Source organism: Mucilaginibacter inviolabilis, assembly GCF_011089895.1.
GTDB classification, from domain to species: Bacteria; Bacteroidota; Bacteroidia; order Sphingobacteriales; family Sphingobacteriaceae; genus Mucilaginibacter; species Mucilaginibacter inviolabilis.
Window position 1 is genome coordinate 461374 of record NZ_JAANAT010000003.1, and the last position, 115343, is coordinate 576716.

At 42.6% G+C, this 115343-nt stretch carries 97 protein-coding genes (1 of these 97 running past the window's edge); 57 read left to right on the forward strand and 40 right to left on the reverse strand.

What is annotated here, in order from left to right; translation table 11 throughout:
- Positions 1-256: 256 nt before the first annotated feature.
- On the forward strand, positions 257-2590 hold the full coding sequence (locus G7092_RS21990) for an efflux RND transporter permease subunit (protein ID WP_166092584.1): 2334 nt from the start codon (positions 257-259) through the stop codon (positions 2588-2590).
- Between the two features lie 91 nt (positions 2591-2681).
- Positions 2682-3458: an SDR family oxidoreductase gene (locus tag G7092_RS21995; protein ID WP_166092586.1), complete on the forward strand. Its 777-nt coding sequence runs from the start codon at positions 2682-2684 to the stop codon at positions 3456-3458.
- On the opposite strand, the gene G7092_RS22000 is transcribed toward G7092_RS21995, so the two are convergent.
- Together G7092_RS22000 and G7092_RS22005 are read right to left on the reverse strand one after the other, a co-directional pair.
- The gene (locus G7092_RS22000) at positions 3455-3655 is read right to left on the reverse strand and encodes a hypothetical protein (RefSeq protein ID WP_166092589.1); all 201 of its coding nucleotides are present in this window, start codon (positions 3653-3655) and stop codon (positions 3455-3457) included. The genes G7092_RS21995 and G7092_RS22000 overlap by 4 nt on opposite strands.
- 59 nt (positions 3656-3714) lie before the next feature.
- The gene (locus tag G7092_RS22005; RefSeq protein WP_166092591.1) at positions 3715-3918 is read right to left on the reverse strand and encodes a hypothetical protein; all 204 of its coding nucleotides are present in this window, start codon (positions 3916-3918) and stop codon (positions 3715-3717) included.
- Positions 3919-3991: 73 nt separating this feature from the next.
- Between G7092_RS22005 and ileS the strand changes: the two genes are divergently transcribed.
- The 3 genes from ileS to G7092_RS22020 are packed head-to-tail and all read left to right on the forward strand — an operon-like array spanning position 3992 to position 8374.
- On the forward strand, positions 3992-7384 hold the full coding sequence (gene ileS, locus G7092_RS22010) for an isoleucine--tRNA ligase (RefSeq protein WP_166092594.1): 3393 nt from the start codon (positions 3992-3994) through the stop codon (positions 7382-7384).
- Complete coding sequence (locus G7092_RS22015) at positions 7385-7768, forward strand: TraR/DksA family transcriptional regulator (protein WP_166092596.1); 384 nt, start codon at positions 7385-7387, stop codon at positions 7766-7768.
- Complete coding sequence (locus tag G7092_RS22020; protein WP_166092598.1) at positions 7769-8374, forward strand: lipoprotein signal peptidase; 606 nt, start codon at positions 7769-7771, stop codon at positions 8372-8374.
- A gap of 337 nt (positions 8375-8711) precedes the next feature.
- On the opposite strand, the gene G7092_RS22025 is transcribed toward G7092_RS22020, so the two are convergent.
- Positions 8712-10103, reverse strand: a complete 1392-nt coding sequence (locus G7092_RS22025) for a Gfo/Idh/MocA family protein (RefSeq protein WP_166092601.1) — start codon at positions 10101-10103, stop codon at positions 8712-8714.
- A gap of 184 nt (positions 10104-10287) precedes the next feature.
- Between G7092_RS22025 and G7092_RS22030 the strand changes: the two genes are divergently transcribed.
- A complete protein-coding gene (locus G7092_RS22030; RefSeq protein ID WP_166092604.1) occupies positions 10288-12192 on the forward strand; it encodes a beta-N-acetylhexosaminidase in 1905 nt (634 codons plus the stop codon).
- Positions 12193-12400: 208 nt separating this feature from the next.
- Here G7092_RS22030 and G7092_RS30545 read toward each other — a convergent pair whose 3' ends face one another.
- The 3 genes from G7092_RS30545 to amaB all read right to left on the reverse strand — a co-directional run bounded on the left by G7092_RS30545 (position 12401) and on the right by amaB (position 17374).
- Positions 12401-14032 carry an aminopeptidase P family protein gene (locus G7092_RS30545; protein WP_202985378.1) on the reverse strand — a complete coding sequence of 544 codons (1632 nt, stop codon included), beginning with the start codon at positions 14030-14032 and terminating at the stop codon, positions 12401-12403.
- Between the two features lie 126 nt (positions 14033-14158).
- Positions 14159-15808, reverse strand: a complete 1650-nt coding sequence (locus tag G7092_RS22045) for a S8 family serine peptidase (protein ID WP_166092607.1) — start codon at positions 15806-15808, stop codon at positions 14159-14161.
- A gap of 24 nt (positions 15809-15832) precedes the next feature.
- Positions 15833-17374 (reverse strand): L-piperidine-6-carboxylate dehydrogenase, encoded by a 1542-nt coding sequence (gene amaB, locus G7092_RS22050; protein ID WP_166092609.1) that lies wholly within the window; start codon positions 17372-17374, stop codon positions 15833-15835.
- 239 nt (positions 17375-17613) lie between these two features.
- Here amaB and G7092_RS22055 point away from each other — a divergent pair, with 239 nt between their 5' ends.
- From G7092_RS22055 to gldD, 7 genes are all read left to right on the forward strand, one after another.
- Positions 17614-19017, forward strand: a complete 1404-nt coding sequence (locus G7092_RS22055) for a tetratricopeptide repeat protein (RefSeq protein ID WP_166092611.1) — start codon at positions 17614-17616, stop codon at positions 19015-19017.
- A 313-nt stretch (positions 19018-19330) separates the two neighbouring features.
- A complete protein-coding gene (locus G7092_RS22060; protein ID WP_166092613.1) occupies positions 19331-20092 on the forward strand; it encodes a phosphosulfolactate synthase in 762 nt (253 codons plus the stop codon).
- Between the two features lie 453 nt (positions 20093-20545).
- Complete coding sequence (locus tag G7092_RS22065; RefSeq protein ID WP_166092616.1) at positions 20546-21946, forward strand: discoidin domain-containing protein; 1401 nt, start codon at positions 20546-20548, stop codon at positions 21944-21946.
- 142 nt (positions 21947-22088) lie between these two features.
- Positions 22089-22835, forward strand: a complete 747-nt coding sequence (locus G7092_RS22070; protein ID WP_166092618.1) for a YoaK family protein — start codon at positions 22089-22091, stop codon at positions 22833-22835.
- Positions 22828-23418 (forward strand): HI_0983 family protein, encoded by a 591-nt coding sequence (locus G7092_RS22075; RefSeq protein ID WP_166092620.1) that lies wholly within the window; start codon positions 22828-22830, stop codon positions 23416-23418. The genes G7092_RS22070 and G7092_RS22075 overlap by 8 nt, the downstream gene beginning before the upstream one ends.
- Before the next feature lie 75 nt (positions 23419-23493).
- Positions 23494-24294 (forward strand): shikimate dehydrogenase family protein, encoded by an 801-nt coding sequence (locus tag G7092_RS22080; protein WP_166092623.1) that lies wholly within the window; start codon positions 23494-23496, stop codon positions 24292-24294.
- Entirely contained in the window at positions 24291-24869 is a 579-nt protein-coding gene (gene gldD / locus G7092_RS22085) for a gliding motility lipoprotein GldD (protein ID WP_166092626.1), read from the forward strand. The genes G7092_RS22080 and gldD overlap by 4 nt, the downstream gene beginning before the upstream one ends.
- 250 nt (positions 24870-25119) lie before the next feature.
- Here the strand turns inward: gldD and G7092_RS22090 are convergent, their stop codons facing one another.
- Positions 25120-27099 (reverse strand): alpha-ketoacid dehydrogenase subunit alpha/beta, encoded by a 1980-nt coding sequence (locus G7092_RS22090; RefSeq protein WP_166092628.1) that lies wholly within the window; start codon positions 27097-27099, stop codon positions 25120-25122.
- Between the two features lie 59 nt (positions 27100-27158).
- On the opposite strand from G7092_RS22090, the gene G7092_RS22095 reads away from it, so the two are divergent.
- Positions 27159-28010, forward strand: a complete 852-nt coding sequence (locus G7092_RS22095; protein WP_166092631.1) for a DUF4198 domain-containing protein — start codon at positions 27159-27161, stop codon at positions 28008-28010.
- A gap of 149 nt (positions 28011-28159) precedes the next feature.
- On the opposite strand, the gene G7092_RS22100 is transcribed toward G7092_RS22095, so the two are convergent.
- Positions 28160-29212, reverse strand: coding sequence for a hypothetical protein (locus G7092_RS22100; RefSeq protein ID WP_166092633.1), 1053 nt, complete (start codon positions 29210-29212; stop codon positions 28160-28162).
- Positions 29213-29479: 267 nt separating this feature from the next.
- On the opposite strand from G7092_RS22100, the gene G7092_RS22105 reads away from it, so the two are divergent.
- The 8 genes from G7092_RS22105 to G7092_RS22140 all read left to right on the forward strand — a co-directional run bounded on the left by G7092_RS22105 (position 29480) and on the right by G7092_RS22140 (position 38324).
- Positions 29480-30535, forward strand: a complete 1056-nt coding sequence (locus G7092_RS22105) for an AAA family ATPase (RefSeq protein WP_166092635.1) — start codon at positions 29480-29482, stop codon at positions 30533-30535.
- Between the two features lie 175 nt (positions 30536-30710).
- A complete protein-coding gene (locus G7092_RS22110) occupies positions 30711-31592 on the forward strand; it encodes a DUF58 domain-containing protein (protein ID WP_166092638.1) in 882 nt (293 codons plus the stop codon).
- Complete coding sequence (locus tag G7092_RS22115) at positions 31589-32563, forward strand: BatD family protein (protein ID WP_166092640.1); 975 nt, start codon at positions 31589-31591, stop codon at positions 32561-32563. The genes G7092_RS22110 and G7092_RS22115 overlap by 4 nt, the downstream gene beginning before the upstream one ends.
- Positions 32560-33561: a vWA domain-containing protein gene (locus G7092_RS22120; protein ID WP_202985379.1), complete on the forward strand. Its 1002-nt coding sequence runs from the start codon at positions 32560-32562 to the stop codon at positions 33559-33561. The genes G7092_RS22115 and G7092_RS22120 overlap by 4 nt, the downstream gene beginning before the upstream one ends.
- 117 nt (positions 33562-33678) lie before the next feature.
- The gene (locus tag G7092_RS22125; protein WP_166092642.1) at positions 33679-34719 is read left to right on the forward strand and encodes a vWA domain-containing protein; all 1041 of its coding nucleotides are present in this window, start codon (positions 33679-33681) and stop codon (positions 34717-34719) included.
- Positions 34716-35468, forward strand: coding sequence for a tetratricopeptide repeat protein (locus G7092_RS22130; protein ID WP_166092644.1), 753 nt, complete (start codon positions 34716-34718; stop codon positions 35466-35468). The genes G7092_RS22125 and G7092_RS22130 overlap by 4 nt, the downstream gene beginning before the upstream one ends.
- Before the next feature lie 118 nt (positions 35469-35586).
- Positions 35587-37419, forward strand: coding sequence for a BatD family protein (locus G7092_RS22135; protein WP_166092646.1), 1833 nt, complete (start codon positions 35587-35589; stop codon positions 37417-37419).
- Positions 37420-37565: 146 nt separating this feature from the next.
- Complete coding sequence (locus tag G7092_RS22140) at positions 37566-38324, forward strand: tetratricopeptide repeat protein (protein ID WP_166092648.1); 759 nt, start codon at positions 37566-37568, stop codon at positions 38322-38324.
- A 129-nt stretch (positions 38325-38453) separates the two neighbouring features.
- Here the strand turns inward: G7092_RS22140 and G7092_RS22145 are convergent, their stop codons facing one another.
- Complete coding sequence (locus G7092_RS22145) at positions 38454-39347, reverse strand: PfkB family carbohydrate kinase (RefSeq protein ID WP_166092651.1); 894 nt, start codon at positions 39345-39347, stop codon at positions 38454-38456.
- A gap of 151 nt (positions 39348-39498) precedes the next feature.
- Positions 39499-40146, reverse strand: coding sequence for a hypothetical protein (locus G7092_RS22150; protein ID WP_166092653.1), 648 nt, complete (start codon positions 40144-40146; stop codon positions 39499-39501).
- 202 nt (positions 40147-40348) lie between these two features.
- Between G7092_RS22150 and G7092_RS22155 the strand changes: the two genes are divergently transcribed.
- Complete coding sequence (locus G7092_RS22155) at positions 40349-40750, forward strand: EthD family reductase (protein WP_166092655.1); 402 nt, start codon at positions 40349-40351, stop codon at positions 40748-40750.
- A 323-nt stretch (positions 40751-41073) separates the two neighbouring features.
- On the opposite strand, the gene G7092_RS22160 is transcribed toward G7092_RS22155, so the two are convergent.
- The 3 genes from G7092_RS22160 to G7092_RS22170 all read right to left on the reverse strand — a co-directional run bounded on the left by G7092_RS22160 (position 41074) and on the right by G7092_RS22170 (position 44532).
- Positions 41074-41811 (reverse strand): heavy-metal-associated domain-containing protein, encoded by a 738-nt coding sequence (locus tag G7092_RS22160; protein ID WP_166092658.1) that lies wholly within the window; start codon positions 41809-41811, stop codon positions 41074-41076.
- Positions 41812-41915: 104 nt separating this feature from the next.
- Positions 41916-42488 (reverse strand): helix-turn-helix domain-containing protein, encoded by a 573-nt coding sequence (locus tag G7092_RS22165; protein ID WP_166092660.1) that lies wholly within the window; start codon positions 42486-42488, stop codon positions 41916-41918.
- A gap of 103 nt (positions 42489-42591) precedes the next feature.
- Positions 42592-44532: a vWA domain-containing protein gene (locus G7092_RS22170; RefSeq protein WP_166092663.1), complete on the reverse strand. Its 1941-nt coding sequence runs from the start codon at positions 44530-44532 to the stop codon at positions 42592-42594.
- A gap of 80 nt (positions 44533-44612) precedes the next feature.
- Between G7092_RS22170 and G7092_RS22175 the strand changes: the two genes are divergently transcribed.
- Together G7092_RS22175 and G7092_RS30915 are read left to right on the forward strand one after the other, a co-directional pair.
- On the forward strand, positions 44613-45185 hold the full coding sequence (locus G7092_RS22175) for an RNA polymerase sigma factor (RefSeq protein WP_166092665.1): 573 nt from the start codon (positions 44613-44615) through the stop codon (positions 45183-45185).
- A complete protein-coding gene (locus tag G7092_RS30915) occupies positions 45175-46590 on the forward strand; it encodes an energy transducer TonB (protein WP_166092667.1) in 1416 nt (471 codons plus the stop codon). Before G7092_RS22175 ends, G7092_RS30915 begins: the two co-directional genes overlap by 11 nt.
- Positions 46591-46658: 68 nt before the next feature.
- Here the strand turns inward: G7092_RS30915 and G7092_RS22185 are convergent, their stop codons facing one another.
- The 8 genes from G7092_RS22185 to G7092_RS22220 all read right to left on the reverse strand — a co-directional run bounded on the left by G7092_RS22185 (position 46659) and on the right by G7092_RS22220 (position 53838).
- Positions 46659-47393, reverse strand: a complete 735-nt coding sequence (locus G7092_RS22185) for a DUF4197 domain-containing protein (RefSeq protein ID WP_166092669.1) — start codon at positions 47391-47393, stop codon at positions 46659-46661.
- Between the two features lie 37 nt (positions 47394-47430).
- Positions 47431-48441, reverse strand: a complete 1011-nt coding sequence (locus tag G7092_RS22190; protein WP_166092672.1) for an inorganic phosphate transporter — start codon at positions 48439-48441, stop codon at positions 47431-47433.
- A gap of 20 nt (positions 48442-48461) precedes the next feature.
- Positions 48462-49112 carry a DUF47 domain-containing protein gene (locus G7092_RS22195; protein WP_166092675.1) on the reverse strand — a complete coding sequence of 217 codons (651 nt, stop codon included), beginning with the start codon at positions 49110-49112 and terminating at the stop codon, positions 48462-48464.
- Positions 49113-49160: 48 nt separating this feature from the next.
- Positions 49161-50225 (reverse strand): sensor histidine kinase, encoded by a 1065-nt coding sequence (locus G7092_RS22200; RefSeq protein WP_166092678.1) that lies wholly within the window; start codon positions 50223-50225, stop codon positions 49161-49163.
- A gap of 9 nt (positions 50226-50234) precedes the next feature.
- Complete coding sequence (locus tag G7092_RS22205; RefSeq protein ID WP_166092680.1) at positions 50235-50933, reverse strand: methyltransferase domain-containing protein; 699 nt, start codon at positions 50931-50933, stop codon at positions 50235-50237.
- A gap of 18 nt (positions 50934-50951) precedes the next feature.
- Positions 50952-52076 (reverse strand): NAD(P)/FAD-dependent oxidoreductase, encoded by a 1125-nt coding sequence (locus G7092_RS22210; protein ID WP_166092682.1) that lies wholly within the window; start codon positions 52074-52076, stop codon positions 50952-50954.
- A 2-nt stretch (positions 52077-52078) separates the two neighbouring features.
- Positions 52079-53188 (reverse strand): type III polyketide synthase, encoded by a 1110-nt coding sequence (locus G7092_RS22215; protein WP_166092684.1) that lies wholly within the window; start codon positions 53186-53188, stop codon positions 52079-52081.
- Positions 53189-53298: 110 nt separating this feature from the next.
- Positions 53299-53838, reverse strand: a complete 540-nt coding sequence (locus tag G7092_RS22220) for a YceI family protein (protein ID WP_166092687.1) — start codon at positions 53836-53838, stop codon at positions 53299-53301.
- Between the two features lie 170 nt (positions 53839-54008).
- On the opposite strand from G7092_RS22220, the gene G7092_RS22225 reads away from it, so the two are divergent.
- Positions 54009-54893: a UbiA family prenyltransferase gene (locus G7092_RS22225; protein ID WP_166092689.1), complete on the forward strand. Its 885-nt coding sequence runs from the start codon at positions 54009-54011 to the stop codon at positions 54891-54893.
- A gap of 20 nt (positions 54894-54913) precedes the next feature.
- Positions 54914-55561 (forward strand): hypothetical protein, encoded by a 648-nt coding sequence (locus tag G7092_RS22230; RefSeq protein WP_166092691.1) that lies wholly within the window; start codon positions 54914-54916, stop codon positions 55559-55561.
- A gap of 73 nt (positions 55562-55634) precedes the next feature.
- On the opposite strand, the gene G7092_RS22235 is transcribed toward G7092_RS22230, so the two are convergent.
- From G7092_RS22235 to G7092_RS22255, 5 genes are all read right to left on the reverse strand, one after another.
- Positions 55635-56945, reverse strand: coding sequence for a carbohydrate porin (locus G7092_RS22235; RefSeq protein WP_166092693.1), 1311 nt, complete (start codon positions 56943-56945; stop codon positions 55635-55637).
- A 36-nt stretch (positions 56946-56981) separates the two neighbouring features.
- Complete coding sequence (locus G7092_RS22240; protein ID WP_166092695.1) at positions 56982-57635, reverse strand: HD domain-containing protein; 654 nt, start codon at positions 57633-57635, stop codon at positions 56982-56984.
- A 139-nt stretch (positions 57636-57774) separates the two neighbouring features.
- Complete coding sequence (locus G7092_RS22245; RefSeq protein WP_166092697.1) at positions 57775-58014, reverse strand: helix-turn-helix domain-containing protein; 240 nt, start codon at positions 58012-58014, stop codon at positions 57775-57777.
- Positions 58015-58223: 209 nt separating this feature from the next.
- Positions 58224-58721 (reverse strand): hypothetical protein, encoded by a 498-nt coding sequence (locus tag G7092_RS22250; protein WP_166092699.1) that lies wholly within the window; start codon positions 58719-58721, stop codon positions 58224-58226.
- Positions 58722-59894, reverse strand: coding sequence for a THUMP domain-containing class I SAM-dependent RNA methyltransferase (locus G7092_RS22255; protein ID WP_166092701.1), 1173 nt, complete (start codon positions 59892-59894; stop codon positions 58722-58724).
- A 90-nt stretch (positions 59895-59984) separates the two neighbouring features.
- Here G7092_RS22255 and G7092_RS22260 point away from each other — a divergent pair, with 90 nt between their 5' ends.
- The 3 genes from G7092_RS22260 (at position 59985) to G7092_RS22270 (ending at position 63599) form a co-directional block, all read left to right on the forward strand.
- Complete coding sequence (locus G7092_RS22260) at positions 59985-60353, forward strand: DUF3127 domain-containing protein (protein ID WP_166092703.1); 369 nt, start codon at positions 59985-59987, stop codon at positions 60351-60353.
- Between the two features lie 596 nt (positions 60354-60949).
- A complete protein-coding gene (locus tag G7092_RS22265; protein ID WP_166092706.1) occupies positions 60950-62758 on the forward strand; it encodes a sensor histidine kinase in 1809 nt (602 codons plus the stop codon).
- A gap of 148 nt (positions 62759-62906) precedes the next feature.
- Complete coding sequence (locus tag G7092_RS22270; protein WP_166092708.1) at positions 62907-63599, forward strand: response regulator transcription factor; 693 nt, start codon at positions 62907-62909, stop codon at positions 63597-63599.
- A gap of 230 nt (positions 63600-63829) precedes the next feature.
- Here G7092_RS22270 and G7092_RS22275 read toward each other — a convergent pair whose 3' ends face one another.
- Positions 63830-64054, reverse strand: a complete 225-nt coding sequence (locus G7092_RS22275; protein WP_166092710.1) for a hypothetical protein — start codon at positions 64052-64054, stop codon at positions 63830-63832.
- Between G7092_RS22275 and G7092_RS22280 the strand changes: the two genes are divergently transcribed.
- A complete protein-coding gene (locus G7092_RS22280) occupies positions 64053-65615 on the forward strand; it encodes a M20/M25/M40 family metallo-hydrolase (RefSeq protein WP_166092712.1) in 1563 nt (520 codons plus the stop codon). The genes G7092_RS22275 and G7092_RS22280 overlap by 2 nt on opposite strands.
- A gap of 64 nt (positions 65616-65679) precedes the next feature.
- Here G7092_RS22280 and G7092_RS22285 read toward each other — a convergent pair whose 3' ends face one another.
- Positions 65680-67083 carry an MBL fold metallo-hydrolase RNA specificity domain-containing protein gene (locus G7092_RS22285; RefSeq protein ID WP_166092714.1) on the reverse strand — a complete coding sequence of 468 codons (1404 nt, stop codon included), beginning with the start codon at positions 67081-67083 and terminating at the stop codon, positions 65680-65682.
- Between the two features lie 255 nt (positions 67084-67338).
- Here G7092_RS22285 and G7092_RS22290 point away from each other — a divergent pair, with 255 nt between their 5' ends.
- Positions 67339-67710 (forward strand): BlaI/MecI/CopY family transcriptional regulator, encoded by a 372-nt coding sequence (locus G7092_RS22290; RefSeq protein WP_076371720.1) that lies wholly within the window; start codon positions 67339-67341, stop codon positions 67708-67710.
- 2 nt (positions 67711-67712) lie between these two features.
- The gene (locus G7092_RS22295) at positions 67713-69734 is read left to right on the forward strand and encodes a M56 family metallopeptidase (RefSeq protein WP_166092717.1); all 2022 of its coding nucleotides are present in this window, start codon (positions 67713-67715) and stop codon (positions 69732-69734) included.
- A 68-nt stretch (positions 69735-69802) separates the two neighbouring features.
- Here G7092_RS22295 and G7092_RS22300 read toward each other — a convergent pair whose 3' ends face one another.
- Entirely contained in the window at positions 69803-69940 is a 138-nt protein-coding gene (locus G7092_RS22300; RefSeq protein ID WP_166092719.1) for a hypothetical protein, read from the reverse strand.
- 313 nt (positions 69941-70253) lie between these two features.
- Between G7092_RS22300 and G7092_RS22305 the strand changes: the two genes are divergently transcribed.
- Positions 70254-70664, forward strand: a complete 411-nt coding sequence (locus G7092_RS22305; RefSeq protein WP_166092721.1) for an SPW repeat domain-containing protein — start codon at positions 70254-70256, stop codon at positions 70662-70664.
- 106 nt (positions 70665-70770) lie between these two features.
- Here the strand turns inward: G7092_RS22305 and G7092_RS22310 are convergent, their stop codons facing one another.
- Positions 70771-72060 carry a BamA/TamA family outer membrane protein gene (locus G7092_RS22310; RefSeq protein ID WP_166092723.1) on the reverse strand — a complete coding sequence of 430 codons (1290 nt, stop codon included), beginning with the start codon at positions 72058-72060 and terminating at the stop codon, positions 70771-70773.
- Between the two features lie 1125 nt (positions 72061-73185).
- Between G7092_RS22310 and rplM the strand changes: the two genes are divergently transcribed.
- From rplM to G7092_RS22345, 7 genes are all read left to right on the forward strand, one after another.
- Positions 73186-73623: a 50S ribosomal protein L13 gene (gene rplM, locus G7092_RS22315; protein ID WP_166092725.1), complete on the forward strand. Its 438-nt coding sequence runs from the start codon at positions 73186-73188 to the stop codon at positions 73621-73623.
- A 26-nt stretch (positions 73624-73649) separates the two neighbouring features.
- A complete protein-coding gene (gene rpsI, locus G7092_RS22320; protein WP_076371737.1) occupies positions 73650-74036 on the forward strand; it encodes a 30S ribosomal protein S9 in 387 nt (128 codons plus the stop codon).
- An 18-nt stretch (positions 74037-74054) separates the two neighbouring features.
- On the forward strand, positions 74055-74915 hold the full coding sequence (gene rpsB / locus G7092_RS22325) for a 30S ribosomal protein S2 (protein WP_166092729.1): 861 nt from the start codon (positions 74055-74057) through the stop codon (positions 74913-74915).
- Between the two features lie 222 nt (positions 74916-75137).
- On the forward strand, positions 75138-75989 hold the full coding sequence (gene tsf / locus G7092_RS22330; RefSeq protein WP_166092731.1) for a translation elongation factor Ts: 852 nt from the start codon (positions 75138-75140) through the stop codon (positions 75987-75989).
- Between the two features lie 167 nt (positions 75990-76156).
- Entirely contained in the window at positions 76157-77263 is a 1107-nt protein-coding gene (nagA, locus tag G7092_RS22335; RefSeq protein ID WP_317170012.1) for an N-acetylglucosamine-6-phosphate deacetylase, read from the forward strand.
- Positions 77264-77511: 248 nt separating this feature from the next.
- Entirely contained in the window at positions 77512-78216 is a 705-nt protein-coding gene (pyrH, locus tag G7092_RS22340; protein ID WP_166092735.1) for a UMP kinase, read from the forward strand.
- 104 nt (positions 78217-78320) lie between these two features.
- Positions 78321-78830, forward strand: a complete 510-nt coding sequence (locus G7092_RS22345) for a lipocalin family protein (protein WP_166092738.1) — start codon at positions 78321-78323, stop codon at positions 78828-78830.
- A 65-nt stretch (positions 78831-78895) separates the two neighbouring features.
- Here G7092_RS22345 and G7092_RS22350 read toward each other — a convergent pair whose 3' ends face one another.
- Complete coding sequence (locus tag G7092_RS22350) at positions 78896-81397, reverse strand: M1 family metallopeptidase (RefSeq protein WP_166092740.1); 2502 nt, start codon at positions 81395-81397, stop codon at positions 78896-78898.
- Positions 81398-81698: 301 nt separating this feature from the next.
- Here G7092_RS22350 and G7092_RS22355 point away from each other — a divergent pair, with 301 nt between their 5' ends.
- From G7092_RS22355 to G7092_RS22385, 7 genes are all read left to right on the forward strand, one after another.
- Entirely contained in the window at positions 81699-84071 is a 2373-nt protein-coding gene (locus G7092_RS22355) for an ABC transporter permease (RefSeq protein WP_166092742.1), read from the forward strand.
- 121 nt (positions 84072-84192) lie between these two features.
- On the forward strand, positions 84193-86565 hold the full coding sequence (locus tag G7092_RS22360) for an ABC transporter permease (RefSeq protein ID WP_166092744.1): 2373 nt from the start codon (positions 84193-84195) through the stop codon (positions 86563-86565).
- A gap of 61 nt (positions 86566-86626) precedes the next feature.
- The gene (locus G7092_RS22365) at positions 86627-89008 is read left to right on the forward strand and encodes an ABC transporter permease (RefSeq protein ID WP_166092746.1); all 2382 of its coding nucleotides are present in this window, start codon (positions 86627-86629) and stop codon (positions 89006-89008) included.
- A 69-nt stretch (positions 89009-89077) separates the two neighbouring features.
- Complete coding sequence (locus G7092_RS22370; RefSeq protein WP_166092748.1) at positions 89078-91450, forward strand: ABC transporter permease; 2373 nt, start codon at positions 89078-89080, stop codon at positions 91448-91450.
- A gap of 66 nt (positions 91451-91516) precedes the next feature.
- Positions 91517-93892: an ABC transporter permease gene (locus G7092_RS22375; protein WP_166092751.1), complete on the forward strand. Its 2376-nt coding sequence runs from the start codon at positions 91517-91519 to the stop codon at positions 93890-93892.
- A gap of 66 nt (positions 93893-93958) precedes the next feature.
- Positions 93959-96343 carry an ABC transporter permease gene (locus G7092_RS22380; protein ID WP_166092753.1) on the forward strand — a complete coding sequence of 795 codons (2385 nt, stop codon included), beginning with the start codon at positions 93959-93961 and terminating at the stop codon, positions 96341-96343.
- Positions 96344-96348: 5 nt separating this feature from the next.
- On the forward strand, positions 96349-97887 hold the full coding sequence (locus tag G7092_RS22385; RefSeq protein ID WP_166092756.1) for an alpha/beta hydrolase-fold protein: 1539 nt from the start codon (positions 96349-96351) through the stop codon (positions 97885-97887).
- Positions 97888-97952: 65 nt separating this feature from the next.
- On the opposite strand, the gene G7092_RS22390 is transcribed toward G7092_RS22385, so the two are convergent.
- Positions 97953-98363, reverse strand: a complete 411-nt coding sequence (locus G7092_RS22390; protein ID WP_166092758.1) for a BrxA/BrxB family bacilliredoxin — start codon at positions 98361-98363, stop codon at positions 97953-97955.
- A 204-nt stretch (positions 98364-98567) separates the two neighbouring features.
- Between G7092_RS22390 and G7092_RS22395 the strand changes: the two genes are divergently transcribed.
- The 3 genes from G7092_RS22395 to ahcY all read left to right on the forward strand — a co-directional run bounded on the left by G7092_RS22395 (position 98568) and on the right by ahcY (position 101418).
- Positions 98568-99440 carry a M23 family metallopeptidase gene (locus tag G7092_RS22395; protein WP_166092760.1) on the forward strand — a complete coding sequence of 291 codons (873 nt, stop codon included), beginning with the start codon at positions 98568-98570 and terminating at the stop codon, positions 99438-99440.
- Positions 99441-99531: 91 nt separating this feature from the next.
- Positions 99532-99912, forward strand: a complete 381-nt coding sequence (locus G7092_RS22400) for a bactofilin family protein (RefSeq protein ID WP_166092762.1) — start codon at positions 99532-99534, stop codon at positions 99910-99912.
- A gap of 189 nt (positions 99913-100101) precedes the next feature.
- Complete coding sequence (gene ahcY / locus G7092_RS22405; RefSeq protein ID WP_166092764.1) at positions 100102-101418, forward strand: adenosylhomocysteinase; 1317 nt, start codon at positions 100102-100104, stop codon at positions 101416-101418.
- Positions 101419-101496: 78 nt separating this feature from the next.
- Here ahcY and G7092_RS22410 read toward each other — a convergent pair whose 3' ends face one another.
- The 3 genes from G7092_RS22410 to G7092_RS22420 are packed head-to-tail and all read right to left on the reverse strand — an operon-like array spanning position 101497 to position 102914.
- The gene (locus G7092_RS22410; protein WP_166092767.1) at positions 101497-101805 is read right to left on the reverse strand and encodes a DUF3817 domain-containing protein; all 309 of its coding nucleotides are present in this window, start codon (positions 101803-101805) and stop codon (positions 101497-101499) included.
- 9 nt (positions 101806-101814) lie between these two features.
- Positions 101815-102276: a hypothetical protein gene (locus G7092_RS22415; RefSeq protein WP_166092769.1), complete on the reverse strand. Its 462-nt coding sequence runs from the start codon at positions 102274-102276 to the stop codon at positions 101815-101817.
- A 50-nt stretch (positions 102277-102326) separates the two neighbouring features.
- Positions 102327-102914, reverse strand: coding sequence for a TetR/AcrR family transcriptional regulator (locus G7092_RS22420; protein ID WP_166092772.1), 588 nt, complete (start codon positions 102912-102914; stop codon positions 102327-102329).
- A gap of 191 nt (positions 102915-103105) precedes the next feature.
- Here G7092_RS22420 and G7092_RS22425 point away from each other — a divergent pair, with 191 nt between their 5' ends.
- Complete coding sequence (locus G7092_RS22425) at positions 103106-104104, forward strand: serine hydrolase domain-containing protein (protein WP_166092775.1); 999 nt, start codon at positions 103106-103108, stop codon at positions 104102-104104.
- A gap of 7 nt (positions 104105-104111) precedes the next feature.
- Here G7092_RS22425 and G7092_RS22430 read toward each other — a convergent pair whose 3' ends face one another.
- Entirely contained in the window at positions 104112-105110 is a 999-nt protein-coding gene (locus tag G7092_RS22430; RefSeq protein ID WP_166092777.1) for a polysaccharide deacetylase family protein, read from the reverse strand.
- Positions 105091-105612: a hypothetical protein gene (locus G7092_RS22435; protein ID WP_166092778.1), complete on the reverse strand. Its 522-nt coding sequence runs from the start codon at positions 105610-105612 to the stop codon at positions 105091-105093. The genes G7092_RS22430 and G7092_RS22435 overlap by 20 nt, the downstream gene beginning before the upstream one ends.
- Positions 105613-105682: 70 nt before the next feature.
- Between G7092_RS22435 and G7092_RS22440 the strand changes: the two genes are divergently transcribed.
- Positions 105683-106417 (forward strand): pyridoxine 5'-phosphate synthase, encoded by a 735-nt coding sequence (locus G7092_RS22440; protein WP_166092779.1) that lies wholly within the window; start codon positions 105683-105685, stop codon positions 106415-106417.
- Between the two features lie 200 nt (positions 106418-106617).
- Here G7092_RS22440 and G7092_RS22445 read toward each other — a convergent pair whose 3' ends face one another.
- Both G7092_RS22445 and G7092_RS22450 read right to left on the reverse strand, forming a co-directional pair.
- The gene (locus G7092_RS22445) at positions 106618-107175 is read right to left on the reverse strand and encodes a GNAT family N-acetyltransferase (RefSeq protein WP_166092780.1); all 558 of its coding nucleotides are present in this window, start codon (positions 107173-107175) and stop codon (positions 106618-106620) included.
- 186 nt (positions 107176-107361) lie between these two features.
- Positions 107362-107775 carry a hypothetical protein gene (locus tag G7092_RS22450; RefSeq protein WP_166092781.1) on the reverse strand — a complete coding sequence of 138 codons (414 nt, stop codon included), beginning with the start codon at positions 107773-107775 and terminating at the stop codon, positions 107362-107364.
- Positions 107776-108142: 367 nt separating this feature from the next.
- Here G7092_RS22450 and gcvP point away from each other — a divergent pair, with 367 nt between their 5' ends.
- Both gcvP and G7092_RS22460 read left to right on the forward strand, forming a co-directional pair.
- Positions 108143-111034 (forward strand): aminomethyl-transferring glycine dehydrogenase, encoded by a 2892-nt coding sequence (gene gcvP / locus G7092_RS22455; RefSeq protein ID WP_166092782.1) that lies wholly within the window; start codon positions 108143-108145, stop codon positions 111032-111034.
- Between the two features lie 569 nt (positions 111035-111603).
- The gene (locus G7092_RS22460) at positions 111604-112023 is read left to right on the forward strand and encodes a response regulator (RefSeq protein ID WP_076371791.1); all 420 of its coding nucleotides are present in this window, start codon (positions 111604-111606) and stop codon (positions 112021-112023) included.
- Here the strand turns inward: G7092_RS22460 and G7092_RS22465 are convergent.
- Positions 112020-112787: an MBL fold metallo-hydrolase gene (locus tag G7092_RS22465; RefSeq protein ID WP_166092783.1), complete on the reverse strand. Its 768-nt coding sequence runs from the start codon at positions 112785-112787 to the stop codon at positions 112020-112022. The two genes, G7092_RS22460 and G7092_RS22465, sit on opposite strands and share 4 nt — an antisense overlap.
- 135 nt (positions 112788-112922) lie before the next feature.
- Between G7092_RS22465 and recJ the strand changes: the two genes are divergently transcribed.
- The gene (gene recJ / locus G7092_RS22470) at positions 112923-114623 is read left to right on the forward strand and encodes a single-stranded-DNA-specific exonuclease RecJ (protein WP_166092785.1); all 1701 of its coding nucleotides are present in this window, start codon (positions 112923-112925) and stop codon (positions 114621-114623) included.
- A 122-nt stretch (positions 114624-114745) separates the two neighbouring features.
- Positions 114746-115343, forward strand: partial view of an LPS export ABC transporter ATP-binding protein gene (gene lptB / locus G7092_RS22475; protein WP_166092786.1) — the 5' portion only. Its footprint extends 143 nt past the window's final position; 598 of the gene's 741 nt are visible here — the first part of the coding sequence; it begins with the start codon at positions 114746-114748; its stop codon lies beyond the right edge, outside the window.

The following is a 115343-nucleotide window of genomic DNA, read 5'->3' on the forward strand; positions in this document are numbered from 1 at the left end:
AATATGTAGTTAATATTTTAACGTGACAATAGGTGAAAACACGGTATTTAATGCATGCAAACCTATAAGAACAATAGCCCATATACTTAGCGTTTTTTGAACGCTTATGCATGCGGAGGCAAAAAACTTAATGATCAAATTTACTCCCATCTGCTATAAGTAAGCCTGTAAATTAACATTTTGTCACAATGTCAATATCTTGCGTGGGTGGGTAAATCAAATTTCGTAGTTTAGCGGCGCCCTTAATGTCACTCAAATGTTCTGGAAACATACCGCTTCTTTTATCCTTAAAAACAGACTCATCGTATTTATCTGCGTTTTAGCACTGAGTGCTTTTATGGGGTTTGAGGCGTCGAAAGTAAAAATAACCTTTAACGGGGGTAAAGTACTACCCGTTACCGATTCGGCCTATATCCGCTATAATCAGTTTAAACAAACTTTTGGTCAGGATGCCTCCTCAATGGTGCTGGGCATCAAATCTGACAAGATATTTGATAAAGATGTGTTTAACGATTGGTTCCTGATTGGCAAGCAGCTTAAACAGATCAATGGTGTAAAGGCCGTGGTTTCAGCTGCTAACGTGTACAATTTAGAAAAAGATACCCTGCAGCATCGTTTTGTGGTAAAGCCATTAGTTACCGGTGTGCTGCCTTCGGTACAGGCGGTTGATAGTGTAAAGCAACAGCTTTTAAACCTGCCATTTTATAAAGGAGTGGTATTGAGTAACGATGGTAAGTCGACCTTAATGGCTATTACTTTTGATGATAAAATAATCAACACACCCAAGCGTGTGCCTGTTATTAATAAAATGCTTCAGCTGGGGCAAGCTTTTGAGCAAAAGCATGGCATTAAGGTACATTACTCGGGGCTGCCGCTCATCCGTACCGTTGTAGGCGATTTAGTGGCGCATGAGTTTTCCATGTTCCTGGGGCTGTCTATATTAATTACGGCTATCATTCTGCTTATCTTTTTCCGTTCGTTTTTTCCGGTAATATTCCCTGTGCTTATTGTGGTGCTGGGGGTACTGTGGAGCCTGGGCATCCTGTATATGATGCACTATGAAATGACCATTTTAACCGGCATCATCCCGCCGCTGGTGGTGGTTATCGGTATCCCGAACACTATTTTTATCCTCAATAAATACTACCACGAGTTTGAAATATCGGGCAATAAAATGGATGCTTTGGCCATAGCGCTCGAAAAAGCAGGTATCACTACTTTTATTGCCAACATTACTACTGCCATTGGTTTTGGCGTATTGTGCTTTACCAACAGCGAACTCTTGACCCAGTTTGGTTTGGTGGCTTCGCTGGGGATACTATCCACCTTTGCTTTGAGCCTGATATTGGTACCCATTGTATTCAGTTACCTGCCGGCACCAAAAAAGCAAACCGGTATTAAGGATAGTAAATGGATGAAAGCTTTATTGATTAAGCTGGATACCCTGGTGCATCAAAAACGTAAAGCTATCTATATCATTACGCTGGTGCTGGTAGTTATCTCGGCGGTGGGCATTTATCACATCAATATCAATGGTTATGTGGTTGATGACCTTCCGCAGCATAATAACACGCTGGAAGATCTGAAGTTTTTTGAATCGAATTTTAACGGAGTATTGCCGCTTGAGGTAAGTATCGATACCAAACGGAAAAATGGTGTAGTGAACCAGGCGGTGATCCGCAAGGTAGAGAAACTGGAAAAGCTGATCTCCTCGTACCCGCAATTCAGCCGTTCCATTTCCCTCATCCAGGTATTAAAATTCTCTACCCAGGCATTCTATGGCGGCAACCCGGAATACTATCGTTTGCCCGATGGTTTGGAGCAAAATTTTATACTCAACTACGCCGCTAATTCGGGTAAAAATACATCTGGAGCGCTGAATACCTACCTGGATAAGGATCACCGGATAACCCGGGTAACCTTTGAAATGGTGGACGCCGGGTCAAAAAAAATGAACGTGGTACTGGCCGAGCTGCAACCCCGTATCGATTCGATATTTAACCCTAAAAAGTTTCATGTAGAGCTTACCGGCTCCAGCATTATTTTTATAAAGGGTACCAATTACCTGCTTAAAAACCTGTACGAAAGTTTGGCCTGGGCTATTTTTCTGATAGCCGGGGTGATGTGGATATTATTCAGAGGGGTAAAAATGATAGCCATTTCGCTGGTGCCCAACCTGGTACCGCTGATTATTACGGCAGGTATCATGGGCTTTTTTGGAATCCCATTGAAACCATCAACCATATTGATATTCAGCATAGCGATGGGTATCTCGTCCGATCAGACTATTTATTTTATTACCCGTTACCGTCACGAGCTGCGTTATACACGTAAAGGGATATCGCGCATTGTGTCTGATACCATACGCGAAACCGGGGTAAGCATGATATTTATCGCTACGGTACTGTTTTTTGGTTTCGGCATATTCGCGGTATCCAAATTCGGCGGCACCGTAGCTCTGGGTATATTATTATCCATAACGCTGCTGGTAGCCATGATTAGTAACCTCACGCTGCTTCCTGCTTTTTTACTGAGCCTGGATGGCGGTGTCGATCGTAAAAAAATAAAAGGACCGGATATTGAGGAGTAACACCTCTCCTAAATCCTCTCCAAAGGAAAGGTAAATAAATACAAACGCAAATCAGAACCCTCACCCTTTAGGGGAGGGCAGTGAGGGGCATATGGATCTTAAACTCAACAACAAAGTAGCTGTAATATTAGCAGCCAGTAAAGGATTAGGAAAGGCTGTAGCAATAGCTTTATCTGCCGAAGGCGCAAGGGTGATCATTGGCTCACGCGATGAAGAGGCGTTGAATAAAACAGCCGCCGAAATAAAAGCGCTTACCGGCAATGAGGTAATCCCTATCCCTGTTGATGTTTCCAAAGCCGACGAGATAGAAGCGTTTATTAATAAAGCCGCAAATGCTTTTGGGCGGATAGATATTTTGCTGAACAATGCTGGCGGCCCTCCGTTTGATAAATTCGAGAACTTTGACGACGAGCAATGGCAAAAAGCTTTTGACCTTAACCTGTTAAGCGTTGCGCGTTTCAGTCGCCTGGTATTGCCGCATATGCAAAAAACAGGCAGCGGGCGCATCATCAACATTGTGAGCGTTTCGGTAAAGGCGGTGTTGGGTGCTTCGGTGCTGTCAACCGCAATGCGGATGGGCGTAGTGGGGATGGCTAAACTGATGGCCGATGAATTTGGTCCGTACAATATCACCGTAAATAATGTGGCGCCCGGATTGATCCTGACCGACAGGATAAAACATACTTTACCCAAAGATGTGGACCCCGAGCAGGCTATAAAAGACCGGGCCAAAAGCATACCGCTTGGCCGTATCGGTAAGCCCGAAGAGTTGGCCGCGCTGGTGACCTTCCTGGCATCAGATCAGGCCGCTTACATCAGCGGTACTACTATACCCGTTGATGGTGGGGCCAGCAGGAGTATCTATTAATTCAGCGCCTGTTGGTTTTTAGAAGATTTGCCTTTTTTAAAAAGAGATATCAGGCCGCCTATGAACGCAACCGAGGTAAGGCCCATCACAAAACTGGCCCATTTATCAATGGTAGAATGATCGGCGCTTTGCAGGCTAATGATTAAAGCGGTGATAAATATAATTCCCGAAATAATGATATATGTTTTGGATTTCATCTGGTGCTTTTTTTAAGTATATAAAGATATAATTTTATGGCCGCCTAAAAAATACCGGATCAGGCACCTTTTTTTGTTTCCCGTAAGTAATCAATAACCAGGGTGATAATACTGATGATACCGGCTATGGTTAGGCCCAGCGCGGCACCCTGAACAAGGTCTTTCCAGCCCGAATGGAATAAAGCAGGGATAGCCATTGACGCCGAAAACAAGATCACGGCAATCAATAACATCAATACTGTACGCCTTACTTTATTTTTCATTCGTCCAAATTAAAAAAATCATTTATAATTTCCGTATTTTTGCAACCTCTAAAAATTGAGGTGAACTATATACATGTATAAGGAATATAAGCAGTTAAACCTATCGCAAACAGGCAAAGAGATACTGGAGTTTTGGAAGCAGAACAACATATTTGGCAAAAGTATCAGCAGTCGTCCGGCAAATAACCCCTACACGTTTTACGAAGGGCCGCCGAGCGCTAATGGTATGCCCGGTATTCACCACGTGATGGCGCGTTCCATAAAGGATATTTTTTGCCGTTATAAAACGTTAAAAGGTTTCCAGGTAAAGCGTAAAGGCGGTTGGGATACCCATGGCTTGCCTATTGAACTTGCCGTTGAAAAAGCTTTAGGGATAACCAAAGATGATATTGGTAAAAAGATAAGCGTTAAAGATTATAACGATGCTTGCCGCAAGGAAGTAATGCGCTATACCGACGTTTGGAACGACCTGACCGAAAAAATGGGTTACTGGGTTGATCTTGACGATCCCTATGTTACCTATGAAAACGAATATATTGAAAGCCTTTGGTGGATACTGAAGGAGTTTTATAAAAAAGATCTTTTATACAAAGGTTACACGGTACAGCCATACTCGCCAAAATCGGGTACCGGTTTGAGCTCACACGAGTTAAATCAGCCGGGTACCTACAAAATGGTAAAGGATACTTCGATAGTAGCCCAGTTCCATTTAAAGAACGATCAGCAGCATCCCCTGATTCCTGTTTTATTTGAGGATGTAAACGAGGATACCGCGATACTGGCCTGGACAACCACTCCATGGACACTGCCATCAAACTGCGCACTGGCCATTGGCGAAAATATTGATTACGTAAAGATCCGCACTTTTAACCCTTATATTTATGAACCGGTGAGCGTAGTGCTTGCCAAAGCATTGGTAGGCAAATACTTTAAAGCCGAAGGTGAAAAAGCTTCGTTTCAGGATTATAAAGGTGGTGATAAAATTATTCCCTGGGAAGTAAGAGCCGAGTTTAAAGGCGTTGAGCTGATTGGTTTGCGTTATCACCAGCTGATGCCTTACGTGAGCAATGAAAACCTGGAGAAAAATGCGTTCCGTGTGATCCCTGCCGACTTTGTGACTACCGAAGATGGTACAGGTATCGTGCACACCGCTTCTATATTTGGAGCGGATGACTTCAGGGCCTGTAAAGAACAAAACGTGCCATCGGTAATGGTATTGGATGAAACAGGGAAAGAAGTTCCACTGGTTAACAAACAGGGTCGTTTTGTTGATGAAGTAACCGATTTTGCCGGTCGCTACGTTAAAGAAGAATACTATAGTGATGCAGAACGTGCCGAGCCTGGTTTTAAGGCAACGGATGTACTCATCTCTATCAAACTGAAAGAAGACAATAAAGCGTTTGACGTTAAAAAATATGAGCACAGCTACCCGCACTCATGGCGTTCAGACGAACCGATATTATATTACCCGCTCGATAGCTGGTTTATCCGTACCACCGCGGTAAAGGATAAAATGGTGGAGCTCAACAAAACCATCAACTGGAAACCGGAGTCAACCGGTACAGGTCGTTTTGGTAACTGGCTGGAAAACCTGGTCGACTGGAACCTGTCGCGTTCACGTTACTGGGGTACACCGCTACCTATCTGGCGCGAGGAAAACGGCTCAGAAGAAAAATGTATCGGCTCCATAGCCGAGCTGAATGCCGAGATTGAAAAATCAATTGCGGCCGGTTTTATGCCTGCAGGTTTTAAACTGGAAGATATGCACCGCCCTTATGTGGATGATGTGATCCTGACCTCGGCTGCCGGTAACAAAATGTTCCGCGAGCCCGATCTGATCGACGTTTGGTTTGATTCGGGCGCTATGCCTTACGCGCAATGGCACTTCCCTTTTGAAAACAAAGAAGAATTTGCTGCTGCCTACCCTGCCGATTTTATTGCCGAAGGGGTTGACCAAACCCGTGGCTGGTTCTTTACCCTGCACGCTATAGCCGTAATGCTGAGCGAATGCAGCGATGAAGTAAAGGCGGTAAATGCCAAAGTGGGCAACAAGGGTATCTCCTTCAAAAATGTGGTTTCGAACGGTTTGGTGCTGGATAAAAACGGCAACAAAATGTCAAAACGTTTAGGAAATGCCGTTGATCCGTTCTCTACCATCGAACAATACGGTGCCGACGCTGCCCGCTGGTACATGATCAGCAATGCCGCCCCATGGGACAATCTTAAATTTAATGAAGAAGGTATTGACGAGGTGCGCCGTAAGTTTTTTGGTACGCTGTACAACTCTTACTCCTTCTTTGTGCTGTATGCCAATATCGATCAGTTTAGATACAGCGAGCCCGAAATAGCCTTGGCACAACGCCCGGAAATTGACCGTTGGGTAATATCGTTACTTAATACCTTGAGCCGCGAGGTTGATGGTTTTTATGCCGATTATGAGCCAACAAAAGCTGCCCGTGCCATACAGGAATTTGTGGATGCGCATTTTAGCAACTGGTATATCCGCTTAAGCCGCCGCCGTTTTTGGAAATCAGATAACTCCGACGATAAACTGTCGGCATATCAAACATTGTATACCTGCTTAATTACCATTAGCAAATTAATGGCGCCTGTAGCTCCGTTCTTTGCCGATAGTTTATATAAAGATCTGAACAAGGTTACCGGTAAAGAGGAATTTGAATCGGTACACCTGGCATATTTCCCAACCTACCATGATGAGTTGGTTGATGCGGATCTGGAAGAGCGTATGCAGCTGGCGCAGGATGTATCGTCATTGGTGTTGTCATTACGTAAAAAGATCGAAATCCCGGTGCGCAGACCGCTCAGCAAAATATTATTACCTATATTGGACAAGGGCTTTAAGCAGCATGTGGAGCAGGTAAAAGAATTGATCTTGTCTGAAACCAACATTAAGGATATTGAGTATATTACCGATACCGCAGGCATTATTAAAAAGAAAATAAAGCCAAACTTTAAGGCCTTAGGTCAAAAAGTAGGTAAGGATATGAAGGCTGTGGCAGAGGCTATAAATAATTTTTCACAGGATGATATAACCAGACTGGAAAGTGATGGTGGTGTTAATGTGCTTGATAACAAGTATTTAATACAGGTTGCTGATGTAGAAATTATTGCAGAAGATGTTCCCGGATGGCAAGTTGCAAATTTGGGAAAACTAACTGTGGCTTTAGATGTTACCATAACCAATGAATTAAAAGAGGAGGGGATTGCGAGAGAGTTGATAAACCGTATCCAGAACCTGCGTAAAACAAAAGGTTTTGAAGTAACTGATAAGATTAATGTGAGCATTAGCGAACATCCTTATATCAGCGAAGCGGTAAAAAATAATTTATCCTATATTTGCGCCGAAATTTTAGCCGAGAGCATAGTGCTTGACGCTCAGTTAAATGAAGGTGACAAGGTAGAGATTGACGGAAATGAAATTTTTATTGTTATTAGTAAAGTATAAATGAAAGTAGAAAACGAAAAAACCAGATATTCTGAATCGGACCTGCAAGAGTTTAAAACTCTTATTCTTGATAAACTGCGTATTGCCAAAGAAGAGTTAAACTCGCTGGCAACTTCGTTAAGCTCGCCAAATGCGAACGGAACTGATGATACTGCCGGTACTTATAAAACATTGGAAGATGGCTCGGCCACACTGGAAAAAGAACAAATTAACCAGTTAGCTGCCCGTCAGAAAAAATTTATTGACCAGTTAGAAGCTGCCCTGGTGCGTATTGAAAACAAAACTTACGGTATTTGCCGCGAAACCGGTAAACTGATACCCAAGGAGCGTTTGCGCGCCGTGCCGCACACCACCTTGACTATGGAAGCTAAATTAAAGCAATAAATGAAGGCTGCTTACACCAAACCTTTTCTAACTGCTATATTTATTATTCTGTTTGACCAGATCATTAAAACCTGGGTAAGGGCACATATGTTCATGGGCGAAGAGATCCATTTTTTGGGTAGTCATGGTATGTTGCACTATACCGAAAACAACGGTATGGCGTTTGGTATGGAATGGGGAGGTGATGCAGGTAAACTGGCATTAACGCTGTTTCGCATTTTTGCGGTATGTGGTATTGTTTATTGCCTTATTTATTTGATAAAGCATAAATACCACCGTGGCCTTATTATGAATGTGGCGCTTATTTTGGCCGGAGCCGTAGGTAATATTATCGACTCTACCTTTTACGGTATCATGTACAATTATGCCCCGCTATTTCATGGGCGTGTAGTTGATATGTTTTACTTCCCATTGTTCCGGGGCACCTTCCCGGCCTGGGTACCTGTTTGGGGTAATGAGGCGTTTGAGTTTTTCAGACCGGTATTTAACCTGGCCGATGCTTCTATTTGCGTAGGGGTTATTATGATCCTGCTATTTCAGAAACACTATTTTAAACACGAGGTGCCCGAAGTAAACAGCCCCAACAGTGAAATGGTGGAAGAATAAAGATTTAAATTTTACTAAACATATAAAAAGCCGCGTTTAGCGGCTTTTTTATTTTATGTTAATTTCAAAAAAGAGATGACGGGTGTCATGCTGAGCTCCGTCGAAGCATGGTGGGTAGGCCTCTGCGCTCGACCCTTCGACAAGCTCAGGGTGACAGGCCTTTTTTAACTTCGCTCCCGCGAGATTAGCGCAGCGTATCTCGCGGGAGCGAAGTTAAAGCTTTCAGCTTTAGTTCAGCTGAAAGCTGAGGCATGTACACCACGGGCTGAAAGCCCGCGGCAGCAAAAGATTTCTCCTCGTACCTCGTTCGAAATGACAACGAAGAGTATCTGTATCTCTACACCAACCTCATCCCCACCGGATCCCACTTAATAATCCTGTTTTCAAAGTAGCTGTCGTTACAAGCCAGGCAGGGTGCCGCAGCGCGGAAACCAAAAGCAGCATCCTCCACTACGGGTTTACCGGTACGCATCGAGTCAAAAAAATTGGCAAAATGTTCGTTGGAGTCGTTATAGCCTTCAGGCTCGTGATACACCACATCATCCATTTTGGTTGTCTGCTGGTCGGCGGCTGAATATTTTTTATTGTAATCCGCCACAATGGCTTTTTGCATAGCTTCGGGATAGGTTCCGAATGCGTCCCAGCCACCATAGCCAGGCGCTACCGACATTTTGCTTTTATGTATGGTAAAGCCGCCGCCATCGCTCATGTCAATAACTCCTTCAGAACCCACAATCTTGGTCGAGGCACGGTCACCTTCGCCACTCACAAAATTTACCCTGAGAGTGACCTGGAAAGCCGGATGTTCCGGTGATTCGGGATAGGATATCACCGCGCTCATCACATCGGGTACATTACGGCCATCTTTCCAGTAGGTTAACCCCCCTATCGAAAATATCTTATCGGGCCCTTTAGAGCCGGTTATAAAATGAATGCCCGATAGCAAGTGCACAAACAAGTCGCCGGCTACACCGGTGCCATATTCGCGGTAATTGCGCCATCTGAAGAAACGATTACTGTCATAAGCATGTTTTACCTTACTGTTGGCCTGGTACTGCTCCCAGCCCACCGTTTGCGGCGATGCATCCAGCGGAATGGTATATTGCCAGGCACCCAGTGCGCTTTGCCGGCTAAAAGAGGCCTCTACCGCGTTGATCTTGCCAATAGCGCCCGCCTGGTAAAGTTCCTTTGCTTTTTTAAAAGCTATGCCGCTCACCCGCTGACTGCCTACCTGGAAAACCGCTTTAGTTTCCTGCTGCGCTTTGATCTCATTCAGTCCCTCACTGATGTGGTGCACCATCGGTTTTTCGCTGTAAACGGCTTTGCCTTTGTGCATGGCTTCGATAGATATCGGGCTGTGCCAGTTATCGCTGGTTGCCACAATAACGGCATCAATATCTTTACGGTTTAAAATATCGTGATAATTATCGGTGGTGAAAATATTGGGTCCATATACCTCCTTAGTGCGTTGTAACCGGCCCTTGTACAAATCGCAGGCAGCTACCAGCTCCACACCTGGAACAGTTAGCGCGGCATGCGTATCATTAAAACCCATAATACCCATGCCTATGGTGGCTATCCTGATTTTATCATTAGGACTTACACGTTTTTCGGCCTGTAAAATTCTTTTTTCATGCTCTTCTTTAGCGGCCAGGCTGGTGAGCGAGGCCGAAGTGAGTAGAACCGAGGTGCCAAATTGTTTTAAAAACTTTCTTCTGTCAGTTGTCATAGGTATCTGGTTTTAGGTCAGGTAAATGAATAATTGGTTTGTACAATCAGTTATATACTACAGGCGCAGCTACGGATGTATTGATATGCAATTTAAAACAACAAAATTTACCCTGCAACTTTTTAATTTTATTTAAAAAGTTTAATTTGCATACCGTTTCCCAATTAAAACATATCCCTTCTGTATGAAAAAATTATCCTTATTGCTTTGCTGTTGCGTTGCGCACGCGCTATCGTTTGGTCAGGTTGCCCAAAGCGGCCTATCCATTATCCCCGAACCGGTAAAAACCACACGCACGGCGGGTCAGTTCCTGCTGCCTAAAAGCGTTATTGTGGAAGCCGGCAATCAGCCTGAATGGACGCCTGTAACCACCTACCTGAAAAAGAAACTGACTACAGCGCCGGGATCATCCGTGATCATCAAAAGCGCGGCCCCAACGGCTTCGATCAGGCTTGTGCTGAATAAAACTGCCGATGCTGCTATTGGTACCGAAGGATATACCTTATCGGTTAAAGCAAAAAAGATCGTGATCAAAGCCAATGCGCCTGCCGGTTTATTTTATGGTGTGCAAACGTTGATGCAATTACTACCCGCCGATATTGAAAGTAAACAGCTGGTGAAAAATGTGAAATGGACGGTGCCTTGCGTGGAAATTACCGATTATCCACGCTTTGCCTGGAGGGGATTGATGTTTGATGTGGCGCGTCACTTTTTTACAAAAGCAGAGGTGAAACAATATATAGATGCCATGGTAAAGTACAAACTGAACCTGCTGCACTTACACTTAACCGATGATGAAGGCTGGCGCGTGGAGATCAAGAGCCTGCCCAGGTTAACAACGGTTGGCGCTTATAATGTTAAAAAAGTAGGCCAGTTTGGTACGTTTACCCCACCAACACCTGATGAGCCACGTACCTACGGGGGCTTTTATACCCAGGATGATATCCGCGAACTGGTGCAATACGCCAAGGACCGTTTTGTAAATATATTACCGGAGATTGATGTACCGGGACATAGCCTTGCCGCTGTGGTGGCTTATCCGGAGCTGTCCTGTACACCGGGCGCCGATAAATATGTGGTTAACTCCGGCGAACCTTTTATGGATTGGAGCGGTCCGCATAACAGAGCCATTGTGGATAACACCCTTTGCCCGGCCAATGAAAATGTATACACTTTCCTGGATAAAGTGGTGACTGAAGTTGCCCAGCTGTTCCCCTTTGCCTATATACACATGGGCGGTGATGAGTGCGCCAAGAATTTCTGGGAGCAAAGCGATGCTATTAAAGCCCTGATGGCTAAAGAAGGACTGAAAACGCAACAGGAGGTGCAAAGCTATTTTGAGAAACGACTAGAAAAAATAGTAGAATCAAAGGGTAAAAAATTCATGGGCTGGGACGAGATCATTGAAGGAGGTCTTGGTCCGAATGCCGCGGTTATGAGTTGGAGAGGTATTAAAGGTGGTATTGAAGCCGCTAAACAAGGCCATGAGGTGGTGATGAGTCCAACGACGTTTGCTTACCTGGATTACATGCAAAGCGACCGGGTAAACGAAACAAAAATTTATGCCTCGCTGCGCCTGAGCAAATCGTACGAGTTTGAACCGGTTCCCGATAGTGTGGATGCCAAACTGGTTAAAGGTGGGCAGGGCAATTTATGGACAGAGCAGGTATATAACATCCGCCAGGCTGAATATATGACCTGGCCAAGAGGTATGGCCATTGCCGAGTCGGTATGGTCGCCAAAAGAGAAGAAAAGCTGGCCTTACTTTTTCGGAAAAGTGGAGAAACAGTTCGATCGTTTTAACGCGTCCGAAACCAAATACGCACCAAGTGCCTATGATCCCTCATTCAGTGCCATACGTAATGCCGATGGTACACTAAAGATAACCCTCACGAATGAGGTGGATGGTCTGGATACCTATTACAGCTTTGATAATTCGTTCCCGGATAATTTCTATCCAAAATATACCCAACCCATTGATGCACCCAAGGATGCCACAACGCTAAGGGTGATCACCTACAGAGGTAAAAAACCAATCGGCCGTATGGTAACCATGCCGATTTCGGAGTTGAACAGCAGGATTAAGTAAGATGATTAATAAAACAGAAAAGCCCGATAGGTTTACCTACCGGGCTTTTCTGTTTTTATATTCCCTTGTCATTCTGAACGTAGTGAAGAATCTTCTTCATCACATAGGTTGGTCTGCCCGGCTCTCGAAGAAGATCCTTCGTTCCTCAGGATGACAAACTTTCTATTTATAGTGTTACGTCAATCAGGGGTGTTTTTAATACCCCGTTTTACTTCAGCTCCGGGAAATTAGCATTATCAAAAATGCTTTTCTCGGCAGCCATTTTTTCTACATCCTGCCATTTGCGGGGGGCATCTATGGATAAAAGGGTACCGCCATTTTTACCTATCAGCACATCATCCTCAATACGCACACCAATGTTCCACCATTTTTTATCGCAAGGACTGCCGGCAGGGATATAAATGCCGGGTTCAACGGTAATGGTCATATTGGCCATCAGGTTGCCGGTATATGGGCCTTTATCATGCACGTCAAGCCCTAAATGATGTGAGCAACCGTGCGGGTAATATTTTCTAACTTCAGATGCGTCTTTGATGATCCCCAGTTTGATCAACCCTGTGGCAAGCACTTCGCTGGCTTTTTGCTCCAGGCTGGGATAGGGTACGCCTTCTTTGCATAGCTTAAATACTTCTTCCTGCGCGTCATACACCAATTGATAAATGGTGCGCTGCTCTTCCGTAAACTTTCCGTTGGCAGGCACGGTGCGGGTTACATCGGCTGAGTAACCGTGGTATTCGGCGCCAACATCCATTAATGTAAGCTGATTATCCAATTTGGTGGCGTTGTTTTCTTCATAATGTAAGATACAGGCGTTGGCGCCGGTGCCCACTATTGGTGGATATCCTTCATCCTCGGCGCTATATTTTTTGTGCACATACATAAAAATACCTTCCAGCTCCCTTTCAGACATACTGGGTTTTATGGCCCTCATGATCTCAGCATGGGCAAGACTGGAGATCTGTACTGATTTTTTTAACAGAACCAGTTCATCCGGTGTTTTTATAGCACGCAGCGTATTGGTAAAATCAGCATACCTTGATATGCCTCCAAAAGCTGTGCTGATCTTTGTTTTTACGTCCACAAGGGTTGCAGAATCGGGCTTATTGACCAGCTCCTGCATAATGGGATTATTTCTATAGGCTTCCCTGTCCAGTTTAGGTTTCAGATAAACTGTTACCAGGCGGTTTAGATTTCCGGGATTGGCATACTTACCTATCAGACTTAGGTCATCAAATAATTGTTTATCTACATAGGGTATGGAAACTTTAGTTTTGAAGGCGCCGATCAGGTTCTTTAACTCTCCAACCGAGCCATCTCCGGTAACATCCTCTGGTGGGTTATCATAAAAAACAGCGCTGAATTTTTTAAAATCTATCGGAAAATCCGGGAAAGCCTCACTGTTATATACGCGTTTAAAACCTAATTTGGCTTTTACTCCCTCAACGCCCAATCTTTTGCCAGTCCACTGTTCGCGTAGCGGATCACGGTGACGTACAAAGAATAATTCGTTATAGCTACTGTCGCCATCGGCCTGCATATCTTTAAATATCAGTAGCACCGCATTGGGTTCTTTATAGCCCGAGAAATAATAAAGATCAGGGTTGGCATGATAAACGTAATTGACGTCGTTGGAGAAAACCTGATCCGGATATGAAAATATCACGGTTACCGAATTGGCCGGCATCAGGTTACGCAAGGCTTGCCGTCGCCCGGCGTGGAACTCTTTGCTCAAATAATCGGTTGGTAAATTTTCGGTTTTACTGGTGGTTTGTGAAAAAACCTGGAGAGTGCCGAGGCACACGGTGCCTACGACAAAAAATACTTTTTGAATGAATTTCATAATTGATGTGGTAGGGACAATCGAATATACAAGAGATATAGCAAAAAGAAAAATAAGTAGCTTTAAATTAAAAAAGCCATCCGCAGGGATGGCTTTTTTAATTTAAAGTATTTGGGGAACGGTTTATCAGTTAGCCCGTTCGCCTTTTGTTTTTGATGCTATCTGCAGGGCTTTGTAAGCATTTACAATACCGCCGGTTTTGCTAAGGGAGGCAAAATCAACTTTAATGGTTTTGCTGCCTGGTCTGAATACCATAGTGCCTGTTAAAGGTGTAGCCGATTGCAGGATGATCTGCTTCAGCTGCCTGGCGCTTAGGGTTGGATAATACTCCAATAGTAAAGCCGCCACACCTGCGGTAATAGGTGATGAAAAACTGGTGCCGTCCTCAGTCATAAATTCGGCGTCGGTATCAACGGTAGTTACTTTTACACCGGGAGCAAATATGTCGACATTCTTTTTGCCATAGTTAGAAAAATCGCCGGCCAGGTGCTCGCCCAGTTTAGGACCTGATGCACCAACATTGATCACATTATCAGCATCGGTTGACGAACCATCTAAAAAAGTATCATTCGGGTAATCAGGAATAACATCTACATCCTGACTGTCGTTACCTGCAGCCTGCACCAACAATACATCTTTTGATGCTGCATATTTAAAAGCTTCATCAACCCACTCTTTATGTGGTGATATTTTTTTACCAAAGCTCATGTTAATAATGCGGGCGCCGTTATCAACCGCATAGTGTATAGCATTGGCAATGTCCTTATCATATTCATCACCATTGGGAACAGCCTTTATAGCCATAATGCGTACATTATCGGCAACGCCATTAATTCCATAGCCATTGTTGCGGATAGCGCCGATTAAACCGGCCACACCGGTGCCGTGTGAGGCATCGGAGAATTTAAGCAGATTGTTGCCATAGGGTTTATGATCCATGCTATCTACATTGTCGCCAACGATGCGTTTACGCGCTTCCAGATCAGGCGACAGATCATTGTTTAACTTGGCCAGGTACTCGCTCAGATCTTTGATAATAGCGGCGTTGGTTTTATTGCTGCCCTCCTGCGAGAAAATAGAGTCCCAAACATATTTGCTTTGCGTAAGGGTATCATTAGCCAGTTTAAGTTTTACCAGATCGGCTTGTTTAAAAGTGCCATTGGCTGGTAGACTAAGCCCTCTTTTGATATAGCCGCTGGTTACCATCAATGCATTCATGATGGGTTGCAGCTGCTCGGTCTCGGTACGCGACTTATTAACTGTGCTATCGTAAGTGGTTTTTACGCGTTTCCAGTAAGCATATTGCTTTTTATCAATACTAGTAGTATCGCTGAGGTTTTCAAATTTACCTTTCAGTTTATTGTATTCACGTACCTCTTCGGTGGTTTCATTAAAATCGGCTTTGCCATCGGGGCCGCCCAAAAAGTTCCAGCCGTGTATATCATCTACATAACCATTATGGTCATCGTCGATACCGTTGCCGGGAATTTCTTTGGTGTTGGTCCAAAGGATGCTTTTCAGGTCTTTTTGTAAAGTATCAATACCGCTATCAATGGTGGCTATTACCACAGGCTTGCTCTTTTTGCCCTGCAAAAAAATATAAGCGGGTTTAAGGCTGATGCCATAAAAACCGTTTTCTTTCAGATCAAGCAGCTGCCAGCCTTTTGGAGGCTCTGGCTCTGGTTTGGGAAGTACTTGTGCAGAAGTTGTTTGACTTAATGTTATTGCAGTTAATAAGGCCGTGCCGGTGATTAATAATTTGTGGTAATTGAACATGTACAAAAATTAGAAAATAAAAAATTATAGGTCGAATTTGATCCCTTGTGCTAAAGGCAACGTTTTTGAGTAATTAATAGTATTGGTTTGGCGCCTCATGTAAACTTTCCAGGCATCGGATCCGGATTCGCGACCGCCGCCGGTTTCTTTTTCGCCACCGAATGCGCCGCCTATCTCTGCACCCGATGTGCCGATGTTTACATTAGCTATACCACAATCAGAACCTGCATAGGATAAAAATTGTTCTGCCTCGCGCAAATTATTAGTCATAATAGCCGATGATAAACCCTGCGGAACACCGTTCTGCAAGTCGATGGCTTCCTCAAGCGTGCTGTATTTTATTAAATAAAGTATAGGTGCAAAGGTTTCGTGCTGCACTATTTTAAAGTGATTCTCCACCTCGGCTATACAAGGTTTTACGTAACAGCCCGATGAATAGTTGTCGCCTTCCAGCTTACCGCCTTCTACCACAAAGTTGCCGCCTTCGGCTTTACATTTTTCTATAGAATCCAGGTACAGGTTCACGGCGTCATGATCAATCAGCGGACCCATGTGGTTATGCTCATCTAGTGGATTACCGATGCGGATCTGTTTGTAGGCATTCACCAGTTTTTGTTTAAAGGCATCATAAACACTTTCATGGATGATGAGCCTGCGGGTGCTGGTACAACGCTGACCTGCAGTACCCACCGCGCCAAATACCGCGCCGATGAGCGACATATCCAAATCTGCATTCTCGCTGATAATGATGGCGTTATTACCGCCCAGCTCCAATAAGCTGGTACCCAAGCGAGCGCCCACAGCGGCACTAACGGCCTTACCCATACGGGTTGAACCGGTAGCTGATATCAGCGGTACGCGGGTATCGGCAGCCATCAGCTCGCCAATGTTACGATCGCCAATGATGAGGTTGGATACGCCTTCTTCAATATTATTCTTTTTAAATACCTCCTGCGCGATGTGCTGGCAGGCAATGGCGGTCAACGGTGTTTTTTCTGATGGTTTCCAGATGCAAACGTCGCCGCAAACCCAGGCCAGCAGGGAGTTCCAGCTCCAAACCGCCACCGGGAAGTTAAAGGCTGAGATGATACCCACAATGCCCAGCGGATGGTATTGCTCATACATGCGGTGGTTGGCCCTTTCGGAGTGCATGGTTAATCCGTACAACTGACGACTCAAACCAACGGCAAAATCGGCGATGTCGATCATCTCCTGAACCTCGCCCAGGCCTTCCTGCAGGCTTTTACCCATTTCGTAAGATACCAGGCTGCCGAGGTCGTGTTTGTGAGCGCGTAAAGCCTCGCCTATCTGGCGTACAATCTCGCCGCGTTTAGGTGCGGGGGTATTGCGCCAGGTTTTAAAAGCTTTAGCGGCTTGCTCAACTACCTGGTTATAATCGTTTTCGGAAGCGAATTTTACGGATGCTATTTTTTTGCCGTCAACCGGCGATATGATGTCTTTTATGGTAGCGCCGGCGCTGCTGCCCCAGTGATTTCCTGTACTAAAAGCATCATTAATATCGTTTATATGTAAACGTTTTAGAATGTCTGAAATATCGAGGTTCATAATTGTTACTTTTGTCAAAGGTAAAAATCTTAAGGCAATTTTTAGTTTACCCACCTTTTGCCCACGAATTGATTCTTGTTAATTATCAACGCTTTGCAAGTAAATCATGTTAAAAATGTGCGAATGTTGAAAACTAAATTGTTTATTGGAGGCTTACTTGTTGTAATTTGAACTCAATAAGTCTTTACGAAGCAATAACAATTGTTAACCTAAAGCGGATGTTCTGCAAACAAAATTGAATGGAAGAAGAATTTGAATTTGGTTTTACCGAAGATCCAAAGTTTTCGGTAGAACGGTACGAGGAGATGATCCGTAATCACGACCAGTACTTTTTTGATGCCCAGGCGTTTGAGAACATTATCGACTACTACATCGAGAAAAATGATCCGGCCAAGGCGCTGCAAGTAGCAGAATACGCCCGTAACCAACACCCTTTTGCGGCAGTTTTTTTAATTAAACAGGCACAATTGCTGGTAGTTACCAACAAAGTGACCGAGGCATTTGCGGCTTTGGAAAAAGCGGCCATGCTGGAGGCTTCTGATGCGGATATTTATATTATCCGCGGCAATCTGTACGAAAGTATGGAGCGCTATGGCGAAGCCCTGGAAAATTATGAAAAAGCATTGGGCCTGGCCGAGGAGACCGACGAAATCCTGCTGCATATTGCCTACGTATACCAGAACATGGGCGATTATGATACGGCCATAACCTATCTTAAGCTTTGCCTTAAGCAGAATATGGAAAACCAGGATGCCCTTTACGAGCTGGCTTTTTGCTATGACGTAATGGACAACCAGCAGGAGAGCGTACAGTTTTATCAGCAGTATATTGATAACGAGCCTTACAGTTATGCCGCCTGGTATAACCTGGGCAATGCCTACACCAAGCTAAGCTTATTTGAAAAAGCTATTGATGCGTATGACTATGCCATACTGATCAAAGACAGCTTTGCATCGGCCTACTTTAACAAGGGTAATGCCCTGGTTAACCTGGAAAAATATGCCGAAGCTATTGAAGTATACCGCCACACCTTTGAGTACGAGCAGCCCAATGCCGATACTTACTGCGCCATTGGCGAGTGCTACGAAAAGCTGGAGCAGATGGATGATGCACGCGCCTTTTATAAAAAATCGGTTAAGATGGATCCTAAGCTGGCCGACGCCTGGTTTGGCATAGGGGTTACGCTTGATTTTGAGGAACGCTATTTTGAGGCCCTGCATTTTTATAAAAAAGCGCTCGACCTGGATATCGCTAATGCCGACTACTGGTTTGCTATAGCCGATGCTGAGTATAAACTGGGCCACATGACCGAAGCCGAGCAGGCTTATGAAAAAGTGGTAGAGCTTAATCCGCTGGATATTGATGCCTGGCTGGATTATTCCTCCATATTGTATGAGCAGGACAGATTAACCAGCGCCATTGAGATCATATCCGAGGCTATTAAAAATAACCCCGAAGCAGCAGAGCTTTATTACCGTATGGTGGCTTATTTATTTGCCAAAGGCGAATATAACGAAGCGCTAAACCATCTGGAAATGGCCCTCACCAGCGATCCGGAAAAGCATTATATACTTTTTGATTACCTGCCGCAATTGCAAAAGAACAAGGTAATTGTGGATATTATTAATAAGTATACGAAATAAACAGATGGGCGAATGAATGAATGGCGGTTGATCTCAGTATCAGTCGCCATTTTTTATTTTTATTCAAGACGGGTGTCATGGTGAGCCCCGTCGAACCATGGTGGGAAAGGCCTCTGCGCACGAGTCTTCGACGGGGCTCAGACTGACAGCCCTTTTTACCTCGTGATCAATGCTTCCTTTAATCGCATATAAATTTTACAAAAACTTCATCATTTCCACATCTGAAATTAGCACAATTGCATAACTGAGTCATTTTTTTTTCAGATATTTGTATCGTTAGAACTTTTAGTTATAGGCTATAACCATCTATTGTATGAATTATATGATCAATGATCTACCCGAACGTACAGCTAAACCCCGCGATAAAGGCATCACCATGGTGATGGATAAAGGACTAAGTTTAAGACAAGTGGAGGATTTTCTGGAAGTAGGTGGGCCTTATACCGATATTGTTAAGTTGGGTTGGGCAACTTCTTATGTAACGCCCAACTTAACCGAGAAAATAAAGCTATACCAGGAAGCAGGTATCCCCGTATATTTTGGCGGTACTTTGTTTGAGGCTTTTATTGTACGTAACCAGTTTGATGATTACTGCCGCCTGTTAGATAAATACAAACTGGAACACTGCGAGGTGTCCGACGGATCGATCACCATTGAGCATGAGATCAAATGCGAATATATCAGTCGCCTGGCAAAACAGGTTACGGTTATATCAGAAGTAGGCTCCAAAGATGTGCAAAAGATATTTGCACCTTATAAATGGATCAAACTGATGAACGCAGAGATTGAAGCGGGGTCATGGAAGGTGATAGCCGAAGCCCGTGAAAGCGGTAATGTAGGGATCTATCGCGACTCGGGTGAGGTAAGACAGGGTTTGGTTGATGAGATACTAACCCAGATACCCGAAGGCACGATTATTTGGGAAGCCCCGCAAAAAGCGCAGCAGGTATGGTTTATTAAGCTGATAGGCGCCAACGTGAGCCTGGGTAATATTGCACCAACAGATATTATTCCGCTGGAAACATTAAGATTAGGTATCCGCAGCGATACTTTCGACCATTTTTTGAATTTATAACTGATCTTACTAGATAAATTAAGAAGTCTCCGGATTAATTTCTGGAGGCTTTTTTTGTTTAAAGGCTTAGTCAGGGCCTTCTATAGTGCGTCATTGCGAGGTACGAAGCAATCCCCGACATACAAGGCGAATAATGTAAGTCTTAGAGAAGAGAAAAAGAAAAAAACTCTCTAAGCCCTACGGCAGCAAAGACGTAATGTGTTCTAATATATCTTCCATATCTATACATTATCTGCATGTTTAATCAATAATATAATTATTAAGCTACTGTAAATAAATTTTCTATAAATAATACAAAGTAATTTAATAATTATATATATTAGTAAATCGTTTTATCAATATATGATTTGTGAAGTTGTTTTAGGCGATAGGGGAAAGTGCTTTTTATGATTGGGCCGTAAGGCATGTATTAATTATGAAACTTATCAAATTAACCTTATAAAACACCACACTATGAAAATCAAAACTACGTTTTTGAGCGCCCTGCTGCTCGGGGCCGTCATGTCCTGTTCAAAGCAAACTCAAATTACAGATCAATTCAAAAACGATCCTCAGAAAAACAGCAAACTGGCTACCCAGGCCGATACCCCGCTTACCTGGCAGGAGCATTGGTTTGAACACAATCAGTTACTTAACCGCGTATTCAGCGATACCAGTGTAGCGGTTTATTACGATAATGATGTTGACCGCAGCATTACCTGGCCCTACACCTACCTGGCACAAGTTTGGAACTACACTAAGAAAACTTACGGCTCATTTGGAGCAGAAACCCGGCTATATGTAATATTACATACTGCCAAATACAGTGGTGGCCACCCCAGTACGTACATGGATGGCAGTCACGATTACCGGAACGTAATTGACTGCGGATCAAATAGTACAACCGCCTGGACAGCGGGAACCGGCAACGATCTTGACCTTACCACCCATGAAGTTGGGCATATTGTAGAAGGAGCCTCTAAAAATGTGCATAACTCGCCGGCTTTTGGTATCTGGCATGATAGCAAATGGATGGAAATGTACATTTATGACGTGTATCTTGGTCTGGGCCGAACATCTGATGCCCAACGCTGGTATAACCTGGTATTAAATAACTCCGATACCTATCCTCGCGCCAATACCCATTGGTTTAAAGATTGGTTTTATCCGCTGTATACCCAATACGGAAAAACCGCTGTGCTTAATAAATATTTTACTTTGCTGGCGGCCAATTTTCCAAAACACACCGTTTCAAACGGCGTAACCAATATCAGCGAGTATACCCGGGGAATGAATTTTGGCGAATTTGTACATTTCTGGAGCGGTGCCGCCGGCGCCGATCTGAAACAGCTGGCTTTGACCGCTTTTGGAAACAAAGATGAACAAGGCAACGACTGGACCGTACAACTGGAGCAAGCAAAAGCAACATTCCCCAACGTAACTTATCCTGGTAGTACCCCAACAACTGTTACCCTTACCGTTAGCAAAGAAAACAGTGGTGGCCCGGGCGCAGCCGAAGGCTCGCTAAAAATGATTGATGGCAACCTGACATCCAAATTTTTTGTGGCAGGTTATGATACAGGTTTCTGGGCGCAGTTAACCTACCCATCGGCAGTGGTACTCAAAGGATACGCCCTCACTTCGGGTAATGATGCACCAGACCGCGACCCTAAAAGCTGGAAGCTTATGGGCTCCAATGATGGCAGTAACTTTACCCAATTGGATGTACGTACCAATGAAAGTTTTCCTTCCCGAAATCAAACCAAAAGCTATACGTTCACCAATAGCACTGCTTACAAATATTACCGCCTGTATATCACCGCAAACAACGGAAGTCCCGATTTTCAGTTGAGCGAATGGGCTGTTAGTCAATAACCCTTATTTTAAATAACCTTAGTAAGTTTTAAATAAGCCGCGATACTATCGCGGCTTATTCGTTTTTGTGCCTTTTCAATAAGTTTGTTTAGTTATCTTGGGCATGAATATCTTTTACTTATAAAACAATCCAACAACAGCTATGGCCACCGAAGCCGAAAACTCATCCATAGAAAATTCCGGACAAACACCTGTGCAGGCGTATTCTGATAATTCTATAGAGGTGGCGGCTTTGCTTACCCTGTCTGGCGGGTTCCTGGATGTGTTCACTTATGTTGGGCATGGCGGGGTATTCGCCAATTCCATGACGGGTAATATTGTGTTCCTGGGTATGTATACCGCTATGGGCGACTGGCGCCGAGCCTTGCAGCATATTCCACCGATTGCAGCATTCCTGGTAGGTGTGTTTATCGCTTATCGTATGCACTTGCCGTCGGTATTAAAATATCTCCCTAAGCCAGCGTTAACCTGCCTGGGGTTCGAAATTATTGTGCTTATAGCCTGCTCGTTTTTATCAGATTCTTTTCCGGATATCCCCTTAGTGCTGGCCATATCGCTGGTGGCGGCCATGCAAAACTCCAGCTTTACCAAACTGGAAGAATGGACCTATAACTCCGTCATGACCACCGGTAACCTGCGCCGCTTTGCCGAGGCTTTTTTCAGAGGCACCATGCCCGCGCGTAATCCCGTAGCTTTGCGTGAGGCCCGTATGTTTGGCCTGGTTTGTATTTGTTTTTTAGCAGGAGCCATCCTGGCTGCTTTAACTACCAAACAATTGCATGATTATGCCCTGTTTATACCTGCGGGCACTTTACTTATTGCGTTTATTATTTGCTGGCGCCGGCAAAAGGCGAAAATTTTGTATCTTAGAATTAAAAAACATGATTAAGAGTTTAGTGGCGGCAGCAGCCTTGATTCTATTGAGCAGTTTTGCTGCTCCATTACGTGTTGATGTTAAAAACTACTTTAACATTGCCGAAGAGCAATCTTTTGGCAATTTACATTATAAACTATCCTGGAGTTCGCATCCTGTCGAAAACTATTATAAGCAGGAATACTTACCGGCCGGTGAAACATCCGAGCATTTTGATCATATGCTGATGATGGATTTTGCCATAACCAGTGCATCTGCCAGTCAACTCGCCCAACAAAAAAAGGCCGAGCTTGAAAAACAAAAACCATCGGACCCTATTATTAACTACACTCTTTATGAAAAAGCAGGAGAGCTGATGCTTGATTTTATATTGAGTGATAGTAGTAGCGGCAGTTTAAATATAGTTGAACACAATATTTACAGGTACAAAAACTATACAGATAAAGCAGGCCATAAAGGTGTTTTATTGATTGGTATAAGCGAAAGGGCCTATGGGAAAAATATAACACCATTCCTTACTGCCCTGAAGCAAACCAGGGTGGAGAAACTCAATAAATTTGCGGGATATAAAATCCCGGATATTGAGATCAAATCTTAGCTTGCAGAGTTCTCTGCTTACCTGCTTTTGAAATTCAGTATTTAAACTTGGCGGTTTTCTTGCTAATATTACGCCATGAAACAATACGGGCTTATAGGCTACCCCCTTTCACATTCTTTTTCAAAGAAATATTTTGCCGAAAAATTCAAGAACGAAGAGATAACCGATGCGGCTTACGAGCTGTATCCGCTCGAAAATATCAAAGATCTGCAGGATCTGCTGGATGAGCACCCGGATATCTGCGGTCTTAACATTACCATTCCCCATAAAGTAGCCGTGCTGCCTTATCTGGATTGGATTGAACATGATGCCCGTAAAGCAGGTGCGGTAAACTGTATCTGTGTAATTGCTGAAAGTCCCTTACAGGCAGCCTTTACCGGTGAAGTTGGCGTAGAGGGCCATGATTTCAGACTGGAAGGATACAACACCGATCTGTATGGTTTTGAGATGTCCATCCGTCCGCTCATTAAGGATTTTGAAGCTGAGGCCCTGGTGCTGGGCGATGGCGGCGCGGCGAAAGCGGTAAAATGTGTGTTGGAAAACATGGGCATTGCCTTTAAAACCGTTACCCGCAAACCGCACCCCGATCATATCCTGTTCAGCGACCTGAAGCCCCATCATATTAAACAGCATAAGATCATCATTAATACCACGCCTATCGGTACATCACCCAAAATTGATGAATGCCCTCCGATACCCTATGAGGCCATAACCGACGAGCATTTACTGTACGATCTGATCTACAATCCGGAGGAAACCTTATTTTTAAAAAAAGGCCGTGAGCAGGGCGCTGCTACCAAAAACGGTTACGAAATGCTGGTACTGCAAGCCGAAAGATCATGGGAGATATGGAATACTAAAGACAGGCGGGTATGAGATACGCCGGACTATTGATAGCAGCCTTGCTGTTTTTGGCGGCATGTGGTGGTAACCACGATTATTCGCCAAAGCCGCGGGGATATTACCGTATTGCTTTCCCTAAAAAGGAATACCGGGATTATAACACAGGCTGTCCTTATTCGTTCAGCTATCCCAAATATGCGGTTATTGAACCCGACAGAACAAAAGGAGCCAAGCCATGCTGGGTAAATATGCAATTCCCGCAATTTCATGCTACGCTGCATTTAAGCTATCAGCCGGTAACATCCAAAAAAGTATTTAATGAGCTGGTAGAAGATGCCCGCACCTTCGCTTTTAAACATACGGTAAAAGCTACTTCTATAGATGAGGGGGTTATAAGCTATGCCGATCGTAAGGTTTACGGAATCTATTACACTATTGATGGCAACGCGGCTTCATCGGCCCAATTTTTCCTCACTGATAGTACCAAAAATTACCTGCGCGGAGCGCTCTATTTTAACTCCGAACCCCGCCTGGATTCTATTCAGCCCGTACTCAATTTTATCAAGCAGGATGTAGCCGTGATGATTAAGAGTTTTAAATGGAAGTAGGATAGAATCAAGAGATAAGACAAAATTTGAATTCGAATAAAAAGTGCGTCATTGCGAGGTACGAAGCAATCTCTATGCTATACAGAGCGAATATGCGTAGCTGATATGCTTGCGTAAAGATTGCTTCGTACCTCGCAATGACGTATTTTTTTATTAGCCATGAGGGCCTGTCATCCTGAGCTTGTCGAAGGACGCGCGCAGAGGCCTGCCCACCATGATTCGACGGTGCTCAGCATGACATCCCGCTTGATTAATAGGCAAGCAGCTTCTCCACTGTTTCATCCAGCCTTGCTTTGGCCAAAAACTGGTCTTCCAGGGCTTTGTTCATGGGGATGGCGGTATCCAGGCTGCCGCAGCGCATTACGGGGGCATCCAGGTATTTAAAGCAATGCTCGGCTATATGGGCTGCTATTTCCGCACCGAAACCGCTGGTGAGTGTGTCCTCGTGCAATACCAGGGCTCTGCCGGTTTTCTTTACGCTTGCTTCTACTGCCTCATGATCCCAGGGCAGCAGGCTGCGCAGGTCGATGATCTCGAGTGACAGCTCCGGATGTTTTTCCGCGTATTCTAATGCCCAGTGTACGCCCAGGCCAAAGGTGATGATGCTGGCCTGTGTGCCTTGTTTTATTATATTGGCTTTGCCTATCTCTATCAGTACATCATTGTCGGGCACATCACCGCTGATGCTGCGATACAGGTATTTATGTTCGAAATAGATTACGGGATTAGGATCGTCAATAGCGGCTAACAGTAAACCTTTAGCATCGGCCGGGAAAGCGGGATAAACCACTTTGAGTCCGGGTGTTTTGGTGAACCAGGCCTCGTTACTTTGCGAGTGGAAAGGCCCGGCACCAGTACCTGCCCCTGTCGGCATACGCACCACTACATCAACAGCCTGTGCCCAGCGATAGTGCGTTTTGGCCAGGTTGTTAATAATCTGGTTAAAGCCGCAGGTCACAAAATCGGCAAACTGCATTTCAACAATGGCTTTATATCCATTGAGGGCCAAACCCATGCCCGCTCCTACGATGCCCGATTCGCAAATAGGCGTATTGCGCACACGTGGTTTGCCAAACTCTTCTACAAAGCCCTGGGTTATTTTAAAGGCGCCGCCATACTCGGCAATATCCTGCCCCATGATCACCAGGTTAGGGTGTTTGCGCATAGCCTGACGCAGGCCATCGCTTATGGCATCAATATAGCGTTTATGAGTTGCCGGACTTGTTGCCGGTTGTGTGGCCGGGAACTGGTAAGGCTGGTACATATCCCGCACTTCGGTTGCTATATCCGGTACAATATCGGCCTCGCTGTATACCTTTTCAAATTCTGTTTCAATAAGGGTAGTGATCTCCTTTTTGAATACCGGGATCCACTCGGGGCGGATCACGCCTTCGTCCAATAAATATTTTTCAAAATTAGCTACCGGATCTTTACCGGCCCACCATTCAAACAAATTCTGCGGAACGTATTTGGTTCCCGAGGCTTCCTCGTGCCCGCGCATCCGGAAAGTCATACACTCCAGCAATACAGGTCGCGGGTTTTCGCGGATGCTTTCATTGATCTCTTGAATAGTATGATAAACTTCCAGTATGTTGTTGCCGTCAATGCGGCGGCCTTCTATTCCATATCCTATAGCCTTATCAACCAGTTTTAAACAATTGTACTGTTCATTTACTGGGGTCGAAAGACCGTAGCCGTTGTTCTCGATCAAAAATATAACCGGTAATTTCCAAACCGATGCAATGTTGAGCGCCTCATGAAAATCGCCCTCGCTGGTAGCTCCCTCGCCGGTAAATACCAGGGTAGCTCTTTTTCGTTCGGCTAAAACATCGGCCAGGGCAATGCCATCGGCCAGGGCCAGCTGCGGGCCCAGGTGCGATATCATCCCGATGATCTTATATTCCTGCGTGCCGAAATGGAAGGAGCGGTCGCGCCCTTTGGTGAACCCCGAAGGCTTACCCTGCCACTGGGCCATCAGCCGGGAAAGTGGGATATCGCGGGTGGTAAAAACACCCAGGTTGCGGTGCATGGGCAATATATATTCATCACTTTGCATGGCCAGCGTACTGCCCACGGCAATAGCTTCCTGGCCTATCCCCGAAAACCATTTGCCAATACGGCCCTGGCGTAAAAGGATCAGCATCTTCTCCTCAATGAGGCGCGGCAGCAACAATTTTTTGTAAAAAAATGTTAAATTTTCGTTATTCAGGTTTTTACGGTCAAAAATCATAGTGTAAAACTACTGAAGTTTTTAAAACTTTGTATGTTTGGTAATCCTATCTAATAACTATGAAACGAAACGGACTTTTACTCCTCGCGCTACTGCTGATCATTGGGTTTGCCGCCAGCTCACAGGATTATTTTTTATTGCCCGAAAGCTTTAACATGAAAAAAGGCGATAAGCTGAGCCTGCACCTGTTAAGCGGTAACGAATTTCAAAAAGACGCGGAATACCGGTATAAAGACGCCAAGATTTCTAAGTTTATGTTGTATGAAGGATCAAAAAAAACCGATCTGAGCCTGGCGCCAAAAGATACATCGGCCAATGTGCTGAATTATAAACTGGAGAACAGCGGAATGGCCCTCATTGAGGTAGTAAAAAGCGAAAGCATCGAATCGGAAAGAAATAAATTTTTAAAATATCTGGATAATGAAGGTCTGGATAAAATAGCCGAAGACGCCAAGAACAGCAATCAACAATACTTTGTCGAAAAAACAAACCGGTATTTAAAAACGCTGATAGCGGTTGATAAACCCAATGGTAAAGATTTTGATAAGCCACTGGGCGAAACCTACGAAATAGTAATACAGCAAAATCCGTATAAAGCCAGTTATGGCGATGATGTAACCGCCAAGATATTATTTAAAGGAAAACCATTAAAAGATGCCGTGGTGATTGTATACACCAGGACTATAAACGGTAATGTGTTCCCACAAAAACTGAGCTCTGATGCGCAGGGTCAGATCTACTTTAAACTAAGCCGCGAAGGGGTTTACATGATCAGCTCGGTACATGTGGAAACATCAACCGATAAAAATGCCGATTTTGAAAGCTGGGGAGCCACCTTCACTTTTGCCTTTAAAAATGCCGATAGTGCACCAAATACTTACAAAGAATTTGGCTTTGGCGATAAGCACTAGCCAAAGCCCCCTAGCCCCCTAAAGGGGGAACTCTTTAATGGTGGCGATAATAATATCGAATAATGAATATCGAACATCGATTTTTTACTTCAATATTCAATATTAGAAATTCGATGTTCGATATTTTCCTTTCGCTTGGAGTTCCCCCTTTAGGGGGTTAGGAGGCCAACATATCCAAACGTAGTGAGTTGTTTGCTGCTACGGTTGGCATCGGTAACCAGGAGTGCGCCATCCCGGTAAAGTGCTATACCTTCCCAGTTATTTTTTGGTGCCGGGAATGCCGAGGTTACTTGTTTCCAATGTTTATCCTTCCGGTTATTGAGCATCACGATACGGCCATAGCTGGTGCTTTTCTTTTTCAGGTAATCAGGGTTGGCTGTGATATTAGCCTTCAGATCGGGAACAGCTGTTTTTATGTTTTCTTCCTGGTTTTTAAGCTGATCGTTATTCAGGTAGGCGTCATAATCACCGTTCCAGAAATAATTGATCCCATAAATTTTGTCTTTCTGGGTAGCCGTCATATCCGTTATCCTGAAATAAAGGAAAGGTACTTTGATAACTTGCGGTTGCCTGGTAAATGAAGTATCAATCAGATAGCCTTTGCCGCCACCGGGCATGCCATTGTACTCATAGTAAGCCAGTAGTTTTTTCTCTTTGGGCAGCCAGGTTACGCTTTCAAAACCAGCGTTGTTGATACGCAACGGTCGTTTAAGCGTTGCAAAATGCAGTGGATCGATAGTGATGGTATTTTGAAGGGTATCCAGGGTGCCGCGCAGTAAGAAACAATAATCGTAAGTATCGTTGGTTTCGATAGATAAATAGGCCGTGTTATTCACGATGCTTATCGCTTCAAAACCTTCGTAATAAGTTTTTACGGAATCGGGCAGCTGATTTAGATTTTTAACACGAACAGGCCTGTAGGCTGTTAAGGCGGTGTCCTTACCGTCAATTACACGGCCAATGCTATCGGCCAGCAGGCTGTAAATGAAAAAATCACCATCGAGTTTGGTTTCTTTATGACTGCCGTATTGGGGCTCCAGGTATACCCTGCCACCATACATAGCCATACCCGAAAACTCCTCGTTTACACTGCTGATGTTTTTTGGAAGTGGGATGTTTTTAAAGACACTTTGGCTGTGGGCAATGCCCGAGAAAAACAGGCTGCCGAGAAACAATATGAACGATAAATATTTTTTATACATGGGTGTTTTAAATGGATGTTTAAAGATAGCCAAATCGTTTAGTTTTAAAAATGCAAAGGCGATGCTAAAAGCCGAAAGCATAAAGCTTAAAGGTTCTTTTTATATAATAATAGCTTTAGGCTTTCTGCTTTGAGCTTTAGGCTCATAAAAACCTATATATTTACGGCGAGTGACAAAAATTTAACAAATTTTAACATTTAAGCGGGCATTTTTTTTGGCGAAAAAATGTTAGTGTGAGTAAGTTTGCCTACCGAACAAAAAAGAAGCATGGAAGAATTAAAAAGTAATACCGAAAACGTTTCATCAGGCGCTGTTACGGGTAGCGTATCATATTCAACCGATATCAGGGCGCTGAATGAAATGATACAAAGAGAAAGCGCTTTTATCGATATCCTGAGAATGGAATTGGATAAAGTGATCGTTGGACAAAAATATATGGTGGAGCGGTTACTGATCGGTTTGCTGGCCGACGGGCACATCCTTTTGGAAGGTGTACCGGGATTGGCGAAAACGCTGGCCATTAACACACTGTCAAAAGCTATCCAGGCCGATTACAGCCGTATCCAGTTTACTCCCGATTTGTTACCCGCCGACTTGCTGGGTACCATGATATACAATCAGAAAAAAGAAGAGTTCATTGTGCGTAAAGGCCCGTTGTTCTCCAATTTTATCCTGGCCGATGAGATTAACCGTGCGCCTGCCAAAGTGCAAAGCGCGCTGTTAGAAGCGATGCAGGAACGCCAGGTAACTATTGGCGATAATACCTTCCCGCTGCCCAATCCCTTCCTGGTACTGGCTACCCAGAACCCGATTGAGCAGGAAGGAACCTACCCGCTGCCCGAAGCACAGGTTGACCGTTTTATGCTCAAAGTAGTGATCGGCTATCCGGAGAAGGAGGATGAAAAACGAATTATCCGTGCCAATATATTACCAGGCGGGATGCCAAAGCCAACGGCCGTTATTAAACCCGATGAAATTGTGCGTGCCCGTAAAATTGTAAGAGAAGTGTACATGGACGAAAAAATAGAGCAATACATTGTGGATATTGTTTTCGCTACCCGTTACCCTGAGCAGTTTAAACTGGCGCATTATAAAAACCTGATCACCTTTGGTGCATCGCCAAGGGCAAGTATCAATCTGGCGCTGGCTGCGAAGGCATATGCGTTCATCAAACACAGGGGTTATGTGATACCTGAGGATGTACGGGCTATTTGCCATGATGTACTGCGTCACCGTATCGGTTTAAGCTACGAGGCAGAGGCCGAGAACATCACCTCAGAAAATATTATTACAGGGATATTGAATGTGGTAGAAGTACCTTAAGAAAAGAATCAAGAGATAAGAATCAAGAGATAAGAACCAGGAGAAAGAATCAAGAAGTAAGAGTCAAGAATCAAGAGATAGAAAACAAAAAAACAAGAATGACTACGACAAGAATTTAAGATTTTGTCTTGATTCCTGGCTCTTGATATCTTGATTCCATCTTCCCCCAAACACTATGGCTAAGGATACCAAAGAACTGCTGAAAAAAGTAAGGAAGATCGAGATCAAGACCCGGGGCTTAAGTAATCACTTATTCTCGGGCGAGTATCATTCGGCTTTTAAAGGCCGTGGTATGGCTTTTAGCGAAGTGCGCGAATACCAGCTGGGCGATGAGATCCGCACCATCGACTGGAACGTGACCGCGCGTTTTAACCATCCTTACGTGAAAGTTTTTGACGAGGAACGCGAGCTTACCTTTATGCTGCTGGTTGATGTGAGCGGGTCCGAAAACTTTGGAACGCAAAATCAGCAAAAGCAGGATATCGCAACCGAGCTTTGCGCCGTGCTGGCATTTTCGGCCATACAGAATAATGATAAAGTGGGCGTGTTGTTTTTTAGCGATAAGATCGAAAAATTTATTCCTCCCAAAAAAGGCCGCAGCCATATCCTGATGATCATCCGCGAGTTGATCGACTTTAAGCCCGAAAGCAAAGGAACCAACGTTGCCGAGGCGCTCAAATTCTTTACCCGTGCTATCAAAAAAAGATGTACTGCTTTTATCATCTCCGATTTTATAAGCCCGGCTTTTGATGATGAGTTGAAGATCGCCAATAAAAAGCACGACCTGATTGCCCTGCGACTTTATGATAAGCACGAAGAAGAGTTCCCGAATCTGGGCCTTATCCCGATGAAGGACGAAGAAACCGGCGAACTGCTTTGGGTGAATACCTCTGATGAGGCTGTACGCACCGCTTTTAAAGCCGAAGGATTAAGAAGGAACGGACAGCTGAAGGAAACTTTCAATCGCTCTGGTGTTGATTTTACCAGTATTGGCACCCATGAATCATACGTGAAACCATTAATGACATTATTTAAAAAGCGGGAAGGCAAAAGATGATAAAGTGCTTTATAAAAAACCTGCTATTGTTAACCATACTGCTTACCGGTTTTGCTTACCAGAGTAGTGCCCAAAATGTAGAGGTTGGAGCCCAGCTTGACCGTAAGGCTATCAAAATAGGTGAGCAAACGCAGCTGCATATCACTGCCCGCATGCGTGTGAAGGATCAGGTTGATTTTCCGGTGCTGGCAGACAGTATTGCCAATAAAATTTTGATTGTAAGTGGCAAAGCCGATACTGTAGTTGATAAAAACAATGCCAGTATGGAAACTATAGGCCATCACTATACCATTACCGCATTTGACAGCGGCGAGTATGTGATCCCATCATACGCATTCCATACCGCAAGTGGTGAAATTAAAACCGGGCCGTTAAAGCTGATAGTAGCCACTGTTGCCGTGGATACCACCAAAGCCGCTTATGATATTAAGCAGCCGCTGATTGTTCAGTATACTTTTTTAGACTGGCTAATGGATCACCTGACACTGGTAATCATTATAGAAGCGGTTATATTGATCGGTGGGATACTTTTTGTGATTTATTACGTTCGGAAAAAGAATAAGAAAGAGGTAGTGGTTGAAGAGCTCAAACCTTTGGTGCCAATACATGTAGTGGCACTGCAAAAACTTACCGAACTGCGCAACAGAAAGTTATGGCAGCAGGAGCAGACAAAACAATATCATACCGAGCTTACTGATATTATGCGCGATTACCTGGAAAATCGTTATGTGATCAAAGCGCATGAGCAAACCTCCGATGAGATATTTGCCAGCCTGCGGTACATGGATATTACTGACGAGAACCGCAACGCGCTGCGCCAGGTATTGATACTGGCCGATTTGGTGAAATTTGCAAAAGAGAAACCATTGCCGCAGGATAATGAACAAAGCATGGATAATGCCGTTGCCTTTGTAAACAGAACGCAGCAAGCCATTCAACCACCCATTGTAAAGCAAGAGGATAATAAATGAGCTGGTTTAAAGGAATAGAATTTGCCCATCCGGGATTTTTCTGGTTGTTTATCATCATCCCATTAATGGTGGCCTGGTATGTTTGGAAACAGCGCCAGTTACAAGGTACGTTGGGCGTACCTACTTTAAAGAGTTTTGCCTTTAAAAAAAGCTATACGGCCCGTTTCAGGCACGTGGGGATTGGATTACGATCATTAGCTGTTGCCGCCTTAATTGTGGCACTGGCCAGGCCGCAGTCGTCATTAAGCTGGCAGGATAGTACTACGGAGGGTATCGATATTATGATTGCCTCAGATATTTCGGGCAGTATGCTGGCTGAGGATTTTAAACCAAACCGCCTGGAGGCAGGTAAAAATATTGCTATTGACTTTATCAAAAATCGCCCTAATGATCGTATCGGCCTGGTGATCTTCAGCGGTGAAAGTTTTACGCAATGCCCGCTCACCATAGATCATGATGTACTGATCAACGTATTCTCGGATATTAAGAACGGGATGATTGACGACGGAACAGCTATAGGTATGGGCCTGGCAACGGCAGTAAACCGGTTAAGAACCAGTACTGCCAAAAGCAAGGTGATCATTTTGCTAACCGATGGTTCAAATAACTCTGGCTCCATACCGCCTATTACCGCTGCCGAAATAGCCAAACAGTTTGGTGTAAGGGTTTATACGGTAGGTTTGGGAACCAATGGTTATGCGCCTTATCCGGTGCCTACACCCATGGGAGTACAATACCAGCGCATGAAGGTGGATATAGACGAAGGTACGCTATCAAAAATAGCCAATATTACCGGGGGCAAGTATTTCAGGGCCACCAATAACGAAACGCTGAGACAGATATATACACAGATTGATAAGCTGGAGAAGGCTAAGATAGATGTAACCCAGTATCGCAGAAAAACAGAAATGTTTATGCCCTGGGCCATCATCGCACTGGCATTATTGTCGCTTGAGTTTTTATTAAAGAACACGCTGTTCAAAGGAGCTTTAACATGATTTTCAGTATCAAGTAGTTAGTATCAAGTATCAAGATGCCTGGCCTCCTTGATATTGCTAAAGGAAAGAAGGTCTTGATACTTGATACTAACTACTTGATACCAAATAATAAAAAAGATGCTACGTTTTGCACATACAGATATTTTATGGGGACTGCTGGTTATTCCGGTATTTATCCTGCTGTTTATTTTCGTAAGCCGCTGGAAAAGGAAAGCCATTGCCTCATTGGGCGATAAAAATGTGGTACGCCTCATGATGCCGCAGGTTTCGTTTTCAAGGCCATGGCTTAAATTCATATTTTTTGTGGTGGCCTACGCTTTTGTGATCATCGGTATGGCTGATCCGCAGCTAGGGTCAAAAACCGAAGAAGTAAAACGTAAAGGTGCCGATTTGATGATACTACTCGACGTATCCAACAGTATGCTGGCGCATGATCTGGCGCCAAGCCGACTGGAAAATGCTAAAAGGGCTATTTCGCAACTGGTAGACAGGATGCATGATGACCGTATCGGTCTGATTGTTTTTGCAGGTGAAGCCTACGTGCAATTGCCTATGACTACCGATTACTCGGCGGCCAAACTGTTTTTAAATACCGTTAATACGGGCATGGTTCCCACGCAGGGAACGGCAATTGGTGCGGCTATTGAGCTGGGTGTAAAGTCACTTGATTTTAAGAATGGAACAGGCAAAGCCATGATCCTGATAACCGATGCCGAAAATCATGAAGATAACGCTATGGAAGCCGCATCTGCAGCCAAAAGCAAAGGTGTAATGGTGAATGTTATAGGAGTGGGTTCGGCAGATGGAGCGCCTATTCCGCTTAACCCCAATGAGCCTAACAGCCCCTTTCGTACCGATGAAAGCGGGAATAAGATTATTACCAAGCTGAATGAACAAATGGGTAAGGATATAGCTGCTGCCGGTGGTGGCATTTATGTAAGGGCCAACAACTCTAACAGCGGTTTGAGTATTGTGATGGATCAGGTAGCTAAAGTTCAGCGCAAAGAGTATGATAACAAATCATTCAAGGATTTTGAAGACCGCTTTCAATTTTTCCTGGCTATAGCGTTGGGCCTGTTGGTGGCGGAGTTTTTTATATCTAACCGTAAAAACATGCGGTTAAGCGGGTTGAAATTATTTGAAGTAAAAAAGTCATGAAGCAATATATCATCGTAGTTATATTAGTGCTGCAGGCTTCTATCCTTTTTGCCCAGCAGGAAAAAAAGTATATCAGGCAGGGTAACCAACTTTACCAGCAGCAAAACTATAAGGATGCCGAAAACAATTACCGGGTATCCATAGGTAAACAGGGTAAAACTGTTGCCGGTAACTTTAACCTGGGCGATGCCTTGTATAAGCAAAATAAATATGCCGATGCAGGGCAGCAGTTTAGCAAAATAGCCGCATCAAGCAAAAATAAAAACGTGTTGGCCAAAGCTTATCATAACCTGGGCAACTCCATGTTACAGTCAAAAAAGCTGGAAGAAAGCGTGGCTGCGTACAAAAAATCATTGTTGAATAATCCGGAAGATGAGGAAACCCGCTATAACCTGGCGTATGCCCAGGAAAAGCTGAAACAAAAGCAGAAACAGGATAAGAACAAAAACAACAAGAACAACAAAGACAAGAATAAGGATAACAAGGACAAAGACAAGGATAAGAAGGATCAGGATAAAAAGAAAGACGATAAGGACAATAAAGATAAGAAGGACGATAACAAAAACGGGCAGGATAAAAACGACCCGAACAAGAATAACGGTGATCAGAAACCCGATCCAAATAACGTATCAAAAGATGATGCGGAACGTATGCTGGAAGCTTTGAACAATGACGAAAAACAAACGCAGGATAAGCTGAAAAATAAAAAACAAAAAGGTGCTAAAATGCACATCGAAAAGGAATGGTAGTTTGTTGGGGGCGAGGTTCGAGTTGCGAGGTTCGTGTTACAGGATTCATGTTGATCCCGAGCCCGCAACCAATAACCCGAACCCCGTTCCTCGCAACCCGAACCAGATAAATGAAAGAATGAAAAAAATATACTGCATATTGTTATTACTATTGCTGAGTACAAGCGTGCTTTTTGCTGCCGATATTCATTTTACGGCATCGGCAAGTAAAACAGAAGTGAGTACAACAGAGCAGTTTGAGGTAACTTTTACTGTGAATAATAACGGCGATCGTTTTACGCCGCCTTCATTTACCGGTTTCCTGGTAGTATCAGGTCCTAACATGTCTACCAGTATGGAAGTTATCAATGGCAATGCCTCTTCCAGCATGGCTATTAGCTACGTACTGATTGCGGTAAAAGAAGGTACTTACACTATCGGTCCGGCAACTATTTTTTCGGGCGGGAAACAGTTAAGCACCAAGCCACTGAAAATAAAAGTGGTAAAAGGCAGCCCTTCTCAACAAAATAATGCAGCCGCCGCGGCGGCTGCTGCTCAGTCGCAAAGTACGCCTGATAGCCGGGTTACCGTGAAAAGGCCGGGTACGGATATTAATAAATCATTATTTATCAGGGCTGATGTTGATAAAAGCAATGTATACCAGGGCGAGCAGATCACTTTAACTTACAAGTTGTATACCCGGGTAGCTATTGTAGGCAGCGAACCAGAAAAACTTCCGGATCTGAACGGTTTTTTTAGTCAGGATATCAAAAGCCCGAATCAGAACCCCAATTGGCACGTAGAAACGTACAAAGGGGTAAAATTCAATGTGGCCGATATGAAAAAAAATATCCTGTTCCCCCAACATGCGGGTAACATCACCATTGATCCGATAACTATGCTGTTTGTAATACGTGAGGCAGCCAAAGCAAGCGACGATGATATGTTTGGACAGTTTTTCGGCACCTACAATGATGTCAAATACAGGATCAAAAGCATGCCAACCGTTATTCATGTAAAGCCATTACCTCCGGGAAAACCTGATGGCTTTGGTGGCGCGGTGGGTAAGTTCTCTATCAGTACATCACTGGATAAAAAAGAGCTCAAGGCCAATGATCCGCTCAACTATAGCATTAAAATTTCGGGAACCGGAAACCTGAAACTGTTAAAACCTTTAAGCCCTGTATTCCCTGCCGATTTTGAGAAATACGATCCCAAAACGGAGGACACCATTGCCGAAAAAGAAAGCGGCGAAACAGGCACCCGCATCTATAACTATTTGCTGATACCACGGCATGAGGGCAATTTTAATATCGACCCGGTTAAGTTTTCGTACTTTAACCCGGCTACCGGCAAATATGTGTCGCTGCCAACCGAGGGCTTCAAAATAAAGGTAAACAAGGGCACCCTGGAAAATAATGTGACCGCATTTTCGGGCGCTGATAAACAGGATGTAAAACTATTGAACAAGGATATCCGCTATATTAAAACCAGCGGTGATATCACCAAAAACGGCGAAGGTTTTTACGACTCGAACCTATACTATAGTTTATTGGCTTTTGGTCCGCTTTTGTTTTTAGGCGCGCTGATATACGGTAAATGGTACGAAAAAAATAACAGCGATATTGTAGAGGTAAAAAAGAGGAAAGCCGGTAGAATTGCAGCTAAACACCTGGCCAGTGCGCAGGCGCAGTTAAAAGCCAATAATTCCAAAGCTTTTTATGAAAATGTATTCAGGGGCTTGTATGGTTATTTAAGCGATAAGCTGAATATCGCCGCGGCCGACCTGAACCGCGAAAGGATTGCCTCAGAACTAAAAGCGCGTTCGCTGGATGAAGGACTGATCAACGAACTGCTGGATACGCTTGACTTATGCGATATGGCACGTTATGCGCCGGTATCGGGTATTTCGGAGCAGCAGATGTTCGACAAAGCCAAAAACATGATCAATGACATTGAAGATAAATTGTAGATGTGCGGATATGCAGATTAAAGATGTGCAGATGAAATCACTCTTTAAAGACTTACGAAGTTTTTAAAACTTCGTAAGTCTGACTATTCAACGGCAGATGAAATCAATAATTCAATAAATCACTAATTCAATAATTAATCACCCCGATGAGGCGTATTATATATTTATTATTACTTATCATATCGCCGCTATTGGCTTTCAGCGATGATGCTACATCGGCGCTCTTTAAAAAGGGTAATGCCGAGTATGCCAAAGCTCAGTATAAGGAGGCTATAGCCTCTTACCAGAAACTGGTTGACGGTGGTTATCGCTCGGTTGCGGTTTACTTTAACCTGGGTAATGCCTATTACAAAAACGACGATATCCCATCGGCATTACTGTATTATGAAAAGGCGCACAAGCTTTCACCAGGCGATGAGGACATCCGTATCAACATACAGCTGGCCAATTTAAAAACCACCGACAAGCTGGAAGCCACACCAGAGTTTTTTATTACCAAATGGTGGCACGGGTTTATCCTGGCCTGCTCCTTAGGTACACTGGCTGTACTGAGCGTGTTGTTGATATTGGCCGGAGCGTTGTTATTGATCTTATATCGCTTTACCCAATCGGTAACCGTTAAAAAAGTATCTTTTTACTCGGCTTTAGCGCTGGTGTTTTTAGGACTGGTTTGCATTTTTGTAGCTGGTCGTCAGGCCGATTATTTTGACAGCCATCACGAGGCCATTGTTTTCAGTGGTTCGGTAACCATTAAAAGTGCACCAACGCTGAAGTCGAAAGATTTGTTTGTACTGCATGATGGCACCAAGGTTGATATCCTGGAGCATAATAACGATTGGGTAAAGATCAGGCTATCTAACGGAAACGAAGGTTGGATAACTGCTACGGATATCAGGGAAATATAAGGTGGTGGTTAGCTTATAGTTCATAGAAGCTAGAATCAAGGCTATCTATAAAACGACATAGCTATGTCGCTATAATTCATGAACTATAGACTATGAACCATGAACTATGATCCATGAACCATTAATTCATTAACTATAAACAGCAAACGTTTTCTCGCCTACTTCCAGTAAATTCAGCACATCTTCTTGAGTGCCGGTAAATGGTCCGGATGATTCTATTTTAAAGCTGGCCATGGCTGCTGCAAACTCGCCGGCTTCCTGGAACGATGCCCCTTTAATGCGCTGGTATAAATAGCCGGCCATGTAGGTATCGCCGCAGCCGGTAGCATCAACAACCGCTGTTGGGGTGTAAGCAGGCACGTTGTAAAAAAGACCACCGGCATAAATTACAGAACCCATGCTGCCCAGGGTAATCACTACTTCTTTAACACCCCAATCGGCCAGTACAAATGCACCTTTTTTGATATCGGTAAGTCCGGTAAGGGCTTCCAGTTCGTGCTCATTAACCTTTAAAATATCAATGTATTGCAGGGCTTCTTTTTTGGCTGGCCAATCAACGGGGATCACATTTTTATCTTCCACCTTGCGTAAATATCCTTGTGCGTCCAATGATACCCTGCCGCGACTGCTCAGTTCCTTGATAAGACTAACCGGGATATCATCGGCCAAAAGCGGACCTAAGTGAAATATCTGTGCGTCAATTCCCTGCAGTTGTTCGACAGTAAAAGGATCGGCTTTCTGGAGCACGCGCTGGGTGCGGTGATCCTGGTTGCCGGAGTAAATATTTTCGAAGTATACGGTATGGGCGCAGGTTGATGCATGTACTTCGGTACCCTTGGCACGTAAAGCCTCAACAGTAGGCATTTCACTTTCGGCAAGCGAGGTTACCAAAGTATAGCTTACATCCATATTACGGATGGCGCTTGAAAAATAAAAAGATGTACCACCGGCCATATGTTTAACCGCTTGTGGCGTCACCACTTTATCTAACGTAATATGCCCTATGCAACAAATATCGTACATGAAATTCCCCCCTTATTAACCAATGCCCCTGCTTTTTATATTCGGAGCAAACCGCAAAGGTAGGTAATAAGATGGTTTATTAAATGTATAATGCTGGTTACATGCAAAAAAATGACATATAATGGGTAGTGGCTGTTGATGCAGAAGGAAATCAATGCGTTTTTTTCCAGGAGACCATGGCTTCTTTAAAGCCCGATTCATAATCGTCTATTGTTTTCTTTTTGATAGCAGGCCACTCATTTGTGGGTTTGCTTAGCGGTTCGTTACCAGCTTTATTGGCAAAGGCAGAATTCATGGCGCCCATGCCCGTTAAATTTATCCAGCGCTGATCATATTTTTCTTCATTTGATCGTTCAAATGCGATTACCCTGGAAATTGCCTTCCCCAGATCATCCAGATGCGCAAAGGCGTATTGATTAATATCGGGGCCAAATGTTTGGTTGTACTGTGCCGCGGATGCCGATTTATCGGCACAGCGGTTAACATCATATCTTGCCCTTAACTGGGCCAGATAAAACCAAAAGATAGCGTCGTTGAATTTGCCCGAGGTAAAAAGCGCTTTTGATAAAGCATATAAAACAGGCGGATCATAGGTATTGGGCGATTTTATAATGGAATCGATAAGTTTTGATTGGGTTGGATTTTTAGGGTTTAGCACCGACGACATGATTCTGATATCATTTTTGGTGTCGATTTTGCTATACGCGCCTTTGGGTTTCACGGTATGGTTTGTAACGTTTTGTGCCCTGGTTACAAATACAGGCAGGATGAGGAGCAAGATTACAGCTGTTTTTTTCATGGCAGACAATGAATAAAGGTTTATCTATATAATCGGTTATCGATAAAGGAGATGTGCTGCTGCCCCTGGTTTTGAAAAAATAAATATAGAACTATTTTCCAAAATATAATACCAATTTCGTCATAGCCAGGGAGGAATGAAAATTACTCCACTCAATTACTTCTTTTTCAATATCTTTAATTTTAACCTTAAAACGCATCAAATGAAAGCAAAAACAATTTTACTGCTCCTGTTTTTGGGTCTTTCTGTTAGTTGCCTGCAAGCACAAACTACAGATATGCCCAAAGTAAAAAAAAGCATGATCAAAGTTACCGTCCTTTACCCTAACGGCGATGGGAAAACCTTTGATATGGATTATTATACTAAACATCACATGCCACTGATGGCTAAATTTTTTAACCTGAAAATTTACGCTATTGATAAAGGCATATCAAGTGGAACGCCCGATAAACCGGTTCCGTTCCTGGCCATAGGCTATCTATATTTTGATAAGCTTTCTGATTATGAAACCGCCCTTGCAAAGCATCTGGACGAGATAAGGGCCGATTTTCCGAAATATACCAATATTACACCTCTTGTCCAGATCAGCGAGGTAGTTCAATGATCAATATGGAATAATATTCGCTAAAAATTGCGTATATTTGTATGTATAAACAGCCCGGTTTTCCGCTCAAAAAGGAAAGCCGGGCTGTTTTGTTAAGAGAAAATAGAGACTAAAAATTACTCGTTTAAGAGTTAATTATATGATAATCAGAAAATTAATACTTTTTAAACCTTTCAAAACCCATCGAAAATTTGTTAAAAAGTGTTAAAATCGATGGTTTTGAACCAATTTTCGAACGTTTTTGGGCCATTTTTACCCTGTTTTTGATCAGAAAAGTGTTAAAATTCAGCTTTAAAAAGTTTTTCAGGTAACCTGCAGGTTTCTTAAAGAACAGCCAATAAAGTTACCCCGCTCATCACAATCATCAGGGCATCTTCTACAATAGTAACAGTGCTCATGGGCAGATTAAAAACGGCACCAAGACAAGCGCATTGAATTTTGCGTTTGTTCAGCACACTTTGCAGCACGCCGATCAAACTTACGGTCATCACCACAAAGGTGATTGCATTTACGGCAAAAGGCTGCACATCCAGCGCGAAGGCTATGCCTAGTCCCAGTTCAACAAAAGCGTATATATATCCCCATGCTTTGAAGCGTTTGGCTACAATATCATACATGGAGTAACTATCGGCAAAGCCCTGCAGGTTAAGTAGTTTGAAAAAAGAAAAGGTGAGGAAAAATCCGCTCATAAACACGCGCATGGCAGTCATGGTCATAAAGCCATGCTCCATATAGCCTGCTATAATAGCTATGGTTAAAATATAGCCGAAAATAAGTAAAATGGGCTTGTAGGTGGCCAGCCAGGTGCGATTCTCGTCGACCATATCCATAGTCATGGCCTGGTGAGTATGTTGTACTTCGCTAAGCTGATACTTGGGATAGTCTTTTAAGGCATTTTGCAGTGCGGTTGTTGGGATATGCTGCGCCATGGTGATATCCGCAGTGCCTTCGGCAAGGGAAATATCTACCTTTTGCACATCTTTGATCTGCGATAGCAGGGTTTGTACTTTATTTTGACAGCCGCCGCAGGTCATGCCGGTTATTTGATAAGTATGTGTCATGATTTATAATTAAATTGATAACACAAATTTACCTACAGCACAGCCGGTAAGCCTTACAGAATTATGGATGGTTGTTATAAGATTTTTATTGGGATGGAGCCCGTTTATACATCGTCGATATTTTTGCGAGCGTGCTTTTGCAAACCCTTGAATTGCGAAGGCGTCATCCCGGTTACCTGCTTAAACTGGGCCGAAAGATGCGCTACACTGCTATAGCCTAATTGATAGGAGATCTCTGACAGGCTCAGCTCGTTATAAATGAGGAGCTCTTTTACTCTTTCAATTTTTTGGGCGATGTGATATTTTTCGATGGTGGTGCCTTCTACAGAGGAAAACAGATTGCTGAGGTAACTATAATCGTGATGCAAATGATCGGTCAGTATGGCCGAAAGTTTTAAAGTATTGGCCGTATCAGTATGATGCACCAGTTTAATGATCTCAGTTTTTATTTGCTCTATTAGTCGGCTTTTCTGGTTATCTATCAGTTCAAAACCCAACGCTGTGAGGGATTTTTCCAGTTCCTTGATTTGTTGTGTCCCTGGGTTTTCTTTCAGTGCTACTTCGCCAAGTTCCACGCTTAAAGGTTCCAGACCGGCTTTTTCCAGTTCGGTTTGTACCGCCATTTTGCAGCGGTTGCATACCATGTTTTTGATGTACAGTTTCACAGGATCATTCATGTGCTGTAAAGCTATATATAAATCCGTAATGCAGCAAAAGCCCCTGTATGCACAGGGGCTTTGTTAAGCCAAACTAATCAAAAAGCTCCCCCTTTAGGGGAGGCTATTCTTCAGCAGCTAAAACCTTATTACCGGGGCTTAATAGCCTGGCACTTTCGACCAGTTTAATAAACTCGGCGCGATAGCCTTCGCTGTCATCACCTTTGGCGGCCCGGGCCATTTTGATAGCCTGATCATAGCTGGAATGTTGTTTGAATTGCGAATCGCGCAGCAGCATACCAAACTCGGCTACAGCAGCGGCAAACCGGAAATCGGTTGAGGTGGCATTTAAGGCTACCGGTTTGTCATACACTTCCACATGGCTCATTTTACTTACCGAAGAGGTGGGTTGTTTGTACCGGAACTTGATAGTCAGCATCTCATCAGATGAACTGTTATAAGCCACAGGCTTTGGTTTTTGATATTTAAGGGGATCAACGCTGCCCGAATAGTCGTCTTTTACACCGGCGGGCACTATCTCATAAAAGGCGGTTACGGTATGACCAGATCCCATATCCCCGGCATCTTTTTTATCGTTGTTAAAATCCTCCTTGTTGAGGGCTCGGTTTTCGTAACCTAATAAACGGTAGGCTTGTACTTTGCCTGGATTAAATTCTACCTGTAGTTTTACGTCTTTGGCAATGGTGAAAAGGGTGCCACCAAACTCGCTGATGAGTGTTTTGCGGGCCTCAGTAATATTATCTATATAGGCGTAGTTGCCATTGCCTTTATCGGCCAGGGTTTCCATTTTACTGTCTTTGTAATTACCCATACCAAAGCCTAAAACGGATAAGGATATACCGCTTTCCCGTTCTTTCTCAATCAGCTTTTCCATGTCGTCATCGCTGGATGCGCCTACGTTAAAGTCGCCATCGGTAGCTAGCATAACGCGGTTATTGCCGCCTTTCATAAAGTTTTCCATGGCAATTTTGTAAGCCAGCTTAATTCCTGCGCCTCCTGCGGTGGAACCACCTGCCTGCAGGTTATCAATAGCGTTGTTAATGGTGGTCTTTTTATTGCCCGACGTGGCCGGTAATACTACACCCGCAGCACCGGCATATACCACAATGGCTACCCTATCCTGCGGGCGTAGCTGGTTAACCAGCATTTTTAGGGATGATTGTACCCGCGGTAATTTATTAGGCTCATACATGGATCCTGACACATCAATTAAAAATACCAGGTTTGATGCAGGCAGCTTATCATTAGCGATGGTTTTGGCCTTTAAGCCGATACGCAACAAACGGTGATTAGCATTCCATGGCGCGGTGGAAAGTTCGGTGTGTATGGCAACAGGCTCATTATTGGTTGGCCCGGCCAGGTTGTAATGAAAGTAGTTGATCATTTCTTCGATCCGCACCGCATCAGCAGGTGGCAGCTGACCGTTGTTGATAAAGCGCCTTATATTGCTGTACGAAGCCGCGTCAACATCAACAGAAAAAGTGGATAAAGGCTCACTTTCAACGGTTTTAAAGCCATTTTCATTGATGCCTTTATAGCTTTCGTTGTCAGCAACCGGAGATGGCATGATTTGTATTTGGCTCATCTGAACAGACTTGTTATAATGCCTCGCGTTTTTGCCGGCGACGATCCCGGTTACTGGTGCTGAGTACATTTGGTCTGTCTGCGGTGCGCTGACAGTAGCAACTGCCCCGGTTATCTCTTTTTTATGCTGTATACCATAGCCAGTTACCACTACTTCGTTTAAGGCTTGATTTGATGCTTTCAGATGAACATCCAGCGTATTGCTTTTGCCAATTTTTACCGTTTGCGATTCAAAACCTATAAAGCTAAATGTAAGGGTGTTTTTACCTGCGGGTATATCAATGGCATAATGACCTTGAGCATCGGTCTGTGTGCCCTGATTGGCGCCTGTAATAGATACTTGTGTGCCGGGCAAGGCCTGGTTTTTGCCGTCATAAACCGTTCCGCTGATGTGGCGGTCGTTGGCAGGCTTAAACCCGGTTAGGCCTGCGAATATTAAAATGAATAGTAGCTGTTTCATAACCTTGTTGTTTTTAATAAGGATGTAACAGCAGCTTAATTTCCATAAACGGTTTAAAAAATTTATTTTGGCGGTGTTTAATGACCAATTTTATCAAACCAAATAAACTAAGTTCATCAACTGATGCCGAACTGTTAGCTGTTTACCGTAATAACGGTGATCTTGCGGTTTTAGGGCAGCTGTATGAAAGGTATATGCCCCTGGTTTATGGCGTTTGCTTAAAATACCTCAAAGATGAAGAGCAGGCTAAAGATGCCGTAATGGGCATATTTGAAGAGTTGGTGGTTAAGGTGAAGCAGCATGATATAGCCATATTCAGGAGCTGGCTGTATGTATTGGGGCGCAATTATTGCTTGATGCAGTTGAGGAGCGGTAAAAAATTAGAAGTAGTTGCTTTGGACGATGTTATGGAATTTACACCTCTTTTGCATCCTGATGATAATAACCGCGAAGAAGCCTATAAAGCTTTAGAGCGTTGTATTGATAAACTAACCGGGGCGCAGCAACAAAGCATCGATCTGTTTTATTTAAAAGAGAAGTGCTATAAAGAAGTAGCCGATATAACCGGATTTAGTTTAAATGAAGTAAAAAGTTACATACAAAACGGCAAACGGAATTTGAGAATTTGCCTGGAGAAGAATAGTGAGCAATAAAAAAGCCGACATATCGCAGATCAGGAAGTACCTTAACGGGGAGCTTAATGCTAAGGCTATGCACCAGTTGGAGCACGATGCCCTTGACGATCCGTTTTTGATGGATGCTCTGGAAGGCTATGAAATGAGCGGAAAAGATGCGCAAGGAAACCTGAACGAATTAGCCGGACGCCTGCAGCAACGCACTACCGAAAAAAAAGGTAGGGTTATTTCATGGAAGGTATGGTCAATAGCGGCATCTGTTTTAGTAGTATTAACTATTGGTGGATTATGGCTCAAAAACTCATCCACTACAACTGAAAAAGAAAGAGTAGCGGATGTTGTACAAACCCCGCAGGTTAATAAAACACAGGTTGTACCACCTATAGATACTGTAATAGCACCTGTGCCTCCTGCAACTCACCCTGATGCATTGATAGCCCAAAACGTAAAACCAGCACCTGTAGTGAAAGAGGCCATCAAACACTCTGTTGTCAAACCAAGCGATAATGCCGTTTATCAACAGGAGATATCTGCAACTGATAATAAACAAGCTGCAGCAGCACCTGTAACTGATCATTCCTTTGATAAAGCGAAGCAGCCGAATCCTCCGGTGGTTTTGCGGGAAATTATAATAGGAGCCAATAAACCCGATAATACTCAACAGTTAAGCGAGGCTGTGGTGATGGGCTATACTTCGCAAAGTAAAAAAGATAGTGTGGATAACGCGATCGCTATGAGAAGAGAAAAGACCGCAAGATATTCGGCATCATCTATATTACCTGGGAAAGTAGATGGCTTAACTGTGATCCCGGCCGATCCAAAATCACAGGCCGAAGCCAGCCGGATAACGGGTATTATTATTTCGAAGGGTGATGGTTCGCCAGTAATTGGGGCAGCTATACGTATCAAAGGAACCAATAAGTCAACCGTAACGGATACCAATGGTAAGTTTGCACTTCCGGCTTCGCCAGCAAACAATAAGAATGAGACTCTGGATATTGCATCCATTGGTTTTGAGCGCAAACAAGTAAGCGCAAAAGTAGGTGATAGCTTAAAGGTTGAACTTAAAAATGCTTCTAATTCGCTTAACGAGGTTGTGGTAACAGGTTATGGCAGTAAGAAGGATGACGATGCCACTGAACCTACGGTGCAAAATGCGCATCCGCAAAATAACTGGAGCGGATTTAAAAAATATCTTCAAAGCAATGCGGTTTTACCCGATGGCACCATAGGCAATGTAAACGTAAGTTTCACGGTAGAAGCTGATGGATCATTGAGTGATTTTAAGATCAAAAAAAGCCTGAATGCTATAGCTGATCAAAAAGCCATCGACCTGATCAAGAATGGCCCTTCATGGATTGGGAATAATAATCATAAAGCTGAAACGGTTACTGTGAAGGTGAAATTTCAGAAGCAGAAATAGGAACAAAAAAAAGCGATGGGTTTTTCCATCGCTTCTTCCATATATGATAATGCTCTTTATCCGGATCTTTATTGTTTATTCTTATCCGCAAAAGAAAATACTTTCTGTAATAGCGGCGTAGTACGCGCACCCAGATTCTGGCGGATATTTAACTCTTCTTTGGCTATTTCAATAAATAAACCCGAGATAGCTTTTTGAGTGGTGTAATCACTAATATCTGGATTCAGTTTTTTTACAAAGGGAACTTTATTATAGGCCTGTGCGGCATCTGTATAGTACTTAGTGGCGTTAACTTTGTTAAGGCTGCCTTGTATCACCGGTTTAAATTTGGCTGTTAACTGAGCTGTAGTAGCGCGTTGAAAATATTGAGTAGCAGCATCTTGATTGCCCATTAAAATATTGGTTACATCCTGCAGCGTCATATGCTTAATAGCATCCACAAAAATAGGTTTGGCTTGTTTCGCGGCATCTTCGGCAGCACGGTTAAGTGATAGTATCACATTGTCGCACAATTTGCCCATGCCTAAGCTGCGTAACGTTTTTTCGGCCTTTTGCGCTTCTGGCGGGAAAAGTATTTTAACCGCTGCATTGCCAAAAAAGCCATTAACTGCCGATAACTGGTCTGAGCTTTTGCCCGTAGCTACTTCAAGCGCCTGTTTAAGGCCATTGCCTATCTCCAGGTTGGTGGGTATGGTTTGAGGCGGTTGTGCTGCAGCATGTGCAGTCTGGTCGGGCGTGTTGAAGCTGGCTAACGTCATTAATGCCAGCAATCCGGTAATTACTAAAAACTTTGTTCTCATCATGATTAAATTTAGTAAAAAATTGCAGGCAATAAAAAAGTTATCCAAGGAGGTGTATCAATGCAAATACACCACCGGCAATAAGGGCAGATATAGGTATAGTAATGATCCAGGCCCAAATCAGATTAATGGTTACGCCCCAGCGTACCGCCGAAACCCGTTTGGTTAAACCCACACCAATAATAGAACCTGTAATAGTATGCGTGGTTGATACCGGTATACCAAATCTTTCTGTGATGAAAAGGGTAACAGCACCAGCTGTTTCCGCGCTTACACCTTCCAACGGGGTTACCTTAGTGATCTTGGAGCCCATGGTTTTTACAATTTTCCAACCTCCTGACATGGTTCCGGCTGCAATAGCGGTATAACAAGCCAGCGGAATCCACTCGGGCATCGGTGCACCACTTTTAATTACATTGGTGGTAATCAGGGTTACATACAGTATACCCATTACTTTCTGGGCATCATTACCACCGTGTGCAAAGCTTAACGCGGCTGCTGATAAAAGCTGTAGCCTTTTAAACCAGCGTTCGGCAACGGCTGGCCTGGCCCTTTTACAGATATGCAGTATCAAAATGGTAATGAGATAGGCTATAACTAAACCAATGAACGGAGCTAAAACAATATAGGCTATAATGGTGAGCACATAATGCATTTCAATAGCATTTAGTGGGTTGGCATGCATATAAATAGCGTTGGCCATACCAGCACCGGCAAAACCACCAATAAGGGTGTGCGAAGAGCTTGAAGGTATACCAAACCACCAGGTTATTAAATTCCAGGATATAGCGGCAATTAAACCTGCCAGTATCACATGAATAGTTACAAAGTGCTCTAATACAATTTTGGAAACGGTATTGGCCACTTTATGGTCTTTGATAAAAAAGTATGCTGCGAAATTGAATACTGCCGCCATCAGCACCGCCTGAAAAGGTGTTAATACCTTGGTAGATACTATAGTGGCAATGGAGTTGGCTGCATCGTGAAAGCCATTGGTATAATCAAAAATAAGTGCCAGGGCAATTACGACAACAAGTAGGGAGGTAACCATTTAGTGATGATTAAGTATGCTTAAGCGTTTTTAACTAAAATTGATTCCATAACATTTGCCGCGTCTTCGCACATATCGGTAGCGGTTTCAAGCGCGGCAAGTATTTCTTTGTATTTGATGAGGCGGATGGCGTCTTTTTCATACAGGAACAGATCTGCTACGGCGCGGTCAAATACATAATCGGCCTGGTTTTCCACACTGTTTATCCTGATGCAGGAGTCGGCAATGTTGCGTACGTTTCTAAGGTCTTTCAATTCCTTTACAGCTTTTTCCAGGTCGATACTGGCCTGTAATATCAGATCAGACAGTTTGCGGATATGCTCATTAAAGTCGTCTATCTTGTAAAGACTCATACGGTTAGCAGCCCCGTGAATATAATCGGCCACATCATCAATAGCGGTAGCCAGTGCGTGTATATCTTCGCGGTCAAACGGGGTGATAAAGTTTTTACCCAGTTCCAGGTATATCTGGTGGGTAAGTTCATCGCCTTTGTTTTCTAACTTATCTATCTGTTTATAAAGATCTTCCTGTGCAGCAGGATTGTTGGAGTTAACAGCCTCAACCAATACGGTAGCCATGGTAACTACATTGCTTGCCGCCTGCTCAAATAGAGGGAAAAATATTTTCTTGTCCTTGGGTACAAAGTATTGGAATATGCTGTTAAGTGACATAATGCTTTAAATTGGGGTAAAGGTACGTTTGCTTATGTTAATTTAGTGTTAACTTTTTAACACTGGTATATTGGGTAAATGTAAGGTTTGCTTGGCAATTTGCAGGGTGAAGCCAAAGGTTGAACCCAGGCCTTCGGTACTGCGTACATTAATGGTTTGCTGGTGAGCCTCTATAATATGTTTTACAATGGCCAGCCCCAGACCCGAGCCCCCAATTTGTCTTGAACGACTGCTATCGGTGCGATAAAAACGCTCAAATAAACGCGGCAAGAACTTTTCTTCGATGCCGATACCATCATCGGTTACTTCAACTAACACCTGATCATGCAGCACAAAAAGGCTTACAGAAGTGCTGCCTTCTTCCTTACCGTACTTAAAAGAATTGTCAATAAGATTAACCAATACCTGGCGTATTTTTTCCCTGTCGGCATATACCAGGATGCCTTCGTCGTATTTTTGCTTAAATATTAATTTAATATGATACTGCTTGCCTTTGATCTCCAATGATTCAAAAACCTCTTTAATGAGGTCGTTGATCTTGAACTTACTGTAATTGATTGGTATTTCACCCGATTCCAGTTTGGAAATCTCGTCCAGATCCTTGATCAGGTAACTCAGCCGATCCACATTTTTAGAGGCTTTCTCTAAAAACTGACGGGCCATTTCACGATCCTCAAAATCATCATCCTGTAGTGCCTCAATATAACCCTGAATGGCAAAAAGCGGTGTTTTGAACTCGTGCGATATATTGGAAAGAAAATCACGGCGGAATTTTTCCTGTTTACGCAGTTCGTCAATCTCAATCTTTTTCTGTTTGGCCCATTCCTTTACTTCTGATTCTACATCGTTGATAGGGTTGGCGCTTACATGTTCGCCAAGTGCATCACGCAGATCGCGGCCCAGCTTTAAATTGTGGATGAGCTTGTAGATTAATTTAATGCGCGAATAGATGTATTTTTCGATCAGGTAATAGAAAACCACATAGCTGGTAATGAGTGTAGCCAGGAAGGTCACCATAACATCGTACCACTTGTGCTGAAAATAAAAGTTAACGGCCGATAGCGTTATTGCCACGCCCAGAGCGGTTATTAAAACCAGTACACGCAAATTCATATCGTAAAGTTACGATTTGTAGACGATTAACAGCCAGCGGAATGGCCAATGCCATGTTAAATTATAGTTATCAATTCCTGCATTTTTTAATAAAGCAACCAATTCGGCTTTTTTGAAGGCGCGTTTTACGGATAAAGGCCCATCATTACGCGCCATTTTGCTCCGGGTAAAAACATGGGTTATCGCTATAATGGCATAATACAAGAGCCAATGCCGGTGCAGATCCGTAATGATAATGCCTTTGCGTGCCGATGCTTGCATGTTTTTGATAAGCATTATCCATCCTTCATCGTCAAAATGGTGAGTAAACAGACTGCTGATAACGATATCACAGGGCTGGATGCGATCTGTATCCGTGATGACATCGACCTGCACATAATCAATATTTGAAAATGCGGCTGATTCCTGGCGGGCAAAATTAACAGCAGTGGGTGCCGCGTCGATGCCTGTTAAATTGAGCTGCAAGCTGTTTTTAGTACCCCATTTGGCAATGGCAATTAAAGCATCGCCGCCGCCGCAGCCCCAGTCGCTAACAGTGTAACCGGTACGTACAGGGAAGTTTTTCAATGCTTTTATCAGATTTTTATGGCCGCCTAATAAAGCGTTTACCTGACCTAAACCAGCCAATACAGGCTCAATATCGCTGGCTGGTAGGTCAAAATCGTCCATTATTTCGGCGTCGGAAGCGCGTATGGTTAAATCAGGCATATAGTGAATACGTTTGCCTTAGGCGAAAGGTTTGCCGTGTGTTTGACTGATCAAAAAACGGGATACCGGAGGCAGGCCGTTCAAAATATTTAAGGTAAGCGCGGTAGTATTATTATTGCCAAACAAGCGCTGTAATTGCCTGCCCACCCAAAGGCGGCGGGCAAATTCTTTGTTCCAGATACGGGTATAATCAGCTTCGAGCGCCGCGCGTTTATCGGTAGTAAATTTTGTGGACTGATAATGTGCGATGATCTTTTCAGACAGTATTTTGGCCGAATGGATGGCCATCGTCATGCCGTTGCCGCAAAGCGGTGCAATCATACCGGCGGTATCACCGCTCATCAGGACATGATCTTCAACGGGTGCTTTTTTCTCAAAGGAGATCTCGTTGATCACTTCTGGTTTGTCGAGCAAAAACTCAGCCTTGTTAAAAATGTCATCCAGGTAGGGGTTTTTGCGGATTACGTTTTGCTCCAGGCCTTCCAGCGTGCCATATTTGCGAAGATCGTCCCGGTGGGCCATGTAGCACATACAATAACGATCACCATCGGTTTTGCTTACCCCACAGTAGCCATCTTTATAATTGTTGAGCTGGATAAGATCATCCGGAAAATTCATCCGTACGTGAAACTTCACCGCCAGATACGGACTGCGTTTATAAAAGAAAGGACGTTTTAGTTTTTGATCAAGATTGGATCTTTTGCCGAATGAACCTATTACTAATGGTGCACTTAAAGTATTACCGGGTGTAACTACCTCAAAATGCCCGTCAGCAAAACGGATATCCTCTACCCGTGTGCCGGGCATTATGTTTACACCTTCGGCCATGGCCTTGTGGTACAAAAGATTATCAAAAGTGTAACGACTTAAGCCAAAACCGCCCAGATCTAATTTTTGAGAAAGTTTGATACCCGACACCGCGGTTACTTCCAGACGATTGATCCGGGCAACTTTCAGGGGCTCCAGGTCGATGTCTAAAGCGCTCAGAAAGGGGATCACCTCGTTAGAGATATATTCGCCGCATACCCTGTGCATGGGATATGTCTTTTTTTCGATAAGGGTAACCCGAAGACCGGCGCGATTCAATAAAATGGCATTGAATAAACCAGCCAAACCACCGCCAACTATGATTACATCGCTCATGTTTAATGCATTTCGAGTATCATACCCTCCACCGTTAAGCCGGGGCCAAAGGCAAAGCTCATAATCTTTTGTTCCTGGAGGTTTTGGGCGGCCAGCATTTTCTGCAGCACAAATAATATAGTGGCCGACGACATGTTGCCGTACTCCTGCAAGGTTTGATAAGCAAAAGCATTGCTTTCTTCGGGAAGATCCAGGGCTGTTTCAACCGCCTCCAATATCTTGCGGCCGCCCGGGTGTACTGCGTAAGCGGTGATCTGCTCTGCTCCCATTTTTACTTTATGCAGAAAATGATCCATCACGGCTCCAATATGTTTTTTGATCTGTTTGGATACTTTGGAGGTGAGTATCATCTCGAAACCGGTATCGCCCACATGCCAGCCCATATCGTCGCGGGCTTCGGTTACAAATTCGGTATAAAAATTCTTTAAAGAGAAATAAGTTCCTGTGCCCGAACGCTTAGCCGTATTCTCCACCAGAACAGCCGCTGCACCATCGCTGAACAGGGAGTTAGCTACCCAGTTATCAAGGGTGTTTGCTTTTTGAAAATGCAGGGTACAAAGCTCAATGCTTACTATCAGTACTTTGGCTTCGGGGTTGGCCCGGCAAATATAGTCAGATACTTTGAGCGCGTTGATAGCGCCATAGCATCCCATAAAATTAATACAGGTTCGTTCGGTATCGCGGTTAAGCGGTAGTTTTTCCACCAGTTCAATATCAATACCAGGGGCATGCATGCCGGTGCAGCTAACGGTAATGAGGTGGGTAATCTGCGGTAGGATGCTCGTATCAAAACCAGTAAGGCAATTTTGTACCGCTTTAACAGCAATGGATATAGCTTCTTTTTCGTAAACTTTCAGCCGCTCTTTAGTGCCGGGAAATGGCTCCAGATGTGCCGATTGTTTAAAAAAAGTATATTGAGATGGATCACCAACGCCAAAATCCGGAATCACCGAATAGCGATGATCGATGCCGGAGTGGTCATAAATACTTTTCAGTCGGGCAGCATTGGTTGCATCCAGGCCAAACGCGTTCACCATGAAATGGTAAATGTCATTTTGAGCTATTCGATTGTCGGGATTCGCTATCCCAATGGCACTGATGCAACTATCCATCTATATTTTTTTAGTATCAAGTAGTTTATTGGTATCAAGTAGCTAGTATCAAGTATCAAGATTTTTGAATGTTCTATTTTAAATAGAAATCACTTCTGTCTTGATACTAGCTACTTGATACTACTTTCCACATTCACCGTAACCGTAGCTTCGTCGGCCAGCACCATGCTGTTGCCGCCTAAGCCAAAATCCCTGCGGTTTATTTTAAAGTTACCATTAAATGCCGCGGCATTACCCTTTTCGGTATAAGTGAAAGGTACCTCTATCAGTTTTGTTTTGTCTTTTATAGTTACGTTAAAACTGCCGGTATAGTTGTCTCCGTTTTTATGTTTAAATGAAACAGACTTTAGTGTGATCTTTGGATAAGTAGTTATATCAAAATAATCAGCGCTTTTGAGGTGATTATCACGCATCTCGTTATCGGTATTAATGGTGGCGGTTTCTACCGAAGCTACGATACTGCTGCCTGCAAGATCGGCCGGTTTAAACTGTACATCGGCTTGCAAACCGCTAAAAGCGCCGGTACAACTGATCCCCATATTTTTAATTTTAAAAGTAATAGCTGATTTGGTGACTGTTGTTTTAACCTGTGCAAAGCTGTTTGTTATTAAAAAAGCTAAAATGGCGGCGATATAAATTTTTTTCATCATGAATTACGAACGTACTTTCAAACATAACATTTTATAAGGCACCAATTTTTACATTCGTAATTACAAGGCAACCATGTTTACTATTATTACGTTAATGAGGTTATGAAGGGTTGCCTTCGCCATTTAATAATATTTATCACAACCATCTATCTATTAAATAACCGCGCAGCATGAACTTGAAACAGTTAATACCTACCCGCTCGGCATGGGCGCATCTGCGTTTTGTGTTTTCTGTTTTTTTGCTCCCGGTGTATCTGTTTGCTTTTAGCCAGGCACATGACGTTCATTTTTGGCCCGCAGTTTTGGTTTTTTTTATATGGCATTTGCTGGCTTTCCCGGCAAGTAACGGCTATAACAGTTATTTTGACCGCGACGAGGAAAGTATCGCCCTGCTGGCCAAGCCGCCCGAGGTAGATATCAGCTTGTACTATTTTTCGATATTGCTGGAGCTGGTGGCTTTTTTGCTGGGCTTCCTGATCTGCTGGGAATTTGCTTTCGCGGTATTGCTTTATGGCATTATGTCAAAACTGTACAGCCACTCGGCTACGCGGTTAAAAAAGTATCCTATTATTAGTTTTTTAACGGTTTTCTTTTTCCAGGGCGCATTTATTTACTATACTACTTATTCGGCTTTAAGCGGATTAAGTCTATTCAGGCATTGGGATATCGGCTTTACGGTTGCAGGGGCTATATGCTCCTGTCTTATCGGGGCATCTTACCCGCTTACCCAGATCTATCAGCACGCCGAAGATAGCCGTCGTGGCGACCGTACGATCAGCCTGTTGCTGGGTTACAAAGGTTCCTTTATTTTTTCGGGTGTATTGTTTGCCCTGGGGATAGCCCTATCCTACTATTACTGGCATTCGGCAGGCCGGATGCTGCACTTTTACTTTTTCCTGCTTTGCGCATTGCCTATATTTTTGTTTTTTAACTACTGGTTTTATAAAGTTGGCCAGTCGACCAAAAATGCCGACTATAAAAATGCCATGCGCATGAATTTTTTAAGCTCGGCCTGTATGCTTATTTATTTTGGGGTGCTGGCGATATTTGGGTAATATTGAAATAACTCATTGGAATGAAAAAGACCCTTATCGTCATTATATTCATATTACTGAGATATATCGGATTTGCTCAGCATCCTGACAGGGCAATTGATGATAGAATAAAGCACCAGGTTGCAATCCTCCGTAAAGAAGGTGTGGATACCATATGTATTTACCAGGAGTATTGCGTGGGCTGTGAAGTTACTTGGAATAATAAAAGCGACCGGTGTGATTATGATGGCTATTACATTTCGGCTAGGCTATACTGGAAAAAGAATGGGTTAAGCTATATGACAGCCAAAGACAATTGCTTTGATTACAGTACGGCTAAAATTATGGCTGATAGTTTATGGGGATTTTATTTCAGAAATATGAATGAGATCAGAAAGGATACAATCAGGAGCTTTCAATATATAAAAATCGAAAACAATACAACCAAGATCTATACCTCAGCTATTGATCACTCTTTCTGGCAAAATATTACCATGATTGTTAATGATGATATTGTTGAAAAGCATCTTAATGATTATAATTTTGAAAAAGCTGCTGATATTGCGGGTCATCATCTGAATATTAATTACGAATACAACAGGAACACAAGCTCCAAAAAGCTGGAACTCTTTTTAGATTCTTTAACAAAATCACTATCGAAAAGAAAAGTGATTTCGCGGATAAATTGATCCTGTTTGTTTATCAGATGATACTGCCTTTAAAAAGAAGGCGGCAAACTCTTACCGCAGCAGCTCCACGATTCTAAAACTCCACGTGAGCCCTCAACGACAACACATTTACCGGGCCGCGGTCTTTATTATAAGCCGGGTTCAGGATAAACTGGTAATCGGGTGTGAGCCAGACTTTCTTCTGAAAAGCATTTATTTTATAATACAGTTCTGCTATCAACTCGTGGCCGTAATTAAGCTTACCATCACCAATAATAAAACCATAGCCACCGGCAGCCAGGTAATCACGATGTTGGGATGAAAGACCATTAGCTATAAAGGCCAGAGCCAGTTCGTCATCGGGGCGTTTCCATGATGTGCCCTTTAGCGTGCCACCAAAGCTTAGCGAACGGTCGATCTCGGTAAAATACCAGGTTTCGGTTTTACCATCGTTGTAACTTACTTTGGCAAACACACCAAAATCTTTACTCAGGTACTGATCGGCACTAATGCCAAAGCCATATTTATGCTTGCCATAGGTAAGGTTGGTATCTACAACAGGGTTCACCGGGTTTTTAGCCAATGCCTCGCTGTAAATACCCATTTTGCCATTATTCCGGAAACCTAGTACCCGCACAGTACCCTTGTTGCCATTGATGGTGTAACGGCGCTCATATTCCATTGTTTGGGTATTGGCATGCCCTATTTTGGCATCCCAGATGGCTCCATTAGCGGTAGTGGTTGACATGGTGAAGGCAAAGCGGAGCGTCCAGTTGGGTTGCCCGAGCTCAAAATGACTGCCTAAAACATAGCCGCGCGTATTGGCCGGGTAATCCCAGGCACCATTATCCATTAAAGCCCAGTTCATAAATTGGGTTCGTGGATCATGGCTGAATTCGTTACCATCATAAAAATCGGCCATACCAAATTTACCGATGGTAAAGGTGAAGTATCGTTTGCTTTTTAAGCCGGCTAATTGATTATTATCATCGGTGAGGGTATCTTTTTCTTTACCCCATTCAAAGTTTTGGGTAAAATACAAACGGGCTATGTAAATTTTAGGTTCCGTAGCGCCTACCCTAAAAGTTTCCCCATTTGGAAAGCCGGCTACACCCAGTGTTTTACTCAAACCAGCCCCTCCGGATAGTTCCGGATTGAAAACAGCCTGCGCCCCTTTCCATAACCTGGCCGCACCAAAAAGTGTGGTAGTAATGGAGCTTTGTGTTTCTGATTTGGTGAGTAAGCTGTTAGTGCCGGTATAGGGGGCGCCAAATGATGGCTTGTATTGGGTAATAATAGTTTGTTGGAAATGGAGATTAAAACGCTGTTGTTTCAGGGTATCCTGGGCAAATACAAATAGGGTAAAGTTCAGCAGGAGAGTAGTTAGCAGTATCGTTTTTTTCATCAACCTCAAATTTGGGGCAAAGAAACTAAACTTTATTTAGTTTATCATTCCGCATTCATTATAAAATTGTTTTAAATAGGTTTCCATAAAATCGTGCCGTTGCTGCGCCAGCTTTTTGCCTGTGGTGGTATTCATCTTATCTTTCAGCAATAAAAGCTTTTCATAAAAATGGTTGATGGTTGGTGCCGATGTGTTTTTATATTCCTCCTTGCTCATGTTCAGATTAGGCTCAATCTCGGGATTGTAGAGCTCCCGGCCCTTAAAACCACCATAGGTAAAAGCCCGGGCAATACCAATAGCGCCAATAGCGTCCAGGCGATCAGCATCCTGTACAATAGCCAGTTCGGGAGAGTGAAAGGATGGTTTATCAAAACTTGATTTGAAAGACATGTGCCGGATAATCTGCTGCACATGTTCAATAATAGCGGCGTTTACCTGTATGCTTTGCAGATAATTGCCTGCCGTGCGCGGGCCTATCTCTTCGTCGCCATTGTGGAATTTACTATCGGCAATATCATGTAATAATGCCGCCAGTTCAACCGTAAGCAGATCGGCTTTTTCGGTTTGTGCTATCAATTTGGCATTAGTCCAAACTCTTTGTATATGCCACCAATCATGGCCGCCTTCGGCATTTTTAAGTGTTTCGCGCACAAATTGTACGGTTGCGTCAATCAATTCACTATGTTCCATCGGTCAAAAATAGTAAAAAGCTTATGGCCGAAAGCAAAAAGCACAAAGCAAAAAGATATTTCTATCCCCTGCTTTGTGCATTTGATTATTATAATATATAAAACGAGCTTTAGGCTTTCTGCCTTCCGCTTTATGCTTATCAGGCGGCTACTACTTTTTCGGTCTCGATGAGTTCATGAACATCCGAGCCCAGTATAGCAGCTATTTGAAAAAGGCGTTCAACCGTTATTTTAGTATAACCTAATTCAATTTTGCTGTAAGCATTTTGCGATATACTCAATTTTGCAGCAAGATATTCTTGCGTATAGTTCAGGCCCTCCCTGGTATTCCTGATATTGGCAGCAATCGCCTTTATTTTGAAATTCAGCATCTCTTTCATTCACGTAATAGATTGGTTATCTATAATTAACGAAACTAATAAACAGATGGATTTCTGTTTTTCTATTTTTAATTGAATTTTTTTTAATGGGTCGTGAAAGGTTAAAAAACGGAAGAGTGAAAATAAGAGGGAACAACAGCGCAAAAAACAAACCCATGAGCAATTCAATGATCATGGGTTTTGTCTGTTAAAATTTTATGGCTATTATATTATTCAGGTATATCGTAACTTACTATAACTGTAGGTAACAGGGTGGCATACTCTAAAGGTACCTGGTTGTATGATATAATAGGTTTACGCTGACTATAAAATTTGTAAGCATCCTTGATCGTTGCATTACTGGCCGCAGTTGGCGGGTTAAAGCTGATCGAAAATGGGATAATAAAATCGTGAAATTTCTCATGATCAGGGATCACCCATTTGTGATTTGATTTTTTAAGCGCTTCAATAATTGGTAAGGTTAGTACATAATCGTCGGCATAATAAACAATTATTTTTTTGATGGTACCCTTTTCATCCGCCGTAAATTTAAATACAGCAGTACCTGTAGCTTTCTTGTTAATGATATCCTGCGTTACTTTGAGGCTATCTCTAAAAAAACGGGTCATTACCGCGCCACCTCCCTGAAACGGAAATGCCAGTTCGGTTTGCGCTTTGCAATAGGCTGATAATAAAATAGCAGCTGATAATAATATGATCTTCTTCATTTATACTTCTTTTGGTTCTCTTTTGCTGCCTTCATACAGCTCATATTCCAGTAAACGGCAATCCAGCTTACCATTGTAAAATTCAATTCTGCGCGACGGGCGAAGGCCGATTTTTTTAGCCAGGTCTGGATTTCCTGTAAAAATATAGCCCCGGTATCCCAGGCATTTCTTTTTCATAAAATCGCCCATGCGTGCATAGGTAGCTTCCAGTTTGGAGTGTACACCCAGGCGTTCACCATATTCGGGGTTAAACATTACAATGCCTGTATCCTCGGGTACTTCAGTGTCTGCAAAATCACAAACGCTAAAATCTATCAAATGGTCTACACCTGCCGTTTTTGCATTCTTTTGTGCGATATCAACGGCATCGGCAGACAGATCGGTAGCGATGATCTTAAAGCCCGTTTCCTTTTTTGCCTTGTCTTTTAATTTACGGCGCTCGGTAAAAAATACCGTTTCATCATAACCTAAAATATGCATAAAGCCATAGTTCATCCTGAACAGGCCCGGGCATTTATCGGTTGCCAGCAAGGCGGCTTCGATGGCTAAAGTGCCCGATCCGCACATGGGATTGATGAACGTGCTTTGCCTGTCCCAGTTGGTAGCCATAACGGTTGAGGCCGCCAGGGCCTCCAGCATTGGCGCTTTACCTGGTATTTTACGATAACTGTGTTTGGCCAGGGTTTCGCCCGATGTATCGATAAAAACATCCGCATCGCTATCCTGCCAATACAGATGTATCAGCGTTTTGTTGGCTTCGGCGCCCGAGTTGGGGCGAATGCCTTTTATGGATTTTATCCTGTCGGCAATAGCATCTTTTACCTTTACATTGGCAAACAGAGGCGTAAGGATATGTTCGTTATTTACGTTTGATGATACCGAGAAATATCCGGCAAAATCAATCAGTTTTTCCCACTCAATGGTAACCAGCTCATTGTAAAGCTGAGCCGGATCATCGGCTTTAAAGCTTTTGAGTAAATAAAGCACCTGGCTGGCGCAGCGCAGGTTAAGGTTAAGCGCAATGGTATCGGTTACGGTACCTTTAAGCTCAATCCCGGTCTGGAAAACACGGGTTGGTGTAAAGCCCAGTGCCTCAACTTCTTGCTGCAGATAAGGCGAAAGCCTTTTATTGCATGTAATTACGATTTTACTCTCGGTGTGGAAAACTTGCATATTTATTTTGCGAATTTATAAATTAAAAACACCCTATTTTAATTTCTTATCTATTAACTTTACATTTTAAATTTTTTTGAGAAGATTATTATGGAAGTTAAAGGTAAGGTATATGAAGTGTCGCCAACAGTGCAGGTTACTGAATCACTAAAAAAACGCGAACTAATACTTGAATATATTGAGAACCCTCAATATCCTGAATATTTAAAGTTTGAAGCTATACAGGACCGTTGCGCCCTGCTTGACGCTGTTAAAGTAGGTGATGATGTAGAAGTGTTTTTTAACCTGAAAGGTCGTCCTTGGACTGATAAAACAGGCAAAAAAAGCTATTTCAATTCATTACAGTTATGGCGTGTTAATGCTTTGGCCGCAGGTGCCGGAAGCGCTACCACACCAGAGTATGCAGCACCATCACCGGATATTGCCTCTTCGGCCGATGATGATGATCTGCCATTCTAATTTCGCGGTGCGATAAGAAAAATATCATCTATATTAAAAAGATCCCTTTTAAAACTAAAAGGGATCTTTTTGCATTCAGGCGTTTTTAAAGCTATGGGGGGATTCCCCTATATTGGGATGGGTAGATAACAATCTAATGTCAGTCATTGGTTACCTAAGTAAGAGTAATAAGCCATGATTAGATATTGAGCTCAAAAGCCGTTAAGCAATAACATGAAGCATAGCCGCCTCACCCGGTCTACGCTTCGCTGAACCACCCTCTCTTCGCCTGCGGCGGAAAGAGGGTAGGGAAAACAAAAAAAATCCCCTCTATGCGCGAAGCGGAAAAAGGGGTGACAAGCGTAGCGCCGTCGGGGTGAGCCGATACTGCGGCTTTAGCCTAAATCTCCCTTTTATGAAAACTTGTGACACACCTAACTCTGGTTTAGCATAAGCTTCCCATTTCATTTTTGTATATTGTATAATTGCCGGTTGTTGATGAGCCGGAAAAAGGCAAAATGTTATATGTCAAAAGGTTATTGCCGGCTGATAATTGTTAAAATTTGTTAAAAGGAACTGTTGTACGGTTATTTTAAAATAATTTTGCTTGTTGACAAATGAAGAAAAGAAGCATCGGTTTAATAATTGGGTTAATGGGTTTTGCACTGCTCGGTGTAATGGCCATGCAATTATATTTTTTACGGCAATCGTACCAGATGCAATCGGAGTTGTTTGATCGCTCTGTAAACGAGGCGCTTAACAACGTGGTATCAAAGGTGAGCAAACAAGATGCTGTAAATTTTTTAAATAACAAGGCACAGCGAAAGGTGAGTAATGCTGATAATGCTACTGCCGGAATAAAGGTGGTAAAAAACGATGCCAATAAACTTTACCAGCCCAAAAGAAAAAAACAAACCCTGCGGGAAAAGAAAATAGCCCTTTTACGTGATAGTTTGGAGCGGATGATCATGCATAAAAAAATGGATGACGAACTGGCCAATTTACTGCAACAGGAAGGTACAGTTGATTTTCAGGTTAAGGTAGAGGAGTATACGGATGAGTTGGGCGTGGTGCATGGCCGGTTTACGCCACAAATTGTGCGTACGCGTATCAGCAGTGCTGTGCGCACCAAGAAACTGCATAAATATGATACCTTGAGGTATGTGTATATCGATCCTCAGTTCGGAAAACAACTGATCTCTGTACCTCAAATAAATCCTTTATGGCAGCGCGAGCAAATTCGCAAGCAAAAGGAACGCCAGGTTGCGCAGATCAAGAAAATGCTGGAAACGGATTCATTACAAAACATAAACGTTGGTAAAACTACGGTAATAGAGAATCTTGCTGAGGAATACCGTAAAACAGGCGAGCCGCTTAATAAGCGTATAAATCCGTTTTGGATAGATTCATTATTACGTTTTGAGCTGCATAATAAAGGTATTTCCCTGCCTTTTAGCTATGAAGTTACAACCGCCAACAGCGATTCACTCATATTTTCAAGCGCTATTGATAATGATGGCAACAAGCCTGTGTTTATTGCAGCCAATACCTATCAAACACCTATTTTTGGTAAAGATGTGATCAATGACCCTGGCAAGATCAAATTAGCTTTCCCACAAAAAAACTCCCTGATACTGCGTAATATGACTGCCACTATGGGTACTACCGGTGGGTTATTGTTTGTGTTAATATTTTGTTTTGGTTATACCATCTTCTCGATTCTTAAACAGAAGAAAGTTTCAGAAATGAAGATCGACTTTATCAATAATATGACCCATGAATTTAAAACTCCGGTATCAACCATCATGATAGCCAGCGAGGCTTTAAAGGACGCTGAAATCTCTGAGGATAAAAGTCGGGTATCTCGTTTAGCTAACATTATTTTTGAAGAAAACGCCCGTTTAGGTAGTCATATTGAACGGGTACTCAATATTGCCCGTATTGAAAAGAACGATTTTAAGCTGGATAAAAAACCGCTGGATGTGAACGATATGGTGACGGTAGTAATTGATAGCATGGCTCTTAAATTGCATAAATGTAACGCCAAAACCACCCTGGAGCTCACTGATGAAAATACAACCATCATAGCCGATGAACTGCACTTTTCGAACGTATTGTATAACCTGATAGATAATGCTATAAAATATAGCGCCGACACACCAGATATCACCATAACAACGTTAGTCAGAAACGGGCATGTGTTTATTCAGGTGGCAGACAAAGGTATAGGCATGAGCCGTGATCAGCAAACAAAAATATTTGAACAGTTTTATCGTATCCCAACCGGAAATCTTCATGATGTGAAAGGTTTTGGCTTGGGCTTAAGCTATGTAAATACCATTGTAAAAAGATTGAATGGGACGATAAGTGTAAAATCGGAAAAAGACAAAGGCTCGGAATTTGAGCTTAAATTTTCGCAGGTATAAGTGAGGCGCCAGTCCGGTAAGTGGGGAAGTCTGAAAAGTAAAAAGAGAACAATATAGATTTTGGATTCCCTGTGACTATCAGGCTTTCAAATAAAGGATAATCTTCCGGACTTGCCGACTTATCGGAATCCCGGACTAAAAAAAGCAAATGAAAAAAATACTACTGGTTGAAGATGATAACAATCTGGGCCTGTTACTGCAAGACTATCTGCAGTTAAAGGGCAAATTTGATGTTGTTTTATGTAAAGATGGCGAAGAGGGCCTTCGCGCCTTTACCAAGCAGGTATATGATCTGCTGATATTGGATGTGATGATGCCTAAGAAAGATGGCTTTACACTGGGTAAGGAAATCAGAAAGATAAACCCGCATGTCCCTATTATTTTTGCTACGGCAAAGGGTATGATAGAAGATAAGATGCAGGCGTTTAACCTGGGTGGCGACGATTATATTACCAAACCTTTCCGTATTGAGGAATTGTTGCTGCGTATTAACGCCATGCTTAAAAGAACGGAGCATACAGAGAAACGGGAAGAAGAAAAGCAAACCTCATTTAAAATTGGTAAATACGTATTTGATTTTACCCTGCAGATGATCTCTATCGGTGATAATCACCAAAAATTATCGACCAAAGAGGCTGAGTTACTCCGCTTGCTGTGTATGCGTAAAAATGAAGTACTTACCCGCGAAGAAGCATTGCTGAACATCTGGCATGATGACAATTACTTTAACGGCCGTAGTATGGATGTGTTTTTAAGCAAGATACGCAAGTATTTAAAAGATGACTCCAATGTGGAGATCATTAATGTTCATGGCAGAGGATATAAACTGCTGATCAACTAAAAAAATCATATAATAATCGCGTCATTGCTTCATACCGCGTAATGACGTGTCTCCATTAGGTCATTGCGAGGAGGATCGACGAAGCAATCTCCTCGCGTTCAATATACAAGCGAGGAGGTTGCCTCGCTATCACTCGCAGAAGACCTTGAGATATAAAATTCCTCCTTCTGGATTTCTTCTAAGTGACCAAAAAGTGGGTTTACATGGTTTACACTTTTTGATGATTTATTTCAATTAAATGACTGACTGTTAGATAGTTGTTTTAATTTTGGTTGTAAAAAGTGTAAACCATGTAAACCCACTTTTTTAATGAAATAATCTGCCAATTCGGGGGCTGTTTTTAAAACTTTGCCAAAGCACCCACTTGTAACAAATTTGTTAAGAGCGGATTGCTGCTTTTTCTGATGATTAATAAATAGATTTGTTATTGACTGATCACATAATTTATTATTCATGAAATTAAAACTACTTTTTTCATGCCTCATTTCTGTAGGCATTACCCTGCCTGTATTCGCGCAGGAAACCGTTGACCCGGCCATCGTTCAAAAAATAAGGGAGGAAGGTTTAAATCACTCCAAAGTAATGGAAACGGCGTTTTATCTCACCGATGTTTCAGGGCCTCGTTTAGCTGGTTCGCCAGGCTTAAAGCGCGCGCAGAACTGGGCCGTTAACCAACTTAAAACATGGGGCTTGGCCAATGCCAAGCTAGAGGCCTGGGGTAAATTTGGCAAAGGCTGGGAAGTTCAAAAAAATTATGCGGCTATCACCGTGCCCTACTACCATGCTATTATTGCTATTCCCAAAGCCTGGACACCGGGTACCGGTGGTTTGATCAAAGGAGATGTTATAGTGGTAAAAGCCGATTCGGCAATTGATCTGGATAAATACAAAGGAAAGCTGCAAGGCAAAGTGGTCATATTTGATACCAAGCCGTTAGTTGAGCGCAGCTTTAAGGTAGATGCCGCTCGCTATACAGATGAAGAGCTTACCGAAATGGCCAATGCCACCATGCAACCGGCTGATGGACGCCGGCAATTTGATCCTAACTCTCCCCAATTTGCTGCTATGCGTAAGCTTCGTGCTTTCCAAACTACTTTAAGAGCATTTATACATGATGAAAAAGCGGCGCTGATATTAAGCCAGGCCCGTGGTACAGATGGTACCGTATTTACCACCAATGGGGCATCATATGCCGATACCGCGAAAGCCGTATCGCCCGAGTTGGAAACCAGCAGCGAAGACTATCAGCGGATTTTACGCCTGGCAAAGGCCGGTCAAAAAGTGGAGTTGGAGGCGGATATCAAAACACAGTTTTTAACCGATGATTTGCAGGGGTATGACGTAGTAGCTGAAATTCCGGGTACGGATAAAAAATTAAAGGAGCAGGTAATCATGATAGGAGGTCACCTGGATTCATGGCATGCAGCTACTGGTGCCACTGATAACGCGGCAGGCAGCGCGGTAATGATGGAGGCCATGCGCATTTTAAAAGCCATCAACTTTAAGCCAAAACGCACCATACGTATAGCATTGTGGAGTTCGGAAGAGCAGGGCTTATTTGGCTCTCGCGGATATGTATTGAACCACTTTGGCGATCCGAAGACCATGCAGCTAAAACCAGAGCAAGCCAAACTATCAGCTTATTATAATCTGGATAACGGTACAGGCAAAATACGCGGTATTTATTTGCAAGGAGATTCGGCAGCCGGCCCAATATTTAAAACCTGGCTGGAGCCATTTAAAGACCTGGGGGCTACAACCGTGACTATTCGTAACACCGGTGGTACCGACCATCAATCGTTTGACGCGGTGGGCATACCGGGCTTCCAGTTTATACAGGATGCTATTGATTACGGTTCACGTACGCACCACAGTAATCAGGATACTTATGATAGGCTTATAGAAGATGATCTGAAACAGGCCGCTACTATCATTGCTTCTTTTGTATACAATACATCGGAGCGTGCCGAAATGATACCAAGAAAAGAATTGCCTAAAGCACAGGCGGCTAATTAAGAAGATTTGAATAAAAACCGCGTCATTGCGAGGAACGAAGCAGTGACGCGGTTTTTATTATATACTATTCCAATTCTACCTTCAGGTGCTGGTATGGGATCTCAATATTCTTAAATCCCGCCTCTTTCAGCTTAGTGCTAAAGTGTTGCTGCACTTCATACTCACCATGAACCAAAAATATTTTTTTAACCTTTGAAGGATCCTGACAGGCCAGAAAATGGAGCAGATCGTCATAATCACCATGGGCACTCATAGATTTGATCGATCTTACCTCGGCCTTTACTTCGTATAGTTCACCATAGATATGTACCTCATGGTCGCCATTAAGCAGGTGTCCGCCTAGGGAATTTGGCTCACAGTAACCTACCATTAAAATGGTGTTTTTATCACTGTTGATATTGTTTTTGATATGATGCTTTACCCTGCCAGCCTCCGCCATTCCCGATGAGGAGATAATAACGCAAGGGCGCTGATCATTGTTCAGCGCTTTTGATTGCTCCGTTGATTGTATAAACCGCAAACCTTTAAATCCGAAAGGATTGGCGTCAGTTTTTAAAACTTCTTTTACCCCCTTGTTATACACTTCCGGATGATTCATGAGCACTTCGGTCGCTTTTTGTGATAGCGGGCTATCTACGTAATAGTTTACATCGGGCAGTACACCTCTTAATTCTAATGCATTTAAAGCGTACAGCAATTCCTGGGTACGGCCAACGCTGAACGCGGGGATGATCACTTTTCCTTTTTTAACCTCGCATGTTTGTTTGATAATATCTAACAAGGCGTCTTCAATTGGCCCTTGCTCCTTATGGAGTGAATCACCGTAGGTTGATTCCAGTAAAATATAATCGGCCTGTTCAAATGTTTCCGGATCGTTCAACAACATATCATCATAACGGCCCACATCGCCACTGAAAGTAATATGGGTAGTCTTACCATCTTCCTGGATGGTTAAATGTACCGCGGCGCTACCCAAAATATGCCCGGCATCTGTAAAGGTGAGTTTTATGCTGGGTGTTATTTCATATGCTTCGTGATATTCAACAATTTTAAATAAGCGCAACGCCGCCATAGCCTGCTCGTCTGTATATAGTGCTTCCAACAATGGCTGACCTTTGCGGGCGCGATGCTTGTTGCTATAGGCAACATCCTGCATCTGTATATGAGCCGAATCGAGTAAAAGGATTCGTGCCAGGTCCATTGTAGCCGATGTGCAAAATATGGGACCGCTGAAACCCTCGGCTACTAGACGTGGTATCAATCCGCAATGATCAATATGCGCGTGTGAAAGTATCAGATAATCCACTTTCTTGGGGTTAAAGCCAAAATGCTCATTAAGATCTTCAGAATGCTCGCCCATGCCCTGGAACATGCCGCAATCCAATAAAATGGTTGTTTCGTCCTTAAGTCGGATCAGATGCTTGCTGCCGGTAACGGTACGGGCGGCGCCATGAAAAGTTATATTCATTTATAATAGGTATGAAAGTACTAACGAAGATGCACAATAAAGCGGATAAAACCATCATGAGCTAAAGCTCTGCAACCGGAATGTATAAAACGACTCATGATAGCTTCATCACCTTAAAAAGAAGTTTACTCTGATGAAAAATAAAAACTAAAACTTTAGTTGTTATTTTGATTTATAGTATCTAACTTAGATTAACCAATTGGATAATTTGATGCAGTGTTGGTTAATGCATCAAGAAAATTTACAACATGTACTATGGAAATTAAAGAATTAACGCGCGCCGAAGAACAAATTATGCAAGTATTATGGCAGTTGGAAAAAGGCTATGTAAAAGATGTGATCGATCAGCTACCCGAACCCAAACCCGCTTATAATACGGTATCAACCATAATCAGGATATTGGAAACAAAAGGTTTTGTAGGACATGAGGCATTTGGTAAAAGCCATCAATACCACCCTATAGTAAGCAAAGATCAGTACCAGAACTTTGCTGCCGATAAATTATTGAGTGGTTACTTCGATAACTCGGTAAACCGGATGCTGTCCTTTTTTGTAAAGAAGGAAAAGATAGACCTGAAAGAGGCTGATGCCATTATGAAACTGATTGAAAAACTTAAAGACCAATAGTTATGAGCTGGTGGCAATACTTATTACTGGTAAATATTTACCTGGTACTGTTTTATGTATTTTATGTTTTACTACTGCGAAAAGAGACATTTTTTCAGCTTAACCGCATCTACCTGGTAACGGCCGCGTTATTATCGTTCTTTATACCAATGATCCAGGCAGATTGGGTGCAAAATTTGTTTATTACACAGCAAGTAAAATATACTATATACAGCAGTCCGGTAATGATTTATAGTCTTAAGCCCGTTGTTGCCAGCCACATCAGTATTGGTCAGGTACTGGCCTGTTTGTATGGCGCTGGTATCTTGTTTTTATCGGTAAGGCTCATTTGGCAGCTTATCAAACTAAAAAGGGTGATCAACCAACCGCAGGCAACTGCCGCTTACTCTTTTTTTGGTACAGTACGACTGGATGAAGCCAATTCTAATAATACCATCATTGAGGCTCATGAGCAAGTTCATGCAAAGCAATGGCACTCGGCCGATGTAATGCTAGTTGAATTGGTTATGATCATTAACTGGTTTAATCCGGTGGTATATATGTACCGTTTCGCCATCAAGCACATTCATGAATACATTGCCGACAGGCAGGCTGTACAAGCTGGCACCAACAAAGCCGAATACGCCTTATTACTGCTGAGTCAAACATTTGAATCACCGGCACATCAGCTGGTTAATCCATTTTTTAATCACAGTTTATTAAAGCAGCGTATCATCATGTTACAAAAAAATAAATCACAACGTATCTCACTCATTAAATACGGTCTCTCTGCCCCCCTGTTCATATTGATGCTTATTTTATCATCAGCAACTATTAACAACAGCAAGCCGGTTACTGTGATCAATAAAAGCGCTCATCAATTGTTTACCACACCTGCCAGTTCTGTTGGGTTAAAAGATGTATTTGATGGTAATACGCCATCGGATGCTAAAGAAACGACACGCCCTAAAGAAACAACTGTCATTGTTAAACCAGGCGAGAAGCCTGTTTCTGTTGAGGCCGATCCTGATCAGATTTTTACGGCAGTTGAGTTGGTACCGGAGTATCCGGGAGGTTTAGATAAATTGGGGAGCTATTTGGCCAAATTCATCAGGTATCCCGCTGTAGCTCGGGAAAACGGTATACAAGGACGTGTAATTATTACCTTTGTTGTGGAACGTGACGGCTCTTTAAGCAAGGTTAAAGTTGTTAGGGGTATTGGTAGCGGTTGCGATGAAGAGGCGGTTCGTGTCATGAAAAATTCACCAAAATGGAAGCCTGGGATACAGAACGGCAGACCAGTAAGGGTTCAATATTCTATTCCGATCAGCTTTACGCTAGTCCAGGATGCAATGCCTGCCGACACAGTAAAGAAGGACGGGAAAATATTCATGTCTGTTGAACAAGTGCCTGAGTTTCCGGGCGGCCTTAATGCCTTTGGTAAATTCCTGGGTGATAATATCAAATATCCAAAAGCCGACCGTGAAAAAGGTATAAAGGGGCGGGTTATTGCCACCTTCGTTGTAGAAGCGGATGGTTCATTATCAAATATCAGAGTTGTTCGAGGGCTCAGCGAAACTATTGATGCAGAAGCGGTGCGGGTATTGGATATATCGCCTAAATGGAAACCTGGTGTACAAAATGGTAAGGCAGTGCGGGTTCAATACTCTGTGCCGATCAGTTTTACCTTAGACAACGATAAATCAGGCAAACCCGGGCTGGATAAGATAGGAACTACAGGAGCGGATCAGGATAAAAACGAAGTTAATACTATTGCTCAAAACACAAACAAAACGCTTAGCAACCCATTGACTATTACTTTTCGTGACAAGAATGCCCTGCAAGCCGAACCATTATATTTAGTAGATGGTAAGGTGATCGATAAATCGGATATGGCGTATATAATGCCCAGCTCTATCGAAAGTGTAACTGTGTTGAAAGATGGGGCAGCTACATCCATTTATGGAAAAAAAGGCGCAAATGGGGTTGTTCTGGTCAATTTAAAAAAGCAAAAGAATAAAACGGAACAACCTAAAAGCAATTAATAAAACCTTAACCTTATCCACAAAAAGCCTTTCATAGTTATGTATGAAAGGTTTTTGTGTTTGCGATATTACTTTTTCTTTTTAGTGGCTTCGCCAATAGGTTTTACCACATCTTTTTTACCTGACTGATAATCTGAAGGGGCTTTTTTGCTGCCTTCGGCCGCAGGTTTCTTTTTTTCCTTAACGGCTTGCCTGTCTTTGCTCATAGTTTTATGTTTTAAATGTTAATGATAACAGCATGTTGATATTTACACCTGTCACTAAGTACATATTGTTTGCAGTATTTTCCAGGCCAATTCGGTTAATGCCCGGTTTAGAGAAGAAAAAGGTTGCTTTAATTTAAAAACGCTATATCTTTGACCGTTTTTACAGCAACCGATTAAAGGTAGCTTATTTAAATTTAATAGCAGCTTTTATATTATGCACATTTTAATACCAAATGCCTGTATAATTGCTTAGCTTTGAAACAATTTTTGATACACATACATTTATACAGATAAATTATACAATTCGCTTAAAATGAAAAGTTTTATTTCACCAACACTTTATGCAGCTTTTAACTACGTGATCGCTATAGTACTGATTGCTTCACCATGGTTATTTGGTTTTGAAGGTCATAAAATAGGCGCGGCTTTGTTTTTGCCTATGATCATTGGATGGTTTCAGTTGATCATGGCGATTTTTAGCAACCATCAGTTTGGTTTTCTTAAACAGTTCCCTTTACAAATGCATTTCTTTTTGGATGTGCTTTCAGGTTCGTTCCTGTTTTGCTCACCATGGATATATGATTACGCTCACGTAACATTTTGGCCACAGGTTATCATGGGTGGCTTACTGGTTATTTTTGGTGCTTTTACCAAGGGTTCAAGATTTTCAACCCCAGCTGTTCATCATCATGATGGTGGCTTGGCTACATTACGCGAGGAATAAGCAAAATTCAAGATACAAAACAAAGAGGGCGCAAATTTTTTGCGCCCTCTTTGTTTTACCTGATTCCGGTATCGTAAAACTGACGTCTTAAGTCAAACTCTCTATATTAAAATACCTCGTTGAGCCCCAGGAAAAAGCCGCTTGACCCATAGCTGCCCCTGCCATAATCGATACAAAGATTAGATCGGGTGTATTTGTTAAACAACAATCGCAAGCCCACACCAGCCCCGGGTTCCCAATGGCTCAACAGTTTAATGTCGCGGTGATTATCGGCCGATTCGATGTTGACAAAAGTAACACCACTAAGCAGTTTATTATCCGTGATCGGAAAGCGATACTCCGCCTCATTATATACAAAGGAATAGCCTTTAAAACGCCCCGTAATAAAAGCGCGACCAATACGACCATAGGCATCGCTACCCGTACCCGGCAGGTCAAGGTAGGGTAAGGAACCGTTAAGCAGGTAACTGGCCCAATGCCAGAAGGCCAAAACCTTTTCTGGGTTACTTTCAGACAAACTCCAGTATTTTCTAAACTCCACTTTTAACTGCAGGGCCTTGCGGTCGCTGCCAAGCCAGGTTTCATTTTCTTTTAAAATAACATCGGCATAAATGCCCTTAAATGGCCGGTTGGGCTGGTCGCGGTTATTAAACTGAAAGTTTACCAATACGCCATTAGCCGCATAGGCATTTGGCGAATAACCGTTTTTAATACTATATCTGTAATTATGGGTGGCCGTTATCGGTACGTTTTTACGATCATCGTCAATATGGCTGTAAAAGTTGAAGCTAAGACCGGCTCCGGCATAAATATGATTAGCTAGCTTACGGTATATCCGCTCATTAATTTTGATATAAACATACCTTACCGGGTACTCATCGGGGTTATTTTCATAATATTGGCCGCCCACATGAAAGTTCCCCTCGCCAGAGCTGCGGCGCCCGGTACCCAGGCCATTATCTTTTGCAATGGTTTTTCCGATTTGCATCACGCCCTGCAGGTTCCATATATTTTGGGACGAGAACGCGTTATGCTTAAACTCAAACGTGGAGAGTTTATTGGTAGAAATATACGCACCTGCATTAATTACCGACATGGTAGTATTTTCTGGATTGCCAAAGTACTTACCACCCGATGTGATGGCCCCTATAGCAAAACCTACGCTGGGATTGTAAGCCGCAGATGGTAGTACCGACCATGTAGAAGGTTTCTTTATTTTGCTGGTATCCGTTTTGGACTTTTTGCCGCTGAAAAGCGAACTCAAAAAGCCATTGGCATCTCGCTGTGATTCCAGCGAATCGGTGGTTACGGTCCTTCCTGTTTGTGCCAATAGGGTGTTCGCGCTCAGAGTTATCAGGCATAGGGCAAGCGCGTAGCGGCAAATCAACGGGGTCAATTGAATTTTATTAATTAGAGTTCAGCTAATATAGAATTATATATGTAGGATTAAAATACCACTCCGGATAATTGATGGTTAAATTTTTTGAGACAGTAGTCGTTAAAACTTTTTAAACCTTGAATTTTAACAAATTTCTGCCCGAAAACGGCTTGTTTTGCCTCAAAAAACGCTCGAAAAACATCGATTTTAACACTTTTTAACAAATTTTAACTTGTTTTTTGCGTGTTTTTAAAACTTTAAAAAGTATTAATTTGTTGATTGTCAAATAACTATGTGTAAAATAATCTATTTTAGACCTTGTTGGGGTCTTAACAAAACAGCCCGGTTAGCTTGTAGAACGCTAACCGGGCTGGGAATCATATAAAGGTACGAAAAATTGTCGGAATTAACCAGTCCTTTTATATCGGGCGGTTTTGAATAGTTCGAGACCCGCTCTTGGCCGCGGGAGGGCCAGTTACTTTGTAGCCACAAAGTAACCAAAGGGCTTTCAGCAGAGAGGCTTCCTTGCCGCACTTGGCCTTTGCACTGCAAAGCGGGTAGAACCACGGGCTGCTAAACCTTACCTCCACTTCGTTCGCTCATTCCCTTGCTTCAGGTAATGTTCGCAATGCCCTTGCAACCGCACCCGCCCACCATTGTTCTGCCCGCTTTCGCCCGAAGCTTATCTGCTGACGAGAAGAAAAGGCGCTTTCAATCAATAATTCACTAAATCATTAATTCAATAATTGCTCCCCGCGTTAGGGATAGCAGCGGATACAGGCCTGTGGCTAATGCCTGCGCAGTATGAGCGGATAGCCCGGGCCGCAGGCAACGCCATAGATCTGATTTCGGAATTCGGATGTTCGATTTTGAATTTATTTGTGTTCTTTTTGTGGAGTAGGCTTTCTTGAAAATTATACGCTACAGTAAATATACAATCTTCAGAAAAAGCAATCGTCACCATACTTCTACCCCTAAAAACGGCGTAGCCCTCAACGGAGTTAATCAAGGTTAAAACAACACATTAATTTTCACTGCAATATTTTTCCTCAAAACCATTTGTTAATAACATAAATAGCTGTATCTTTGCAGTCCCGAAAATGCGGGGTATAATAAACGTTTAAACAATTTAATTTAAAGCAAGTGAATACGTTAAGTTACAAAACTGTCTCAGCCAACAAAAAAACCGTTAACAAACAATGGGTTGTTGTTGACGCACAAGGCGAGATTTTGGGGCGCTTGTCTACGAAGATCGCCATGATCATCCGTGGAAAAACCAAGCCAGATTTCACCCCGAACGTAGACTGCGGTGATAATGTAATAGTTATCAATGCAGACAAGGTAAAGTTGACCGGAAACAAATTAAGCGCAAAGCAATATGTTTCTTACACTGGTTATCCAGGTGGTCAGCGTTTCATTTCTCCTAAGGAGTTAATGGCAAAACATCCAACACGTGTAATTGAAAAAGCGGTGCGTGGTATGTTACCTAAAAATCGTTTGGGTAAAGCATTATTTGGTAATCTGTATGTATATGCAGGTTCTGAGCATCCTCATGCAGCACAAAACCCAACAACCATTTAACTTTTTATTTTTAAAGGAGAAAAAAAATGCCAACAACTAACACTTCAGGCAGAAGAAAAACAGCCGTTGCCCGCATCTACCTTTCAGAAGGAAATGGTGCGATCATCGTAAACGGTAAAGATTACAAAGAGTACTTCCCAACATTGCCATTACAATACATCGTTACTCAGAGCACTGAGGTTTCTGGTTCAACCGGAAAATTTGATGTTAAAGTAAATGTTGCAGGTGGTGGTATTAAAGGACAGGCAGAAGCCGTTCGTTTAGCTATTGCGAAAGCCATTGTTGAACTTGATCCTGAAAAGAAACCTTCACTACGCGCTAAAGGTATTATGACACGTGATGACCGTATGGTTGAGCGTAAAAAACCAGGTCGTAAGAAAGCACGTAAGAGATTCCAATTCAGTAAACGTTAATCAAAGGAGGACAACAAAATGGCAAGAACAACATATCAGGATTTACTGGATGCAGGTGTACACTTTGGTCACCTTACCCGTAAATGGGATCCGAAAATGTCACAGTACATTTTCATGGAGCGCAACGGTATCCACATTATCGATTTAAATAAAACCTTAACCAAGGTTGAAGAAGCTGCTGCAGCTATAAAACAAATTGTAAAATCAGGCCGTAAGGTATTATTCGTAGCTACAAAGAAACAAGCGAAAGATATCGTTGCTGATTATGCAAAAAGCGTAAACATGCCATACATCACCGAGCGTTGGTTAGGTGGTATGTTAACTAACTTTGCAACCGTACGTAAGTCGATCAAAAAGATGTCAAACATCGATAAATTGACTAAAGACGGTACTTACAGCAACCTTTCTAAAAAAGAGCGTCTGATGATTCAGCGTGAGCGTATCAAATTAGAAACCCTTTTAGGTGGTATCTCTGATTTGAACCGTTTACCTGCAGCATTATTCCTGATCGACGTTAAGAAAGAGCACATCGCGGTTTCTGAAGCATTAAAGTTGAATATCCCTACATTTGCTATGGTTGATACCAACTCTGATCCTTCAAACATCGATTTCCCGATCCCTGCGAATGACGATGCTACCAAATCAATTTCATTGATCACCAGCATTATCATCAAAGCTATCGAAGAAGGTTTAGATGAGCGCAAACGCGAAAAAGAAGACGAAGCAGAAAAAGAAGCAGCTGTTGCTAAAGCAAAAGCTGATGCTCCTGAAGTAGCTGACAGAGCTGAAGGTGGTAAAAGAGCCCGCAAAACTGCTGAAGTAGCAGACGTTGTAGCCGATGCCGATACCGAAGCTCCTGCTGCCGAAACAGAAGAGTAATATTGAAGTCGTAAGTACGGGGTCGCGAGTCTGAAGTATTTAGACTTTGGACTTCATACTTACGACTTTTTAACTTTTATGGACAGCAGAATTTAGTTTCTGCTTGTAATTACAATTTACAGTCCATAGTTTTAATATTAAAAATAGTTGCAGGTTATACAGGCCAACTAATTTTGAGCCTAAACTCACAACCGATAACATAAAACTTAAAATTCAAAAAACATGTCTACAGTACAAATATCTGCAGCCGACGTAAACAAACTGCGCCAGCAAACTGGTGCCGGTATGATGGATTGCAAAAAAGCATTAACCGAAACTAACGGTGATTTTGAAGCAGCTATCGATTTTTTAAGAAAAAAAGGTGCTAAAGTTGCAGCAAGCCGTCAGGACAGAGAATCAAACGAAGGTGTTGTTATTTCACGCACTTCTGCTGATGGTAAAACTGGTGTGATCATTGAACTGAACTGCGAAACAGATTTCGTGGCTAAAAATGCTGAGTTTATCGCTTTCGCTAACGAAATTGCTAACAAAGCGGTTGAAGCTCAACCGAAAACTATCGAAGAGCTTTATGCACTTTCTATCGATGTTGATGCTACTACCACTACTATTGGTGAAGCTGTTATTGACAAAACCGGTAAAATCGGCGAAAAAATTGGTGTATCTAAATTAGAAGTGATCACTGGCGAAAAAATCATCGCTTACGTACACGGTAACTTCCGTTTAGGTGTATTGGTTGCTTTAAGTGCTAACCCAGCTGGTGCTGATGAGGCCGGTAAAGACGTAGCGATGCAAATTGCTGCTATGAACCCAATCGCTGTAGATAAAGACGGTGTTGATTCATCAGTAATTGAGCGTGAGCTTGAAATTGCTAAAGACGTGATCCGTGCAGAAGGCAAACCAGAAGAAATGGTTGAAAAAATTGCTGCCGGCAAACTGAACAAATTCTACAAAGACTCAACCCTGTTAAACCAGGAGTTTGTGAAAGATTCATCCAAGAATGTTTCACAATTCCTTGACTCGGTTTCCAAAGGGCTTACAGTAACCGCCTTTAAGCGAGTAGCTTTAGGAGCTTAAATATTTTATCCCCCTCGTATTAACGAGGGGGATTTTTTTTGTCCTATTATTAGGGCCTGTCATCCTGAGCTTGTCGAAGGATCGCGCGCAGAGGCCCGCCCCTCCATGCTTCGACAGGCTCAGCATGACATTCGCCTTGTACAGGGACACAGAACGACGTTATAAATATAACAGCGCTTCACAATCTTAAATTGATCTCTGGTGGCCAGATCACCGAAGGTAAAGCCGTTTTAATTTTAAACGGTAGTATTATTGATGTTATTGACGAGACTGGTATCCCGGCCGATGCTATAAAAAAAGATCTGCAAGGGTACTATTTAGCACCCGGATTTATCGACTTACAGATATACGGCAGCGGCGGACAGCTGTTTGCCGGTAAGCCAACCGTTGAGGCGCTTGCCCAGCTGGAAAACGACCTGCTGAACCAGGGTACCATTGGTGTATTTGCCACTATTGGTACCAATACCAATGATATTGTAGAAGCCGGTATTGATGCCGCCAAAATATACCGTACACAAAGTAAAGGCGCTTTCTGGGGTTTGCACCTGGAGGGGCCATATCTGAACCCTGCCAAACGCGGGGCACATCCCGAGAAATTTATCAAAAAGGCTACGTTGACCGAAGTGAAAAGCTGGTTGGAACGTGCCGATGGGGTGATCAAAATGATTACCATAGCGCCCGAGCTGCAGGATCAGGAAGTAATTGATTATCTGTTTAGCCAGGGTATCATTATTTCATCGGGCCATAGCAATGCCACTTATGCCGAAGGGAAATCATTTTTGAACAAACCGGTGCAGGCGGTTACACACCTGTTTAACGCCATGCCGCAAATGCATCATCGCGAACCAGGTTATATCCCGGCTATTTTTGAAGAGCGGCCATATACCAGCGTGGTGGCCGATGGCATCCATGTTGATTTTGCTATGATCCGTTTAGCCAAACGCGAACTGGGTGATAAGCTTTTTTTAATAACCGATGCCGTTACCTCAACCAAAGAAGGCGCCTATCAGCATGAATTAAGAGGCGATAGGTATACGATGCCCGATGGTACCTTGTCTGGCTCTACTTTAACTATGCTTAAAGCAGTTGAAAATTGCGTTAAAAAGGTGGGTATTGAGTTGGCCGAGGCGGTAAACATGGCATCCCTGTATCCGGCACAATTAGCCAAACAAACTAAAAAAGGTAAAATTGAAAAAAACTTTGATGCCGATCTGGTTGTTTTTAATGCTGATTTTGAGGTGAAGGGCACCGTGTTAGGAGGTGAATTTTTATAACACTAATTAGTTCTAATTTTTGCGAATTTCACAAATTAGGAAAGCAATTCGTGAAATTAGATTCAATTAGTGCACATTAGTGCCCACTTTTTTAACAAATACAACATAAAATTTTAACACTGGCTTTTATTCTTTATTTTTGGCGAACTCCATTATATGAACAGAGCTTTATCAATTCATGATATCAACGCAAGCAAGTTCTGTCTATTTTTATTACATCTATTTCTATTCATAACAAACCACACCAGATGAAGTACAAAAGAATCTTACTCAAACTTTCGGGCGAATCGCTGATGGGCGCAAGGCAATACGGTATTGATAACACCCAGGTATTGCAATATGCTCATGACATTAAAAACGTATATGATGCAGGTATTGAAATTGCGATAGTTGTTGGTGGCGGTAATATTTTCAGGGGATTAAGTGCCGAGAAATCGGGTATGGAACGTGCCCAGGCCGATTACATGGGAATGCTGGCCACGGTAATTAACTGTATGGCATTGCAAAACGCGCTGGAAAGCATTGGCGTGGAAACACGTTTGCAATCGGCCATCAAAATGGAGCAGATCTGCGAGCCTTACATCCGCCGCCGCGCTATGCACCACTTAGAAGTGGGCAAAATTGTAATATTTGGCGCCGGTACCGGTAACCCGTATTTTACTACCGATACAGCAGCCTCATTACGTGCTATTGAAATTAAAGCCGATGTGGTACTGAAAGGTACCCGTGTTGATGGTATTTATACTGCCGACCCGGAGAAGGATCCATCGGCCACTCGTTACGACGAAATATCATTCCAGGAGGTTTATGACAAAGGACTGAACGTGATGGACATGACCGCCATAACCCTTTGCCGTGAAAATAAACTGCCAATCATTGTGTTTGATATGAACCAATCCGGCAATTTCATGAAAATAGCCCAGGGAGAAGCCGTAGGTACCCTGGTACACTAAGTATTCCTGCAGGTTTTAATTTAACACGCGGTTTATACTGTTTGTAAAAAACTCAGAGCCCTGTTATTCCGTAATTGTGAATAACAGGGTTTTATTTTTTTAGCATGAAAGCAGTATACTCGGTAGTTGTTTTATTATTTACCTTATTGTGGAGTACAGCCAATAAGCCGGTAAATAAGGTTGATCTGGACCGTTTTTCGGGTAAATGGTATTCCCTATACTCGATACCTACGATGTTTGATAAAGGCACGCGGGAAACTACTACTACCTATACCCTTAATAGAGATGGTTACTATAATGTGGTAACCGTAGCCAAAAAAGGTGATGATAATGATCTGCACACCTATAAATCGAAACTTTTTCCGGACAAAAACAGGAACAATGCCGAAATGAAGGCGCAGTTCATCTGGCCCATCAAAGTTGATTATTGGGTAATTGAGCTGGCCGACGATTATTCGTGGACAGTGGTTGGACACCCTGATCATAAATTCCTTTTTATCATGAGCCGAAAACCCACTATTCCCCAAACAGAATATAATGAGATCGTGGCCCGTTGTAAAGCCATGGGTTACCCGGTCGAAAAATTGGTTTCGCAACAGCATAAAGCCAATTAACTATTGATTCCCCAATAAAAAAGGCCGCCATAAAATGGCGGCCTTTGCTGTATAAGCAATGAAGATTATTTGGCGTCTCCACCAAGCTCTTTAGCCACATTCTCGGCAGCTGTAGCTGAGGCGGCATCATTTAACTGGGTACGTTGTGTTTTAATGGTTTGCATTAAAGTAGCTACAAATTTGTCGGCACCATACATTTTGTATTTGATACCAAAATCCTTAAGCTCTGCAATACCCTGCTGGGCATATTCCGGTTTTTCGACCCTTCCGGTCATATCGGCAAATGCCCTTACACCATTGAACTTGTTTTGTACGGTGCCATTTTTAAAGGTATCATAAATGTATGGCCACTCGGCTGTTCCTCCTTTAGTGGCATACAAATTAAATATAGCGGTTGTTAAAGCGCCTTTATTGTCTTTCTCAAAAGCTTTGGCCTGTTTCAAGGCCTCGGGGGCATCTATCTGACCAATAGCTTCCAATGCAGCTCCCTGCACGGCGTACGACTCACTGCTGAGCGCTTGTTTGAACAAAGTTAAATTGCCAGAAGCTTTAAACTTACCTAAAGCAGTAATGGCCGCAGCTTTGGCTAATGTATTATCATCGGTTTGAGCCAGCGACGCCAATATAGGCTGAGCCGCGGTGCGGATGTCATCATTGGTGAGGTTGAGCGCTTTGATAGCTTTAATACGCAAGCCGTAATATTTATCTTTTAAAGCGGCAATGATAATTTTTTGATTGGCTTTTTCTTTCTGATTGGCAGCAGCAGCTTCAATAGCCTCATATCTGTCCATATACAATGGCGCGTTGAAGTACTGGAATGAGAACTCTTCTATGCTTTTATTATCGGTTTTTTTGGCCAGTAAAATTTTATCACCATCTACATTTACCAGGTCGGGTTTGGTAGCTACGTGGAAAGTTAAAGTATCGGCCTTATCATTCATCCACACTTTATGGCGTTCTTTTTTACCGCCTGCGTATATATCAATAGCAAAAGGCAATTTAAAGGTTTGTCCATCCTGGTTTTGCTGCAGATAAACGGTTTGGGTTTTGGTAGCATCGTCCCATTTATAGCTGATGTTTAAAATGGGGTGACCTGCACCGTAATACCATTGGTTAAAATACCAGTTCAGATCTAACCCGCTGGCTTCTTCCAGCGCCAGGCGCAATTGCTGGGCTTCGCCATTTTTGAAGGCATTTGTTTTCAGGTAGATACCCAGTCCTTTAAAAAATGCGGCATCGCCCAAATAGTTACGCAGCATGTTTAAAATGCGGCCACCTTTTTGGTAAGTAACTACGTCAAAAACATCTTCCTTATCGTCATAATAAAAACGTACCAGGTTTTTAACTTTAGCATCAGGCGTTCTTAAGTAGTTAAGCAAAGCATCATGATTATGCTCGTCGCCAACATCTTTGCCGTATTTATGCTCGGCCCAAAGCGTTTCGCTAAAATCGGCAAATGATTCATTTACGGTAAGGTTGCTCCAGCTTTCGGCGGTCACATAATCACCAAACCACTGGTGGAACAGCTCGTGCACAATGGTGCTGCGACCATTATTGTAATAAGCATCAAGCAGTTCGCGGTGAGTGCCCTGTACATATTCACCATGTAAGGTAGCGGTAGTGTTTTCCATAGCGCCGCTTACATAATCGCGCACTACAATCTGCGCGTATTTATTCCAGGGATAATCAACACCTAAAGTTTTGGAGTAAAACTCAATCACCTCTGGTGTAAAGCCGAATATTTCTTTGGCATAAGGAGCATATTTGGGCTCCAGGTAATAGTTTACCTCTTTATCGCGCCACTTGTCTTTATAGATCTTAAAATCGCCAACGGCCATCATGAACAGATAAGGCGAATGCGGTAGGTCCATTTTCCAGTAATCGGTACGGGTACCATCGGCGTTGGTTTTTTGCGATACCAGTTTTCCGTTGGATAGCGTAACATACTTGGAAGGTACCGTCATAGTGATCTCTTCGGTAGTTTTTTGGCTTGGCTTATCAATAGTTGGGAACCAGGCCGATGAGCTTTCGGTTTCGCCTTGTGTCCAAACCTGTGTTGGTTTATCTTTTTCGGTGCCGTCGGGGTTGATGAAATATAAGCCTTTGGCATCATTTATAGCGGCGCTGCCTTTTGATTTTAATTCGTTTGGCTTGGCGGTATAGTCGATATAAATGGTATAGCTTTCGTTGTTATGATAAACCTTATCCAGCTTTATAGCCACTGACAAGCTATCCTGGTAAGTAAATTTCAGCGGAATATTCTTGCCGTTTTTTACCACCGATATATTTTTAAGATCCATGCCTTTGGCATCAAGTCTTAGGCTGTCGGTAGGATAAAAGTGAGGTTTTAAGGTAACCCATTCTTTACCGTACAGGTAACGCTTTTTGTAATCAAAACGGACGTCGAGTTTGGTGTGTATCAGGTCGTTAACCTTGGTGGGTACAGCGCGGTAAATTTTCATTTCCGGATCGTCCGGTTTCGGCGCTTGCTGCGCGTACGATGAGGTAAGGGCTGCCGTTAGCGCACACGATAACAACAGCGTTGAAATTGGTTTCAGATCAGTCATATAACAATATTAGTATTTTGTCTTCAAATAAAGTATAAAATAAGGGAGTAATTATCAGTTTACACACCCCTGGCTTATGCAGATTAACCTTAAATAGCTATGACGTTTTGGGTATACTATATGTTACGACTAGTAAAATTTATTTTAATACATACCGCATAAAAGCGAACACCATCTGTACGGATTCGAACAGTATAAGTTATTTTTTCTATTTAAATTATTGATATTCAATATTTTAAATAAATGGCACAATATTTTAGCCTGTATTACCTGCGACGGTGGTACCTAATAAATTTTTAGTATGATCAAGAATTATTTAAAAATAGCATGGCGTAATTTAATCAAGAACAAGGCGCATACTTTTATAAATATGGCTGGCCTGTCGGTTGGTTTGGCTTGTAGCCTGCTTATTATGCTATGGGTGCAAAATGAGCTGAGCGTTGATGGTTTTCATAAAAATAAATCCCGTTTATATAATGTATATGAGCGCCGGTATTTTGATCATAAAATATCCGGGCAGTATAACACACCAGGGGTACTGGCCGCCGAAATGAAAAAAGTGTTCCCCGAGATAGAATATGCCGTAAACGGGGTATACAATGAGAATAATACCTTCATGGCTCAAAACAAAATACTAAAACTTAGGGGTGGAGCCGCAGATGCCGATTTTTTTAAAATGTTCAGTTACCCGCTTTTACAAGGCAGTGCACAAGCGGCATTAAATTCGCCTTTAAGCGTGGCTATATCGCGCAATATGGCGGTAGCTTTTTTTGGCAGTCCGGAGGCGGCTATAGGTAAAACCATTCGTTTTGAAAATAAGAAGGATTTTACCGTAAGTGCTGTGTTTGAAAACCTGCCCAATAATACGCTGGAAAAATTTGAGTATCTTATGAGCTGGTCTGCTTTCCAGATAGAAAATCCATCGGCAAAAGAATGGAATAATAACTGGCCGCGCACTGCTATTATGTTGAGGGCCGATGCAAACCCTGTTCAGTTTGAAAAAAAGATAACCCATTTTTTAGATAATTACAGCACTGGCCAAAAGAAAGGGGTTTTTACTACAGATCTTGATATACAGCCATTTGATCAAAAATACCTGTATGGCAATTTTACAGGTACTAAATTTAGCGGAGGCCGTATTGAATATGTACACCTTTTTAGCATTGTAGCCATTTTTATTTTACTGATAGCCTGCATCAACTTCATGAACCTCACTACCGCGCGTTCTGTTAAACGGGCACGGGAAATAGGTGTGCGTAAGGTTGTGGGCGCTGTGCGTTCGGTGTTGATCAAACAATTTATCGGCGAATCATTAATGGTAACTTCATTAGCCGTTATTGTTTCTTTGATGTTATTGATATTACTATTGCCATTGTTTAACCAAATTACTCAGAAACAGATCGAGTTGCCATTTAACCAGGTTGATTTTTGGCTCAAATTGGTTGCTATAACACTGATAACCGGTTTGGTAGCGGGTAGCTATCCCGCCCTGTTCCTTTCTTCATTTAACCCGGTTAAAGTTTTAAAAGGCACACTGAAGTTAGATGCCGGCACTACCTTATTTCGTAAGGGGCTCGTGGTATTCCAGTTTGTGTTATCTGTTGTTATGATCATCGGAACTATGATTGTTGCGCGGCAAATGAATTTTATTCAGTCCAGAAACCTGGGTTACGACCGCGAAAACCTCATTTATTTGCCCATAGAAGGAGAGCTTAAAACGCAATACGAGGTTTTTAAATCCGAAGCCCTAAAAATGCCGGGAATACAATCTGTATCTGTTTCGGGCTCAAGACCAACCATCATTGACAACGGTACGGTTGGTGTAGAATGGACGGGAAAAGACCCCAACAACAGCATTCGGTTTGTACAAACCACCATCAATTATGATTTTATAAAAACCCTGAAACTAAGTTTGCTGGCCGGGCGCGATTTTTCCAAAGATTATCCTACAGATACAGCGGGTTATATTATCAATGAAACCGCTATGAAGCGGATGGGATATACAAGCGCTATCGGGCAGCCGTTGGCGTTATGGGGACAAAAGGGTAAAATTATTGGCGTAGTTAAAGATTTTCATCTTAATTCCTTACATGAGCCAATCCTGCCCCTGATTCTCTGGCTTTCACAAAAAGTGGATTATGGCAGTGTACTGGTCCGCACCGAACCGGGTAAAACCAAAGAAGCATTGGCCAGCCTGGAAACTCTGAGTAAACAAATTAACCCGGCATTTCCATTTAACTATTCATTTTCTGATGCAGAATATCTGAACCTTTATCAAAGCGAGCAGATAGTAGGCAAGTTAGCTAACGTATTCGCGCTGCTGGCCATTTTTATTTCATGCCTGGGCCTGCTTGGTTTGGCTATGTTCACGGCCGAGCAACGTATCAAAGAAATTGGTATCCGTAAAATATTAGGCGCCAGTGTCAGCTCGCTTTTTAAACTGCTATCCTCAGAGTTTTTGGTATTGGTTATAGTTGCCCTGCTCATTGCATCGCCTATAGCCTGGTACGCTATGAATAAATGGCTGCAAGGCTTTGCTTTTCATACAGAGATACAATGGTGGGTATTTGCCCTTTCGGGAGGTTTAATTGTATTGATAGCGCTGGCAACCGTAAGCTTTCAGGCGGCCAGGGCCGCATTAATTAACCCGGTAAAGAGTTTAAGAAGCGAATAAGTTTGGTTTCGGATGTCGGATGTTCGATATCGGATTTTTCACCATTGCTTGTTTTTAATGGAGTTCAAGAGGTCTTCGACATTTAGAGGTTAGAAATTAGTTTTTAGGATATTAAGAAATCATGTTAAAGAACTATTTAAAAATTGCCTGGCGCAACCTGATCAAAAACAAGGTGCACACCTTTATTAATATAGCCGGTCTTTCGGTAGGTTTAACCTGCAGCCTGCTTATTTTGTTGTGGGTGCAAAGTGAACTCAGTGTTGATGCGTTTCACAAAAACGGCGCCCGCTTATACTCGATATATGAACGGCAATATTATGATAATAAAATACATGGACAATATAATACCCCGGGATTACTAGCTGTAGAGTTAAAAAAACAAATCCCCGAAATTGAATATGCTACAGGTAATTCATACGGAAGCGAAAGTACTTTCCAGGTTGGTGATAAGATATTGAAAATGAGTGGTACCGATGTTGGTGACGACTACCTTAAAATGTTCAGTTTCCCCATATTGCAGGGTAGTGCGCAAACCGCTTTAAATTCGCCGGTGAGTATAGCCATTTCCCGTAAAATGGCCGTGGATTTTTTTGGCAGCCCGCTGGCAGCTATTGGTAAAACTATCCGTTACGAAAATAAAAACGATTTTAAAGTTACCGCCGTATTTGAGGATATGTCTAAAAACTCATCCCAAAAATACGATTACCTGATGAATTGGTACCACTTTGTAGATGCTAACGGGCAGGTTAAAGACTGGGGTAATAACTGGCCCGCAACTGTTATTATGTTGCGCGCTGATGCCAACCCCATATTGGTTGAAAAAAAGTTAACCCATTTTTTAGATAACTTAAACAAAGGCCAAAAGAAAGGCACTTTTACCATAGAGCTGGGCATACAACGCTTTAGTGATTTATACCTGCATAACAACTTTGTGGACGGAAAAATTGAAGGTGGCCGTATAGGATATGTACATCTGTTTACTATAGTGGCTATTTTTATTTTGCTGATAGCCTGCATTAATTTTATGAATTTAACTACGGCCCGTTCTGTAAAACGCGCCCGTGAAATAGGAGTGCGTAAGGTGGTAGGTGCAGTGCGCTCTGTTTTAATAAAACAATTTATTGGCGAGTCGTTATTGATAACGTCACTGGCTATTATCGTATCGCTGGTGTTACTGGTGCTGTTATTACCTGTGTTTAATCAGGTTACCAGAAAAGAAATCGAACTCCCTTTTAACCAGGCTGGGTTTTGGCTTAAGCTGGGAGGTCTCACTTTAATTACTGGCTTAATATCCGGCAGCTACCCAGCTTTATTTTTATCGTCTTTTAATCCGGTTAAGGTTTTAAAAGGAACATTAAAGTTAGATATAGGCACTACCCTGTTCCGTAAGGGCTTGGTTATATTTCAATTTACCCTCTCAGTAATATTGATAACAGCTACTATTGTTATTTCCAGGCAAATGACTTATGTGCAGTCGGCAAACCTGGGTTATGACCGGGAGAACCTAATTTACTTGCCAATGAATGGCGAATTAACACCCAAATACGGCACCTTTAAGGATAGGATATTAGGCATGCCCGGTATACAATCAGTTACCCGCGTTAGTAATACACCAACAATTATCGAAAACGGTACCGGGGGTATTCAATGGGTGGGTAAAGATCCAAATGTTAATATTGAGTTTACGCAAATTTCTGTCGGGTACGATTTTGTAAAAACGATGAAACTAAAGGTGCTGGCCGGGCGCGATTATTCAAAATCCTTTGCAACCGACTCGGTGGGCTATATCATCAACGAAACGGCTTTAAAAAGAATAGGTTATAAGGATCCGATAGGGCAACCGATCACACAATGGGGAAAACCGGGTAAGATCATTGGACTGATAAAGGATTTTCATTTTAACTCTATGCATGAACAGATCAGGCCACTGATCATCAGGTTTGGGGAACAGGAAAATTATGGAAGTTTATTGATCAGAACAGAGCCGGGTAAAACCAAACAGGCGCTTGCCAGCCTCGAAACCCTGTGCAGGCAAATTAATCCGGCATTTCCGTTTACCTACACTTTCTCTGATCAGGAATACCAGAAGCTATATCAAAATGAACAGATCGTAACCAAATTATCAAATGCCTTTGCTTTTCTGGCCATATTTATTTCGTGTTTGGGTTTATTAGGTTTAGCCATGTTCACGGCCGAGCAGCGGGTCAAAGAAATAGGTATCCGTAAAGTATTGGGAGCAAGTGTGGGTTCATTATTCTCCTTGTTATCATCGGAGTTTTTGATATTGGTGATCATCGCTTTGGGTATTGCCCTGCCGGTATCCTGGTATGCCATGAACAGCTGGCTGCAGGGCTTTGCCTATCGCACCTCCCTGCAATGGTGGATGTTTGGCCTGTCTGGAATGATCATTATTTTAATAGCTACGGTAACGGTAAGTTTTCAGGCGGTTAAGGCTGCCCTGGTAAACCCGATTAGAAGTTTAAGAAGCGAATAATAAGCTTAAAGCATAGGCAAAAAGTAAATAAACGTATTACGTATAATTTAGAACGTACAACATGTTAAAAAACTACTTAAAAATCGCCTGGAGAAACCTCATCAAAAACAAGGCTTCTTCTTTCATCAATGTGGGGGGCCTGGCCGTTGGTATGGCTGTAGCTATGTTAATTGGATTGTGGATATGGGATGAGCTATCATTTGATAAATATCATCAGAACTACGATCGCGTAGCCATAGTGATGCAGCACGAGGTTTTTAATGGTAACATCAATACAGGTTCACCAATTCCCCTGCCACTGGATGCCGAGCTGCGCAAAAACTATGGAAGCGATTTTAAACATCTGGCTCTATCATCATGGACAAACAATCATATTTTAAGCGTTGGTGATAAAAAAATCTCCTATAAGGGGAATTTTATGGGGGATGAAGCTCCCGAAATATTTTCGCTCCGGATGCTGCAGGGCTCGCGCAGTGGTTTAAAAGATCCTTCTTCTATGCTCATCTCGCAGTCGGTAGCCAAAGCATTGTTTGGCAATACCGATCCCATAAACAAGGCCATCAGGATTGATAATAATGAAAACCTTAAGGTTTCAGGAGTTTACGAAGATCTGCCCGGTAACACTACTTTGCATGATGTTGCCTTTATTGGGCCATGGGGATATTATATCCATGCGCCGGGTAATGACAGGTCGCCTACTGACTGGGGCGATAACTCCCTGTTCATGTACGTGCAGATAGCCGATCATGCGGATATGGCCAAAGTATCTGCCAAAATAAAAAACATAAAGCTCGACAAGCTGGATAGAGAGGATAAAAAGTTTAATCCCCAGTTGTTTCTTCAGCCCATGAATAAATGGCATTTGTATGCCGAATTTAAGGACGGGGTTAATACAGGGGGCGCTATTCAATATGTATGGCTTTTTGGTATCATCGGCATATTTGTATTGCTGCTGGCTTGCATCAATTTTATGAACCTGAGCACAGCCCGAAGCGAAAAACGGGCCAAAGAAGTGGGCATACGTAAAGCCGTAGGTTCGTTACGGGGGCAGTTGATCAAACAATTCTTCAGTGAGTCGTTTCTGATAGCCGGTTTGGCTTTTATATTATCACTGCTGCTGCTTTGGCTGGTAATGCCCTGGTTTAATGATGTAGCAGGTAAACAGATAGCTATTTTATGGAACTCTCCGTTTTTTTGGATAGCTGGTATTGGGTTTACTTTATTTACCGGAATAATTGCCGGGCTTTATCCGGCTTTATATCTTTCTTCATTTAACCCGGTTAAAGTATTAAAAGGTACTTTTAAAGCAGGACGCTTTGCCGCCATTCCGCGTAAAGTATTGGTGGTAACCCAGTTTACGGTATCTGTTATTCTTATTATAGGCACTATTATCGTTTTTAAACAAATACAATTTGCCAAAAACAGGCCGGTTGGATACAGCCGGGATGGGCTGCTGGCCATTGAAGTAACCAATGAAGACCTGCATAAACATTTTGATGCTTTGCGGACCGATCTACTCCAATCCGGAGCTGTAACCGAAATAGCAGAATCATCCAGTTCAACCACCGGGGTAAACAATCACCGGGGAGATGTTAGCTGGAAAGGGAAAGACCCATCAATGACCTCTTTTTTTGGAAACATCAATGTTACTACCAACTATGGTAAAACAGTAGGCTGGCAATTTACAGATGGGAGGGATTTTTCGAGCCAGTCTGTTGCCGACTCCACAGCCATTGTATTGAATCAGGCTGCTGTAAAGTATATGGGACTGAAAAATCCTGTTGGCGAAATGGTGCAGGTAGGAAAATGGAATATGACCGTAATTGGTGTGGTAAAAGATATGGTGATGGAATCGCCCTATGAGCCGGTTAAACAAACTATTTTCCGTATTGGCCGTGGTACACTGGATGATATCCTGATCAAAATAAATCCGAAGATAAGCACGCATGATGCACTCGGTAAAATAGAAGCTGTTTGTAAAACGTATTCCCCATCAGTTCCATTTTCTTACCGGTTTGCGGATGATGAATACGCCAGAAAATTTGCTACCGAAGAGCGTATTGGCAAGCTGGCGAGTTCATTTGCTATGCTGGCTATTTTTATCAGTTGCCTGGGCTTGTTTGGCATGGCATCTTTTGTAGCCGAGCAAAGGATAAAGGAAATTGGTGTACGCAAGGTTTTGGGAGCAAGTGTTTTTGGCCTATGGCGCCTCATGTCGCGCGATTTTGTGTTGCTGGTAGTTATCGCACTGTTTATAGCCACACCGGTTGCTTATTATTTTATGCACGGTTGGCTGCAGCACTACGCTTACCGGGCCGAGCTTTCCTGGTGGATATTTGCATTAACCGCTGCTGGGGCAATTATCATAACCTTGTTAACCATAAGCTATCAGAGCATCAGGGCAGCGCTGGCTAACCCGGTAAAGAGTTTAAGGAGTGAATAATAGGCTAAAAACAATAAATTGGATAGATAAAAGCTTTAGGCTTTATGCCTTGAGCTAAAAACGTATAGTATGTTAAAGAATTATTTAAAAATAGCATGGCGTAACCTGATCAAAAATAAAGCGCATAGTTTTATTAATATAGCAGGTTTATCGGTTGGGCTGGCTTGCAGTTTGCTCATTTTACTGTGGGTGCAAAATGAGTTGAGCATTGATCAATACCATACCAATGGCAAGCGGTTATACTCGGTTTATGAACGCCAGTATGTTGATAATAAAATTCTGGGTCAGTACGGTACACCCGGTTTGCTACCCGAAGAGCTAAAAAAGCAGATCCCGGAAATTGAAGCCAGCACAGGTATCTCCTATGGCGATGAAAATACTTTCCAGGTAGGCGACAAAATATTAAAAATGAATGGTACCGATGCCGGTGCCGATTGTTTTAAAATGTTCAGCATCCCGTTACTGCAGGGTGATGTGCAAACGGCCTTAAACTCGCCGGTAAGCATGGCTATATCCCGTAAAATGGCTGTTGCCTTTTTTGGCAGTCCGGCCGCTGCTATGGGTAAAACCATCCGCTATGATAACCGTAAAAACTTTACAGTTACCGCGGTATATGAAGATTTGCCTAATACAGCCTCGCAAAAATATGATTTCCTCATGAACTGGTATAACTATATAGATGAGAACCAATGGGCCAAAGACTGGGGTAATAATGGTCCCTCTACAATTATTATGCTGCGCGCGGATGCTGATCCGGATGCGGTTGAGAAAAAGATCACTCACTTTTTAGATAATTTATATAAGGGACAGAAAAAAGGAACTTTTACCGAAGAATTAGGCCTGCAACGCTTTGGCGACGGATATCTGCATGGCAATTTTGAAAACGGAAAAATTGAAGGCGGTCGTATTGAATATGTACGTTTATTTACTATTGTAGCCATTTTTATTTTACTGATAGCCTGTATCAACTTCATGAACCTCACCACGGCCCGGTCGGTTAAGCGTGCCCGCGAAATCGGTGTACGCAAGGTTGTTGGTGCAGTACGTTCTGTTTTGATCAAACAATTTATTGGCGAATCGATGCTGGTAACTGCGCTGGCGGTAGCGGTTTCCTTGATACTGCTGGTACTGTTGCTGCCGATGTTTAATCAGATCACGCATAAAGAAATAGAGTTACCATTCGGCCAGCCCTTGTTTTGGTTAAAGCTGGCTGGTATCACTTTAATTACCGGATTAGTATCGGGTAGTTATCCGGCTTTGTTCCTATCGTCATTTAATCCGGTTAAGGTACTTAAAGGAGCTTTGAAATTAGATTCTGGTACTACCATGTTCCGTAAAGGTCTGGTAATATTTCAATTCGCACTATCCGTTATACTTATAACCGCAACTATTATTGTTTCCAGGCAGATGGCCTATATCCAATCAAAAAATCTGGGCTACGATAGGGAGAACCTGATATATATCCCCATGAGCGGCGAACTGATAAGTAAATACAGCACCTTTAAGGATGAAGTTTTACGCATGCCTGGCATACAATCGGTTACCCGTATCAGCAACACCCCCACCAATATTCAAAACTGGACAGGTGATGTTCAATGGGAGGGTAAAGATCCCAATGTAGTTGTTCAGTTTACGCAGGTATCTGTTGGATATGATTTTGTAAAAACTATGAAATTGAAGATGGAAGCCGGGCGCGATTTTTCAAAAGCCTTTGCAACCGACTCTATAGGATATCTGATTAACGAGGCCGCTTTAAAAAGAGTAAAATATGCCGATCCTATTGGCAAATCGCTTACTTTCTGGGGTAAAAAAGGAACTATTGTTGGCGTGATCAAAGATTTTCATTTCGCTTCTATGCACGAGGCGATCAAACCACTGGTAATCAGGCTTCGTGAGGATGAAAAATATGGTAATGTATTAGTAAAAACGCAGCCTGGAAAAACCCGCGAGGCACTGGCCGGCCTGGAAAGCTTGTGTAAACAAATTAATCCTGAATTTCCGTTTACCTATAATTTTTCGGATCAGGAGTATCAGAAATTATATCAAAATGAACAGATTGTAACGATGCTGTCAAACGCCTTTGCGTTTCTGGCCATATTTATATCATGCCTGGGATTGTTAGGTTTGGCTATGTTTACAGCCGAGCAACGGATAAAGGAAATCGGTATCCGCAAAGTACTGGGTGCCAGCGTAGGTTCATTGCTCGCTTTATTATCATTAGAGTTTTTGGTGCTGGTTGTTATTGCTTTAATGATTGCTTTACCCGTATCGTGGTATAGTATGAGTAAATGGCTGCAGGGGTTTGCTTATCGTACAACCATGCAATGGTGGATGTTTGGTATGGCAGGTGGTATTATTATTATAGTAGCCATGCTAACGGTTAGTTTCCAGGCCATTAAGGCGGCCCTGGTTAATCCTATAAAAAGTTTAAGAAGCGAGTAAGATGATTTCGGAGTTAAGATGTTCGAATTCGGGTTTAGTATTTAGATTTTAGAATTTTAAAGAATCATGATCAAAAACTATTTAAAGATTGCGTGGCGAAACGTTGTCAGAAATAAGGCGCACACTTTTATTAACGTGGCCGGTTTATCGGTAGGTTTGGTATGCAGTCTGCTTATTTTGCTATGGGTACAAAATGAATTGAGCGTAGATAGTTTTTTTAAAAATAGCTCCCGTCTGTACTCAATATATGAGCACCAGAATTATGACCATACTATGCATGGTTCCTATAATAATCCCGGGCCAACTGCCGAACAGATGAAAAAAGTGCTGCCCGAAGTGGAGTACGCTACCAGCGCCGGGTTCGATCAAACAAACACTTTCCAGGTTGGCGATAAGATATTGAAACAAAGTGGTTCTGCTGGTAGTGCGGATTATTTTTCCGTATTCAGCTATAAGCTTTTACAGGGCGATGCCAAAAGCGCTTTGAATACACCGGCGAGTCTGGCCATTTCCCATAAAATGGCCGTCGCGTTTTTTGGAAGCCCTCAGGCTGCAATAGGTAAAACCATTCGTTACGAAAACAGCAAAAACTTTACGGTTACCGCCGTATTTGAAGACCTGCCTAAAAACTCATCACAAAAATTTGATTACCTGATTAACTGGTATGCCTTTCTGGATGAGAACAATTGGGCCAGGGAATGGGGTAACCAGGGGCCCGCCACCTTCATTATGTTAAAGCCTAATGTTAATCCTGTGGCATTCGAAAAAAAGATAGCTCATTTCTTAGACCCCTATAACGGCACCAATCGTAAAACGTCAACCTTTATTATTGACCTGGGTATTCAGCGTTATGATGAAGGTTATCTGCATGGCAGGTTTGAGGGCGATAAATTTGTGGGGGGACGTATTGAATATGTACGCATTTTTAGCATCGTAGCTATTTTTATACTCCTGATAGCCTGTATCAACTTTATGAATTTAACTACAGCCCGTTCTGTTAAGCGGGCTAAGGAAATTGGTGTGCGTAAAGTGGTTGGTGCCGAGCGTTGGGTTTTGATACAGCAGTTTATCAGCGAATCGTTATTGATCACCACTATCTCGGTGGGTATATCACTATTGTTGTTGGTTGTATTACTTCCCGTATTTAATCAGGTTACGCAAAAGCAAATAGAACTGCCGTTTAACCAAGCCTCATTCTGGATTAGGCTGGGATTAATCACCTTAATAACCGGGCTGGTATCAGGCAGTTATCCGGCACTGTTCTTATCATCATTTAATCCGGTAAAGGTTTTAAAAGGGGCGTTGAAACTGGATGCAGGCACTACGTTGTTCCGGAAAGGACTTGTTATATTTCAGTTTGTGCTATCGGTTATACTTATCTCCGGAACTATTGTTATATCCCGCCAGATGAATTATATCCAATCGAAAAACCTGGGTTATGATCGTGAAAACATGATCTATATACCGCTCGAAGGGGATCTGCTGCCTAAATATAATCTATTTAAAGAAGAAGCTCTGCGAATGCCCGGAATACAGTCGGTAACCCGCATCAGTACCGAACCCACTAACATCCAAAATGGTACAGGCGGAGTAAATTGGACGGGTAAAGATACTACGGTTAATATTCAGTTCACCCAGGCTTCTGTGGGGTATGATTTTGTGAAGACCATGAAACTGAAAGTGCTTTCAGGTCGCGATTTTTCAAAGGAATATCCAACAGATTCAGTTGGTTATATATTGAACGAGGCGGCCCTGAAAAGAATTGGTTATAAAGATCCCATCGGTCAGCCCCTCACCTTTTGGGGAAAACGAGGAAAGATAGTGGGACTGATCAAAGATTTTCATTTTAACTCTATGCATGATGAAATAAGGCCACTGATACTGAGATTGAGGGAACATGAAACATACGGAAGTATCCTGGTAAGAACCGAGCCCGGTAAAACCCGCGAGGCACTAGCCACTATGGAAAAAATATGCCACCAGCTGAACCCCTCATTTCCGTTCACTTATAATTTTTCAGATCAGGAATATCAGAAGCTCTATCAAAATGAGCAAATTGTTGGTAAACTGTCCAATGGCTTTGCTTTCCTGGCCGTGTTTATTTCTTGTTTGGGCTTGTTAGGCCTGGCTATGTTTACAGCGGAACAGCGGGTTAAAGAGATCGGGATCCGCAAAGTGCTGGGTGCCAGTATAGGTTCATTGTTTGCTTTGTTGTCATCAGAGTTTTTGGTATTGGTAATTATTGCTCTGTTTATTGCATCACCAATTGCGTGGTACGCCACAGGCAAATGGCTGCAGGATTTTGCTTACCGCACACCGGTGCAATGGTGGATGTTTGCCCTATCGGGAGTGATCATCATCTTCATTGCTCTGATTACCGTAAGCTTCCAGTCGGTTAAGGCAGCATTGATCAACCCGATAAAGAGTTTACGAAGCGAATAGGAAGATTTAGGATTTGAAGTTTCAAACTTGAAGATTAATATTTAAGCCTTAGAATTTTAAGGAATTATGTTAAAAAATTATTTCAAAACTACAGTAAGGTATCTGTTGGCTAATATGGCATTCAGTATTATTAATATTGTAGGTCTTGCAACAGGTATTTGTGTTTGTTTTTTTGCTTTGCTATATGTGCAATTTGAGCTTAGCCGGGATAGTTATAATAAACAGGCCGATCATATTTATCGTCTGGTAACGGATGTTAAGACCCCTGTGGGTATTAATTATGAAAGCGCATCGGCACCCATGGGGCCGGCTATGGCGACCGCCTATCCCGAAGTAAAAGCCGTTACACGGATATTTATGGATGATATGATCATCCAAAGTAATCCCAATAATGCCATTAAAGAAGAGGTGGCGTATGCCGATGCTTCCGTATTTTCCATTTTTACATGGCCCCTATTACGTGGTGATTTACGGCATTTGTTTGATGCACCTTATAATGTGGTATTATCAGAGTCGGCTGCAAAAAAATATTTTGGCAATGCAGATCCAATTGGTAAAATATTAGTAATAAACGGGCAGCAAAATGCAGCGGTAACAGGCATAATGAAAGATATACCTTACAATTCACACCTTAGGGTTGATATGCTTTTTTCTATATCGTCGCTGGTTAATGCTGATTGGGATCATAATTGGAAGCGTTTTGGCTTTTATACTTATTTACTTTTACAGCCAGGTGCTGATGCCGCGAAATTAAGTGCTAAACTGCCTGCTTTTGTAAAGGCCAATATGGATCAAAGCCATATAAAATATAAGTTATCAATTGAACCATTAAAAAAAGTATATCTGTACGGTTATCCGAGGGGGCACCGTACTGGTAGTTCAGAAAGCGGCAGTATCAATAACATATATGTTTTTTCGATCGTAGCAGCATTTGTGCTTTTTATCGCTTGTTTTAATTTTATCAATCTTACTACAGCTTTCTCCCTAAAAAGAGCCAGGGAAGTAGGTGTACGCAAAGTGCTTGGTGCATCAAAAAAACAATTGGTATTACAGTTTTTTATGGATGCAGTTTTTCTTTGTTTAATTGCCTTTTTTATTGCATTGCTATTAGCGGTCTTTTTATTACCTCTGTTTAACCAGCTTTCAGGCACAATTATAAGTGCGGATGTATTTGAGCATTTAAGTTATATTAGTTATTTGTTGCTGATAGCTGTAATGGTTGGTTTATTATCCGGCATTTATCCCGCTTTGTTTTTATCTGGATTTAAGCCTGTGAATAGTCTTAAGAAACAGCTTATGCCGGGAACTAATAGTTTGCTGTTTCGTAAATCATTAGTGGTTGCGCAGTTTACCATTTCAATTGTACTTATTGTTGCCACTTTGGTAGTTTACACCCAGCTTGATTTTATGCAAAATCAAACGTTAGGATTTAAAAAAGAGCATAAACTAGTAATTGATTATCAGTTTGACAGGCGCATTAACGAGCATGCTACTGCTGTAAAACAACAGCTTTTAAATATAACCGGAATAAAGGGGGCTTGTTTATCATCAAGCATACCGGGTACCCCCAATAATAGCTATAGCGTGTTTTTAGATGATAGTCACAACGTGCAACAGGAAATAACGGCGGATTCTTATTATACCGACAATGACTTTTTAAAGCAGTATGGCATAAGGGTTGTTGCCGGACGTAGTTTTGCAGCGCAATATGATACTGAGCGAGACAACGCTTTACTAATTAACGAAGCCATGGTGGAAATGCTGGGCTATAAAAATGCGGATGAAGCAATTGGTAAGCGATTTAGACAGTTTTCCGGGGAAGGTACAGTTGTTGGTGTGGTAAAAAACTTTCATGTCCATTCTTCACAAGAAGTGATAAAACCTTTGTTTATAAGGCCGGCAAGTGGCTTTTTTACTTGCCTTACTTTAGATGTTAATTCTGATCATATACAACAAACCATTAATCTGGTTGAAGCGCAGTGGAAAAAAATAGCCCCGGGCCTTCCTTTTGTTTACTTTTTTGCTGATGAAGCTTACAACAAACAGTTTGTGGCTCAATTACGTTTTGGCCGGTTATTCATTTGTTTTTCGGCATTGGCCATATTAATATCTTGTTTGGGGTTAATTGGTCTTTCGGCCTTTAGCGCAGCGCAGCGTAAAAAGGAAATCGGGGTACGGAAAGTTTTAGGGGCCTCTGTCATGAGTATCGCCGCCTTATTATCCAAAGAATTTGTAAAGCTTGTTTTATTGGCGTTTATTATTGCTTCGCCACTGGCTTGGTGGGCCATGCACAATTGGTTACAGGAGTTTGCTTATCGTATCCAAATATCATGGTGGTTATTTATGTGCTCAGGTGCGACAGCATTGCTGATTGCCTTATTCGCTGTAAGTTTTCAAACTATCAAGGCTGCGATAGTAAATCCTGTAAAAAGTTTAAAAACAGATCAATAACTCAGATGAAAAGCAAATTTTACCTTTTTTTAATGCTGCCAATAATAGTAATCAGCAGCCTGGTTAACTCTGCCAAAGCACAGGACACCGTTATCACGAAGGTGTATCATGGCAAGCTCGATTCTGTAAACTCCGATATATTAAAGCAAAAGCGGCTAATACAGGTTTTTACTCCACCAGGTTATAAACCTGGGAGTACCGATAAATATGATGTGTTGTATGTACTTGATGGGGGTAACTGGAATGCCGGGCTGGTAATGGATCTGGAGCGCCTTTTACAGGGCGAAGCGTATATGCCCACAACCATAGTTGTGAGTGTTTTAAATATCGACAGGAATAAAGATCTTACGCCTACACACGTCAATGAAAATAGTACATCAGGCGGGGCAGATCAATTCCTGGGTTTTTTAAAAAAGGAATTGATTCCCTACATAGATAAAACATACCCATCTAACGGCAATAATATATTATGGGGGCATTCATTTGGTGGCTTATTTGTAATGTATGCACTATTAAATGAGCCCAAAGCTTTTAATTCATACATCGCAGTCGACCCTAGCTTTTGGTGGGATAAACAGTACTTACCCAAAATAGCTGGCAATAAACTACCTGCTTTAGCTGATGTAAAAGCCTCTTTATTTATAGGGGGACGAGCCGGCAACGATGGTAAAGGCATGAAGATTGATACCATGGAGGCTATTCTGAAAAAAATGGCACCCGCTGGTTTAGACTGGAGAGTTTCAATGTACCCTGATGAGACACATGGTTCGGTGCGGCTAAAAACTACTTATGACGGTTTGAAATTTATTTATTCAGGGTATGGTACCAAAGGTCCTACCATTCATCCAACCAACGGGATTCTCCTAAAGAACAAGCCGATTAAAATGTGGTTTTTCGGCGATTCATCAAAAGTAAGATATACTACCGACGGAACGGAACCCACCCTGGCGTCTGCGGCAATAAAAAAAGAGTTTACTTTATCCGCACCAGGAAAACTGATCGCGAAACGATTTTCGAACAATGGGATGTATGATATCTCCAGCGTTGGTGAATTTAAAGAAGGGAACTATTTGCCCGCGCTTTCAAAGGTAAAAAACATAATACCCGGAGGCTTTAATTATACTTATTATGAAGGTAAATGGGATAAAGTGCCCGATTTTAGTAAATTAAAACCTGTTAAAACAGGGCTTACGGATACAGCCTTTAGATTTAGTAAACTCCCCAGCAAAAATAATTTTGCACTGCTTATTGATGGTTGGATACAAATAAAAGAAGAGGGCTATTATCTTTTTGGGCTGGCTTCTGATGATGGTTCAAAACTATATATCAACAACAGGTTATTGATTGATCATGATGGCTTGCACGATAATAATAGTGCCAAATCATATATACTACCCTTACAAAAGGGCTTTTATCCCATCAGGGTGGAGTACTTTCAGAAAGACGGGGACTATGACTTGCAACTACTATACCTCACACCGGGTATTTCTGATATTAAAAAGATAGTCCCGATACCTTTTGAGTTGCAATACCATCATCAGTAGAAATAAAAAAAGCTGAAAGGATAATTAAACTCCTTTCAGCTTTTTGCTTTAAGCCTTCTGCTTAATTAGCAATATTCTTCAAACGCGCCAATCAGGTTGTCGGCAATCATTTGTGCCGGGCGACCTTCAATTTGATGGCGCTCGATGATATGTACCAGTTTGCCATCTTTAAACAAAGCCATAGCTGGTGATGATGGTGGATATGGCAGCATATAGTTACGGGCAGCATCAACAGCTTCTTTTTCCATACCTGCAAAAACGGTTACCAGTTTATCGGGATGTTTTTCGTTAGCGGCGGCAATTCTGGCAGCAGGGCGTGCGTTAGCTGCGGCACAGCCACAAACCGAATTTACCATTACAAATACAGTGCCTTCGCTTTCAATAGCATGCTTTACAGCATCGGCATCCTTAAGCTCCTCAAAGCCAACTCTTGTCAAATCTTCCCGCATTGGGGCAACTAAATATTCCGGATACATAATGTTTTTTGTTTACACTAAAATTTACTTCAAACAAAAATAATAAATGATTGGCAGCTTGTATGTAAAAAACACAATAATAACACTTTGCTGACGATGGCCCCACACCCAAACCCAGGCTATTAATTGCTTATTAGTTATAGTTTTCTTGAAAACCGGGGTTGATTTATAAATAGTAATAAGTATATTGCGTACCCCTAAGTAATGAATTGGATGAACAAAAAACCTTCTGAAATTAGTACGGTTGTTATCATTAGCAAGAACCATCAGCATACCCAATCGGTACAAATAAAAACCAAACATCTTAATAGAATACGTCACTATGTGTATAGCACCCTGTCTGTTGTGGTGGTATTGGTAGGTTTAGTGATCTATTTAAGAGCAGAAAATTTTAGGCAGGAACAAGAAAAACAGCAACTGCTGGCCCAGATAGTAAAATTGAAGGGCGCCATTCCGGTAGCATCAGCCCAGACTAAAGAAGGCAGTGCCCAATCATATATCCAGGCTATTGAGGGAAAGTTAAAAACCATTAACAATTATTTAAAACGCCGGGGATTAAAAGGCTTCTCCAACAAAGGTATTGGCGGTGATGATAACGCAGAGGGTAAAAAACTAACCGATAAAGAAGTATACTCCTTGTATAACGACTACCTGAGCCGTTTAATGGGAACCATTGCGTTTACACCCATGGGATACCCGCGTATAAGTTCCTTTACTTCATTTTTTGGTTACCGAAGCGACCCCTTTGATGATGGTCGTGCCGAATTTCATCCGGGTATCGATTTTAAGGGCCGCAAGGGCGATGAAGTAAAATGTACCGCCAGCGGTAAAGTGGTTTTTGCAGGCTGGAGTGGTGGTTATGGCAATTGCATCCGCATAGCGCATATCAATAACCTGGAAACCGTGTATGGTCACCTGTCGAAAATAAAAGTAAGAGTAGGTCAGGAAGTAAATGTTGGAGACGAGATAGGTTTGGTAGGTTCAACTGGTCATTCTACCGGGGCACACTTACATTATGAAGTACGTAAAAATGGCAAGCCTATCAATCCGGTTAATTTTTTAACGCTCAATAAATAAAATTGATGAGTGGTGAATAGAGAGTAGTGAATGGTTTTCTTAACTACTCTCTATTCACCACTCACTACTCACCAATTCATACAACATTTCAATGGCTATTTTCGGAAAAAAAGATAAAGTTGCGCTTGATCTTCAGGCTATCTCCACGCTGATTGGTGATGGCGGCGTTTTAGATGGTAACCTTAAAGCCCCTGCCTTTGCCCGGATTGACGGCCAGGTAAATGGGAACGTAACCATTGACGAAGGGCTGATATTGGGCGAAAAAGGATTGATTACCGGCAACATCCACACCAAAGAAATTGTTGTTTACGGAACTGTTAAAGGGGATATCCAAACCGAGTCGCTCGAAATAAAAGCCACCGGCAAAATTACCGGCGAAATAAGTACACAAACCCTGCTGGTTGAAACCGGTGGTGTGTACAACGGCAAGCTCACTATGCAACAAGGAGATAAAAAGCTTTTGGGAGCGTAATAGGTTTTACGTTAGATCGTGATACGTTTTATGTTATTATGTTTAACTCAAAACGTATAGCATAAAACGTTGCACGTATAACCTCCTCCGTAGAATTGCCATATGGCAACTAATTCCTTACGCTGGGTGCTTCATTTCATTTTGATGTTTTTATGACTTATTTTTGTGTCTCATAAAAATTGAAATGTTATGTCATCAGTAGAAACTGCATTCGTTAAATACAAAGTAAAAGACTTTTCATTGGCCGAGTGGGGCCGTAAAGAAATTGAGCTGGCCGAGGCCGAAATGCCTGGTCTGATGGCTCTGCGTAAAGAATACGGCCCGTCGCAACCTTTAAAAGGTGCGCGTATTGCAGGTTGCTTGCACATGACCATCCAAACCGCTGTTTTAATTGAAACTTTAATTGCCCTTGGTGCCGAAGTTACCTGGTCGTCATGTAACATCTTCTCTACCCAGGATCATGCTGCTGCTGCTATTGCTGCTGCCGGTATCTCTGTTTATGCCTGGAAAGGTATGAATGCCGAAGAGTTTGACTGGTGTATTGAGCAAACTTTATATTTTGGTGAAGACCGCAAACCGTTGAACATGATATTGGACGATGGCGGCGACTTAACCAACATGGTGCTGGATAAATATCCTGAGCTGATTGGCGATATTAAAGGTTTATCTGAAGAAACCACTACCGGTGTTCACCGTTTATATGAGCGCATGAAAAATGGTACCCTGCCAATGCCTGCTATCAACGTAAATGATTCGGTTACCAAATCAAAATTTGATAATAAATACGGTTGCCGCGAATCATTGGTTGATGCTATCCGTCGTGCTACCGATGTAATGATGGCTGGTAAAGTAGCTGTTGTTTGCGGCTATGGCGACGTTGGTAAAGGCTCTGCCGATAGCTTACGTAACTCTGGTGTACGTGTTATTGTAACCGAAATTGACCCTATCTGCGCCCTACAGGCCGCTATGGAAGGTTTCGAAGTGAAAAAATTAGGCACTGCCATTGCCGAAGCTGACATTGTAGTTACGGCTACCGGTAACAAAAACATCGTTCGTGAGCAACATTTCCGTGCTTTGAAAGATAAAGCCATCGTTTGTAACATCGGTCACTTTGATAACGAGATCGATATGGCCTGGTTAAATGGCGCTTATGGTAATACCAAAGTTGAAATTAAACCACAGGTTGATAAATATACCATTGATGGTAAAGACGTGATTGTATTAGCCGAAGGCAGGTTAGTGAACCTGGGTTGTGCAACCGGTCATCCAAGCTTTGTAATGAGTAACTCGTTCACCAACCAAACTTTAGCTCAATTAGAGCTTTGGACAAATGGTGCTGCTTACGAAAACAAAGTATACACACTGCCAAAGCACCTTGACGAAAAAGTTGCCCGCTTACACTTAGCCAAAATTGGCGTAGAGCTGGAAGTACTTGATCAGGATCAGGCCGAATATATCGGCGTGACTGTTGAAGGTCCGTTTAAACCGGAATACTACAGGTACTAAGTCAAAAGATAAAATTCAAAAATAAAAAGTCAAAAGGCATGGTTTTAGGATCATGCCTTTTTTATTGACTTTACTTTTTTAATCTCCCAGTTTCCGCAAAATCCTGCTGTCAATATAAAATGTTCCGAATGGGATAATACAGGCAATAAGTACTTTCCAGGTAGTTGTTTTAAACTTCCATTGCTGTTCAACACCGACACTCAGCGTGTTAAATACAAAAAGCAAAAATAAAGCGCCATGTATAGGCCCCATAGCCTTCACCATATGCGGATCATGCCCGAAATACTTCAGTGGTACAGCTATAAAAACGAGGACAAGTAAGGATATGCCTTCCAGAAAAGCAATGATACGTAAGCGACCGGTGTTTGATTGGATTAAGTTTTTCATGTATGGAGTTTAAAATGATCTTAAATACGGACGGTGTGCAAGTGGTGAAAAGGGCCAGGGAATAGCCATGAGAATAAGGAGCAGGGCTATGCTGAAACTAATGAGCATTACCCTGAATTTTTCATGAGCAAAAATGAGTCGTTTTGCTTTAGCCGAGCCAATAGTAACCACAATAATGGCGGTTAACATCAAGCTGATGTGAATGATGCCAAAGAAAACCGGTTCTGTAATATGCCCGCTATTGCCCGGACCTCTGAACAGGGCTTTAACTGTATCGCTTTGCGTATACAAAATAATACCTAACAAAAGTTGAATGTGAGCGATGGTAGCTGTCCAGTGTCTTACCAGATCGTCTATTTTGGTAAATGGACTTAGTTTAAAATATCCGCGGTACGATCTGTAAATGGCATATAATAAACTGCCTAAAACAAGCCAGCGGAAGCAAGAATGGAAAAAAAGAAGTGTATTCATATACGGATAAATTAAAACATACTATATGGTATGTTTTGTGATAAAAAATTTTACTGTAGTTGGTCCAGGTATTTTTTTAACTCTCGTAGGTAGGTATGATAACAGGCAGCACCTAAAAGCTTACCTATATTCCGTACTCCGCTGTAACCCGCGGTTATGAAACAAGCCACCTGTTCGGCATCGGTATCTGGTTTTATACGGCCCGCGTTCTTGCCATTATTAACATTGGTTACCATCGCTTTTTGCCATTGTAATATGAGTTTTGATAGGGCCTGTTTAAAAGCAGTATTTAAGGGAGCCATTTCTTCAATAAGATTTACCGCCGGGCAACCATACTGTACTTGAAAAAAAGGTGATTTTAATAACAAATTATGCATCATTAAATAAAGCTCTTCAACCGGGTTAGCTGAATTAGTAAGCGGTGTTACCATGGTCTCGTACATTCCGGGATACATAACTTCTTGTATCATAGCCAGGCCCATTTCTTCCTTGTTTTTGAAATGGTAGAAAAAAGCACCCTTAGTTACCGGGCTATCAACAAGTATATCATCAATACTGGTCGCCTGGTAGCCTTTTTGATATATCAGGTTAAATGCTCTTTGGAGTATACCAGAGCGGGTTGCTTCTGCTTTAGTCATAAAAGATACTACTTAGTATGTTCTACGACAAACATACTAAGTAGTATGTGAATTGCAAAGGAGATTTTTATTCAGGACATTTAAATGACTTTAGCCAGTGTAAAATCTATATAAACGCCAGTTGTCAAAACCCTTATCCCATTGGTCAAAATGCAATGTTACTTTCAGGAATCCCTGTTTATCTTTAATCTATGAAAAGAATAGCGATCCTCCTTTCCCTGGCTTTTATAGGTAATCTAAACAGCTTTGCCCAGATACGGATTGATACTGCCGGGTATATCAAAAACAATTCACTCATTTATTCACTGGTTATTTCGAAGAACAATAAGATCATCCATCAGCAGTATTTTAACGGACAGGATAGCACTACTTTGTTTAATGACCAGTCGCTTACTAAAAGCGTTATGGCATTGCTTATCGGTATAGCTATTGATAAAGGTTACATCAGATCGGTAGATGAAAAGGTTGCCGACTTTTTCCCCGAACTAAAAATCGATACCGATAAACGGAAACAAGATATTACTATCCGCCAGGTGATGAACCAGGCCTCAGGTTTTTACCATGAAGGTGTTAATGTGGGCGCCTTGTTAACCCTCCCTGATCCATCGGGTTATGTGATCAAAGCACCACTGGTGTCGGAGCCCGGGAAAGTGTTCCGGTATAATAACGCGGCTACGCATTTGTTATCCGTCATCATTACCAAAAGTACGGGGATGGATACCCGCGCATTCGCCAAAAAATTCCTGTTCGATCCATTGGGAATTACCAGTTGCGATTGGAAAAAGATGAAGGACGGTTATTATGATGGCTGCGGACTTTTAAGCATCCGCCTGCGCTCCGTTGATATGTTGAAACTGGGTAACCTGGTACTAAATAAAGGGAAATACCATAACCGGCAAATTGTTCCATCCAAATGGATAGCGACCATCATCAACCCCGAAGTTACCTATCAAACACCCTGGGGACTGGATGATTCATTATACGGCCTATGCTGGTACCATGCCGATTACCAGGGAACAAAAATAGTTTATGCCCTGGGCTGGGGCGGGCAGTTTATGTTCGTGATACCATCCTTAAAAGCCGTCATCATGACCAATTCCAGCGTAGCTGATGTAACGGCTATTAAAGAGGCGGCTTTAATCACAGGGAGGCTTTTTCCTGAATTGATGAAGCAGTTGAAAGGCGAGTAGTTCGGGTTTAATTACTCCCCTCGAACTCCTCCTCCACGCTTTCCCTTAAATCATACAGCAGCCATTGCTTTTTAGCAATGGAACCGGCTTCGGATTGCAGCAGTTTGATAAAATCATTTACGCCGGTGGGTTCGTTGCCATTGCCGTGGATGAGTACAATGCTGCCGGCTTGTGGTTGCTGCCCTTTGGCCAGCCAGGCATCGGTACCAATCGGTATCAAACCATAGTCGGTTAGTTTATATACCAGTTGCTGATCGGATACCAAACCCGGAAACCTGAAAAATACCGACGGTAGCAAGCCGTTTTTGAGCATGGCTTTTTCGGTTTCCAGTATCTCGTAGTTCATATCGGTACCCGGCTCCAATAAAAAGTTTTCTTTAAGCGGCGCTTTGAGGCTTACCCTGTGATTAAAGGAGTGGTTAATCCAGGTGATATAGATCTCGCGTTTGGCCTGCATCTGTTTGAGCCATTCCAGGTCCTGTGGGTGCTGACGCATCCATACACCGGTAACCGAGAGGGCAATGGGCGCCGGGCGTTCCACCTTCTGAAACTCCGTAAAAATGTCGGTAAATATGCGCCTGTCGAGCGGGCGGTGCGAAGGACAAAGATCGGCTGTTAAACTGATGCCCGTTTCTTTAGGGATGCCGCTTTCAATGCCTGCGTCTTGCAGGGCTACGGATTGTTTTTCGGCTTTGCGCAGCGCTTTCTGGTAAGGTGTGCTTTTGAAAAAGTCGCGCGCTTGGGTAATGGTCATGGGTTTTACCTGGTAAAAGCTGGGCTCATCAATTTTGGTGACCAGTGTTTGCGGGTTTACCAGCAGGTAATAGCTTTTGCCTTCGTTTTCAAACTGGCGCAGTATCATCCAATCCTGCGGGGCATGATGCGCCCAGCCATAAAAAACCTTATAATTTTCTATTTTACGGTAATTGGCTTGCGCGGCGGCTTTATATTGTAAGCTGCTCAAGATCAATATAGCGAGCAGGTATTTAAGCAGGGCTTTGTTCATTCTTATTTAAATTCCAGTTTTTGCCTGTAAGTATAGCGGTTATTACCAATATCAGCATAAAAATAATAATCAGGGCCGGGGTTATTTGTTTAATAAAGTAAAGGATGTTCTCACCCTTATCGGCGGTAGAGATAACTCCATTGGGTAAAGCCGATAGTGGTGGATAAATTGTCCAGTCCGGTTTGGGTATCATATTCAGTAATGCAGAAAGGGGATATATAATTAGAAGGAACAAAAAATTGGCTATTATCAGTATCAGATTTTGTAGCCTTCTTTTATAACAATAAAAGCTTTCCTTAACCAAATAAATGATGGTGGTAAGCATTAAAAATACCGGAATAATGATAACCGACCAGTCAATAACGAAATAGGTGTCATGAAGATTAATATCAAGAGAGGCATTTCCTTCCCATGATCCGGCCAGAAAAGGTACAAACAATCGTGTTGCCAAATAAATAGCAATTAGAATAATAACTTCTGTGATAATGGGTTTAAGTTTCATAACTTAAAGATAAAACTTAGTAAATAAGATTAGGTTTAGTATTGTATAAATGATGTATTAACTTTGAACCATGACCCGCTTATCTGTCAATATCAATAAAATAGCTACCCTGCGCAATTCGCGCGGCGGTAATAACCCCGACCTGATACAGGTTGCCAAAGATTGTGAACGTTTTGGCGCCCAGGGCATCACCGTACATCCGCGCCCGGATGAAAGGCATATCCGCTATAGTGATGTTTTTGAACTGAAAAAGATCGTAACTACCGAGTTTAATATCGAGGGCAATTGTCAGGAACAAAAATTTATCGACCTGGTATTGGCCAATAAGCCCGAGCAGGTGACCCTGGTACCTGATGTACTGGGACAAATCACTTCCAACCATGGCTGGGATACCATCACCAATTATCATTATTTAAAAGACATGATAGCGGTTTTTAAAGAAGCCGGTATTCGCGTATCTATATTTGTTGATCCGATAGCCAAAATGGTAGAAGGTGCCGCCAAGACCGGTACCGACCGGATTGAGTTATATACCGAAGGCTATGCCACGCACTACCACCAGGGCCGCGAACTGGCGATAGCACCATATATTGAAGCTGCCGAAGCCGCGCAGGCTGCAGGCTTGGGTATCAACGGCGGGCATGATCTTGATCTGCATAACCTCCGATATTTTGCCGAGCATGTTCCCGGTTTACAGGAAGTAAGCATAGGCCACGCACTTATCAGCGACGCGCTTTATTATGGTCTGGAAAATACCATCCAGCAATACCTGCGGCAACTGGTTCCGGCCGAGACGGATCTTTGAGCTTTTGAATATTGAACACAGAATATCGAATGTTGAATAATGAAGTAAGTTTCGACATTCGATATTCAACATTCATTATTCGATATTACCGACTGATGGCTGTCACCCTGAGCTCTGTCGAAGGGTGGAGCGCAGAGGCCTGCCCGCCATGCTTCGACGAAGCTCAGCATGACATCCTTTGAAAAACACAAAATCCGAAATTATGTCATCAGCTTACCCAATAATATCGCTTTTTCTTGCTCGGGCACAGATGCGGGATCATACAGGCATGAGTGGATGCCACAAATTTCAAATCCATTTTTAAGATAAAAGTCAATTGCAAGTGTGTTGGTGCTTTGCGTTTCCAGTTCTATAAGCCGGATATTTTGTTCTGTAGCTGTAAATGCAATTTTGGTTAAAAGCAATGTCCCAATGCCCATTTTTCTATGGCTGTCAGCAACCTCAATGTAATCTACCCACAGCGAATTATTCCATGCGCGTTTTTGGGCAATGGCAACCCCAATCAGCCGGTCTTTTTCAAAAGCACCCAGGGAAAGGTTCTCGGCAATTAATTCGGCGTAATGATCGGTATCCTCCCGGGTGTAAGTCCAGCGTTTAATATAAGGCTGTTCCAGTTTTACCCTGGTTAATTTAATAGTAAACTCATTTTTACCTTGAGTTCTGCTGAGCTGATATATTTCATGAGCATGATACCCGCTAAAGCCAAAAGAATGTTGATCAGCCAAACTAAATTCTTTTAGTGTTTTTATTTCTATCATGTTTTGCTGTAGGTATTCAATTTCTATCTAAAGATAGGTCGAATTCTTAATATTAGTTTGGATGGAATATCGAACACGGAATATCGAATGTTGAATAATGAAGTAAGCTTCAACTTTTGTTATCCCCTTAGGGCCATCTGCGATAGACTTTGAGTGGACAAAAAGTATATTAATGGATATTCTTGCTTAAAACCAGCTTTTAAGCTCGCCCGTCATTTTATCCTGTTCAGGTGGTAATTCCGTTTTACCGCATATCAATTCATCAATTCCTATGGCTATATCAGTAGCTACAGTTCCATGTCTGATAGCGCTTATAATCCAATTGACACCGCATAGCCATAAAAATGCCACTATACCTACCCACCATGGGCCGCCATTTACTAACATAAAAACGCCCAAAATAATTGATATTGCTGATGTGCCGATAAATAACTGACGCATATTTATTTGATAGTTAAGGAACCAACAGTTGTTTTCATGAACCAGATTGAAAACACCATTATCAATACCACCAAACAACGAGCCTCTCCAATTAGATGTTGAGCCTTTGTAACTAACAGACAGGTCTTTAACAATAACGTGATCTGCTTTGTCCTTCAATATGCTTTCTCTAATATATTGTAATATCTGCCCTTTGTTGTCAGGTGTTATTACTGTTTTTAACGATCTATTAAAGATAACAGAGAAAGGAAAAATCATTATTGGCAAACTTTGTATAAAGATAATAGAATATTTCGTCCCCTTAGGGTCTCCTGAAAGGGACCCTAAGGGTGTCTGGGAGGTCTATAAATCGAACACTGGATATCGAATGTTGAATAATGAACTAAGATTCGGCATTCGATATTCAAAATTCATTATTCAATATTATGCTCACCCCTGTAAACCCTTTGTCAATAATATATTAGACAATTGTTACTCATCGACTAAAACTGTACCTTTGCGGTAAATTTAGAGGGACACTTGATTCATGATGTTGAACGCAGACTACCAGGAGAAGTTTCAGTCGAGACACATTGCTCCAAATGAGGCCGATACGGCTAAAATGTTAAAAACCATCGGGGTAAAATCATTGGACGAGCTTATAGCTCAAACCGTGCCCGATAGGATCCGTTTGAAAGCACCGCTTAACTTACCACCCGCCAAAAGCGAATTTGATTACCTGAACACTTTAAAGCAAACTGCTTCCAAGAACAAGGTTTTCAAATCGTACATCGGTAAAGGTTATTACGATGTAATTGTACCGGGTGTAATTCAGCGTAATATCCTGGAAAATCCGGGATGGTACACGCAGTATACGCCTTATCAGGCCGAGATAGCCCAGGGTCGTTTACAGGCGCTGCTTAACTTCCAGACCATGGTAGTTGACCTTACCGGGATGGAAATTGCCAACGCTTCGTTGTTGGACGAGGGTACTGCAGCTGCCGAGGCGATGTTTATGCAGTACAGTCTGCGTAAAAACACTGATGCCAATGTGTTCTTCGTATCTGAGGAGCTGTTCCCGCAAACTATTGATATTTTAAAAACCCGTTCGGAGCCTTATGGCATCGAACTGCAAATAGGCGATCACCGTACGGTTGAATTAACCGAAAAAATGTTCGGCGCTATTGTACAATACCCTGCCGGTAACGGCGCGGTTTATAACTATGCCGACTTTGCCGCTAAAGGGCATGAAAAAGGTATTAAGCTAACCGTTGTTGCCGATATCATGAGCCTGGTGCTGTTAACGCCTCCGGGCGAATGGGGCGCCGATATTGTGGTGGGTTCTTCACAACGTTTTGGTGTGCCTATGGGCTTTGGTGGTCCGCATGCTGCGTTTTTTGCAACTAAAGAAGAGTACAAACGCTCTATCCCGGGTCGTATCATCGGTGTTACTATTGATAGTGCCGGTAACTACGCGTTGCGCATGGCACTGCAAACCCGCGAACAGCATATTCGCCGGGATAAAGCAACTTCGAATATCTGTACTGCGCAAGCTTTATTGGCTATAATGGCTGGTATGTATGCCGTATATCATGGTCCGCAAGGGGTTAAATTAATCGCCGAGCGTATCCATGGCTTAACTGTTTTGTTAGCTAAAGCCCTTGGCGAATTAGGTTACGAACAACTGAACGAATCGTATTTTGATACCCTGAAGTTTGATGTTGCTCATTTAGCTGGTCCTATCCATTCAGAAGCTTTAAACAACGAAATGAACCTGAACTATGATGGTTCGGTGGTTACCATTTCGCTTGATGAAACTACTTCTGTTGAAGATGTTAAAACCCTGGTTAGGTTTTTTGCCAAAGTAAAAGGCAAATCGCTTACCGATGTGAATATCGACGAGTTGAAAGCTAAACTGGAAACAGTTATTCCAGCTGATCTGCAACGTCAATCGGCTTATTTGACACATGCCATATTCAATACGCATCATTCAGAACATGAAATGCTGCGTTATATCAAATCACTGGAAACCAAAGATCTTTCGCTTTGTCATTCCATGATCGCTTTGGGTTCATGTACCATGAAACTGAACGCTACTACCGAAATGGTGCCGGTTACCTGGGCCGAATTTAGCAAGATACATCCATTTGCCCCTGCCGATCAGGTAGGCGGTTATATGCAACTGTTTGACGAGATCAACAACTGGCTGAGCGAGATCACTGGCTTTGCCGCCATGAGCTTACAGCCAAACGCAGGTGCACAGGGCGAATATGCTGGTTTAATGGTAATTCGCGCGTATCATCATGATCGTGGCGATCATCACCGTAACATAGCTTTAATTCCTTCATCTGCACACGGTACCAACCCTGCATCTGCAGCCATGGCCGGTATGAAGATCGTAGTAGTAAAATGCGATGATAATGGTAACATCGATGTGGCCGATATGAAAGCCCGTGCCGAGCAATATAAGGATGAACTGTCCTGCTTAATGGTTACTTACCCATCTACCCACGGGGTGTTTGAGGAATCGATCATCGAGATATGTGATATTATACACCAGAACGGCGGCCAGGTTTATATGGATGGAGCCAACATGAACGCTCAGGTAGGCTTAACAAGTCCGGCCAATATCGGTGCCGATGTTTGCCACCTCAACCTGCACAAAACGTTCTGTATACCACACGGTGGTGGTGGCCCTGGTATGGGTCCTATTGGTGTGGCCAAGCACCTGGTTCCTTATTTACCGGGACATGCTGTGGTTGATATCGACAGGGGTAAATCAATCCACGCCGTATCGGCAGCTCCGTGGGGTTCGGCTTCTATCCTCATCATATCACATGCTTATATAGCTATGATGGGCGCTGATGGTTTAACCAATGCTACCCGTTATGCTATTTTGAACGCCAACTATATCAAAGCACGTTTACAGGATCATTACCCGGTATTATATACCGGTGCCAATGGCCGTTGCGCGCATGAGATGATACTGGATTGCCGCTCATTTAAATCATTTGGCATTGAGGTTACTGATATTGCCAAACGTTTGATGGATTATGGTTTCCATGCGCCTACCGTATCGTTCCCGGTTGCGGGTACGGTGATGGTGGAGCCTACCGAATCGGAGCCCAAACATGAGTTGGATCGTTTTTGTGATGCGATGATCGCCATCCGTCATGAAATTGCTGATGTAGCCGAAGGCGTATCAGATAAAACAGATAATCCTTTAAAAAATGCTCCGCATACAGCCGCTGTAATTACCGGCAACGAATGGGAGCATAGCTATACCCGCCAGAAAGCGGCATTCCCGCTTCCTTATGTGGCTGCTTATAAATTCTGGCCATCTGTAGGTAGGGTTAATGATACCCACGGCGACCGGACACTGATCTGTTCATGCCCGCCGCTGGAAGATTACGCCTTTGAAGAAAGCGTGATTGAATAAATTTTATTAATGTGCAGATTTCAGATGTGCAAATGAAATCTGCCATTGAATATAAAAATGTGCAGGTGGTTTAAGGAGCCATCTGCACATTTAATTAATAATTAATTGCTGAATAGTGATTTCAGCTGCACATTTGAAGTCAGCATATCTGCCCATCTTCAAGTATCCTTCTCTTTTTAATCATTTAATCTTTAACCGGTCATTTTATTCACTGATTTTCTCTGTCATGTTGTTTGCGTGTTTATTGAACTTTCGATACACCAATGACTTTTTCTGAGGCAACTAAAATGTGCTTTTAGTGTTTTAATTATTTGATTTTTAGCTTTTTTAGCGTATTTTTATTTTTTGAGAAGAAATTTACCTAAGTGCTATTTGGAAAATCCGATACACTTTTGCCCAATGTTTTTATTGGAAAAAGCAGATAGCTGTAAAATAAATACAATACTTTGAGGTTATTAATACGTCCTGTTAAAACAATATCGGTGTTGACAACTTATAGGAATATAACTTTTTAATTTAACGTAGCGTATAAGTATATCTATAAAAAGCACATCTATTTTAAATGCCTTATGACCATTAATGATAAACCTGTGAGTGTATTATTAATTGATGACGATGAGATCAATAATTTCATCTCTATTAAATTAATAAAAAAAGCGTTGCTTAATACCGAGATCATGGCGTGTTTAAACGGAAAATTCGCCATTGAACAATTATCCGATATACAGCGGAAAGATCCGGCAAAAATGCCTGATTATATCTTATTGGACATTAATATGCCTATTATGAATGGCTGGGAATTTTTAGATGAGTTTAAGCGCCTGAATATCGATCCGCAGGGCAAAAGCAAAATCTATATCATTTCGTCATCGGTATTCAGTAATGATATCAATAAGGCCAAATCGTACCCGTTGGTAAAAGACTTTATATCAAAGCCTCTTAATGTCGAAAAAATAAAAGAACTTTTTGAAGTAGGCGCCCACAATTAAACGGGCTCAACTTTAAAATGTTCGTCATTACGTGTTACACTTCCAATAGCAAATGATTTAGCATGATAAAACAGGCAGATCCATCCTTCTTCGGCTGCCTTTTTTCCATATTCTTCGCGTAACTGCATCGCCTTACGACCATCCATATCATATTTGGCAATAAATTTTCTGATCAACTGCTCAGGTTCGGGTAGCTCATCTCCTCCAAAAAATATTTTTTTACCTTCCATCTCAATCCAGAATACCTGGTGATAAGGGCAGTGTCCTCCTGAGTGTTCGTACCTGATGCCTGGCTGTAATTCTCCATTGCCTTCTACAAACGTAATGTTGACTCCCCGTAGCGCTTCGAATATTTCTTTATGATAAGATGAGGATTTGCCCGCCAGGCCGGTTTCCCATTCCTGGCGCTGTATCACATGCCGAGCCTGCGGAAAGCTGGGCTCCAGTTTTCCGTTCCGCTCCACAACCAAACCGCCGGAGTGATCATAATGCAGGTGCGACATGAGTACCAGGGTTACATCCTCCGGATCAAAACCGGCGTTGCGTATATGTTGATGGAGTAATAATTCGTCCCGTGTATCCTTAAAACCAAGGCCGGTATCCAGCACAATCAGATCATGATCTGTTTTGATCAGAAAAGGGTTAACGTGGATAAATAATGACGCAGGGCGATCTTTCGGGTTGTCGGTTTGCGGGTCAAACGGGATAAATTTTTTGGTAGCATCAACTGAATAAGAGCCCTCACCTAAAGCGAAAATTTCCATAGTGAAATAGTATCAAGTAGCTAGTATCAAGTATCAAGACAACTGCATTGTTAATCAAGCTTCAAAAAATCTTGATACTTGATACTAGCTACTCGATACTAAAAAATTATCTTTACTGTTTTTATTTGCAAATGTATGAATAAACGCTGGACGGTAAGGGATAATGCTGATCATGAAGTAGTCAAAAAATTAGCTGCTGATCTGAATATTGATACCGTTTTAAGTACCCTGCTGGTTCATAGGGGAATAAGTACGTTTGATGAAGCCCGTTACTTTTTCAGACCCGATATCCTGCATCTGCATGACCCTTTCCTGATGAAGGATATGGAAAAGGCTATAGAGCGCATTGATGATGCCATAGCCGCAGGTGAAAAAATACTCATCTTTGGCGATTACGATGTAGATGGCACTACTGCTGTTGCTACCGTATACAGTTTTTTTAAGGAGCGCTACGAAAGTCTGGAATATTATATCCCTGATCGTTATAAAGAAGGTTATGGGATATCAACCCAGGGTATAGACTATGCCGCCGATAATGGTTTTACCCTTATCATAGCCTTGGATTGCGGTATTAAATCGGTTGATAAAATTGATTATGCTAATGCCCGGGGAGTTGATTTTATCATTTGTGATCACCACCTTCCCGGAGCCGAATTGCCCGCAGCTGTGGCCATACTTGATCCTAAGCGGAACGATTGTGAATATCCATATAAAGAACTTTCGGGCTGTGGTATTGGTTTTAAGCTGATACAAGCTTATGCAGAAACACACGACATTCCATTTGAAGAGGTAGCCCGTTATCTGGACCTGGTAGCCATCAGTATATCTTGTGATATTGTGCACATCACCGGCGAAAACCGCACGTTGGCTCATTTCGGTTTGCAAAAGATCAACACCGATCCGTGTATGGGGGTAAAAACCCTGGTAGAAATTGCCGGCAGAACGGGTAATAATCTTAGCATATCGGATGTAGTGTTTTTATTGGGCCCCCGTATTAATGCTGCCGGCAGGATAGATGATGCCAAACATGCCGTTGAGCTGCTGATTGCCTGCGACGAGAAGCTGGCCCGCGAAAAAGGCATGATGATCAATACGCATAACGCCGAACGTAAAGGGCACGACCTGGATATAACCGGCGAGGCTTTAAATATGATTGATAATGATGAAGAGCTGATCGGGCGTAAATCAACAGTGGTTTTTAATGAGCACTGGCATAAAGGGGTTATTGGAATTGTAGCATCACGCCTTACCGAAAAATATTACCGGCCAACTATTGTACTTACCCGCTCCAACGGGCATGTGGCAGGTTCGGCCCGTTCGGTATTAGGGTATGATCTGTATGAAGCCTTGTGTGAATGTAAAGATCTGCTGATACAGTTTGGTGGGCATAAGTACGCGGCGGGCTTAACGATGGAGCCTGAAAATGTGGAAGCCTTTAAAGCCCGTTTTGAAGAAGTGGTAAGCGCTACCATTGCACCTGAACAATTGATACAGCAGATACAAATTGACGCCGAATTACGTTTAAGCCAGATAGAACCGAAATTTTTCCGGATCCTGAACCAGTTTGCACCTTTCGGACCTGAGAATATGTCGCCGGTTTTCATCAGTAAAAATGTGTATGTTAGTGGCAATGCCGCTTTGGTGGGGGCTGCTCATATTAAAATGTCGGTGATGCAGGAGGACTCGGCGGCATTTGATTGCATCGCCTTTAATCATGGCGAATATCTGTCGCAGTTAAAGCCAGGCGTGCCATTTGATATTTGCTATAGCATTGAAGAAAACGTATGGCGCGAAAGGCGTACTATACAATTGAACATAAAAGGAATAAGGGTTTAAGTTAAGTCAAAATTAAAAATTCGAAAGTCAAAAATCAGGACTTTTGAAATATACATGTAAGTTGAAGCTTAAGTTGGAAATGTGTTTTTTGACTTTTGAATTTTGACTTTTGAATTTACAACATGATTTTAAGAGCAGACCATTTAGTGAAAAAATATAAGCAACGTACAGTTGTTAATGATGTATCATTTGAAGTATCGCAGGGCGAAATTGTAGGTTTACTTGGGCCGAATGGTGCTGGTAAAACTACGTCGTTTTATATGATCGTAGGGTTGATAAAACCCAATGAAGGCCTCATTCATCTGGACGATCAGGATATTACACAGGACCCGATGTATCGCCGGGCACAAAAAGGTATTGGTTACCTGGCCCAGGAAGCTTCGGTGTTTCGTAAACTTTCTGTCGAGGATAATATCAGGGCTGTACTGGAAATGGGTAAAATGACCAAAGAAAGGCAACGCGAAAAACTGGAAGAGCTTATTGACGAATTTAGTTTACACAAGGTTCGTAAAAACCGGGGCGACCTGTTATCAGGCGGCGAACGTCGTCGTACCGAAATTGCCCGTGCCTTGGCTGCCGAGCCCAACTTTATTTTACTGGACGAACCTTTTGCCGGTGTGGATCCGATAGCGGTAGAGGAGATACAGGCCATGGTAGCTAAACTAAGGCACCGTAATATCGGTATCCTGATTACCGACCACAACGTACAGGAAACATTGT

Coding starts and splice junctions, on each gene's coding strand:
- G7092_RS21990 (WP_166092584.1), top strand. CDS start 257: ATGTTCTGGAAACATACCGCTTCTTTTATCCTTAAAAACAGACTCATC.
- G7092_RS21995 (WP_166092586.1), top strand. CDS start 2,682: ATGGATCTTAAACTCAACAACAAAGTAGCTGTAATATTAGCAGCCAGT.
- G7092_RS22000 (WP_166092589.1), bottom strand. CDS start 3,655: ATGAAATCCAAAACATATATCATTATTTCGGGAATTATATTTATCACC.
- G7092_RS22005 (WP_166092591.1), bottom strand. CDS start 3,918: ATGAAAAATAAAGTAAGGCGTACAGTATTGATGTTATTGATTGCCGTG.
- ileS (WP_166092594.1), top strand. CDS start 3,992: ATGTATAAGGAATATAAGCAGTTAAACCTATCGCAAACAGGCAAAGAG.
- G7092_RS22015 (WP_166092596.1), top strand. CDS start 7,385: ATGAAAGTAGAAAACGAAAAAACCAGATATTCTGAATCGGACCTGCAA.
- G7092_RS22020 (WP_166092598.1), top strand. CDS start 7,769: ATGAAGGCTGCTTACACCAAACCTTTTCTAACTGCTATATTTATTATT.
- G7092_RS22025 (WP_166092601.1), bottom strand. CDS start 10,103: ATGACAACTGACAGAAGAAAGTTTTTAAAACAATTTGGCACCTCGGTT.
- G7092_RS22030 (WP_166092604.1), top strand. CDS start 10,288: ATGAAAAAATTATCCTTATTGCTTTGCTGTTGCGTTGCGCACGCGCTA.
- G7092_RS30545 (WP_202985378.1), bottom strand. CDS start 14,032: ATGAAATTCATTCAAAAAGTATTTTTTGTCGTAGGCACCGTGTGCCTC.
- G7092_RS22045 (WP_166092607.1), bottom strand. CDS start 15,808: ATGTTCAATTACCACAAATTATTAATCACCGGCACGGCCTTATTAACT.
- amaB (WP_166092609.1), bottom strand. CDS start 17,374: ATGAACCTCGATATTTCAGACATTCTAAAACGTTTACATATAAACGAT.
- G7092_RS22055 (WP_166092611.1), top strand. CDS start 17,614: ATGGAAGAAGAATTTGAATTTGGTTTTACCGAAGATCCAAAGTTTTCG.
- G7092_RS22060 (WP_166092613.1), top strand. CDS start 19,331: ATGAATTATATGATCAATGATCTACCCGAACGTACAGCTAAACCCCGC.
- G7092_RS22065 (WP_166092616.1), top strand. CDS start 20,546: ATGAAAATCAAAACTACGTTTTTGAGCGCCCTGCTGCTCGGGGCCGTC.
- G7092_RS22070 (WP_166092618.1), top strand. CDS start 22,089: ATGGCCACCGAAGCCGAAAACTCATCCATAGAAAATTCCGGACAAACA.
- G7092_RS22075 (WP_166092620.1), top strand. CDS start 22,828: ATGATTAAGAGTTTAGTGGCGGCAGCAGCCTTGATTCTATTGAGCAGT.
- G7092_RS22080 (WP_166092623.1), top strand. CDS start 23,494: ATGAAACAATACGGGCTTATAGGCTACCCCCTTTCACATTCTTTTTCA.
- gldD (WP_166092626.1), top strand. CDS start 24,291: ATGAGATACGCCGGACTATTGATAGCAGCCTTGCTGTTTTTGGCGGCA.
- G7092_RS22090 (WP_166092628.1), bottom strand. CDS start 27,099: ATGATTTTTGACCGTAAAAACCTGAATAACGAAAATTTAACATTTTTT.
- G7092_RS22095 (WP_166092631.1), top strand. CDS start 27,159: ATGAAACGAAACGGACTTTTACTCCTCGCGCTACTGCTGATCATTGGG.
- G7092_RS22100 (WP_166092633.1), bottom strand. CDS start 29,212: ATGTATAAAAAATATTTATCGTTCATATTGTTTCTCGGCAGCCTGTTT.
- G7092_RS22105 (WP_166092635.1), top strand. CDS start 29,480: ATGGAAGAATTAAAAAGTAATACCGAAAACGTTTCATCAGGCGCTGTT.
- G7092_RS22110 (WP_166092638.1), top strand. CDS start 30,711: ATGGCTAAGGATACCAAAGAACTGCTGAAAAAAGTAAGGAAGATCGAG.
- G7092_RS22115 (WP_166092640.1), top strand. CDS start 31,589: ATGATAAAGTGCTTTATAAAAAACCTGCTATTGTTAACCATACTGCTT.
- G7092_RS22120 (WP_202985379.1), top strand. CDS start 32,560: ATGAGCTGGTTTAAAGGAATAGAATTTGCCCATCCGGGATTTTTCTGG.
- G7092_RS22125 (WP_166092642.1), top strand. CDS start 33,679: ATGCTACGTTTTGCACATACAGATATTTTATGGGGACTGCTGGTTATT.
- G7092_RS22130 (WP_166092644.1), top strand. CDS start 34,716: ATGAAGCAATATATCATCGTAGTTATATTAGTGCTGCAGGCTTCTATC.
- G7092_RS22135 (WP_166092646.1), top strand. CDS start 35,587: ATGAAAAAAATATACTGCATATTGTTATTACTATTGCTGAGTACAAGC.
- G7092_RS22140 (WP_166092648.1), top strand. CDS start 37,566: ATGAGGCGTATTATATATTTATTATTACTTATCATATCGCCGCTATTG.
- G7092_RS22145 (WP_166092651.1), bottom strand. CDS start 39,347: ATGTACGATATTTGTTGCATAGGGCATATTACGTTAGATAAAGTGGTG.
- G7092_RS22150 (WP_166092653.1), bottom strand. CDS start 40,146: ATGAAAAAAACAGCTGTAATCTTGCTCCTCATCCTGCCTGTATTTGTA.
- G7092_RS22155 (WP_166092655.1), top strand. CDS start 40,349: ATGAAAGCAAAAACAATTTTACTGCTCCTGTTTTTGGGTCTTTCTGTT.
- G7092_RS22160 (WP_166092658.1), bottom strand. CDS start 41,811: ATGACACATACTTATCAAATAACCGGCATGACCTGCGGCGGCTGTCAA.
- G7092_RS22165 (WP_166092660.1), bottom strand. CDS start 42,488: ATGAATGATCCTGTGAAACTGTACATCAAAAACATGGTATGCAACCGC.
- G7092_RS22170 (WP_166092663.1), bottom strand. CDS start 44,532: ATGAAACAGCTACTATTCATTTTAATATTCGCAGGCCTAACCGGGTTT.
- G7092_RS22175 (WP_166092665.1), top strand. CDS start 44,613: ATGACCAATTTTATCAAACCAAATAAACTAAGTTCATCAACTGATGCC.
- G7092_RS22185 (WP_166092669.1), bottom strand. CDS start 47,393: ATGATGAGAACAAAGTTTTTAGTAATTACCGGATTGCTGGCATTAATG.
- G7092_RS22190 (WP_166092672.1), bottom strand. CDS start 48,441: ATGGTTACCTCCCTACTTGTTGTCGTAATTGCCCTGGCACTTATTTTT.
- G7092_RS22195 (WP_166092675.1), bottom strand. CDS start 49,112: ATGTCACTTAACAGCATATTCCAATACTTTGTACCCAAGGACAAGAAA.
- G7092_RS22200 (WP_166092678.1), bottom strand. CDS start 50,225: ATGAATTTGCGTGTACTGGTTTTAATAACCGCTCTGGGCGTGGCAATA.
- G7092_RS22205 (WP_166092680.1), bottom strand. CDS start 50,933: ATGCCTGATTTAACCATACGCGCTTCCGACGCCGAAATAATGGACGAT.
- G7092_RS22210 (WP_166092682.1), bottom strand. CDS start 52,076: ATGAGCGATGTAATCATAGTTGGCGGTGGTTTGGCTGGTTTATTCAAT.
- G7092_RS22215 (WP_166092684.1), bottom strand. CDS start 53,188: ATGGATAGTTGCATCAGTGCCATTGGGATAGCGAATCCCGACAATCGA.
- G7092_RS22220 (WP_166092687.1), bottom strand. CDS start 53,838: ATGATGAAAAAAATTTATATCGCCGCCATTTTAGCTTTTTTAATAACA.
- G7092_RS22225 (WP_166092689.1), top strand. CDS start 54,009: ATGAACTTGAAACAGTTAATACCTACCCGCTCGGCATGGGCGCATCTG.
- G7092_RS22230 (WP_166092691.1), top strand. CDS start 54,914: ATGAAAAAGACCCTTATCGTCATTATATTCATATTACTGAGATATATC.
- G7092_RS22235 (WP_166092693.1), bottom strand. CDS start 56,945: ATGAAAAAAACGATACTGCTAACTACTCTCCTGCTGAACTTTACCCTA.
- G7092_RS22240 (WP_166092695.1), bottom strand. CDS start 57,635: ATGGAACATAGTGAATTGATTGACGCAACCGTACAATTTGTGCGCGAA.
- G7092_RS22245 (WP_166092697.1), bottom strand. CDS start 58,014: ATGAAAGAGATGCTGAATTTCAAAATAAAGGCGATTGCTGCCAATATC.
- G7092_RS22250 (WP_166092699.1), bottom strand. CDS start 58,721: ATGAAGAAGATCATATTATTATCAGCTGCTATTTTATTATCAGCCTAT.
- G7092_RS22255 (WP_166092701.1), bottom strand. CDS start 59,894: ATGCAAGTTTTCCACACCGAGAGTAAAATCGTAATTACATGCAATAAA.
- G7092_RS22260 (WP_166092703.1), top strand. CDS start 59,985: ATGGAAGTTAAAGGTAAGGTATATGAAGTGTCGCCAACAGTGCAGGTT.
- G7092_RS22265 (WP_166092706.1), top strand. CDS start 60,950: ATGAAGAAAAGAAGCATCGGTTTAATAATTGGGTTAATGGGTTTTGCA.
- G7092_RS22270 (WP_166092708.1), top strand. CDS start 62,907: ATGAAAAAAATACTACTGGTTGAAGATGATAACAATCTGGGCCTGTTA.
- G7092_RS22280 (WP_166092712.1), top strand. CDS start 64,053: ATGAAATTAAAACTACTTTTTTCATGCCTCATTTCTGTAGGCATTACC.
- G7092_RS22275 (WP_166092710.1), bottom strand. CDS start 64,054: ATGAATAATAAATTATGTGATCAGTCAATAACAAATCTATTTATTAAT.
- G7092_RS22285 (WP_166092714.1), bottom strand. CDS start 67,083: ATGAATATAACTTTTCATGGCGCCGCCCGTACCGTTACCGGCAGCAAG.
- G7092_RS22290 (WP_076371720.1), top strand. CDS start 67,339: ATGGAAATTAAAGAATTAACGCGCGCCGAAGAACAAATTATGCAAGTA.
- G7092_RS22295 (WP_166092717.1), top strand. CDS start 67,713: ATGAGCTGGTGGCAATACTTATTACTGGTAAATATTTACCTGGTACTG.
- G7092_RS22300 (WP_166092719.1), bottom strand. CDS start 69,940: ATGAGCAAAGACAGGCAAGCCGTTAAGGAAAAAAAGAAACCTGCGGCC.
- G7092_RS22305 (WP_166092721.1), top strand. CDS start 70,254: ATGAAAAGTTTTATTTCACCAACACTTTATGCAGCTTTTAACTACGTG.
- rpsI (WP_076371737.1), top strand. CDS start 73,650: ATGCCAACAACTAACACTTCAGGCAGAAGAAAAACAGCCGTTGCCCGC.
- rpsB (WP_166092729.1), top strand. CDS start 74,055: ATGGCAAGAACAACATATCAGGATTTACTGGATGCAGGTGTACACTTT.
- tsf (WP_166092731.1), top strand. CDS start 75,138: ATGTCTACAGTACAAATATCTGCAGCCGACGTAAACAAACTGCGCCAG.
- pyrH (WP_166092735.1), top strand. CDS start 77,512: ATGAAGTACAAAAGAATCTTACTCAAACTTTCGGGCGAATCGCTGATG.
- G7092_RS22345 (WP_166092738.1), top strand. CDS start 78,321: ATGAAAGCAGTATACTCGGTAGTTGTTTTATTATTTACCTTATTGTGG.
- G7092_RS22350 (WP_166092740.1), bottom strand. CDS start 81,397: ATGACTGATCTGAAACCAATTTCAACGCTGTTGTTATCGTGTGCGCTA.
- G7092_RS22355 (WP_166092742.1), top strand. CDS start 81,699: ATGATCAAGAATTATTTAAAAATAGCATGGCGTAATTTAATCAAGAAC.
- G7092_RS22360 (WP_166092744.1), top strand. CDS start 84,193: ATGTTAAAGAACTATTTAAAAATTGCCTGGCGCAACCTGATCAAAAAC.
- G7092_RS22365 (WP_166092746.1), top strand. CDS start 86,627: ATGTTAAAAAACTACTTAAAAATCGCCTGGAGAAACCTCATCAAAAAC.
- G7092_RS22370 (WP_166092748.1), top strand. CDS start 89,078: ATGTTAAAGAATTATTTAAAAATAGCATGGCGTAACCTGATCAAAAAT.
- G7092_RS22375 (WP_166092751.1), top strand. CDS start 91,517: ATGATCAAAAACTATTTAAAGATTGCGTGGCGAAACGTTGTCAGAAAT.
- G7092_RS22380 (WP_166092753.1), top strand. CDS start 93,959: ATGTTAAAAAATTATTTCAAAACTACAGTAAGGTATCTGTTGGCTAAT.
- G7092_RS22385 (WP_166092756.1), top strand. CDS start 96,349: ATGAAAAGCAAATTTTACCTTTTTTTAATGCTGCCAATAATAGTAATC.
- G7092_RS22390 (WP_166092758.1), bottom strand. CDS start 98,363: ATGTATCCGGAATATTTAGTTGCCCCAATGCGGGAAGATTTGACAAGA.
- G7092_RS22395 (WP_166092760.1), top strand. CDS start 98,568: ATGAATTGGATGAACAAAAAACCTTCTGAAATTAGTACGGTTGTTATC.
- G7092_RS22400 (WP_166092762.1), top strand. CDS start 99,532: ATGGCTATTTTCGGAAAAAAAGATAAAGTTGCGCTTGATCTTCAGGCT.
- ahcY (WP_166092764.1), top strand. CDS start 100,102: ATGTCATCAGTAGAAACTGCATTCGTTAAATACAAAGTAAAAGACTTT.
- G7092_RS22410 (WP_166092767.1), bottom strand. CDS start 101,805: ATGAAAAACTTAATCCAATCAAACACCGGTCGCTTACGTATCATTGCT.
- G7092_RS22415 (WP_166092769.1), bottom strand. CDS start 102,276: ATGAATACACTTCTTTTTTTCCATTCTTGCTTCCGCTGGCTTGTTTTA.
- G7092_RS22420 (WP_166092772.1), bottom strand. CDS start 102,914: ATGACTAAAGCAGAAGCAACCCGCTCTGGTATACTCCAAAGAGCATTT.
- G7092_RS22425 (WP_166092775.1), top strand. CDS start 103,106: ATGAAAAGAATAGCGATCCTCCTTTCCCTGGCTTTTATAGGTAATCTA.
- G7092_RS22430 (WP_166092777.1), bottom strand. CDS start 105,110: ATGAACAAAGCCCTGCTTAAATACCTGCTCGCTATATTGATCTTGAGC.
- G7092_RS22435 (WP_166092778.1), bottom strand. CDS start 105,612: ATGAAACTTAAACCCATTATCACAGAAGTTATTATTCTAATTGCTATT.
- G7092_RS22440 (WP_166092779.1), top strand. CDS start 105,683: ATGACCCGCTTATCTGTCAATATCAATAAAATAGCTACCCTGCGCAAT.
- G7092_RS22445 (WP_166092780.1), bottom strand. CDS start 107,175: ATGATAGAAATAAAAACACTAAAAGAATTTAGTTTGGCTGATCAACAT.
- gcvP (WP_166092782.1), top strand. CDS start 108,143: ATGATGTTGAACGCAGACTACCAGGAGAAGTTTCAGTCGAGACACATT.
- G7092_RS22460 (WP_076371791.1), top strand. CDS start 111,604: ATGACCATTAATGATAAACCTGTGAGTGTATTATTAATTGATGACGAT.
- G7092_RS22465 (WP_166092783.1), bottom strand. CDS start 112,787: ATGGAAATTTTCGCTTTAGGTGAGGGCTCTTATTCAGTTGATGCTACC.
- recJ (WP_166092785.1), top strand. CDS start 112,923: ATGAATAAACGCTGGACGGTAAGGGATAATGCTGATCATGAAGTAGTC.